The 112713-nt window shown below is 59.5% G+C and carries 110 protein-coding genes, 2 tRNA genes, 2 pseudogenes and 1 riboswitch (1 of these 115 cut by a window edge); of the genes and pseudogenes, 53 read left to right on the top strand and 61 right to left on the bottom strand.

What is annotated here, in order from left to right:
- The first annotated feature begins 44 nt into the window (after positions 1 to 44).
- From ACR0LZ_RS04585 to ACR0LZ_RS04575, 3 genes are all read left to right on the top strand, one after another.
- The gene (locus ACR0LZ_RS04585; RefSeq protein ID WP_480748593.1) at positions 45 to 383 is read left to right on the top strand and encodes a P-II family nitrogen regulator; all 339 of its coding nucleotides are present in this window, start codon (positions 45 to 47) and stop codon (positions 381 to 383) included.
- A gap of 29 nt (positions 384 to 412) precedes the next feature.
- On the top strand, positions 413 to 1723 hold the full coding sequence (gene amt / locus ACR0LZ_RS04580) for an ammonium transporter (protein ID WP_480748592.1): 1311 nt from the start codon (positions 413 to 415) through the stop codon (positions 1721 to 1723).
- A 105-nt stretch (positions 1724 to 1828) separates the two neighbouring features.
- The gene (locus ACR0LZ_RS04575; RefSeq protein ID WP_480748591.1) at positions 1829 to 2197 is read left to right on the top strand and encodes a hypothetical protein; all 369 of its coding nucleotides are present in this window, start codon (positions 1829 to 1831) and stop codon (positions 2195 to 2197) included.
- Between the two features lie 23 nt (positions 2198 to 2220).
- Here the strand turns inward: ACR0LZ_RS04575 and ACR0LZ_RS04570 are convergent, their stop codons facing one another.
- The 4 genes from ACR0LZ_RS04570 to ACR0LZ_RS04555 form a co-directional block, all read right to left on the bottom strand.
- Entirely contained in the window at positions 2221 to 3405 is a 1185-nt protein-coding gene (locus ACR0LZ_RS04570; RefSeq protein WP_480748590.1) for an amino acid aminotransferase, read from the bottom strand.
- Entirely contained in the window at positions 3405 to 4259 is an 855-nt protein-coding gene (sseA, locus tag ACR0LZ_RS04565; protein ID WP_480748589.1) for a 3-mercaptopyruvate sulfurtransferase, read from the bottom strand. Before sseA ends, ACR0LZ_RS04570 begins: the two co-directional genes overlap by 1 nt.
- Positions 4260 to 4381: 122 nt before the next feature.
- Positions 4382 to 4579, bottom strand: a complete 198-nt coding sequence (locus tag ACR0LZ_RS04560) for a hypothetical protein (RefSeq protein ID WP_480748588.1) — start codon at positions 4577 to 4579, stop codon at positions 4382 to 4384.
- 66 nt (positions 4580 to 4645) lie between these two features.
- Positions 4646 to 5575, bottom strand: coding sequence for a LysR family transcriptional regulator (locus tag ACR0LZ_RS04555; protein ID WP_480748587.1), 930 nt, complete (start codon positions 5573 to 5575; stop codon positions 4646 to 4648).
- Here ACR0LZ_RS04555 and ACR0LZ_RS04550 point away from each other — a divergent pair.
- The gene (locus ACR0LZ_RS04550; RefSeq protein ID WP_480748586.1) at positions 5522 to 6295 is read left to right on the top strand and encodes an FMN-dependent NADH-azoreductase; all 774 of its coding nucleotides are present in this window, start codon (positions 5522 to 5524) and stop codon (positions 6293 to 6295) included. The two genes, ACR0LZ_RS04555 and ACR0LZ_RS04550, sit on opposite strands and share 54 nt — an antisense overlap.
- Before the next feature lie 305 nt (positions 6296 to 6600).
- On the opposite strand, the gene ACR0LZ_RS04545 is transcribed toward ACR0LZ_RS04550, so the two are convergent.
- The 4 genes from ACR0LZ_RS04545 to ACR0LZ_RS04530 all read right to left on the bottom strand — a co-directional run bounded on the left by ACR0LZ_RS04545 (position 6601) and on the right by ACR0LZ_RS04530 (position 10561).
- Positions 6601 to 6676: transfer RNA gene (locus ACR0LZ_RS04545), tRNA-Val, on the bottom strand.
- A gap of 72 nt (positions 6677 to 6748) precedes the next feature.
- Positions 6749 to 8002 (bottom strand): aminotransferase class V-fold PLP-dependent enzyme, encoded by a 1254-nt coding sequence (locus ACR0LZ_RS04540; RefSeq protein WP_480748585.1) that lies wholly within the window; start codon positions 8000 to 8002, stop codon positions 6749 to 6751.
- Between the two features lie 109 nt (positions 8003 to 8111).
- A complete protein-coding gene (locus tag ACR0LZ_RS04535) occupies positions 8112 to 9302 on the bottom strand; it encodes a 4Fe-4S double cluster binding domain-containing protein (protein ID WP_480748784.1) in 1191 nt (396 codons plus the stop codon).
- 164 nt (positions 9303 to 9466) lie between these two features.
- On the bottom strand, positions 9467 to 10561 hold the full coding sequence (locus ACR0LZ_RS04530) for a tyrosine-type recombinase/integrase (protein ID WP_170361263.1): 1095 nt from the start codon (positions 10559 to 10561) through the stop codon (positions 9467 to 9469).
- A 253-nt stretch (positions 10562 to 10814) separates the two neighbouring features.
- On the opposite strand from ACR0LZ_RS04530, the gene ACR0LZ_RS04525 reads away from it, so the two are divergent.
- From ACR0LZ_RS04525 to ACR0LZ_RS04515, 3 genes are read left to right on the top strand one after another with little or no spacing between them, the layout of a single operon-like run.
- Positions 10815 to 11351 (top strand): helix-turn-helix domain-containing protein, encoded by a 537-nt coding sequence (locus ACR0LZ_RS04525; RefSeq protein ID WP_480748584.1) that lies wholly within the window; start codon positions 10815 to 10817, stop codon positions 11349 to 11351.
- Between the two features lie 4 nt (positions 11352 to 11355).
- Complete coding sequence (locus ACR0LZ_RS04520; RefSeq protein WP_480748583.1) at positions 11356 to 11652, top strand: hypothetical protein; 297 nt, start codon at positions 11356 to 11358, stop codon at positions 11650 to 11652.
- Positions 11653 to 11656: 4 nt separating this feature from the next.
- The gene (locus ACR0LZ_RS04515; protein WP_480748582.1) at positions 11657 to 12556 is read left to right on the top strand and encodes an HNH endonuclease; all 900 of its coding nucleotides are present in this window, start codon (positions 11657 to 11659) and stop codon (positions 12554 to 12556) included.
- Between the two features lie 324 nt (positions 12557 to 12880).
- Here ACR0LZ_RS04515 and ACR0LZ_RS04510 read toward each other — a convergent pair whose 3' ends face one another.
- Both ACR0LZ_RS04510 and ACR0LZ_RS04505 read right to left on the bottom strand, forming a co-directional pair.
- Entirely contained in the window at positions 12881 to 14242 is a 1362-nt protein-coding gene (locus ACR0LZ_RS04510) for a sensor histidine kinase N-terminal domain-containing protein (RefSeq protein WP_480748581.1), read from the bottom strand.
- A complete protein-coding gene (locus tag ACR0LZ_RS04505) occupies positions 14242 to 14910 on the bottom strand; it encodes a response regulator transcription factor (RefSeq protein WP_480748580.1) in 669 nt (222 codons plus the stop codon). The genes ACR0LZ_RS04510 and ACR0LZ_RS04505 overlap by 1 nt, the downstream gene beginning before the upstream one ends.
- Positions 14911 to 15058: 148 nt before the next feature.
- On the opposite strand from ACR0LZ_RS04505, the gene ACR0LZ_RS04500 reads away from it, so the two are divergent.
- The 5 genes from ACR0LZ_RS04500 (at position 15059) to ACR0LZ_RS04480 (ending at position 21350) form a co-directional block, all read left to right on the top strand.
- Positions 15059 to 16135, top strand: a complete 1077-nt coding sequence (locus ACR0LZ_RS04500) for a tricarboxylate transporter (RefSeq protein ID WP_480748579.1) — start codon at positions 15059 to 15061, stop codon at positions 16133 to 16135.
- A gap of 85 nt (positions 16136 to 16220) precedes the next feature.
- Entirely contained in the window at positions 16221 to 18251 is a 2031-nt protein-coding gene (locus tag ACR0LZ_RS04495; protein WP_480748783.1) for a tripartite tricarboxylate transporter permease, read from the top strand.
- Positions 18252 to 18269: 18 nt separating this feature from the next.
- Entirely contained in the window at positions 18270 to 19358 is a 1089-nt protein-coding gene (locus tag ACR0LZ_RS04490) for a 4-oxalomesaconate tautomerase (protein ID WP_480748578.1), read from the top strand.
- A gap of 1 nt (position 19359) precedes the next feature.
- Positions 19360 to 20175, top strand: coding sequence for a universal stress protein (locus ACR0LZ_RS04485; RefSeq protein WP_480748577.1), 816 nt, complete (start codon positions 19360 to 19362; stop codon positions 20173 to 20175).
- Between the two features lie 200 nt (positions 20176 to 20375).
- Positions 20376 to 21350: a D-2-hydroxyacid dehydrogenase family protein gene (locus tag ACR0LZ_RS04480; RefSeq protein WP_480748576.1), complete on the top strand. Its 975-nt coding sequence runs from the start codon at positions 20376 to 20378 to the stop codon at positions 21348 to 21350.
- On the opposite strand, the gene ACR0LZ_RS04475 is transcribed toward ACR0LZ_RS04480, so the two are convergent.
- The gene (locus ACR0LZ_RS04475) at positions 21325 to 22377 is read right to left on the bottom strand and encodes an AbrB family transcriptional regulator (protein ID WP_480748575.1); all 1053 of its coding nucleotides are present in this window, start codon (positions 22375 to 22377) and stop codon (positions 21325 to 21327) included. The genes ACR0LZ_RS04480 and ACR0LZ_RS04475 overlap by 26 nt on opposite strands.
- A gap of 81 nt (positions 22378 to 22458) precedes the next feature.
- Here ACR0LZ_RS04475 and ACR0LZ_RS04470 point away from each other — a divergent pair, with 81 nt between their 5' ends.
- From ACR0LZ_RS04470 to tcuB, 3 genes are read left to right on the top strand one after another with little or no spacing between them, the layout of a single operon-like run.
- Complete coding sequence (locus ACR0LZ_RS04470) at positions 22459 to 23121, top strand: GntR family transcriptional regulator (RefSeq protein ID WP_480748574.1); 663 nt, start codon at positions 22459 to 22461, stop codon at positions 23119 to 23121.
- Between the two features lie 12 nt (positions 23122 to 23133).
- A complete protein-coding gene (tcuA, locus tag ACR0LZ_RS04465; RefSeq protein WP_480748573.1) occupies positions 23134 to 24522 on the top strand; it encodes an FAD-dependent tricarballylate dehydrogenase TcuA in 1389 nt (462 codons plus the stop codon).
- Positions 24512 to 25573, top strand: coding sequence for a tricarballylate utilization 4Fe-4S protein TcuB (tcuB, locus tag ACR0LZ_RS04460; RefSeq protein WP_480748782.1), 1062 nt, complete (start codon positions 24512 to 24514; stop codon positions 25571 to 25573). Before tcuA ends, tcuB begins: the two co-directional genes overlap by 11 nt.
- A 401-nt stretch (positions 25574 to 25974) precedes the next feature.
- Here tcuB and ACR0LZ_RS04455 read toward each other — a convergent pair.
- Positions 25975 to 26256, bottom strand: a pseudogene (locus ACR0LZ_RS04455) (tyrosine-type recombinase/integrase); the annotation flags it as partial.
- Here ACR0LZ_RS04455 and ACR0LZ_RS04450 point away from each other — a divergent pair.
- A pseudogene (locus ACR0LZ_RS04450) lies at positions 26256 to 26732 on the top strand (tyrosine-type recombinase/integrase); the annotation flags it as partial. The pseudogenes ACR0LZ_RS04455 and ACR0LZ_RS04450 overlap by 1 nt on opposite strands.
- Positions 26733 to 27004: 272 nt before the next feature.
- Here the strand turns inward: ACR0LZ_RS04450 and ACR0LZ_RS04445 are convergent.
- A complete protein-coding gene (locus ACR0LZ_RS04445; RefSeq protein ID WP_480748572.1) occupies positions 27005 to 27625 on the bottom strand; it encodes a sulfotransferase family protein in 621 nt (206 codons plus the stop codon).
- Positions 27626 to 28018: 393 nt separating this feature from the next.
- Here ACR0LZ_RS04445 and ACR0LZ_RS04440 point away from each other — a divergent pair, with 393 nt between their 5' ends.
- The gene (locus tag ACR0LZ_RS04440) at positions 28019 to 29230 is read left to right on the top strand and encodes a flavin-containing monooxygenase (RefSeq protein WP_480748571.1); all 1212 of its coding nucleotides are present in this window, start codon (positions 28019 to 28021) and stop codon (positions 29228 to 29230) included.
- A gap of 476 nt (positions 29231 to 29706) precedes the next feature.
- Here the strand turns inward: ACR0LZ_RS04440 and ACR0LZ_RS04435 are convergent, their stop codons facing one another.
- Positions 29707 to 30210 (bottom strand): Hsp20/alpha crystallin family protein, encoded by a 504-nt coding sequence (locus tag ACR0LZ_RS04435; protein WP_480748570.1) that lies wholly within the window; start codon positions 30208 to 30210, stop codon positions 29707 to 29709.
- Positions 30211 to 30414: 204 nt separating this feature from the next.
- On the opposite strand from ACR0LZ_RS04435, the gene ACR0LZ_RS04430 reads away from it, so the two are divergent.
- Positions 30415 to 30612: a hypothetical protein gene (locus ACR0LZ_RS04430; protein WP_480748569.1), complete on the top strand. Its 198-nt coding sequence runs from the start codon at positions 30415 to 30417 to the stop codon at positions 30610 to 30612.
- Positions 30613 to 30741: 129 nt separating this feature from the next.
- Positions 30742 to 31572: a class I SAM-dependent methyltransferase gene (locus ACR0LZ_RS04425; RefSeq protein ID WP_480748568.1), complete on the top strand. Its 831-nt coding sequence runs from the start codon at positions 30742 to 30744 to the stop codon at positions 31570 to 31572.
- A 142-nt stretch (positions 31573 to 31714) separates the two neighbouring features.
- Here ACR0LZ_RS04425 and ACR0LZ_RS04420 read toward each other — a convergent pair whose 3' ends face one another.
- The 5 genes from ACR0LZ_RS04420 to ACR0LZ_RS04400 form a co-directional block, all read right to left on the bottom strand.
- Positions 31715 to 33478 carry an adenylate/guanylate cyclase domain-containing protein gene (locus tag ACR0LZ_RS04420; protein WP_480748567.1) on the bottom strand — a complete coding sequence of 588 codons (1764 nt, stop codon included), beginning with the start codon at positions 33476 to 33478 and terminating at the stop codon, positions 31715 to 31717.
- Positions 33479 to 33629: 151 nt separating this feature from the next.
- Entirely contained in the window at positions 33630 to 34448 is an 819-nt protein-coding gene (locus ACR0LZ_RS04415) for a class I SAM-dependent methyltransferase (protein ID WP_480748566.1), read from the bottom strand.
- A 222-nt stretch (positions 34449 to 34670) separates the two neighbouring features.
- Complete coding sequence (locus tag ACR0LZ_RS04410; protein ID WP_480748565.1) at positions 34671 to 36071, bottom strand: alpha/beta fold hydrolase; 1401 nt, start codon at positions 36069 to 36071, stop codon at positions 34671 to 34673.
- A gap of 303 nt (positions 36072 to 36374) precedes the next feature.
- Positions 36375 to 37820: a DUF1254 domain-containing protein gene (locus ACR0LZ_RS04405; protein ID WP_480748564.1), complete on the bottom strand. Its 1446-nt coding sequence runs from the start codon at positions 37818 to 37820 to the stop codon at positions 36375 to 36377.
- A 104-nt stretch (positions 37821 to 37924) separates the two neighbouring features.
- Entirely contained in the window at positions 37925 to 39346 is a 1422-nt protein-coding gene (locus tag ACR0LZ_RS04400) for a DUF1214 domain-containing protein (RefSeq protein ID WP_480748563.1), read from the bottom strand.
- A gap of 169 nt (positions 39347 to 39515) precedes the next feature.
- Here ACR0LZ_RS04400 and ACR0LZ_RS04395 point away from each other — a divergent pair, with 169 nt between their 5' ends.
- A complete protein-coding gene (locus tag ACR0LZ_RS04395; RefSeq protein ID WP_480748562.1) occupies positions 39516 to 40541 on the top strand; it encodes an AraC family transcriptional regulator in 1026 nt (341 codons plus the stop codon).
- Positions 40542 to 40997: 456 nt separating this feature from the next.
- Here the strand turns inward: ACR0LZ_RS04395 and ACR0LZ_RS04390 are convergent, their stop codons facing one another.
- Together ACR0LZ_RS04390 and ACR0LZ_RS04385 are read right to left on the bottom strand one after the other, a co-directional pair.
- Positions 40998 to 41357, bottom strand: a complete 360-nt coding sequence (locus tag ACR0LZ_RS04390) for a MaoC/PaaZ C-terminal domain-containing protein (RefSeq protein WP_480748561.1) — start codon at positions 41355 to 41357, stop codon at positions 40998 to 41000.
- A gap of 69 nt (positions 41358 to 41426) precedes the next feature.
- A complete protein-coding gene (locus ACR0LZ_RS04385; RefSeq protein ID WP_480748560.1) occupies positions 41427 to 42059 on the bottom strand; it encodes a glutathione S-transferase family protein in 633 nt (210 codons plus the stop codon).
- A 145-nt stretch (positions 42060 to 42204) separates the two neighbouring features.
- Between ACR0LZ_RS04385 and ACR0LZ_RS04380 the strand changes: the two genes are divergently transcribed.
- On the top strand, positions 42205 to 43146 hold the full coding sequence (locus tag ACR0LZ_RS04380; RefSeq protein ID WP_480748559.1) for a LysR substrate-binding domain-containing protein: 942 nt from the start codon (positions 42205 to 42207) through the stop codon (positions 43144 to 43146).
- A 110-nt stretch (positions 43147 to 43256) separates the two neighbouring features.
- On the opposite strand, the gene ACR0LZ_RS04375 is transcribed toward ACR0LZ_RS04380, so the two are convergent.
- Both ACR0LZ_RS04375 and ACR0LZ_RS04370 read right to left on the bottom strand, forming a co-directional pair.
- On the bottom strand, positions 43257 to 43826 hold the full coding sequence (locus ACR0LZ_RS04375) for an NAD(P)H oxidoreductase (RefSeq protein WP_480748558.1): 570 nt from the start codon (positions 43824 to 43826) through the stop codon (positions 43257 to 43259).
- Between the two features lie 195 nt (positions 43827 to 44021).
- The gene (locus ACR0LZ_RS04370; protein WP_224825428.1) at positions 44022 to 44228 is read right to left on the bottom strand and encodes a cold-shock protein; all 207 of its coding nucleotides are present in this window, start codon (positions 44226 to 44228) and stop codon (positions 44022 to 44024) included.
- Positions 44229 to 44484: 256 nt separating this feature from the next.
- Here ACR0LZ_RS04370 and ACR0LZ_RS04365 point away from each other — a divergent pair, with 256 nt between their 5' ends.
- Positions 44485 to 44619 (top strand): hypothetical protein, encoded by a 135-nt coding sequence (locus ACR0LZ_RS04365; RefSeq protein ID WP_480748557.1) that lies wholly within the window; start codon positions 44485 to 44487, stop codon positions 44617 to 44619.
- Positions 44620 to 44673: 54 nt separating this feature from the next.
- Here ACR0LZ_RS04365 and ACR0LZ_RS04360 read toward each other — a convergent pair whose 3' ends face one another.
- Positions 44674 to 44910, bottom strand: coding sequence for a hypothetical protein (locus ACR0LZ_RS04360; protein ID WP_480748556.1), 237 nt, complete (start codon positions 44908 to 44910; stop codon positions 44674 to 44676).
- A gap of 149 nt (positions 44911 to 45059) precedes the next feature.
- Between ACR0LZ_RS04360 and ACR0LZ_RS04355 the strand changes: the two genes are divergently transcribed.
- On the top strand, positions 45060 to 45791 hold the full coding sequence (locus tag ACR0LZ_RS04355) for a Crp/Fnr family transcriptional regulator (protein WP_480748555.1): 732 nt from the start codon (positions 45060 to 45062) through the stop codon (positions 45789 to 45791).
- Between the two features lie 54 nt (positions 45792 to 45845).
- On the opposite strand, the gene ACR0LZ_RS04350 is transcribed toward ACR0LZ_RS04355, so the two are convergent.
- The 3 genes from ACR0LZ_RS04350 to ACR0LZ_RS04340 all read right to left on the bottom strand — a co-directional run bounded on the left by ACR0LZ_RS04350 (position 45846) and on the right by ACR0LZ_RS04340 (position 47096).
- Entirely contained in the window at positions 45846 to 46046 is a 201-nt protein-coding gene (locus tag ACR0LZ_RS04350; RefSeq protein WP_480748554.1) for a hypothetical protein, read from the bottom strand.
- A gap of 214 nt (positions 46047 to 46260) precedes the next feature.
- The gene (locus ACR0LZ_RS04345) at positions 46261 to 46674 is read right to left on the bottom strand and encodes a hypothetical protein (protein ID WP_480748553.1); all 414 of its coding nucleotides are present in this window, start codon (positions 46672 to 46674) and stop codon (positions 46261 to 46263) included.
- Positions 46671 to 47096 carry a hypothetical protein gene (locus ACR0LZ_RS04340; protein WP_480748552.1) on the bottom strand — a complete coding sequence of 142 codons (426 nt, stop codon included), beginning with the start codon at positions 47094 to 47096 and terminating at the stop codon, positions 46671 to 46673. Before ACR0LZ_RS04340 ends, ACR0LZ_RS04345 begins: the two co-directional genes overlap by 4 nt.
- A 274-nt stretch (positions 47097 to 47370) precedes the next feature.
- On the opposite strand from ACR0LZ_RS04340, the gene ACR0LZ_RS04335 reads away from it, so the two are divergent.
- The 8 genes from ACR0LZ_RS04335 (at position 47371) to ACR0LZ_RS04300 (ending at position 52845) form a co-directional block, all read left to right on the top strand.
- On the top strand, positions 47371 to 47685 hold the full coding sequence (locus ACR0LZ_RS04335) for a hypothetical protein (protein ID WP_480748551.1): 315 nt from the start codon (positions 47371 to 47373) through the stop codon (positions 47683 to 47685).
- A complete protein-coding gene (locus ACR0LZ_RS04330; protein WP_480748550.1) occupies positions 47682 to 48068 on the top strand; it encodes a hypothetical protein in 387 nt (128 codons plus the stop codon). The genes ACR0LZ_RS04335 and ACR0LZ_RS04330 overlap by 4 nt, the downstream gene beginning before the upstream one ends.
- An 8-nt stretch (positions 48069 to 48076) precedes the next feature.
- On the top strand, positions 48077 to 48538 hold the full coding sequence (locus tag ACR0LZ_RS04325; protein ID WP_480748549.1) for a hypothetical protein: 462 nt from the start codon (positions 48077 to 48079) through the stop codon (positions 48536 to 48538).
- Entirely contained in the window at positions 48535 to 49536 is a 1002-nt protein-coding gene (locus ACR0LZ_RS04320; protein WP_480748548.1) for a hypothetical protein, read from the top strand. The genes ACR0LZ_RS04325 and ACR0LZ_RS04320 overlap by 4 nt, the downstream gene beginning before the upstream one ends.
- Before the next feature lie 200 nt (positions 49537 to 49736).
- Positions 49737 to 50825, top strand: a complete 1089-nt coding sequence (locus ACR0LZ_RS04315) for an N-acetyltransferase DgcN family protein (protein WP_480748547.1) — start codon at positions 49737 to 49739, stop codon at positions 50823 to 50825.
- Positions 50822 to 51943, top strand: coding sequence for an alanine/ornithine racemase family PLP-dependent enzyme (locus ACR0LZ_RS04310; protein ID WP_480748546.1), 1122 nt, complete (start codon positions 50822 to 50824; stop codon positions 51941 to 51943). Before ACR0LZ_RS04315 ends, ACR0LZ_RS04310 begins: the two co-directional genes overlap by 4 nt.
- 172 nt (positions 51944 to 52115) lie before the next feature.
- Positions 52116 to 52253 carry a hypothetical protein gene (locus ACR0LZ_RS04305; RefSeq protein WP_480748545.1) on the top strand — a complete coding sequence of 46 codons (138 nt, stop codon included), beginning with the start codon at positions 52116 to 52118 and terminating at the stop codon, positions 52251 to 52253.
- A 70-nt stretch (positions 52254 to 52323) separates the two neighbouring features.
- Positions 52324 to 52845 carry a hypothetical protein gene (locus ACR0LZ_RS04300; protein ID WP_480748544.1) on the top strand — a complete coding sequence of 174 codons (522 nt, stop codon included), beginning with the start codon at positions 52324 to 52326 and terminating at the stop codon, positions 52843 to 52845.
- 983 nt (positions 52846 to 53828) lie between these two features.
- On the opposite strand, the gene ACR0LZ_RS04295 is transcribed toward ACR0LZ_RS04300, so the two are convergent.
- Positions 53829 to 55046 (bottom strand): M20 family metallo-hydrolase, encoded by a 1218-nt coding sequence (locus tag ACR0LZ_RS04295; RefSeq protein ID WP_480748543.1) that lies wholly within the window; start codon positions 55044 to 55046, stop codon positions 53829 to 53831.
- A 91-nt stretch (positions 55047 to 55137) separates the two neighbouring features.
- Here ACR0LZ_RS04295 and ACR0LZ_RS04290 point away from each other — a divergent pair, with 91 nt between their 5' ends.
- Complete coding sequence (locus ACR0LZ_RS04290; RefSeq protein WP_480748542.1) at positions 55138 to 55899, top strand: FadR/GntR family transcriptional regulator; 762 nt, start codon at positions 55138 to 55140, stop codon at positions 55897 to 55899.
- Positions 55900 to 55918: 19 nt separating this feature from the next.
- Positions 55919 to 56812, top strand: a complete 894-nt coding sequence (locus ACR0LZ_RS04285) for a glutaminase (RefSeq protein WP_480748781.1) — start codon at positions 55919 to 55921, stop codon at positions 56810 to 56812.
- A gap of 11 nt (positions 56813 to 56823) precedes the next feature.
- Here the strand turns inward: ACR0LZ_RS04285 and ACR0LZ_RS04280 are convergent, their stop codons facing one another.
- Positions 56824 to 57486, bottom strand: a complete 663-nt coding sequence (locus ACR0LZ_RS04280) for a DUF1028 domain-containing protein (RefSeq protein WP_300068291.1) — start codon at positions 57484 to 57486, stop codon at positions 56824 to 56826.
- A gap of 87 nt (positions 57487 to 57573) precedes the next feature.
- Between ACR0LZ_RS04280 and ACR0LZ_RS04275 the strand changes: the two genes are divergently transcribed.
- The 4 genes from ACR0LZ_RS04275 to ACR0LZ_RS04260 are packed head-to-tail and all read left to right on the top strand — an operon-like array spanning position 57574 to position 62995.
- Positions 57574 to 59148, top strand: a complete 1575-nt coding sequence (locus ACR0LZ_RS04275) for an ABC transporter substrate-binding protein (protein ID WP_480748541.1) — start codon at positions 57574 to 57576, stop codon at positions 59146 to 59148.
- Positions 59149 to 59202: 54 nt separating this feature from the next.
- Complete coding sequence (locus tag ACR0LZ_RS04270; RefSeq protein ID WP_480748540.1) at positions 59203 to 60150, top strand: ABC transporter permease; 948 nt, start codon at positions 59203 to 59205, stop codon at positions 60148 to 60150.
- On the top strand, positions 60150 to 62033 hold the full coding sequence (locus ACR0LZ_RS04265; RefSeq protein ID WP_480748780.1) for a dipeptide/oligopeptide/nickel ABC transporter permease/ATP-binding protein: 1884 nt from the start codon (positions 60150 to 60152) through the stop codon (positions 62031 to 62033). The genes ACR0LZ_RS04270 and ACR0LZ_RS04265 overlap by 1 nt, the downstream gene beginning before the upstream one ends.
- A complete protein-coding gene (locus ACR0LZ_RS04260) occupies positions 62030 to 62995 on the top strand; it encodes an ABC transporter ATP-binding protein (RefSeq protein WP_480748539.1) in 966 nt (321 codons plus the stop codon). Before ACR0LZ_RS04265 ends, ACR0LZ_RS04260 begins: the two co-directional genes overlap by 4 nt.
- A 462-nt stretch (positions 62996 to 63457) precedes the next feature.
- Here ACR0LZ_RS04260 and ACR0LZ_RS04255 read toward each other — a convergent pair whose 3' ends face one another.
- Genes ACR0LZ_RS04255 through ACR0LZ_RS04240 form a run of 4 tightly spaced genes read right to left on the bottom strand, consistent with a single transcriptional unit; the run spans position 63458 to position 68746 of the window.
- Entirely contained in the window at positions 63458 to 64552 is a 1095-nt protein-coding gene (locus ACR0LZ_RS04255) for an alpha/beta hydrolase (RefSeq protein WP_480748538.1), read from the bottom strand.
- 59 nt (positions 64553 to 64611) lie between these two features.
- Positions 64612 to 65586 carry a mechanosensitive ion channel family protein gene (locus ACR0LZ_RS04250; RefSeq protein WP_480748537.1) on the bottom strand — a complete coding sequence of 325 codons (975 nt, stop codon included), beginning with the start codon at positions 65584 to 65586 and terminating at the stop codon, positions 64612 to 64614.
- Between the two features lie 43 nt (positions 65587 to 65629).
- Entirely contained in the window at positions 65630 to 66187 is a 558-nt protein-coding gene (locus ACR0LZ_RS04245) for a hypothetical protein (RefSeq protein ID WP_480748536.1), read from the bottom strand.
- Between the two features lie 60 nt (positions 66188 to 66247).
- On the bottom strand, positions 66248 to 68746 hold the full coding sequence (locus ACR0LZ_RS04240) for an arylsulfatase (protein ID WP_480748535.1): 2499 nt from the start codon (positions 68744 to 68746) through the stop codon (positions 66248 to 66250).
- Positions 68747 to 68948: 202 nt separating this feature from the next.
- On the opposite strand from ACR0LZ_RS04240, the gene ACR0LZ_RS04235 reads away from it, so the two are divergent.
- A complete protein-coding gene (locus tag ACR0LZ_RS04235; RefSeq protein ID WP_480748534.1) occupies positions 68949 to 69962 on the top strand; it encodes a helix-turn-helix domain-containing protein in 1014 nt (337 codons plus the stop codon).
- Positions 69963 to 70361: 399 nt separating this feature from the next.
- Here the strand turns inward: ACR0LZ_RS04235 and ACR0LZ_RS04230 are convergent, their stop codons facing one another.
- The 4 genes from ACR0LZ_RS04230 to ACR0LZ_RS04215 form a co-directional block, all read right to left on the bottom strand.
- Positions 70362 to 71912, bottom strand: coding sequence for a relaxase family protein (locus ACR0LZ_RS04230; RefSeq protein WP_480748533.1), 1551 nt, complete (start codon positions 71910 to 71912; stop codon positions 70362 to 70364).
- Positions 71913 to 71914: 2 nt separating this feature from the next.
- Positions 71915 to 72385 carry a plasmid mobilization protein gene (locus ACR0LZ_RS04225; protein WP_480748532.1) on the bottom strand — a complete coding sequence of 157 codons (471 nt, stop codon included), beginning with the start codon at positions 72383 to 72385 and terminating at the stop codon, positions 71915 to 71917.
- Positions 72382 to 73074 carry a hypothetical protein gene (locus tag ACR0LZ_RS04220; protein ID WP_480748531.1) on the bottom strand — a complete coding sequence of 231 codons (693 nt, stop codon included), beginning with the start codon at positions 73072 to 73074 and terminating at the stop codon, positions 72382 to 72384. The genes ACR0LZ_RS04225 and ACR0LZ_RS04220 overlap by 4 nt, the downstream gene beginning before the upstream one ends.
- A 320-nt stretch (positions 73075 to 73394) precedes the next feature.
- Positions 73395 to 73471, bottom strand: a tRNA-Arg gene (locus tag ACR0LZ_RS04215).
- Between the two features lie 113 nt (positions 73472 to 73584).
- On the opposite strand from ACR0LZ_RS04215, the gene ACR0LZ_RS04210 reads away from it, so the two are divergent.
- Complete coding sequence (locus tag ACR0LZ_RS04210; RefSeq protein WP_480748530.1) at positions 73585 to 74610, top strand: LacI family DNA-binding transcriptional regulator; 1026 nt, start codon at positions 73585 to 73587, stop codon at positions 74608 to 74610.
- Positions 74611 to 74614: 4 nt separating this feature from the next.
- A complete protein-coding gene (locus ACR0LZ_RS04205) occupies positions 74615 to 75829 on the top strand; it encodes a winged helix-turn-helix domain-containing protein (protein WP_480748529.1) in 1215 nt (404 codons plus the stop codon).
- An 11-nt stretch (positions 75830 to 75840) separates the two neighbouring features.
- On the opposite strand, the gene ACR0LZ_RS04200 is transcribed toward ACR0LZ_RS04205, so the two are convergent.
- From ACR0LZ_RS04200 to hpaR, 16 genes are all read right to left on the bottom strand, one after another.
- Positions 75841 to 76758 (bottom strand): helix-turn-helix transcriptional regulator, encoded by a 918-nt coding sequence (locus ACR0LZ_RS04200; protein ID WP_480748528.1) that lies wholly within the window; start codon positions 76756 to 76758, stop codon positions 75841 to 75843.
- 109 nt (positions 76759 to 76867) lie between these two features.
- Positions 76868 to 78049, bottom strand: a complete 1182-nt coding sequence (gene boxA / locus ACR0LZ_RS04195) for a benzoyl-CoA 2,3-epoxidase subunit BoxA (protein WP_480748527.1) — start codon at positions 78047 to 78049, stop codon at positions 76868 to 76870.
- The gene (locus tag ACR0LZ_RS04190; RefSeq protein ID WP_480748526.1) at positions 78046 to 78222 is read right to left on the bottom strand and encodes a hypothetical protein; all 177 of its coding nucleotides are present in this window, start codon (positions 78220 to 78222) and stop codon (positions 78046 to 78048) included. Before ACR0LZ_RS04190 ends, boxA begins: the two co-directional genes overlap by 4 nt.
- Positions 78223 to 78340: 118 nt before the next feature.
- The gene (gene boxB / locus ACR0LZ_RS04185) at positions 78341 to 79792 is read right to left on the bottom strand and encodes a benzoyl-CoA 2,3-epoxidase subunit BoxB (protein WP_480748525.1); all 1452 of its coding nucleotides are present in this window, start codon (positions 79790 to 79792) and stop codon (positions 78341 to 78343) included.
- Between the two features lie 29 nt (positions 79793 to 79821).
- Positions 79822 to 81483: a 2,3-epoxybenzoyl-CoA dihydrolase gene (gene boxC / locus ACR0LZ_RS04180; RefSeq protein ID WP_480748524.1), complete on the bottom strand. Its 1662-nt coding sequence runs from the start codon at positions 81481 to 81483 to the stop codon at positions 79822 to 79824.
- Positions 81484 to 81634: 151 nt separating this feature from the next.
- On the bottom strand, positions 81635 to 82081 hold the full coding sequence (locus tag ACR0LZ_RS04175) for a DUF309 domain-containing protein (protein WP_480748523.1): 447 nt from the start codon (positions 82079 to 82081) through the stop codon (positions 81635 to 81637).
- A gap of 2 nt (positions 82082 to 82083) precedes the next feature.
- The gene (locus tag ACR0LZ_RS04170) at positions 82084 to 82902 is read right to left on the bottom strand and encodes an alpha/beta fold hydrolase (protein WP_480748522.1); all 819 of its coding nucleotides are present in this window, start codon (positions 82900 to 82902) and stop codon (positions 82084 to 82086) included.
- Positions 82902 to 84431, bottom strand: coding sequence for a benzoate-CoA ligase family protein (locus ACR0LZ_RS04165; protein ID WP_480748521.1), 1530 nt, complete (start codon positions 84429 to 84431; stop codon positions 82902 to 82904). Before ACR0LZ_RS04165 ends, ACR0LZ_RS04170 begins: the two co-directional genes overlap by 1 nt.
- Positions 84432 to 84580: 149 nt before the next feature.
- Complete coding sequence (locus ACR0LZ_RS04160) at positions 84581 to 86368, bottom strand: feruloyl-CoA synthase (RefSeq protein WP_480748520.1); 1788 nt, start codon at positions 86366 to 86368, stop codon at positions 84581 to 84583.
- 68 nt (positions 86369 to 86436) lie between these two features.
- The gene (locus ACR0LZ_RS04155) at positions 86437 to 87936 is read right to left on the bottom strand and encodes a TRAP transporter large permease (RefSeq protein ID WP_480748519.1); all 1500 of its coding nucleotides are present in this window, start codon (positions 87934 to 87936) and stop codon (positions 86437 to 86439) included.
- Positions 87933 to 88517 (bottom strand): TRAP transporter small permease, encoded by a 585-nt coding sequence (locus ACR0LZ_RS04150; protein WP_480748518.1) that lies wholly within the window; start codon positions 88515 to 88517, stop codon positions 87933 to 87935. The genes ACR0LZ_RS04155 and ACR0LZ_RS04150 overlap by 4 nt, the downstream gene beginning before the upstream one ends.
- 72 nt (positions 88518 to 88589) lie before the next feature.
- Positions 88590 to 89648, bottom strand: coding sequence for a TRAP transporter substrate-binding protein (locus ACR0LZ_RS04145; RefSeq protein ID WP_480748517.1), 1059 nt, complete (start codon positions 89646 to 89648; stop codon positions 88590 to 88592).
- A gap of 80 nt (positions 89649 to 89728) precedes the next feature.
- Positions 89729 to 90919 (bottom strand): 3-hydroxybenzoate 6-monooxygenase, encoded by a 1191-nt coding sequence (locus ACR0LZ_RS04140; RefSeq protein ID WP_480748516.1) that lies wholly within the window; start codon positions 90917 to 90919, stop codon positions 89729 to 89731.
- A gap of 3 nt (positions 90920 to 90922) precedes the next feature.
- Entirely contained in the window at positions 90923 to 91621 is a 699-nt protein-coding gene (locus tag ACR0LZ_RS04135; RefSeq protein ID WP_480748515.1) for a fumarylacetoacetate hydrolase family protein, read from the bottom strand.
- A complete protein-coding gene (locus tag ACR0LZ_RS04130) occupies positions 91618 to 92652 on the bottom strand; it encodes a cupin domain-containing protein (RefSeq protein WP_480748514.1) in 1035 nt (344 codons plus the stop codon). Before ACR0LZ_RS04130 ends, ACR0LZ_RS04135 begins: the two co-directional genes overlap by 4 nt.
- Before the next feature lie 727 nt (positions 92653 to 93379).
- Positions 93380 to 93814, bottom strand: a complete 435-nt coding sequence (gene hpaR / locus ACR0LZ_RS04125) for a homoprotocatechuate degradation operon regulator HpaR (protein WP_480748513.1) — start codon at positions 93812 to 93814, stop codon at positions 93380 to 93382.
- A 166-nt stretch (positions 93815 to 93980) separates the two neighbouring features.
- On the opposite strand from hpaR, the gene ACR0LZ_RS04120 reads away from it, so the two are divergent.
- Positions 93981 to 95420: a pyridoxal phosphate-dependent decarboxylase family protein gene (locus ACR0LZ_RS04120; protein ID WP_480748512.1), complete on the top strand. Its 1440-nt coding sequence runs from the start codon at positions 93981 to 93983 to the stop codon at positions 95418 to 95420.
- Between the two features lie 34 nt (positions 95421 to 95454).
- A complete protein-coding gene (locus ACR0LZ_RS04115) occupies positions 95455 to 96225 on the top strand; it encodes an HpcH/HpaI aldolase family protein (protein WP_480748511.1) in 771 nt (256 codons plus the stop codon).
- Positions 96226 to 96231: 6 nt separating this feature from the next.
- Here ACR0LZ_RS04115 and ACR0LZ_RS04110 read toward each other — a convergent pair whose 3' ends face one another.
- On the bottom strand, positions 96232 to 97374 hold the full coding sequence (locus ACR0LZ_RS04110) for a DUF3095 domain-containing protein (RefSeq protein WP_480748510.1): 1143 nt from the start codon (positions 97372 to 97374) through the stop codon (positions 96232 to 96234).
- A 135-nt stretch (positions 97375 to 97509) separates the two neighbouring features.
- Between ACR0LZ_RS04110 and ACR0LZ_RS04105 the strand changes: the two genes are divergently transcribed.
- The 4 genes from ACR0LZ_RS04105 (at position 97510) to bluB (ending at position 101946) form a co-directional block, all read left to right on the top strand.
- On the top strand, positions 97510 to 98682 hold the full coding sequence (locus ACR0LZ_RS04105; protein ID WP_480748509.1) for an MFS transporter: 1173 nt from the start codon (positions 97510 to 97512) through the stop codon (positions 98680 to 98682).
- A gap of 28 nt (positions 98683 to 98710) precedes the next feature.
- On the top strand, positions 98711 to 99745 hold the full coding sequence (locus ACR0LZ_RS04100; protein WP_480748508.1) for a glycosyltransferase family 4 protein: 1035 nt from the start codon (positions 98711 to 98713) through the stop codon (positions 99743 to 99745).
- 112 nt (positions 99746 to 99857) lie between these two features.
- Positions 99858 to 100880 (top strand): aspartate-semialdehyde dehydrogenase, encoded by a 1023-nt coding sequence (locus ACR0LZ_RS04095; protein WP_480748507.1) that lies wholly within the window; start codon positions 99858 to 99860, stop codon positions 100878 to 100880.
- A gap of 75 nt (positions 100881 to 100955) precedes the next feature.
- A riboswitch (cobalamin riboswitch) is annotated at positions 100956 to 101134 on the top strand.
- Positions 101135 to 101178: 44 nt separating this feature from the next.
- A complete protein-coding gene (gene bluB / locus ACR0LZ_RS04090; protein ID WP_480748506.1) occupies positions 101179 to 101946 on the top strand; it encodes a 5,6-dimethylbenzimidazole synthase in 768 nt (255 codons plus the stop codon).
- Between the two features lie 44 nt (positions 101947 to 101990).
- Here bluB and ACR0LZ_RS04085 read toward each other — a convergent pair whose 3' ends face one another.
- A complete protein-coding gene (locus tag ACR0LZ_RS04085) occupies positions 101991 to 102641 on the bottom strand; it encodes a carbonic anhydrase (RefSeq protein ID WP_480748505.1) in 651 nt (216 codons plus the stop codon).
- Positions 102642 to 102791: 150 nt separating this feature from the next.
- On the opposite strand from ACR0LZ_RS04085, the gene ACR0LZ_RS04080 reads away from it, so the two are divergent.
- From ACR0LZ_RS04080 to ACR0LZ_RS04070, 3 genes are all read left to right on the top strand, one after another.
- Positions 102792 to 103181: a hypothetical protein gene (locus ACR0LZ_RS04080; RefSeq protein WP_480748779.1), complete on the top strand. Its 390-nt coding sequence runs from the start codon at positions 102792 to 102794 to the stop codon at positions 103179 to 103181.
- Between the two features lie 62 nt (positions 103182 to 103243).
- Complete coding sequence (locus ACR0LZ_RS04075) at positions 103244 to 104626, top strand: leucyl aminopeptidase family protein (protein ID WP_480748504.1); 1383 nt, start codon at positions 103244 to 103246, stop codon at positions 104624 to 104626.
- Positions 104623 to 105360 (top strand): C40 family peptidase, encoded by a 738-nt coding sequence (locus tag ACR0LZ_RS04070; RefSeq protein WP_480748503.1) that lies wholly within the window; start codon positions 104623 to 104625, stop codon positions 105358 to 105360. The genes ACR0LZ_RS04075 and ACR0LZ_RS04070 overlap by 4 nt, the downstream gene beginning before the upstream one ends.
- Here the strand turns inward: ACR0LZ_RS04070 and ACR0LZ_RS04065 are convergent.
- Positions 105357 to 105707, bottom strand: coding sequence for a DUF2794 domain-containing protein (locus tag ACR0LZ_RS04065; RefSeq protein WP_480748502.1), 351 nt, complete (start codon positions 105705 to 105707; stop codon positions 105357 to 105359). The two genes, ACR0LZ_RS04070 and ACR0LZ_RS04065, sit on opposite strands and share 4 nt — an antisense overlap.
- A gap of 128 nt (positions 105708 to 105835) precedes the next feature.
- Between ACR0LZ_RS04065 and ACR0LZ_RS04060 the strand changes: the two genes are divergently transcribed.
- Positions 105836 to 106102, top strand: a complete 267-nt coding sequence (locus tag ACR0LZ_RS04060) for a hypothetical protein (RefSeq protein WP_480748501.1) — start codon at positions 105836 to 105838, stop codon at positions 106100 to 106102.
- Between the two features lie 51 nt (positions 106103 to 106153).
- Here ACR0LZ_RS04060 and ACR0LZ_RS04055 read toward each other — a convergent pair whose 3' ends face one another.
- From ACR0LZ_RS04055 to ACR0LZ_RS04035, 5 genes are all read right to left on the bottom strand, one after another.
- On the bottom strand, positions 106154 to 106864 hold the full coding sequence (locus ACR0LZ_RS04055; protein WP_480748500.1) for an SDR family NAD(P)-dependent oxidoreductase: 711 nt from the start codon (positions 106862 to 106864) through the stop codon (positions 106154 to 106156).
- A 63-nt stretch (positions 106865 to 106927) separates the two neighbouring features.
- Positions 106928 to 107830, bottom strand: a complete 903-nt coding sequence (locus tag ACR0LZ_RS04050; RefSeq protein ID WP_480748499.1) for an OmpA family protein — start codon at positions 107828 to 107830, stop codon at positions 106928 to 106930.
- Positions 107827 to 108399 (bottom strand): peroxidase-related enzyme, encoded by a 573-nt coding sequence (locus ACR0LZ_RS04045; protein WP_480748498.1) that lies wholly within the window; start codon positions 108397 to 108399, stop codon positions 107827 to 107829. The genes ACR0LZ_RS04050 and ACR0LZ_RS04045 overlap by 4 nt, the downstream gene beginning before the upstream one ends.
- Positions 108400 to 108415: 16 nt before the next feature.
- Positions 108416 to 109126: a GNAT family N-acetyltransferase gene (locus tag ACR0LZ_RS04040; protein ID WP_480748497.1), complete on the bottom strand. Its 711-nt coding sequence runs from the start codon at positions 109124 to 109126 to the stop codon at positions 108416 to 108418.
- Positions 109123 to 109845 carry a competence/damage-inducible protein A gene (locus ACR0LZ_RS04035; protein ID WP_480748496.1) on the bottom strand — a complete coding sequence of 241 codons (723 nt, stop codon included), beginning with the start codon at positions 109843 to 109845 and terminating at the stop codon, positions 109123 to 109125. The genes ACR0LZ_RS04040 and ACR0LZ_RS04035 overlap by 4 nt, the downstream gene beginning before the upstream one ends.
- Positions 109846 to 109895: 50 nt before the next feature.
- Between ACR0LZ_RS04035 and sfsA the strand changes: the two genes are divergently transcribed.
- From sfsA to map, 3 genes are all read left to right on the top strand, one after another.
- Entirely contained in the window at positions 109896 to 110609 is a 714-nt protein-coding gene (gene sfsA, locus ACR0LZ_RS04030) for a DNA/RNA nuclease SfsA (RefSeq protein ID WP_480748495.1), read from the top strand.
- Positions 110610 to 110755: 146 nt separating this feature from the next.
- Positions 110756 to 112102 carry a uroporphyrinogen decarboxylase family protein gene (locus ACR0LZ_RS04025; RefSeq protein WP_480748494.1) on the top strand — a complete coding sequence of 449 codons (1347 nt, stop codon included), beginning with the start codon at positions 110756 to 110758 and terminating at the stop codon, positions 112100 to 112102.
- 348 nt (positions 112103 to 112450) lie between these two features.
- Positions 112451 to 112713, top strand: partial view of a type I methionyl aminopeptidase gene (gene map, locus ACR0LZ_RS04020; protein ID WP_480748493.1) — the beginning only. Its footprint extends 562 nt past the window's final position; 263 of the gene's 825 nt are visible here — the first part of the coding sequence; the start codon lies at positions 112451 to 112453; its stop codon lies off the right edge, out of view.

The following is a 112713-nucleotide window of genomic DNA, read 5'->3' as shown; positions in this document are numbered from 1 at the left end:
AGGTGCGAAATGCCGGGTGGGCCGGCGCTATCAAGGGGAAAGACGTGAAACTGATCATTGCGACAATCAAGCCATTCAAGCTGGAAGAGGTGCGCGAAGCCCTCACCGGCGTGGGTGTGCGCGGCATGATGGTGACCGAGATCAAAGGCTTTGGCTCACAATCCGGACACACCGAAATCTATCGGGGCGCGGAATACGCCGTGAACTTCGTGCCCAAGATCAAGCTGGAAATCGTGGTGCCGGCAGAAATGGTTGAACAGATCGTAACCACGATCTCGTCCACCGCCAAGACCGGCAAGATCGGTGACGGAAAGATTTTCGTACTGGACGTCGAACAGGCGATGCGCGTGCGCACCGGCGAAATCGACGCGGACGCGCTGTAAGCGCGGCAACCCCCTTTGAGGACTTCAAAATGAACGTGATCAAGACTTTAATCCCGGCAGTTGCCGTCGCCGCATTGCCACAAACGGGACTGGCGCAAGAGGCCGCCTCGGGCGAGGCCGCCGCGCAAACGCAATTCATCCTGAATTCACTGCTGTTTCTGGTCGGCGGGTTTCTGGTGTTCTGGATGGCCGCGGGTTTCGCCATGCTCGAAGCCGGGCTGGTACGGTCAAAGAACGTGACCATGCAGCTGACCAAGAACATCGCGCTGTTTTCGCTGGCGGCGATCATGTTCTGGCTGGTCGGCTATAACATCATGTATCCGGGCGACAGCAACTGGATCATCGAGGGCGTGTTTGGCACGATCGCCCCCAAGGACATCAAGACCGACATCGACGCGGGCGGGTATTCCAACGCCTCGGATTTCTTCTTTCAGCTGATGTTCTGCGCCACCACCGCCTCGATCGTGTCCGGGACGATGGCCGAGCGGGTCAAGCTGTGGCCATTCCTGCTGTTTGTCGTGGTGCTCACTGGTATCATCTATCCGATCGAGGCCTCGTGGCAGTGGGGCGGCGGCTGGCTGAGCCAAATGGGTTTTTCCGATTTCGCCGGCTCGACGCTGGTTCACGCGGCGGGCGGGTTCGCCGCCTTGGCAGGCGCGCTGGTGCTGGGGCCGCGCATCGGCAAGTACAACAAGGATGGCAAGGTGGTGCCGATGCCCGGCTCGAACCTGGCGCTGGCGACGTTGGGCACCTTCATCCTGTGGCTGGGCTGGTTCGGTTTCAACGGCGGTTCGCAATTGGCGATGGGTACGCTTGAGGACGCCGACGCGGTGGCGCAGATCTTTGCCAACACCAACATGGCCGCTGCTGCCGGTGCGGTTGCAACGCTGATCCTGACGCAGGTTATGTTCGGCAAGGTCGACCTGACGATGACCCTGAACGGCGCGCTGGCCGGGCTGGTGTCGATCACCGCCGAGCCACTGGCGCCCACGCTGTTCCAGTCGCTGATCATCGGCGGCGTCGGCGGTGTGATTGTGGTCTTTGCCGTTCCGATGCTGGACCGGGCCAGGATAGACGACGTGGTGGGCGCAATTCCGGTTCACCTGATTGCAGGCTTCTGGGGCACTTTCATTGTGGCCTGGACCAATGGCGATGCGTCCTTTGCCAAACAGATCATCGGCTTTGGTGCCATCGGCCTGTTTGTCTTTGTCGTCAGCTATGCGTTGTTCACGATCCTGAAGATGACCGTAGGCCTGCGTGTGGGTGAAGAAGAAGAGATCAACGGACTCGACATGGCGGAACTGGGGATGGAGGCCTATCCGGAGTTTTCCAAGGGTTGACCTGATAGGCTTTTGCACAAACGCCCCGGACCCAACCGGGGCGTTTTGCGTTGCGGGCTTTGATCGCCTAGGCTTGGTGTCAACGCGGATGAACCGGAGGGCCTGATGGCGACAGCACCGGACACACTGGTCGGCACCAGTCTCGAATGGACTGGCGTTCATCATTCGGGCACCGGCGATTTTGCCGATCTGTCCACGCATACGGTCAGTTATGAGACAGAGACGACCTGTTATGTGACGGCGGCCGGCAAGCTGGTTGGCGAGGCGCGATATACCTACAGGCGGCTCGATGACCGGATGGGGATCTGCATTTATCGCCCGGCGGAATATCAGGGCCGGACGGATGTCATCCTGAACGCAATGTTCGATTTTGGCGAGATGAAGGACCGCGCGGTCCTGACGGCAGGAGGCGAACCGTTCGCGGTTGCCGATGGCGGCATGCGGTTTGTAAAGACACCACCGCGCCCCGATTGACCGAGGCGCGGCGACTGACCGGGTCAGACCCCGACGTCAACGATGGCTTTTGCCAGAATTGGCACGGTCGTCGCGTTCAGCCCGGCAATGTTCAGACGGCTGTCACCGACCATGTAGATGCCATGCTCGACCCGCATCTTCTCGACCAGTTCGGGCGCGGCGCCGAGGCGCGAGAACATGCCACGGTGCTGGGCGATGAAACCGAAGCGGTCAGAGCCGGTCAGGCGTTGCAATTCATCAGCCAGTTGCCGACGCAGGTCCAGCATCGACAGGCGCACCTCTTCCAGTTCGGCCGCCCAGTCGGCGCGCAATGCGTCGTCCTGCAGGATTGTGGATACCACCCGCGCGCCATGATCCGGCGGGAAGGAATAGTTCTGGCGGTTCAGGAAGGCCAGCGTGCCCTGATTGAGCGCGGTCTGACCGGCATCGGCGCTGATCGCCATCAACAGGCCGGTACGCTCGCGATAGACGCCGAAATTCTTGGAGCACGACGCCGCGATCAGGCATTCCTTGACCGAAGATGCCACAAGACGCGTTGCCTTGCCGTCTTCCTCCAAACCGTCGCCAAATCCCTGATAGGCGATGTCGATCATGGCGATGAGGCCACGCTCGTTGATGAGGTTCACCACCTCTTGCCACTGCACAAGGTTCAGGTTGGCGCCGGTCGGGTTGTGGCAGCAACCGTGCAGCAGAACCACATCACCCGCACTGGCGGTTTTCAGGTCGTCCATCATGCCGTCGAAATCGACGCCCCGGGTATCGTTGTCGAAATAGCGGTACTGGACCGTTTCGATGCCCAGATAGTTCAGGATCGACAGGTGGTTCGGCCAAGTGGGGTTCGACACGAACACGCGTGCCGAAGGGTTGGCCATGCGGACCATCTCGAACGCCTGACGGCAGGCCCCGGTTCCGCCTGGTGTCGCCACCGCCGCCACGTTGGCACGCGGCACCGCGCCGCCCAAAACCAGTCCGATCATTGCATCCGAAAACGCCGGGTCGCCCGCAAGCCCGGTATAGGCCTTGGTTTCCTGCTGTTCCCAGATACGCTGTTCGGCTGCTTTGACCGCACGCATGACGGGGGTGACACCATCGGCATTCTTGTAGACGCCCACGCCCAGATCAATTTTGTCATCGCGCGGGTCGTCACGATACATCTGCATCAGCATGAGGATCTTGTCGGCGGGCTGCGCCTTGAGATTTTCGAACATCAGTTCTCTCCGGTTGCGACGGGCAGGGTCGGGAAGGCACCCCATTCAGCCCAGGAGCCGTCATAAAGCGAGTGATCTTTCTTGCCCATGCGCTCGAGCGCGAGGCTGAGAATGGCGGCGGTAACACCTGAGCCGCAGGTGGTGATCGCCGGTTTCGACAGGTCCACCCCGGCGGCTTCGAACACCGCGCGGCAGTCATCGGGCGATTTCATCGTGGCATCCTTGTTCAGCAAGTTGCCGAACGGCACATTGCGCGAGCCGGGAATGTGGCCCGACCGCAACCCTTCGCGCGGCTCGGCCTCGGATCCGGAAAAGCGGCCTGCCGAGCGGGCGTCGATGATTTCGTGATCGCGCAGCTTGGCGGCGGCCGAGACCTGTGTCACATCGCGCACCAGATGGTTCTGCACCCGGACGGTCATGTGCCGGTCACGGATGACGGGGGGCAGATCCTCGATCTCGTGGCCCTCGGCCTGCCACTTGGGCAAGCCGCCATCAAGCACGGCGATGTTGTCCTGCCCCATCAGCCGGAACAACCACCAGACCCGCGCCGCCGACATCAGGCCGGCACCATCATAAACCACCACCTGATGGCCGTCGCCCACGCCCATCGCCCGCAGGCGCGACATGAATTTCTCGACCGGCGGCACCATGTGCGGCAGATCAGAGCGGTGATCGGCGATATCGTCGATATCGAAGAACCGCGCGCCGGGAATGTGGGCGGCGTCATATTCCGCCTTGGCGTCGCGCCCCTGCTGCGGCAGGTACCAGGACCCGTCGAGTATCCGCAAATCCGGGTCTTTCAAATGTGCGGCCAGCCAGCCGGTGGAGACAAGAGTTTTCGGATCGTCCTGCATCTAAGCCCCTCCTATGCGCGCAGGAATTTTCCTATACGGGCGGGCGCAAGGGTTCAAGGCAGGATAACGATGGTGGCGCAACCGTCGCCCGAATCTGCGCGGTTTTCGGGTCTCGGGACCGCTCACGGCACTGTCGGCGATTCCGGTTTCGCCGCCAGTACCGCGATCTGTTTCCAAGTGGCCGACGACAGCCGTTTGGGCAGGCCGCGAATTATGGCGTTGCCGCTCCGTTCGGTCAGCGCATCTTCGACCAAGGAAACCGAAATGGTGTCATTCGAAACATCAAACCCAACCAAAACCACAGATTTGCCCTGCGTCATTCACCTCCCAAACAGGGAGGCTGTAAAACGCCCTCCATACAGAGGCCAACTTGAGGGGCACGTTGGTCAAACGGTGCCCAGTAATCTATGCGCCTGGTCTCCGTCTGTACCTTCCAGAGTGACGCGGTGACGAGAGAGGAATGCATAGATCTGATCGAGCACCGCGCGAATACGAACTGCGTTTCTTACATCCGGGTGAACCAGTACCCACAAGTCGGTTTCCAACTCCTTGATCCTGGGGCTGACCTGTACCAGATCCTCGACTTTGTCACCCATGAAGCATGCTAAAATTCCGCGTCCTCCCCCTAACCGGATGTAGTGGAGAACCGATTGGATTGAATTGACCCTCAGGTGCACCGTTTTGTCGAAGTTGTGGCGGCGCATCCAGTTTTCCTGCGGCAAGTGGGACAGGCTGTTGTCTATGCCAATCCAGTCCAGACCATCAAAACGCTTCGTTGTGCCTTGCGCCACTGCGAGATCCCGGTGCAGGTACACTGCAAACCCGATTTTTCCCATTTTGCGGCCTACGAGCGTTTCTGGTGGAGCGTTTGTGGGGCGAATGGTAATGTCAGCATCCCGGCTGCCCAGATTATACATCTGGTTTGAAACCGTAATCTCTAGATCAATGAGTGGAAAAGCCCTGCGCAACTGCAGGAACATCGGCGCCAGAAAGCTAAAGTGCAGCGTATCGGTGGTTGTTATGCGGACTGTGCCTTCGAGGTGCGGCTCTTGCCCATATATCTGCCGGTCGATTGCCGCAACCCGACTGGCGATATCGTCTGCGAGACGGATCAAAGCGTTCCCGTGTTCGGTCGGTACATAGCCGCTTGGTGTCTTTTCCAGCAAGTCGACAGCCCATAGCTGTTTCATGCGCTGGATACGACGCAAGACCGTCGGATGGCTCAAACCAAGAGACCGGGCTGCTCCTGACAGGCTGCCTGTTTGAGCGACCGCTCTGAGGAATCTCAAATCGTCCCAATTCATCTGTTCAAACATGTACACCTCCTGGCCAAATTTTTCGAATACTGCCCCATTTCTGAACAATTTACAGTTCTTCCAGAATACACCTGCGAAGCGAAGGACTTATTCATGACAAAGATTCTGTACGTCGAAGCCTCTCCCCGCAAACAGCGGTCTCACTCGATTGCGGTTGCCAAGGCATTCATCGAAAAGTGGCATACCCAGAATCCTGGGGGTGAAATTGACACTTTGGACCTGTGGCACGGAAATCTGCCCGAATTCGGGGCTGATGCGATTTCTGCCAAGCATCACAGTCAGACTGACGGCAAGATGAGCAATTCTGAGGCCGCAGCATGGAAGGCTGTCACAGAACTGGCCGCTCGTGTTCAGACAGCTGATATCATTGTCTTTAGTTCACCGATGTGGAATTTCATGGTTCCTTATCGGCTGAAGCAGTTCATGGACGTGATTACCCAACCTGGTATCGCCTTTGAAGTGACTGAAGATGGCCAGTTTCTTGGACTGCTTACCGGAAAGAAAGCCATCGTCCTGCGTGCTTGTGGGGGCGATTATGCAATCGGCACCCCTGCCGCCGCTTTTGATTTCTTTCGTCCGTATTTTGATGGCTGGCTCGGCTTTGTCGGCATCACGGATGTCGAGTGGCTGGACGTCGCGCCAACAGAGGGCAGCCCGGCAACTGCGGCAGCTGCACGAAATGAAGCCATTCACAGAGCTGGGCAGTTGGTACAGGCGTGAGTTCGGCGCAATCGCTGACAGGACCTGTCCCGCTTGAAGCCGCTTTCTGTCAGGCGAGGAAAGGTGCGCCAGCCAGAGGCGGCGCGCCTGCCTCAAGGATCAGGTAATACCGCCCAAGCAGGGGTACTTCGGCTCCGGATCACGATCCAGGCTGAATTTTGATCCTTCGCGTCCCAAACTCGATTGCCTGAAACCGCCGAAGGGGCCACATCGGTTGAGATCAGGTTGGTATTGGCTCGGATCATTCCGGTTGATAAGTCCAGAGGCTCTAGGCGCTTAGGTCCTTGATACATTGTGGGTTGGGATGGTGGGTGATGAGAGACTCGAACTCCCGACATCTTCGGTGTAAACGAAGCGCTCTACCAACTGAGCTAATCACCCGTGAGGGGGGATGTAGCCAAGAGGGACGGCGCGTGCAAGAGGGGTTGGAGAAATTCTTGCGCGATCCCGGCCCTAGTCCCGGATGTTCTTGAGTACCGCCAGCAACTGCGCCACCTCGTGTTCGGTGTTGTAATGGCACAGCGAGATGCGGATGCAGTCGCTGAGGCCCAGCGGGGTCAGCACGTTGCCGCTGTAATGGTCGGCCTTGCGGATATGGGTGCGAATCCCTTGTTCGTTCAGCTGCGTGACCACGTCGGCCGAGGGCACATCCTCGACCACGATCGAAACCAGCCCCTCGCGCGCCGGGTTGTCCGCCCCTGCCAGGATGTGGATGTGATCCATGTCGCGCAGGCCGGGAAGATTTCCGGTGCCGTTGATCATCGCATTGGTCAGGTGGGTTTCATAGGCGTGGATGGCGCGACCCGCCGCCTCGATCCGGGCGCGGCGATCGGTCTGGTCCGACACCTCTCCGCCCAGCCAGTCGAAATAGGCCACCACGTCGGACATGGTGGCGTATGACCCGGTATCGCGAGTGCCGAATTCCCACCCCGTTGCGGGCGCGTCGATCAGCATGTCATGGGGCAGCGCCGTCAGCCGGTCAGATATCCACGCCACGCCGTAGCCATGGCGCGAGAACATCTTGTAGGGCGAGATCGCGTAGCCGTCGACGCCATAGCTGTCGATATCAAGCTGGCCGTGGGCCGCGTGCTGGATGCCATCGACGACGATCAGGCAATCGGGCGCGACATCGCGGATCGCGGAGGCTATGGCAGCGACGTCCATGCCCATGCCGGTCACGGGCGAGGCATGCACGATGGTGGCGACCGAGACATCGGGTGTCAGGTGTGCGAGGTACTGATCCGCCGTGACCATGCCGGTGTCATCGTCATGCTGCACGTTCACATAGTCCAGCCCGGCAATATCCGCCCAGCGCCGCGCGGCACTGCGGCTGGCGGGGTGTTCGATGGAGCTGCCAATCACCTTGCTGCCTTTGGGCGCATTCACGCAGGCGGTGCGGATCATGCGAAACAGCAGCTCGGTACCGCTTTCGCCGACAAAGAACTGCCCGGACGAGGCATTCATCAGGGTCGCCATGTCCGACTTGGCCCGGTTGATGATGTCGACCAGCGCGTGGCTGGCCACGTTGTCCCGGCCCTGATTGTCGGGGATGGCCGCGAATTTCGCCGTGGTTTCAACCACCGAGTTCAGCGTCAGCGCGCCGCCCGCGTTCTCGAAAAAGATGCGCGGCCCTTGGAACGGGCAGGCATCCACATGCGCAAATCGCGCGCGAACGGCTTCGATCAGACCCGGTTTTTCGTGCAGCATGATGTGTTGATCCTGTTTTCAGATGCGCCGACCATCGGCTGTGCCGTAGTTGCACTCAATGATATTTGCGACACGGGTTTGTATCCCCGCGCCATTTCGGTGCTACCTGTCACCGCCCCCCCCACCAGTCCCTGGGTTTCAGCCGATCTGCCCGGTTGCTGCGTTTGTCCAGCCACAAGGCAAGCTTGCGAAAGCGTGACATGGCCAGCCGCAACCACCAGCGGTTGCGCTTTTGACCGAAATCGCGATTGAACGGGCAGACCCGCATGCAGATGGCGCAATCGGATTGCAATTTGGCCCAATACCCGAAACACGCCCTGGCATCAGAGGTCCACTTGCGCACGCCCTGAATGGCCGATCTGTCATCGGTCGCGCTGACGTTTCTGGGCCCATAGGGCAGCGCCTTGACAGGGCAGGCATCGGCGCATTGGGTGCAGATGTTGCAGAACGCTTCGATCCCCTGCGGCCTTGGCGCGTCATGCGACAGGGGCAGGTTGGTGAAGATCTTTGAAAACCGCAGCCGGGGGCCGAAATCCGGCGTGATGACCATCTGGTTGCGGGCGTATTCGCCCAACCCCGCCTTGACCGCATAGGGAATGACCAGCCCGGTGTCGTTCATCGAGGCGACCGCTTCGTACCCCATGTTGCGGATATAGGCCGCAAGCTGGATCACGATCGCCGCCTCGTGCGAGTATTCCCGGCCTGTCGCCGCCCCGGCAAGCGCCGATGGATAGGTGGCGACCAGGTCCCGGTCCATCTGATGGCCCAGGACGATCACGCTGGTCAACCCTTCGGGCAAGGTGTTCTCGGCCTCGGAGAAATCGCGCACATCGACCCGCGACGAATATAGCCAGCGCTCATCCATATCGGTGATGCCCGCCAGATCGGCGCCGAAAAACCGCGCGATCCGTTTGATTTCGGCGCTCATCTGCGCCGGATCGTCAATTTCGATCTGCGCTTCGGCCACCGGAGTGTCATAGGCGATCGGGGCCTGAAATCCCTCGCGGCGGCCGTCCTCGGCGCTGCGGTTGCTGATGATATCCGAGACCAGCCAGCTTGCGTTGCGCAGCGCGAAATCCTTTTGCCGAAATCCGTCACCCTTGCGATAGGCGGCCTTCATCCGATAGCTGGCAAAGAACTCGTCCGTCTGCTTGCTGCGCACGGTATCGTCCCAGAAAGCGCGGGTGAACATGTCGTTGATCTGCGAAAACGGCTCGAACGCGTCCGTGGTCTCGATCCCCGCCGCTGCGTCGCTTTCGCCATACCGCTCGCGCCATTCCCGGCGTTTTTCGTCGTCAATTCCCGAATTCGATGGCCAAGCCACGCTCTACTCCGCCTTTTGCGTTCATCCGGCCACTCAACCATTTGAAGGGCAGGAATTGCAAGTTCTGCTAGAAGGGAAATGGTGACCCCGGCAGGATTCGAACCTGCAACCTGCCCCTTAGGAGGGATGCGTTCATAGCGCTATTCCTTTTGTGATTTCTTACTGTTGGGTGCTTGTACAGTGTCATCCTGTACGTGGTTTGTACGAAAACGGGCCCTAATGTCGGCCTCATCGGTCTCTGCGTGGGCATAAATCCGCATGGGCAAATTGGGGTCTGACCAACGTCCAGCCTTGGCTGCTGTGACGGGATCGACGCCCTGACGGACAACAAGCTCCGTGAAAAACCCGTGCCGCCCTGCCGGGTGGGCTGAAAGGTACGAGATGCCCGCGCGTTTGCAGATCGTCTTCCAGCGCGTGTTGTAACCGGTGGAGCTCCCATAGCCGAAGATGCGCGCCTTCATGAGCTTGCCGGTCTTGCGGTTCTTGGGACGTTTGGGAGGCAGTGCGAGTAGCTCGTCCATCATCTGAGGCGAAACGGTGATCCAGCTTTCCGGATGCCCCTTCTGAGCTTTCACGCGGACTTTGTTTTCGTGCGGCCTTAGGTCATCGGGCTCCAAGGACACGGCTTGATCAATCCTTGCAGCCGTCTCAAACATAAAACGCACCAGTGCGGCATTGTATGGGTCGGCGGCACGACAAAATGCCTCGATCCATTCCTTATCAGCTGGTGTGCGCTCGACGCGGCTGAGCTTCCCTCGCCGCTTGTCCTGAGCGATCCGCTCGAACTTGTCGTAGGGTTTCACGCGGATCAGCGGCGTGCCTTCCAGCTCATGCGCGTTGTTGATCACCGCACTCGCGGGCGTCACGATCTCGCGCCACCAGGTATCCGTCGACGCTTTGGGTTTCAGCTTCGGCCCAAGGCTTTTCAGTAACGCGCCAGATATCGCACCTAACGACAGGTCGCCGATCACTTCGACAATCGGGATCAACTGCTTCGCCGCCTTCGGGGACGCGTTGTAGAGCATGATTGCATCAGAGAACGTCTTGCTCGGTTCGTCGCCCACGACATAGCGACGGATCTGACGTTCGGTCTCATGGTTTATCCAGTCCCGTGCGCCCTCTTCTGTAGATGCCTTAGTGCTTCGCCGGTATGGGCCGGCGATTGGCCTGCCGTTGTATTCGATCCACCCCTTGGCCCAGTAGACACGGCCCCTCTTGTAAATTTGGAGCGGCATGACTGGCCTCCTTCAAAAATCGTATCAATCTGCGCGGGCGTGATCAGCATGGTTCGCCCAAGGCGATAAAATGCGCCCGTCTCATTGGCGCGTTCACGCAACGTGCGTTCTGAAATATCGATCCCCATCCCGGCCATAACTTCGACCCACTGCGCGGGTGTTTTCCCGAGCCCCAGGATCTGCGAGCTGTCTGAATAGTTGGTCTCTGCCATTTCAGTCGTCCTTGTCCGCATAAGTTGAATCAGCGACACGCATGGAATCGCTTGTTCTGCACCTTCTGACGTGGTCAGATGTGATTAACTGTAAATGTTCGTCATTTTTTGCAAAGTTCGCGAATTTCGACGAAGTAGTCAATTGGAAAATTCAGATGCCGCAGAAACATGCTGATCTTTTTGCTGCAATGGGTGCTCGTCTCACCATTGCTCGCAATGAAATCGGCTTCTCACAAGCGGCCATGGCGGAAGCTATCGGTGTCTCACCGCGCGCGTATCACAGCTACGAAAAGGGCCAGCGCGGAATGCCCGTAGAAGCCTTAGTCGCGATGGGTGAGCGGTTCGAGGTAGACGTACCCTGGCTACTTCTGGGCACCAAATCCATTCGGGCAGGACATGATTTCGAAGCCCTCAAACACATCGAAAGCTCGCTGGATAAGCACCTCACCGATGAGGGCATAAAAATCAAAAGTGAAAAGCGCGGGGCCATTGTCGCCCGTTGGTATCAATCGCATGTCGAAGGCCGCGAAGTGACGGATGATGACGTGCACACATGGATCGAGCTGGTAAGGGAGTAATCTGGTGAACAAGGCAAGCAAACGCTGGAACATGTTGCGGCATTCGGTCTTGGAGCGCACTCGCCGCGAGGTGATTGAACCCTTTGGGCCGCTTTACCTGATCTTCCTGGGAACCAGCGTGTTCTACTTGATTGGCTTGGGTCGACTATCATTGGCACAACAGTCTGCCGAATACTCGGTTTTGGCCGCCATCTTGATTCTTGCCATCGCCGCAGCTGGCTTGGCACTTCCATTTTTGACAGGTGCGGTGCTGACACTTCGCGCGGCCGATCGAAAACTGGAACGCCTGCAACGCGGGTGATCCGATGGCCTTCGGTATTTTCATCCATCGCAGCGACTCGATCTACGACGATATTCCCTCGGAGCGGTATCAGTTTCCCAAACAATACCTCTCGCGTGCCCAACAGTGCGAAGGGGATTGGATCGTCTACCTCGAGCCAAGCAAGGTCAAAGAGACCAAAGGCTATTTTGCTGTCGCTAAGGTCCAGGAGATCATTCCGGATCCTAGGAAACCGGAAATGTTCTTGGCGGTGATTGAGCCGGGGACCTATCTTGATTTCGGCGACCCTGTTTCATTCCGAGACGAGAATTCAGTCATCGAAAGCGGATTGCTGAACGATCAAGGCAAGATATCTGGACGCGCGCAAGCTGCGGTAAGAACCCTTTCAGCTGAAGACTTTGCCCGAATTGTCGAACGTGGTCTTGGACGGGACGAGGACATCCTGCCTCGCGTTGGTGACTCGATGCAGCTGCCAGGTTTTCAAGACGCGCAAACACCTTTCCGACACATGCCCGCACGGGAACGCGTCAACCAACTGACCAACCGGGCGGTTCGCGATCGTAATTTCAGAAAGAACGTCCTGCGCGCCTACGGCGAGCGCTGCGCCATCACTGGATTACGTCTGATAAATGGCGGTGGCCGAGCTGAAGTGGAAGCCGCTCATATCAGACCTGTAGAGCATGACGGACCCGACATCGTCAGCAACGGGCTCGCCCTGTCCGGAACTGCACATTGGATGTTTGATCGCGGTCTCGTTGGTTTAGCTGACGACCTGACTATTCTGGTTTCCCGTCAGAGCAACGACATCGAAGCCGTGACATCGATGATCAACGCGTCCGGCAAGATCTTGGTGCCGGACCGCCTCGCCAACCGGCCAAGGACCGAGTTTGTAACCTGGCACAGAGAGAACTGTTTCAAGCATTAACATACTCAGTGCGGACCTTGGTGCAAAACGCAGCTAACGGCCGGAAAGAGCCCTTTTTTACGGATGCTGCATCCGAAACAACGAACCGCGAAGCACCGAAAGCTGACGTTGTTTCTGGCAAGATTGACCCATAGGCGCCGTTCACCTACCAGGCAATGAATAGCCGATTGCAACACTGATTGTCGCCAACAGGGCGCCGGGCGGCAGAGCAATTGGGAGCGGTCAAGGTGACTTTGTGGATCGAACGGCGAAACGTCGAGGCCTTCCAAGCGCGGCGGTACAGACTCGCCGCTGAGCAAACAAGGTGGGAACGGAAATTGTGTCTCAGGCCTGCTCGTAGCGCGGAAACTTAAGGCAGAACTTCGTTCCCTTTTCGGTCGGCACAAGATCGACCCGTCCAGCGAGCCTGGCCATCACCTGTTCCACAATGGCGAGCCCCAATCCGGTTCCCTCGCCGTGCTGCAACTGCGAGAAACGGCGAAAGGCCGTCCCCTCCTTGCTTGGCGGGATCCCGACGCCATCATCCCGAATCGAGATCATCACGCTGTCGTCTTCGGCAAAGGCCCGCACCTTGATTGCCTTCATCGCTGCGCCACCATGCTTAAGGGCGTTGTCGAGAATATTGATCAAGGCCTCGCCAATGAGAACGGGATTGCCCATGACGGGAAGCGGGGCCGTGCCCAGTACGAGGTCAAACTCCAGGTTACGAGACAGCGCCTTGGCAGCAAAGGTTCGGCAGACGTCCTCGACCACCGAGTTCAGGTCGAACGGTTCCATGGCCGTGCTGTCATCGTAGCGGAGCCGTTCCAGAGACAGCAACTGTTCGGACAGACGCGCGGATTTGCGCGCGGCATCTGCCAGTTGCCTTTCGCATTTCGCGCGCTCTGCGGGGTCCTGCACCTGCGGAAGCGTTTCGGCGAGGGCAAGAATTGCCGCTGCGGGATTGCGCAACTGGTGCGCTGCGTCCGAGATGAAGGCCTGATGCGCTTCAATACTGTCCTGCACTTGTACCAGCAGCCGGTTCAGGGTCGCCACGATGCCAGAAACCTCATTCGGCACGGGGCGGCGGATCGGACCGAGATCGTCCGGGGAACGCTGCCGGATCGCCGCCTGCAAATCGTTCAGAGGCCGCAAGCCAATCTGCACACCAAACCAGATGATCAGGGCCAGCGCCGCCATCAGGCCCGCCATAAGCGCCGCCGCACGAAAGGCCAGCGCACGGGCAAAGGCACGTCGGTCGTTGACCCGTTGCCAGACCGTCACGACCGTGTCGCCGGTCAATGTCCCAATAGTGCGGTTTTCGATCATGCGCAGGACGCGCATTTCCTCGCCGCGATAGTTGGCCAAATAGTAGGAGGGCAGGTCCCGCGCGACAGGCGTTTCGGGGCGCGGCGGATAAGCATACCCCGTCACATAGATCCCGCCGGGACCGGTGACGTGATAGAACAGCTCGCCGCCCCCCGCATCCGAGATAACCTGTCTGGTGGCAGGTGAAAGCGCATCGCCTTCGGAGATCGCGACATCGCGCGAAATCGCCAAGGCCGCGGACAGCAGGGTTCGGTCGAACAACTCTTCCGAGGTGCGCTGCGCCACTTCGAATCGCCACCAACCCAACAGGATCGCAACCAGAAACAGCGGCAGCAGGATCACAAGAAACAGACGAAGGCGCAGCGACATCGCCCTCATTAAGTGTCGACCTCCAGCATGTAGCCCAGACCCCGCGCGGTTTTGATCCTGAGGCCAAAGGGTTCAAGCCGCTTGCGCAGGCGCGAGACATGCGGCTCAATAGCACTTTCTTCGGCGTCAGAGCCGGTGCCGTAGACATGGGTGATCAGCTGCGCCTTGGACACGATCCGCCCGCGCCTTTCCATCAAGCATTCCAGCGTCGAGATTTCCTTGCGCGGGATATCGAGCGGATGATCGTCTTTCAGCACCTGCCGTGCGGTCCGTTCAAACACCAGCGGCCCCAGCTTATCCTTTGCTGTGAATTCGAGGTTCTTGCGTCGGGCCATGGCACGCAACCGCGCTTCCAATTCGTCCATTTCGAAGGGCTTCGTCAGGTAGTCGTCCGCCCCTGCATCCAGCCCCACGACGCGTTCCGCCGTCTCGGACCGTGCCGTCAGCAGGATCACCGGCGTACCATCGCCCCGCCGCCGCAGGGCGCGCAGTACGTCGATCCCGTCCATGCCGGGCAGGTTCAGGTCCAGCACCACCAAATCCGCGCCCTCCTGTGAGAGGAACGTGTCCGCCTCGCGGCCATCGTGCAGCAGGTCAACCGCGTGCCCTCTGTCCCTAAGACGGAAAGCGATTCCTTGGGCCAATGCTTCGTTGTCTTCGATCACTGCTATGCGCATGCCTATATCTTTGTCACGATGCGCAAGTTTCGCGCAAGGTTGAGATGGCATGTTGGCGCTGTTGGAGGAGGGAATCATTCCCTGGAAATGAACATACATGGACCGCCGGGCCTTTGTTCCGTTGCGGCAGGTCTACGGGAGGACACCAATGACCATCAAGACACTCGCAGCCTCGGTTGCCGCAGCAACCATTCTTGCATCCCCGGCGCTGGCTGAAATCGACCTTTCCGGCAAGACGATCGAATGGGTCATCCCGTTCTCGGAAACCGGTGGCTCGGCCAAATGGGCCAACTTCTTTGCGCCGCTGCTGTCCGAAGAGCTGCCGGGCAACCCCACCGTGGTGGTGAAATTCATGCCGGGTGCCGGATCGACCAAGGGCGCGAACTGGTTCCAGGAACAGCGATACGATGACGGGACGCTGATTTTCGGCACCTCCGGGTCCACCCAGTTCCCCTATCTGCTGGATGACCCGCGTGTGCGCTACGAATATTCCGACTGGGTGCCGGTCATGGCATCGGGCACGGGCGGTGTCGCCTATCTCAACCCGGAGGACGGCGCGAAATTCGACGGCTCGGCGAACAACCTCAAGGACATCGACTTCATCTATGGCTCGCAAGGGGCGACACGCCTTGACCTCGTTCCGCTGCTGGCCTGGAAGATGCTGGGCATGAACGTCGAGCCGGTCTTTGGCATCAAGGGGCGCGGTGACGGCCGCCTGATGTTCGAACGCGGCGAGGCCACCATCGACTACCAGACCTCGTCCAGCTACCTCGGTGCCTCTGCCGATCTGGTCGCGCAGGGCAAGGCCGTGCCGATGATGACATGGGGCGCGCTGAACGAAGCGGGCGACATCGTGCGCGACCCGACCTTCCCGGACATGCCGACATTCAAGGAAGTCTGCGAAGCCACCGAGGGCTGCGATACCTCTGGCGAAGCATGGGATGCGTGGAAAGCCTTCTTCGTCGCCGGTTTCCCGGTGCAAAAGATCGCCTTCCTGCCCGCAGGCACCCCGGATGACGTGGCAAAGACGTTCTCTGACGCGTTCGATGCCGTGCGCAAGCGCCCGGACTTCCCGAAAATCGCCGCCAAGCGCGTTGGCAAATACGATGTTTTTGTCGGCGAAGGCGCACTCAAGGCGACCAAGGCGGGCACAATCGTTTCTGCGGAAGCCAAGGCCTTCGTGACCAACTGGCTGCAAGAAGCCTACGGCGTTTCGCTGAAATAGGCGGGCGCCCCGCGGCCCCTGCCAGACCGGTGGGGGCCGCTTCTGCCACCTTTCCCACAGTTCAAAATCGAAAGCCGGTGTGATGATGGATGTTTTCGCGACCTCCCTGCCAGCGCTTGGCCAGGCATGGGCCCTGATACTGCAACCCGAAGTCCTTGGATACCTCGTGCTCGGCGTGGTTATGGGCCTTGCTGTCGGCGTCTTTCCGGGGCTGGGCGGCATTGCCGGGCTTTCGCTTCTTTTGCCTTTCATGTTCGGCATGGACCCGGTTCTGGGCCTTGCGCTGATGGTGGGCATGGTGGCCGTTGTGCCGACCTCGGACACCTTTGCCTCGGTGTTGATGGGCATTCCCGGCAGTTCCGCGTCACAGGCCACGGTGCTGGATGGCTTTCCGCTGGCCAAGAAGGGGCAGGCGGCGCGGGCGCTCTCGGCGGCCTTCACCTCGTCCTTGTTCGGCGGGCTGGTCGGCGCGGCCTTCCTGACGATCTTCATCATCGTGGCGCGGCCGCTGGTGCTGGCCTTTGGGCTGCCGGAAATGCTGATGATTTCGATCCTCGGCCTGTCCATGGTCGCCGTCCTTGCCGGACGCGTCGCGCTAAAAGGTGTTGCGGCTGCCGGTCTTGGCATGTTGATCGGCACCATCGGCGAGGCCGACGCGGGCGGCTCGCTGCGCATGGCCACCTATGACATCCCGTATCTGACGGACGGGTTGAAGCTGGTGATCGTCGGCCTCGGCATCTTTGCCGTGCCGGAAATCGTCAGCCTTCTGCGGCAAGACCGTTCCATCGCCAAGGACGCCAAGCTTGGCGCCGGCTGGGGCGAAGGCGTGCGGGACTGGGTTAACAACAAGTGGCTTTCGGTCCGCTGTTCGCTGATCGGCGTCGTCGTCGGCGTGATCCCGGGCCTTGGCGGTTCGGTCGTCGACTGGATCGCCTATGGTCATGCCGTCCAGACCACCAAGGACAAGTCGCAGTTCGGCAAGGGTGAAATCCGCGGCGTGATCGGGCCGGAAAGCTCGAACAACGCCAAGGAAGGCGGCGGTCTTGTCCCGACGCTGCTGTTCGGCATCCCCGGCTCCGGCTCCATGGCGATTTTCATCGGGGCCATAGCACTGCTGGGCTCCGGCGATATCGAGGTTGGGCCGAACATGCTTCGCGACAATCTCGACATCACATATTCCATTGTCTGGCTGCTGGCGCTGGCCAATGTGGTGGGCACCATCCTGTGCATCGCGGCTTCGGGCGGCATCGCCAAGCTGACCACCATCCGCTTTACCTATCTCGCGCCGTTCCTTTTCATGCTGATCTCTTTCGCGGCTTTCCAGTCGGGCCAGAACTTCGAGGACATTCTCGCGTTGTTCGTCATCGGTCTGATCGGCATCTTCCTGCGCCGCTTCGACTGGTCGCGCCCGGCCTTCCTGATCGGCTTCGTGCTGTCCAACCCGGTCGAGAAATTCTCGAACCAGGCGTTCCAGATCGCGTCCTTCCGCTTCCGCAAATCCTTTGAGGAAGGCATGGACTACATCTTCTCGCCCATCGTGATCGTGCTCTTGATCGTCACCGTGGTCTCGGTCGTGCTGGGTCTGCGCCAGGCGAAATCCATCATGGCCGAGGGTGACGTGCAGTCCGGCTCCAAGCGCGCGCCATTGGTCTTCTTGCTGATTGTCATGGCCTATGTGGTGGCCGCGCTGATCAACGCGAACATGATCCCCGACTACAACATGACGGACAAGATCGTGCCGCTGGTCATCGGGGGCATCACCTTGACGGCTCTGTTGATCCTGCTGGTGCAGATGCTCCTGCGCCCCGAGACGGACGCGATCTTTGCCGACAAGGAACTGGCTGGAGAGGACGCGGATGCGCCCTATGGCCTGTGGGGCACGTTGGCGTGGTTCGTGGGTCTGATCGTGGCGACGTATTTCGTCGGCTTCATCCTTGCGCTGCTGGGCTTCCTCGTAGCCTTCCTGCGGGTCCGTGCGCAGGCCGCTTGGCCCAAGACGCTGATCCTCACCGCCGCTGGCATCGCGCTGATGTGTGTCATGGCAGGTGCGCTGAACCGCGACTTCCCACCGGGGCTGTTGCAGCACGCCGTCGATCTGCCTTGGCCGCTGAAATAATCGGGCGGAGTGAATGACATGACACAGACAGGCATTCCTTTCGTCTTCATGCGGGGCGGCACTTCGCGCGGGCCATATTTCAACCTCAAGGACTTGCCCGAAGATCGCGAGACACTGGCCGAGGTGCTGCTTGCCGCCATAGGCTCGGGTCACCCGATCAACATCGACGGCATCGGTGGCGGCGTGGCGGTGACCACCAAGGTCGCCATGCTCTCAGCCTCGGGTGATGACTGGGCGGATGTGGACTATTTCTTTGCGCAGGTTTCGGTCGAGGATCGGCTGGTCGATTTCAAACCGACCTGCGGCAACATCCTGTCCGGCGTCGGCCCGGCGGCGGTCGAGATGGGTCTGGTCCAGCCCCAAGGCGACGAGACAGAGATCAAGATCCGTGCCGTCAACACCGGAGCAAGGGTGCTGGCTCGCGTCCAGACGCCGGGCGGCACCATGCGCTACGATGGCGACACGGCCATTGCCGGAGTGCCCGGAACCGCAGCGCCCATCGCGCTGAATTTCATGGGCGTGGTCGGGTCTTCCACCGGGGCCTTCCTGCCCACCGGTAACCTGCGCGACACCTTGGACGGGATCGAGGTCACCTGTATGGACGTGGCCATGCCCATGGTCATCGCCCGCGCCGCGGATTTCGGGCTGACCGGCTATGAAACCGTGCAGGAACTTGACGAGAACCGCGATTTCTTTGCCCGGATGGAGGCGCTACGTCTTCAAGCCGGAGCGGCCATGGGCTTGGGTGATGTGTCGCAATCCGTGACGCCGAAATTCGGCCTGCTCGCCCCGGCCCAAGGCGGCGGCACCATCGCGACGCGCTATTTCATGCCGTGGACGACACACCCCTCGATGGCGGTCACCGGCTCGCAATGCCTTGCTTCCTGTGCGCTGACGCCGGGCACCGTGGCGGACGGGCTGCTGGACCGGCCCACGCAAAGCCCGGCGAACGTGGTGTTGGAACACGCCTCGGGCACCATCGAAGTGTTGGTGGATTTCCAGATGAACAACCACTTCACCCTGAAATCCGCAGGGCTGCTCCGCACCGCACGCAAGCTGGCCGACGGGCAGGTCTACGTGCCCGCCTCCGTCTGGAAAGGACACTGACATGCCGGTGATGAATCTTCTGGTGGCCTTCAATGGCTCTGACGGCTCGGTCGCGGCCCTGCGATATGCCGCGTCGCTGGCAAAGCGTTTCGGGGCGCATGTCACCGCCATGCTGGCCCATAGCGGTCACGAGGTGATCGACAAACGCTCTCGCTGGATCCCGAAAGAGGCGCGCGCCCTGTTGGACGCCGCCAACACCGACATCCTGCGCGAGATCGAGACCCGGTTCGAGGATGAACGCACCAGCTTGGGGCTGGACAATGCCTTGCAACTCAAAGAGGTCACAGGCCGTGTCGATACCGTTCTGTCCGAGGCCGCGCGCCACTACGACATGCTGATCGTCGGCACCCGGTCGGATGCCGATGACGAACACGTAACGCTGCACCCCGACCGCATCGCGCTCCTGTCGGGCCGCCCGGTGATCGTCGTGCCTGCGGGCTATGACGCTGGTGCCACGCACAGCCATGCCGCGCTTGCGTGGGACGGGGGCCGCGCCGCGGCACGGGCACTGTCTGACAGTCTGCGCCTGCTCGAAGACGAGGGCCACGTGAGCGTGCTGACCGTGGGCTCGCGCAACCCGTGGCCAATCGACGATCTGATGCTGCACCTGTCCCGCCACGGGGTCGAGGCGACCCACCACGACTGGCCCACGACCCATCCGGTAGCCGATACTTTGCTGACATGGTGCAAGAAACACGACCCCTCCTTGTTGGTGCTCGGCGCCTACGAGCATTCGAAATTCCGAGAGGATTTCCTCGGCGGTATGACCACCGACATTCTGTCGCGCACCACTATTCCCGTTCTGCTGTCTCATTGAGGAGCCGAAAATGAACGATTACGAAAAACTCGCCCGCGCTCGGCGCGATCTGGAAGAGACGCGTAACGAGAAGAGACGCGTAACGATCTGTCGCGGCGCATCGTCGAAGAGCCGTCGGACAAGGCAGACCTGATCCTCCTGCATGACCGGGTTTGCCGCGCGATCAAGGCATTGTCCGGCAGTTCCTGAAAGGCCACACCATGAAGGTCCACATCCTCGACGACTGGTTCGACACGTTGCGCGGCTTACCCTGTTTCGAACTGCTTGCAGGTCACGACGTCACGGTCTGGACCGATCATGAGCCCCATCCGGCGAAACTCGCGTCACGGCTGGCCGAGGCAGACTGCGTCGTGCTGTTCCGCGAGCGGACCCGCGTCACACGTGACCTTCTTGAGCGCCTGCCGAACCTGCGGCTGATCTCTCAGCGCGGGGTCTGGCCGCATGTAGACGTGGACGCCTGCACCGAGGCTGGCGTTCTGCTGTGTTCCAACAAGGGTGGGGATGGGGCAAACTATGCCGCCGCAGAGCTGACCTTTGCGCTGATCCTTGCCGGCATGCGCCAACTTCCGCAGCAGATGGTCAGCGCCAAGGCAGGTCAGTGGCAGATGGGCGTGGGCCGGACGCTGCGCGGCCGACGGCTTGGTCTTTATGGCTATGGCCGCATCGGCCACGTCGTAGCCGACTATGCCCGCACCTTCGGGATGGATGTGGTCTGGTGGGCGTCCGACGACAGCCGTGCAAAGGCGCAGGCCGATGGTGAAACTGTCGCGAGCAGTCGAGCGGCCTTCTTTTCTGACAGCGACGTGGTGTCTTTGCATCTGCGGCTGACACCGGAAACGCGCGGGATCGTCACCGCAGAGGATCTTGCACAAATGGGTTCGAAATCCGTTTTGGTGAACACCTCGCGCGCGGGCCTGATTGCCCCCGGGGCACTGCTGGACGGGCTGAATGCGGGCCGCCCCGGCATGGCCGCGATCGACGTCTTTGACACTGAGCCGATGACAAATCCTAATGACCCGCTCCTGGCGCATCCGAGCCTGATCGCCACGCCTCATATCGGCTTTGTCACCGAGGACGAGTTTGACAAGCAGTTCGCCGACATCTTTTCCCAAGTGAACGCCTACGCGGCGGGCGCGCCGATCCACATGGTCAACCCCTCCGTCTTCGGGCAATAAGGCTGGCCACCACCGGCGCACCGACGATCACGATCACGATGCGCGTTAGATGGTGGGTGATGACATAGCCGAGGTCCGCACTGGTCACGATGGCCAGAACCGTCATTTCCGCTTGCCCGCCGGGCGCGAAGGCCAAAAACGCGGGTACCGGATCGCCCAGCCCGAAGGCCGTCACCAGTCCGGAAAACCCGGCCGCCAGCACCGCCAGCACCAGCACATAGGCCACGCCCGCCGCAACAACGCGGGTCAGCTCGCGCCATGTGACGCCCAGAAAATGCACCCCGATGCCGCAGCCGATGAAAAACTGCGCGACAAGGATCGCCTCGGCAGGGGGGCGGAAATGCACGACGCCTGCCAGCGACAGCGCAGCCGTCACGATCATCGGCCCAAGGATCGAGGCACCGAAGAGGCCCAACCGTTCCCCGCCTTTCCAGCCGATCCACGCGGCGGCGACCATGATCGCCAGCTCGTACCACGGCAGATCAGCGACGGGCGCACCGATGGGATTGCTCAGCGCGGCACCATAGAAATGAGACAGGATAAAGGGCGCGAGGGTCACGATGATCAGCACTCGTGTTGCGTGGATGAGCGACAGCGCGCGCGGATCGCCCCCCGCCTCGGTGCCGAAAATCACCATGTCCTGCAGCCCGCCGGGCATGGCCGCGTAATAGGCCGTCGGCGCGTCAAAGCCCCAGAGCCTGCGAAAGAACGGTACACCCACGGCGGCGATCACCGCGATGAAGGCCGGGATCAATGCGACTGACAGCGCCATGCGCGGCAGTTCTGCGATGACGGCGGGCGTGATTGACGCGCCCACCGCGACGCCGAGGATGGTGCGCGCCGCGACCGAAACCTGCCCAAACCCTTTGAGCGGCAGATGCGCCAAGGCTCCTGCAAGGCAAAACGCCATCGGACCGAACAGGAACGGCAGTGGCAGCGCCAGCAACCAGAACAAGATCGTGCCCACTGTGGCGAGCGCAAAAGTCAGCGCGCGCCGCGCCAGCGGGTGAGAGAGATCTTTGCGCAAACCGGCCTCCTGGGTGTCTTGACGCTCTTTGCATACGATTGTATCCAATTGGATGCAAGATTGAAGCGGAGACCCGTGATCATGGATGACGACAGCGCCCCACAGGGCAACAGCGCGTACCTGCGCTTGCTGACCGAACTGCGTGAAGGTCGACTTAATCCCGGCGACCGCCTGCGCGAAACCGAGCTGGCCGAGAGGCTTGGCGTGTCGCGCACCCCGGTGCGCGAGGCCATCCGCCAGTTGGAGGCCGACAGCATCGTCACGCATGTTCCGCGTCAGGGGGCCACGATCCGCAGGCTCGACTATGCCGAGGTCATGGAGCTTTACGAGATGCGTGCGGTGCTGGAAGGCACCGCCGCGCGACTGGCCGCCCGGGCCGCTTCCGACATCGAAATCGAGGAACTGATCGACATGAACCAGCAGATGGCCGAGTTGGGCAATGCGCCCGAGGCGTTCATCCTGAACCGGCAATTTCACGCGGCGCTTCTGGACGCGGCCAAGAACCGCTTTCTCGCGCGGTCGATCCACAGCTTGCAAAAGGCGCTGATGATCCTTGGCCCGACGACGCTGACCGAACCGGACCGCGCCAAGAAGGCTGAGGAAGAGCATTTCGGCATACTCGACGCGATCAAGGCGCGGGATGGGGCGCTGGCCGAAGCCGCCATGCGCGCCCATATCGAAGCCGCCCAGCGGGTGCGGGTGCGCGACCTGCGCGCCAGCAGTCACACCCCCCCCCGGCTATGACGGAGACCTGCTGTGACCTCGCCCGATATCGCCATCATCGGCGGCGGCAATGCGGCGCTGTGTGCGGCCATCACGGCGGCAGAAGCGGGTGCACACGTGTTGATCCTTGAGACCGCGCCGAAGCCCTATCGCGGAGGCAATTCCCGCCACACGCGCAATTTTCGCTGCATGCACCATGGCCCGCTCGGCCCGCTTGTCGACAGCTACACCGAAGATGAATACCTCGCCGACCTGATGAAGGTCACCGGCGGCAAGACGGACGAACGCCTGGCGCGGCTAGCCATCCGCACATCGGAAGACTGTCTGCCGTGGATGGAAGAGCACGGCGTTCGGTTCCAGCCGTCTCTATCGGGTACGCTGTCACTGGCGCGTACGAATGCTTTCTTCCTTGGCGGTGGCAAGAGCCTTGTGAACGCCTATTACCGCACGGCTGAAAAGCTGGGGGTACAGGTGGAATACGAGGCCGCCGTCACGCATCTGGAACTGGAAGACGACCGCGTAACCCGCATCGACTATACGCAAGGCGGCCAGAGCCATTCGACCACACCAAAATCCGTCATCGTCGCCTCTGGCGGGTTTCAGGCCGATACCGACTGGCTGGCCCGTGCCTGGGGACCTGCGGCGAAGAACTTCCTGATCCGTGGCACGCCCTACAATCGCGGCGTCGTGCTGGCCGACCTGCTGGACCAAGGCGTCGAACAGGTGGGCGACCCCACGCAGTGCCACGCCGTCGCCATCGACGGGCGCGCGCCGAAATTCGACGGCGGCATCGTCACGCGGCTGGACTGTGTGCCGTTTTCCATCGTGGTCAACAAACACGCGCAGCGCTTCTATGACGAGGGCGAGGACGTCTGGCCCAAGCGCTATGCCATCTGGGGGCGCCTTGTCGCCGCGCAGCCCGATCAGGTTGGCTATGTCATCATCGACGCGAAATCGCTGAACCTGTTCATGCCCTCGGTCTTCCCGCCGATCAAGGCGGACACGTTGGAGGAATTAGCCGATAAAATGGGCTTGCCCGCCGACGCGCTGGTTCAGACGGTGGACGACTTCAACGCAGCCTGCGGCGACACCTCAGGCTTTCACCCGACCGAGCTGGACGGTGTTGCGACCACCGGCCTGACCCCGCCGAAAACCAACTGGGCCCGCCCGATCACCGAAGCGCCGTTCTACGGCTATTCGCTGCGCACCGGCGTTACCTTTACCTATCTGGGCCTGAAGGTTGACGAGCGCGCGCAGTGCTCTGTCGGCAACCGCCCTGTCACGAACCTCTGGGCGGCGGGTGAAACCATGGCCGGGTCGATCCTCGGCCAAGGCTATCTTGCCGGGTTCGGCATGACCATCGGAACCGTCTTTGGACGCATCGCAGGCAAGGAGGCCGCCGCCCATGCAAATGCAATCTGATCTGCTGCAAGAGGCACGTCGTCAGGCCGAGATCTGCAACGCCTGCCGCTATTGTGAGGGCTATTGTTCCGTCTTTCCCGCCCTGCACGCCGAACGCGCGTTCGGCGACGGAACCCTGACACAACTGGCGAACCTCTGTCACAATTGCCGGGGCTGCTACTATGCCTGCCAATACACGGCCCCGCATGAATTCGACCTGAACCTGCCGCAGGCGCTGGCAAATGTCCGGCAGGACAGTTGGGAGGAAATGGCTTTCCCCCGCGCCGCCGGGAAGGCCTTTCAGAAGAATGGTGTGCTGATTGCCGTTGCCACCGTCATCGGCTTTGCCCTGCTGTTCTGGGCGGTCCGCGCCTTGCCATCCGCCGCAGGCGAGGGGTTTTATGCGGTCCTGTCGCACAACGCGATGGTGGCCATCTTCCTGCCCGCCTTCCTGTTCCCCCTGTTCAGCATCGCGATCAGCCTGCGCCGGTATTGGCGGCACATCGGTGCCGGTCCGTTCCGCCCCGAACATCTGGTCACCGCAATCCGTCAAGCCGCCAACATGAAGAACCTCAAGGGCGGGCATGGCGACGGCTGCAACTTCGAGGACGAGGATCGGTTCACCCACGCGCGGCGCGCGGTACATCAGGCGGTCATGTACGGCTTCCTTCTGTGCTTTGCCTCCACCAGCGTCGCGACCGTGATGCACTACGTCTTCGACATGCACGCGCCCTATGGGCTGCTTTCCCTGCCAAAACTGCTGGGGATTTCAGGCGGGCTGTTGTTGGTTATTGGTTGCGTCGAGATTATCCGGCTGAAGCTGCGGTCCGACCGGAGCTTGGGCGCCTCTGCCGCCTTTGGCGGCGAAGTCGCCTTTGTCGGGCTGCTGGGCTTCACGGGCTTCAGCGGGCTGGCGCTGTATGCCCTTGGTCAATCGACTGTCATGCCGACCCTCCTGGCGATCCACCTCGGCGCCGTTCTTGCCTTTTTCTTACTCACGCCCTTCACCAAGATGGCGCATGGGTTCTACAGGCTAACGGCCTTGGTTGCCGAGGCTGGTCGGCAAAAATAATCCGGTTCCTAACCAGAAGTTTTCCTTAGCAATGCTGCCAGCGTTGTGCCCATTGCGACCGTGAGTTCCAACTGCTGCGGATGACCGGTTCCTGCCTCACGTGATTTTCGTTACTGACGCAATGTACAGAAAGCTGCCGTTAGCGCAGGAGCAGCGTAAGTCCACTTCGTCCGCGACCTGTGAATTGCCGCCTTCAAAAATTCTGCGCGGTTCACGAACGACCGAAATTGCCGCCGCACCGCGTCATGGAATCTCGTGTTTGTGCAGAATATTTGCCGCTGCGTGCGCACGCAGCACAAAACTCGAATTCACAGGTTGGGCTCTCAACCGTCGTTGACGGGGCCTTGGCTGTCCGTCCGGTCTCGGAAAGCGAACGGCACCTTATGCCGTTCGCCGTTCATTTACATGTCGATCTTCTCGGCGATTGCCAACGCATCTTCGAGCTCGACCCCAAGGTATCGCACTGTACTGTCGACCTTGGTGTGTCCGAGCAGGAGCTGGACCGCACGAAGGTTGCCGGTCTTTCGATAGATTTGAGCGGCCTTAGTGCGCCTCAGCGAATGCGTGCCGTATCCGCTCTGGTCCAGGCCGATCGCCGATACCCATTCCCGGACAAGGCGCGCGTACTGCCGGGTCGATACATGCAGTCGATCATGGATCCTGCTAGGAAACAGAAACGCACAACCTCGCCATCGACAGCAAGCTTCGTGGATGTGACCTCGTCAGACTGCGGGTCTCCGATCTTGTCGTCGGTGATCGCGTTCGCGAGCGCGTCACGATCGTGCAAAGCAAGACCAATCGGCCCGTTCAATTCGAAGTGTCTGAGAACACGCGCGAAACGATTGCCGTCTGGCTCGATCGCCCCGAAATGCGTGGCTCCCGATACCTGTTCCCCAGCCGCTTCCACGCATCTCCGCACATCTCGACCCGGCAATATGCCAGGCTCGTACGGGCGTGGGTGTCATCCATCGGCCTTGAACCCAGCGGGTACGGCACGCATTCGCTTCGCAGGACTAAGGCTTCGGAGATCTACCGCAAGACCGGCAATCTCCGCGCTGTCCAACTGCTGCTTGGTCACACAAAGGTCGACAGCACAGTGCGATACCTCGGCGTGGAACTTGAAGACGCGCTGAGCATCGCCGAGCGAGTCGATATCTGAACGCAAGCGGCGAACGGCACACGCCGTTCGCCGCCCAAGACCGGCTGTTCGCCGATACGTCGATCAAGGGTTAGATTGAGCCCGAAGGAGACCCATCGGGATTTTGTTGCGCGCGCTTGCAGCGCGACGCCCCGCTGCACTGCCGAATTTCTCACGCTGCACGGCAGAAGGAATTGCCGACATTCAGGCAGCGCGCAGCGAGTGTTCGATGGTCAATGCCCAGGTCGCGGACCAAGCTGCCGCAGACGCGACCGGACAGACTGCTTTGCGGACTATCTCTGCAGTTCAATATTGTGCTTCTGAAAGTCTGTCGTGGAGTTTGTATGCGGATAGCTTTGATCCGGCACAGATACTCCGAGGAACTCACAGAGCGGCTCCCATCCTGAGCCCAGTTCATATACGAGAAGACGGTCCGCCGGGATCACTGACTTCACCTCGGCAACATGCGCCTCGAAGTCTTTTATTGCCCGTTCCTCGGTGTCGAAGCGGTCGGCGAGAAAGACATCCACGAACTCCTGGATTTGGCGCATATGTGGCGCCTCCGGCGGCATTTCGGTTTCGCGAAAAACTTTGATCGTTTTCGAGTAGGACGCATACCAGCCCTCCGGATCACGCACCGACAGGATTACCTTCGCGTTCGGGTAGTATTCAGCCGACTCGCGCCAAAGATGGGCGCCAGGCCAGTCGACCTGCGACCGATAGCCGTCGAACAACAGGTCGAGATCCAACGGCGACCCACCACAAAAATAATCATGCCATGGACCCGCTTTCTCCGGATTGTCCCGGATCTCATGCATGTGGTGGCAAGGTCCGAAGCCGAGAACCGCCAATGCTTCACGGAGGGAGTCCGTGCCAGTACGCCCGAAGCCGGCGCCAATAATTTCGAGGGCCATCAGATGAAATCCTTGCTGCGATGTGGAAGCTTTACCCGAACTACAGTGCGGCCCGAAGCAGTCTCTGGCAATACCCTACATGATGTAAGTCGCCCGGTGCCCACCGGTACTGGATATTCACGGCGTCAAGGAAAGGACCGCTCTGGGCTCCGCGCAGTCATCCGACTTTTTTGCTCAGATGCCTATTATTCGGGGTAAAGCTGGAGTTGGCGGTAGCGAAACGGCGATTTCAGGTCCGAATGTCAGCTTCATTCCTGGAGCAGCCATTCGCAAAAATTCGAGCAGCGTCTATTGTGCGGGACTAAGCAGACACTTGAGAAACCTTTTCCGGCAAGCGTGACAGAAAACGCCAAGCAATGTTAACTTATTGAGTAAATGGGGAGGGCATGCACGATGAGTTTCGTAGACACGATTGTTGTGGGGGCCGGTCAGGCGGGACTGGCGGCTAGCTTTGAACTCGGCAGAGTCGGCGTCGATCATATCGTGTTGGAAAAGGACCGGATCGGCGCCGGTTGGGCAAATCGCTGGGAGAACTTCTGTCTGGTTACGCCCAATTGGTCTGTTCAGCTTCCCGGCTTCCCCTACGATGGTGACGACCCAGACGGGTTCATGCCGCGCGACGAAATCGTTTCTTATCTGGAGCGTTATGCAGCTTCGTTCAACTGTCCTGCAAGGACCGGTGCCAATGTTACCGCTGTGCGGTCGGACGAAAATGGAGGTTTTGAACTCGACATTGACGGGAAGAGCGAATTTCGCGCCAGGAACCTTGTCGTTTCAACTGGTGCGTATCAACGTCCGTTCTATCCGCCGGGCAGCGAAACGCTCCCTGACCATCTGAATGTAATAGACAGCACGGGCTTCACCAGGGTTTCCGCATTGCCGGACGGGGACGTTTTGATCATCGGAAGCGGGCAGACTGGCTGTCAATTGGCGGAAGAGATTTTCGATGCCGGGCGAAATGTGGTCCTGGCCTGCGGGCGTGCGCCGTGGGGAGTTCGTCGAATCGGCGGTAAGGACATCATGTGGTGGCTCATTGAATCGGGATTTCTGGATGTCGACGCGACCACACTTCCGCCAGAAGCGAGGTTGTTTGCCAATATTCAAGCGTCAGGGCACGGTGGTGGCCACGATCTGCATTTCCGGACTCTTGCGGATAAGGGCATAAGGCTGGCCGGCCGTTTCCGGGGCGCTGAGAATGGCTTTGCGCGTTTCTCTCCAGATCTAGCCGAAAGCGTGAATTGGGGCGATGCGCGATACATGCAGTTGCGCGACCATTTCCAAAAATTTGCGGATGAAAACGATCTGGAATTTCCTGATCTGCCTGATCCTGAACCTTTCGAAGAGATGGGCGAGGCGTCTATCGATCTAAAACCTTTCGGAAGCGTCATTTTCACAGGTGGCTTCCGCCCGGACTACAGTTCCTGGCTGCCTTGGTCCGATGCGTTTGACGAGGCAGGTTTTCCTGTCCAGAGGGAAGGGGCGAGCACCGCCGTACCCGGCCTATTTTTTGTCGGGCTGCATTTCATGCGCACACGAAGATCTGCTTTGCTGTGCGGCGTTGGCGACGATGCCGAAATTGTTGCCGCACAGATTGCCAGTCGCTGAGTCCAGTACCTGATATTAGAACAGCAACGAATGTCTTGAATGGGCTCGGTGCAGACCTTCTCTGAATTTTGGCGAGTGTCTGCTGTGTCGCGTTTAGCAGCCGTTCGAAGCCGTCGATTTGAAATTTCCAGCCCGAACGGCGGCTTTCACCAGCAGCGGCCATTCGTGAAAAATCGTCGAAGGTCCGAGTCGCGGGACGAAGCGGACCTTGGTCCCAAATCAAAAAATTGGCCCGCCCCTAGAAAGAGACGGGCCAGAAGCGTCATAAATACTAGGCCCACTCACAAGGCCACCCTGACTATGTAAAACATATATGACGGATTTATGACGATTGACTTCTGGTCTGCGAACAACTTTGCCCGATTTTTGGCGACATCACGCTAACCAAAAAGTACTGTCAACTTCTTTGGCGAGAAATAGCCCTGCCTGTCCTCCTCGACAGGCAGCGCGCTCTTCATAAAATTCTCAAGATGCCGCTACTTGGAAGAGACTTTGATCTTCCGGCTTGGTTCCTTTGGTTCCGTTTTTGGCATGTTGACGTGCAAGACACCCTTATCAAACTCAGCCGTGATGTTCTCAACATCAACGTCTTCGGGAAGCATCATCGTGCGTGAAAAGCTGCCATAGCTTCGCTCGCTCACATGCACGTCGCCTGTGTCATCGCGGGTAATGTTCTTCTGGCCCCGCAGCACTAAACGACGGTCTTTGATCTCTAACTCGACATCATCTTCGCCAAGGCCAGGCAACTCAGCAGTCAGTTCGATGGCATTTTCAGTTTCTTGGATGTCTATTGCTGGCGAAATTGCACCAGTCATATCAAGTGACGGGAAACCCGTCCTCTGAGCCGCAGTTTCGAATGGCATGAATTGAGACGCCCCGCCAAAGAAACGTGACATCATGTTTTCCATTTCACGTTGAAAATTGTCCGCGAATGGATTTGCTCCAGGGAACAGTTGCAGGGACTTTTTGTCTTTGGCCATAAAAGCTCCTCCTCTAATTCGGTCACGACGAAGGTATTTTGATGAACAGAACGCTTGGCGGCATTGATCTCGCTCAAAGAGCGATTGGACATTAACCGACAGGTTTTCTTTGGGCCTTCGGCTCAATTGAGGTGTCTGAGGCTTCTAAGCGCGCGCTTGACTGCGACGGTGGTAGACTTGGCGCAGGGGATGAAAGGAAAGCCGATGAAGATACTCTATGATGACGAAATGCACATGACAGAGCACGGCAACGCAGTGAAGCGCAACACTCTTGATGCCCTGACGTTGGCGCGTGAATGCCTTGACGCAAACATAACTGACACTGGTGAGGATTGGACGGTTGCCGATCAAATAGCGCTAGCCAATCTCATTCATACGATCGGCAACGACTTGTCAGAGTAATCACTAGAATACTTACTCTCGCTCACTTTGCTCAGAGCAATGGCGGCTTCGACAGTCCGATTTGCGGACCTAGCTGACATTTCGGATCACCATGTGTACCCTGCCGACATCTGTTAGGGAGGCTTCAAAATGACCAATCCCAAAAACGTCGCGCACCACTACCATTCTGGGCACTTGCTGAAGAAGATTTCTGATGGTTGTGCGGCACTGGACTTAACTCCGCCAATTTCTCACGACGCTTTGGCTCCCGTAGACGAGTTTCACATTGGCGGGCGCCTAGCGACCGAACCTTTTGTGAAGGCGCTAAACCTATCATCCGCGAGCCGAGTTGTAGACTTTGGATGCGGTCTTGGCGGCCCGGCTCGCTACGTCGCAGCTGCCACCGGAGCCCACGTAACAGGTATCGATCTGACTGCTGAGTTCGTGGAAACTGGGCGCGCCCTGACAGAGTGGACGGGTTTGTCAGATCGGGTTCAGCTCTTCGAAGGCAGCGTGCTCGATTTACCGCTGGATGCCGGGTCTATGGATGCCGCTTACATGATCCACGTTGGTATGAACATCGCGGACAAAGTCGGTATAGCGCGAGAGGCGAAGCGAGTACTCAAACCAGGTGGCGTCTTTGCCATTTATGATGTCATGCAAGTCGGAGAGGGTCACATGGACTATCCGGCGCCATGGGCTTCTTCCTCGGATCAGAGCGCGCTCGCACCACCTGAGACATATGAGGCAGCTTTGAAATCTGTTGGTTTCGAGGTGACCGACCGGATCGACCGCACAGCATTTGCCAAACAGTTCTTTGCAGACCTCGCCGCAGCACAAAGCCGTGCGGACGGCCCTCCACCTCTGGGTCTGCATCTTATCATGGGCGATGACACGGCGCTGAAGGTGCAACACATGGTTCGAAATATCGAAGGCGGGCTAATAGCCCCGATTGAAATCCACGCGCGTCTGCCAGCTTAGTTTTCTGCTTGTCAAAACAAAAACTGCGCTCAGCCAAAGACGTTCGCCTACAAGGCTAGAATTTATCAGTTTTGTGGACGAGGTCGTCATCAATCAGGAGCAAAACGGGACATCAGAACATGAACTCAAATCCAAAACAGTCCTAGCTGGCCAGCTTCACCGAAACTGATTGAAGAGCTTCCTGCAGTCGGGCTTTAAGTAGGTTAGCGAAGTCGCGATCCTTGTAATACTCCGTCTCGATAAAAAGTTCCGGATCGAACTGGGGGTCAAGCATAAGTAGATCCTGTGATGCGCCATCCAATTTTCCAGAATCATCCAATTGCGTAGCAGCAGCGGCGCGGTAAGCCGCTGCTCTTCTAGTCAACCGGGAAAACTCGCTTACGATCCGATAGCACGTTTCAAAATCGTCGAGGACATAGTGTGAAACCACTTCTAGTTCACGGCAATACTCTGGAAGAAACGGATCCAACATTTTGGCGCGCTTTTGATACTCCAAAGCCGTCGCGCCGTCGCCGAGGAAATTGTAGAGCTCGCCTGTTCGCGCAACGAGGTATGCGTGGCTTGGATTCAGTTCGAGTGCGCGATCAAAATGAAACTTCGCGCTTACGAAGTCAGATTGATAAAAGGCCATAGAGCCAACTATTCGATGGCATTCTGCGTCCGTATCGTCCAATTCGAGACCACGTTTTCCCAAATCCAACACTTCGTCGAATACGTCCTCACCTGTCCATTCCGCAACGGTCGCAAGCGCGCAACTTTTCCACGCATAGGCTCGCCCAAATTTAGGATCTCTCTCTATCGCCCGGTCAAACCAAAGCATGGCCTTTTCGGCATTTTCCAATGTAACGCCACCTACGCGATGATAGGATAGACCACGTATAAGGCATTCATACGCTTCCAAATCGCTTGGTCGCTTTCTTCGGGCACTTGCTTCAAGCCGCCGCTCAATTTGTCCAGCGACACAGGAAGCAATTTTTGCAATCAAATCGTCCTGCACGTCGAAAAGGTCTTCCAAATCAAAATCGGCGCGCTCCGCCCATACCTTTTCGTTCGATCCTGTATCGGTAAGGTGCGCATTGATCCTGACGCGATTTCCGAGTTTGCGAACCCCGCCTTCAAGACAGAACTGAGCCGCCAAGCTCTCACCGAGTTCAGTTGCGCTTGCATTGGATCCTCTGAGCCCAAAGCTCGCATTTCTTGAGATCGTCGTAATGTCCCTAAAACGAGAAAGCTCGGTGATTATGTCTTCGGTGAACCCCTCAGCAAAATACTCCTGATCCTGATCATTGCTGAGGTTTCTGAATGGAACGACAACGATCGAGTTTTTTAGGCGCTCTGCACTGGCAGGAGTCGGTAAAGTGTCGTTTTCAATTATGGCAGTTCCGCAACTTTGATTCCCAAGCTCACCCACAACGGAATATACCATCACCGGTCGCTCAATATTCTTTAGGTGCCGCTCTCCAAGGTTCTCAAACTTGAGTTGTGCGGAACGCTTTGCATACTCAAAGACACTGCCGCTTATCAGAATATTGCCAGGTTCGGCTTCCGCTTCAATCCTGCTCGCGATGTTGACGCCATCTCCAAGTAAATCATCTCCGTCAACCATGACGTCAGCAACGTGTAAACCTATTCTGAGTTCCAGTCCGATTTCGATTTTGGAAATGGGCTTCGCCAGTTGCAACTGCACCTCGAACGCACATCTAACAGCAGCAACGGGGCTGGAGAACTCAAGGAAAAAACCATCACCGGCCCGGTTGAATATGCGCCCTTTATGGCGCTCCGCCGAAGTCTCAAGCACCCTCATCAGCCTGCCTACCCGGAGGATCGTGTCGGCCTCATTCCGCTGCATGTGCGACGAGTAACCCACAACGTCGGCGGCCATAATTGTCGAAAGGCGTCGTTCCATTGTTTCCAACCTCCTAACGTGCTCAACAACACGTCTAACCAACACTCTTCATCAAAATCGGGAAAAAAACAATTATCAGCGCTCATTCTGGGGCATTGAGCCAAAAAACAGACATGATGCGTGGGACAAGCCCACTGCTGCCTGATTTGGTTTACCGAGCACGCGCTACGATCAAGGATGCCGGAATTTGAGCCCGCCATTTGTCACCGTGGATGAAGCGTTCACTGACTTTTTCGGCCACCGCAGCTTTGATTGCTGCATTGTTCACCTCTGGCTGCTGAGACAGCAAGTATCCACCGCGAGGCGCTCCGTTCTGGAAAATCTCCGCCAAGCTTTCTGGAGCATCCAACATCCAGAAACAATCGACTTGGTGCTGGTTCTCCACGTCGAAACCCGCGTTTGACAAGATCGACTTTGCCATTTCCTCGTTTGCAAACTGGTGAAAATTCGGACTGTCGGGCATTTTCACGGAAACATGTCCGTGTTCCTGCACGCTGCTATAAAAAACTTGGAAGACAGGGGAGATATCTGGGCCACACCAAGACGTCATAATGAACTGACCCTTTGGTTTCAGAACCCTGCGAATTTCCGAGAGCGCTTTTGGTTGATCGGGCACGTGCATTAAACCGAAACTGCAGACGACACAGTCAAAGCGCCCGTCCTCGAAAGGTAGATCTTGTGCATCGGCTTCAACAAAGTCTCCTGCAGGAAACCTCTTGCGTGCATGTGAGAGCATCTGTTCGGAAAAATCTGCCCCCGTTACCGAATACCCAGATTGGGCAAGAGCCTCTGTAACATTACCTTGCCCGCAGCAGAGGTCGAGAACCCTATCGGTACTTTTGATACTGGACACAATGGAAGGAATTGCCATGTCACTCGCTTCAGAGAACATGTTTACGTAGCCGGATGAAATCGTATCGTCAGACCAGCCTTTCGTTTCTAGTTCCGCAAAGCCCTCGTACGTCGTCATTTTGACCGCTCCGATATCATTTGAACTCTGAGATTTTAGCACAACAGGTCGAGTTCAGCCAAAGGACACCCTGAACATGGGGGCTAGATCGGAATCAATTTTGCCGCCTGCCGCATTTCGTCAGCCTCTGAGGGTCTAAACGGTTTATGGTCCGGTCTGGCGGCAGTATCCGCCATTTCCGTTTCAAACCCGGCACCTGAACTCGAGCAAGTTTGTCTGCTGTCAACTAGCCCGGCACTGTTTCAGAAACCGCTCAATCTCGGCATTCATCAAAGGCCAGCATGGGTCATTCGCAGAAGGTATGTGGCTAGAGCTTTCGTATGTCACAAACCGAGCCTCAGGTAGGAGAGATGCCATCAGCCGTCCTTGCTCAACTGGGTGCATTCGGTCGCCATCGCAGTGCAGGACAAGGCAAGGAGCTTGAATATCCGGGAGAATATCGGTCACGTCTATTTCATCGATAACCTTACGGTAGCTGCTAACCACTTCAGGTGTTACCATGTCGCGCATTGCCTCTGCGAATTGACGACGATCTTCGACACTGGCCTGTGGCACAATCATGTCAGCCATCATGTCGCGAAGTGAAGGATAGTCGTCATCCCATCCAACCTTCATCATCGTCTGCATGGCACTTGCTTTCTCCTGATCCCTTTTTACAGGACGTTTGGATCGGCCAAGCGGGAACCCTCCGACCATCACAATACCCGAGATCCTCTCCGGAAAACGCGCTGCAAAAGCAGCTGCCACCGCACATCCTTGGGACATACCAAGAATGGGGGCTCTCTCGACCTCGGCAGCATCAAAGACAGCCCGCAAATCCTCAATCATTGTATCGAAAGAAATGTCGGGTATCTCTCGATCAGAAAGGCCATTCCCGCGTGCATCAAAACGAATGAACTTGTGTGTGTTCGAAATTGAGGTGATGAAATGTGCTAGGTGTGGAAGACGAAAATCCATATCTAACCGACTAATCCAAGCAGGTGCCCGCACCACTGGAGAGCCCTCTCCGACGGCTGTCCAAGCCAGCATTACGCCGTCACTACTTTTAGCGAAGCGAATGTCATGCCCCCTTTCGACGTTCAATGCTTCCGGTGCTGAACCAACCTGATTTAACACGATCGACAAGATCTGCAGCGGGTGTTCGATATTCTTGAACCGATGGGTCCCCTCATTTTGAAACTGAACTGGAAGACCACTCCCGGCTAGGTCTGTCACAAGCTTCGAAACAAAAACCCCGCCTTCGGGTGCTGCTGCCTCAAGCCTTGCCGCTACATTGACGGCTTCGCCAAAGATATCTCCTTCTGAAACAGTGACGTCTCCAGCATGAATACCCATCCGAAGCCACAGCCGCTCCGTATCGTCATAGAGAGCGGGTACCGAGCTCATTTGTTTCTGGATTTCTGTTGCACAGAGAACCGCTTCCCTTGCAGACCCAAACTCCACGATGGCACCATCCCCCATGAGTTTTACAACGCGCCCACTTTGCGCCTTCACTGTAGGTCTAATAGTTGTGCGAAATAACACATCGAGCGCGTGCAGCAGCTCATCTCTTCCTTTTTGCATCAAGCGGCTGTAGCCGACCACGTCCATTGCCAAAATGCTAGAAAGTCTGCGTTGCGCCATCGCTCGCCTCCTGTCACGATCCAAATGATCGTATTCTTTTCCAATAGCAGTGCAAACGGCTATTCTGGGCTCCGAGCCGCCGAATGCTCGTGCAGCAGGTTTCCCCGAGATGGTGCAACAGAACCGGTCATTGGCAATTTGGAGCAAGCCATTGATCTTCGGTTGTCTCCTTCAAAGCGCGGTCGTTCGAGTCTCAGGAGCCGATGTTCGATCCAAAGGCAGCGAATACGGGCAAGGAGCCCAGAGCCGACAGATTGAAATCGCGACCTTCGCTCATGCAGCATCCTGAACGCTTCGGTTACTTCAGTCGATTAATTCAATGTCGGCAATCGGCCACTTGCGCTCAAAGTAAGCATCTGTGGGAGCATAGAGCCTGAGATAGGCAAACCAGGCGCGATTGGGCGCCGTCGGGATCCAGTTTCCTTCCTTGCCCTCGGGCGCTTCGGGGCCGAACCAGATTTCGGTAGATCCGTCTTCACTAACGACGAGGTCTTGGTTGCGGGACGAACGATCCGCCCGCTGCTGATCATTTCTTACGAGGGTCCGGGTGTCCGCGTCATAGGCCGTGATGGACCAAAATTGCTCCGCTGGAACCTCGGGCGGCACGATCAGGCGGTAAGTCTTGCCCCCATCAAGCGTTCGTCCCTCACTATCGCGATACGCGCCAAGATAGGCCTGGCCGATGCCCGAAACCTGTGTGACCATTCCGTCTGAGGTCAACATTGCTTCGTAGGTATAGGCTGCCCGCTCATCCAACTGGCTCCACCCATCGATGTCTTGGCTGGGCGTAACTTGGATGACAACGTCCCACTTGGCGTCTTCACGATAAAGCGCTCCGTTGAAACGTTTGGAGAAGGCTGTTGCACGTGCTGCGGCTTCACCAAAAAGAGCAGCGTCCCGCAGGATTTTGGCCTGACGCTCATTCGGCTCGAAGGGTAGTCCCAATTCGATGCCGAGCGGGCGCAGCATCGCCATAAAAAATCGATCTCGCTCGGCGACGGGTTCGCGCTGCAGGATCGCGTGCAGACGCTTCCAATAATCGAGGCTACGCGGCTGGATGTGAAGGGCGAGGTCCACGTCCTCCTTTGGAGCCAGAAAGTTCGTTTCCGGCGGGTGGAATCTACTTGCATATGGGTAGACCCTGACACCCGATTTGATCTTAGTAGCAAGTTCCGGGTCCGTCTCTAGGATCCGGTACATGAAGATGATGTTGTTTGTCTTGGAGCGCAGCGTGAAATCGGCCTGAGGCTCGGAAACCATTTGTTCCGGACCAGTCACGAGATAGCGCGCACCCATAGCTTTATCCGGACCGCTTTGGCCAAGATCGGCCACCGGACGTTGCCATGCATCGTTGATCATGCCTGCGCCGGCGCCTTCCGGAAGCTCGATGACTATCGGTCCTGTCGTCGTCAGATCGGCAAAGCCGATAAGGTAGGGTGTCGATACATTCGCTGTGAGCCAGACGCCAACGCTGCGGTATCCTTCATAAGTTACCAGATCACCGTCCAAGGCCCCTGTGTTCCGCATCTGGTTCACTCGCGCTTCCTCGAATGCGACGATTGGCAAAGCCCAGAGGTAGGCTTGGACGGCCCGCTGGAAATCGAGAATCTCATAGATTGTTTCGACGGTGTCCGTGGTCGGTTGGCCCAACTCGAAGGTTAGCACGCCGCGGCGTGTCTCCAGCGTTCCAGAACCGGTCAGGGGTTCTGGATCTACATACTGCGCGAAGGTCGCGGAAGGGGCCGCCATGGCTATGACTCCCGCGAGTAAAATTGAAAGAAAAGAGTCGGGTTTGATATTGACCTCCTCGGTGTCCTTTGTTTCTTCGTCTTTTTGGGGCGCCGTTGCGAAGGTTATTCGAGGCGTTCGATGTCGTTCATCTGGAAGCTCTTGTTGAAGAGCGCAGGCTCTGGTCCATAGAATCGGCTTAGCAGGAAGTACCGCCGGTCAGGGTTGGTTTGCAGCCAGTTCGCTTCATTTCCTTCGGATGGTGTCGGACCGAGATAGATGTCGATGCTGCCGTCATTGTTGTAGGCGACGCTGTCCATTGTGCTGTCGATTGTGTTGCGCGGTATGTCCCGAACGAATGCTGCCGTTTCGAGATCATATGTCGTGATGGACCAAAAATCCCGAACAGGAACATTGGATGGAACGGTGAGCTTGTATTGGCGGTCCCCAAACAGCCAATCACCGCTCGGGTCCTCAGCGAGATCGAGGTAGAAGGTCGCAGAGCCATAGTTTTTGGCGCTGGAAATTACCCCGTAGTAGGTCGTTCCATTGCGAATATAGTCCGCGTGAGTCGGGTACTCCCATGAAAACTCGGTCTCAACAGCCCCCTCGGGCACGATCGTCGACCAATTTTTATCATTATAGAAAGGCCGATTAAATGTGCGGTGGTAAGAGAATATTAGATATTCAAGCGCCTCGGGTCCGGCCTTATCGAACACGGCCTGCATCTCTGCAGTCGGTGTAAATGGCTGCCCTTTTTCGATGCCAAGATGGGTTAGCATGCCCATCATCGTCATGTTACGTTCTTCTACCGGTTCCTCCTGCAACAGTTCGTGGATCTCTGCATAGATAGTCCCATCCAGAATCGGCGTCATCTCGAGCAACTTGCCTGCCAGATCAACATATTGCGTTTCTGCGGCCTTACCGGCAGTTGCAAGCGGGTAGATCTTGATCTGTTTTGTGTATTCGGTCGCTTTAGCAAGGTTTTCAGGGCTGGCACTCTCGATGATCGGGCGCAGAATGCCAAAGCCGTTGTTCGTGCGCTGGGTATAGACGTAGGCATTAGGAAGCAATGGCCCTTCATACCCCTGGGGAAGGATCAGGTATTTTCCGCCGCGGCCCTTATCGCGCCCAGATGCACCTACATCATCCATTGGGCGCTGCCACGCATCCATGATCGTGCCAAATACACCTACCCCCGGCACGGCCGGCGGGATCTCGACGACAATCGGACCCTCTTCAAGGTTCCAGTAGAAATTGATGTATGGCGTTGTGTTGTTTGGCGTCGCAGTCTGGAATTTCCAGTCCTGCACCTCTGAGAAGTAGCCGATGTCATTCGGGCCGACCCCGGCATCTGCCAAGGCGTCCCGGAATTTTTTAAAGTTCATTATCGGCATTGCCCAGACAACCGCCTCAATTGCGCGGTGGTGCAGCATGCGATCTGCAAGGGACAGCTCTTCAGCCAAACTCTTTATCGGCACGATCACTGTAGTAAAAGCCATGGCTAGGCAAATGAATGCCCCGTGGAATTGTGTCAGAAACCTCATTGAACTCCCCCGTCTAGCTGCAGCGCACGCCATTAACACGTGTCTGTCTCGGACGCCCGATTTCCAAACATCGTAATGCCTAGTTCTCTATGAAAAAACTTCGTTCGCTTGTCATTTTCGGACAGCCAAGTATGCTTTTCTCAAGTTTTTCTGCCCAGCGAGGAGTGGAATGGCATCTGAAGTTCCGATGATTTCTGCCCTGACCCTTAGCGGTATGCCGCAGTTCATCGAGGCAGAAATTGGATCGCGCGCGCTCAAATCGGCCCATAGCATCACCGGCCTTCCCACAGGCGTGATGGATGTTGAAGACGCATATATTCCGGAAGCGGCGCTGTCAGGCTTCATCTCTGAAGCGGCCCGTGCAGCCGGAGACGGCATGCTGGGCTTGCGAATGATACCGTACCTGTCTGTTGCATCCTACGGCACGTGGGGACAGTACTTGTTGGAGGCTCAGACACTTGGTGAGTGTCTCGAACGCCTTGAACAAGTAATTGGATTGCATGCCTCGTACAGAACTTGGACGGTGAGTGCTGAGGGGGCATTAATCTGGATACGATACAAGTTTCTTGTTGATCGAAACGCACATTACGAAAATCTCGCCTATTGCGGTGTCGGTGTATTGTGCAACATAGTTCGGCACTTCATCGGGTCCGATTGGAAACCTTGTGCATTGGAATTGGACGTGCCGAAACCCACCCAGATTTCTGATTTTGAAGATGCCTTTGCCTGCCCTATTGCCTTCGGCTGCAATTCGATTGGAATTGCGTTTAAGCAAGACGAACTGTTGTCGCGAAATCCGGTTGCGGCTTCCTCTGCAGCGGTTTCGCTTGCCGAAGTTTTCCGTTCGCGATCTTCAGCGATACCGAAAAAAGTTCCCGATGCAGTATCAGAAATCATCCGGCTTCAAATCCGAAAAGGAAAAGTAGACATGGATGCCGCGTCAAGATCTATGAACCTTAGTGTGCGCCGATTGCGTCGAGCTCTAGACAGAGAAGGCACTTCTTTTCGTAAAATCGCGCGGAAAATTCGGACTGATTTGGCGAAGGAGCTCATTTTAGGTACCTCACTGCCACTATCTGTAATCGCCGAGGAAGTAGGCTATGCAAATCCATCGCTGTTCACCCGTGCGTTTGCACGTGATGTAGGACATAGCCCTTCGAGCTACAGAAGTTCGCTTAAACATTCACTAAAATAACGAGATAACAAGGCGCCGTCTGTCCGCATGCAAGACATCAGGCGGGCGCGCAGTAGCAAATTTTGCTGCATCAGCATCAGGCGGCTTGGTCCGCATCTTCTCAGTTCGGTGCCGGCGCAGCGAATGACGGCAACGGATTCGACGGTTGATGGTTCCGGTCAATGACTGGTCTGGGGAAGCTCGCTGCGCTGATGGTCTCGCGTCGCTGCAGTCGCGAAGACCAGTCGCGGATTTCAATGATCGCGCCCGCTGCGGCTGCACGGGTCTCCTTGGTCCGCGGAGCTGTCGTAGGTGAAACAAGCTTTGAGTGACCGGATAAGGTGAACTCACCTATTTCCGTCGCGCCATCACATGGTCCATGGTCAAGCTTAGCACCTCGTCATCGTCCTGGTTGTACGTACGGTAGCGGAATCTGACCGTTCCCCGGTCGGGCTTCGAACGCGACGGTGTGAGCACCTAGACCGTTACGCGTGCGTGCAATGTGTCGCCGGGAAACACCGCAGCGAGCCATCGCACTTCGTCCATGCCATGCCCGCCTAAGTTGGTACCATTCAGCACACCAGTGTCACGAAACAACCGAAAAGTGAGCGCGATGGTTTGAAAGCCACTGGCGATGAGGCCGCCAAATATCGACTCTGTTGCCGCAACCTTGTTCACGTGGAAGGGTTGCGGATCGTGCGTAAGCGCGAAGTCAATAATCGCGCCTTCTGTGAGTGTGATCCCGCCGCTTTCGAAGGTATCTCCAACCGACAGATCGTCGAAGTATTTGCCGCTAATCATTCCAAGAGGGTAGGCTAATGGAGAGGCGTCCGTCAATGAGACCTCTTTTGTATTGTCCGCAATGCAGCTATGGGAACAAACCAGAGCGATTTACCGCTTGTATATTCAAGTCGGCGGCGGTGCATGTGTCTCCATTGCGGCCTTGTAGGAACTGCTTTCACTCACAGATTGACACAGCGCGTCGAGCTTGGGCCGTGAACCAAACAGAGACTGTTTGTTGGCGTGCCACTCGGTCAGCATTGTGACGTAAAAATCCAGTGCTGTCAGACCGCTCGCCATGAAGTAGGGATCACCCGCAATCGCACCCTCCGTTACATCGAAAAAGGCGTTGTAGTCGACTGCCGCTTTTGCGCCGACCTCCTCGATCGCACTGCTGCTGTTCGCATAGCGCTCAGGGTGCCCGAGGCGTGCGGCAGTCATGTAGCCTGAGGTCGTCATGACATTCAGCCAAAAAAGAAACTCGCCACGATTATCATCGCCGGGCGCTGGAGTGACCCCGGTCTCAGGGTACATCTCGCCCAGTAGCGTAACAATCGCTGCAGTCTCTCCAATCGTCTTGCCATCCGCGCATCTAAGAGCCGGTATGCGCCCGGTTGGGTTTAGGCGCAGAAAATCTGCGGCGCGATGTGCGTCAGCGCCCATGTCCACGTAGTGTAGTCGATAATCCGCACCAATTTCTTCAAGGGCTGCCTGTACCACAATCGAGCCTGCCAGATACTCCCAATAAAGCGTGAACATGCCTCGTCTTCCCCATGGTCCCGTTTTCGTGGTGACAGCCTGCGCCACAGTACTCAGTATGGATGGGTATGATTGCTTTGCACGCGTGATTTCATTTTGCTGCGCTAAAGGAAACCTTTAGGCTGTTGGCATGCATCTTTCTCATTTGAATGCGTTGCGCGCTCTGGACGCTACATTGCGGCATGGGAGCTTTTCCCTGGCCGCCAACGAACTTGGAATTACGCCGGCTGCGGTTGGGCAAAGGGTCCGGTCTCTAGAACTTTACCTCGGCAAAAGTCTGTTCGTTCGCTCCAGCTCGGGCATCGAGCCAACTGAGGATGCGTTGCGGGTTCGGGAATTATTAGAAGACGGCTTTGCAAGGCTTGCGCAGGCGTATGAACAACTGAAACCGAACGATGCGGCTGGCCGTCTACGCATTACCCTGCCAGAGTCGTTTTCGGAAAACTGGCTGTCACCAATGCTTGCGGAATTCCAACAGCAGTACCCGGATACGGACTTACACTTGGACCCATCCAATCGCGATATCGACTTGGTGAGAGAAGACTATGATCTTGCGATCAGATACGGTCCCACCCGCGACACTGAATTGGAAGAACGCGCGCTGTTCGGTGATTTTGTTGCCCCAGTATGCTCGCCCACCTTTGCAGACCAGCAAGGGCTAGGTCCGGATGTGCGATCACTAAAGGGTGTACCTCTCATCCACGTCACCAATCGCACCAAGGACCCGGGATGGCTTGACTTCCAAGCCTGGGGCGAGGCCTTCGGGTTTGACCCCAGTTATCTAAACCATGGTGTACGCATCTCGAAAACAGGCTCAGGGCTTCAAGCGACGGCAGCGGGTCAGGGGTTGGCGCTTTGCGGGATTGTGGAGGCATTTCATGCGTTGAAAGCTGGATCGCTCATTCTGCCATTCGGACCGTCAATGATATGCCAGACCAAATACGCCTATCGTCTCCTATGGGCGCGATCCCGGGCGAACTCAGAACTGCGGGCGCTCTTCGTCGAATGGATTGCAAACAGATCAGATGGTTTCGTCAGTGAGTTGGAGGCATACCTCGCTTTCCAAGGCTCGGGGGCGTCCCGCTAGAGTGCTCGTCTATTGCCGCATGTTATCTGCACTACGGTGCTCAAAAACGAGGTTGGAGCCAGCACTATCCGGCCAAAGAATTAACGGAAGTCATGATGTCCAAAATCAACTCAGTCTGCGAAAGTACGCCCTAGAGTTCTCGCCTTCACCAGAAGCGCCTGCCTTTCGTCGTCGCCTTCCAAGGTATCGTGAAGGAGTTCCAGTCTGGCGTTCGTGATGCCGCAGAAGTTCATCACTCCGACGACCAACTGCGTCTCCATAGCAGTTGTATAGCCGCGCTTCTTGAACGACGCGGACCCAGTTGCTGCGAGACCAACCAACAGTGCTCGGTCAAGCGTTAGCTTTTTGTTTCCGTAAGCCCAATCGGCATTCCAGACCCTGTCGATCCAACCCTTGGTCATCGCAGGCACTGACCACCACCAAACTGGGAAGATGAAGGCAACCGCATCGTTTCTCTCCACACGGGCCTGTTCGCGTTGCACGGCTTCGGTATAGGATTGCGCTCCGCCACTAAGGTTTGGCTCATCTTCAACGGGCATGCGGGGATCAAATCGCTCAGCATGCAAGTCCGCGATCTCAGGAATGTTCCCGCTTTCCTCTAAGCCTAACACGAACTGATCAAGCACAGCGCCTGACAGCGATTTCCGTCGCGGATGATCGAAGACGACTAAGACATTCATGACGGCCCTTCCGCGTTACCAATTCCGCATCATAACACAAGAAGGTCGTTCGAGCTGACGAGTGCGAGCTGAAGCATCGTGATCGGGCGGCCCAGGCAGCAACGGCTGGCACAGATACATGCTTCCAAACACAGTTGCTGAAAGTGTGTTCAGGCGGGCGATGGGGCGCCCCAAAGGAGTGCCCATTTGTAAAGATCAGGCAAGCGCGATGTTGGTTGCGCTTTCGCGGCCGTCGCGGCCGGCCTCGACGTCGAAGGTCACCTTCTGATCGTCGTTCAGGGTGGTCATGCCCGACTTCTCGAGTGCGGAGATGTGCAGAAATACATCTTTCCCACCTGTCTCAGGGGCAATAAAGCCAAATCCTTTGGTGGTGTTGAACCATTTCACTGTGCCATTGGCCATGTGAATTTTCCTTACTTTATCGCTGCCCACAACATGCGGCAGCCCGGCTTCTCACGACAGTGTCGAGCGCTGCGAGCCAGTGAAGGAAAACAGAGGGTCGAATGGAGGTCAGTAGCCCATAAAACGTGGTGGCTGCCGGGGAGGATTACAAGGTGCACTCAGTGCTTTGGCCAATGTTCCCTTTGCCAAGAGAGCATTGATCCACTATGGATCACAAGCTGCCGGATACCCTGGCAGCCAGAAAAGGAAAGCCAGAATGTCGTTTAACGACTTGGCGAAGAAAGAGGCCGCCGACAAAAAGGCCTCGCAAGAAAAAGATACGAAGTCGCAGATTGCAACCAAACGACCTCCTGAAGCAAAGACCGAGCCGACCGACCCAAAAACGGGTTGACCAACGCAACTGAGAGTATGGGCTTCACTCATTTCCAGCGTAAGAGGGTTGGCGTTACGAGCGTCTCGAAAGGTTGCCGCCAACGATGATTTCATTGATCAGTTTGGCGGTCGCGGTATGCAATTTTCGCTCGGCCTCTGGGCCTTGGGCATTCTCGTGGAGCGCTGCCGCATCGCGGAGAATGCCGACAAATTCGCGTTCCGGCAGCAGATTGCGTTCATGCAGGGCAAGTAGGAGGGCTTCGCAAATCGACAAGGCTGCCATGCCTGCGGGGTCTCGTTGGTCTGACATCGGGCATTCCACTTTCGTTCGTTGTATAACGACCGGGTTGGGTCTTGATCGTCACAACCTCGCAAAGAGTTTGGTATCCCGTACTGATCGAAAGCAGTCTCGGCGCCGAATTCTTCCATGAGTACGCGCCGGTTCGGGAGGGACCGATAATGAACATCAAAGCCAGTCCACTCACCCAAAAGCTCTCCGCGTTTGTTGCACTGTCGGAGACTGAGCTGGCCGTTCTTGAGCGTTTGCATCAGCGGAGGAAATCTTTCGCTGCAGGTCGCGACTTGGTTCATCAGGGTCAATCCGAACAAGCTGCTTACATCTTGGCGGAGGGCTGGGTCGTTTCTTACAAGATCCAGGCTGACGGGTCGCGGCAGATTGTTGATTTCCAGATACCGGGGGATTTTCTGGGGCTGAGAAGCGTTCTTTTGCACACATCCGATCATGGCATTGAGCCAATCGTTGATATCGAAGCCGCAGAAGTTCTGGTGAGCGATCTTCTGCAAGCCTTCGCAGAAACGCCCCGGCTGGCTACGGCTATTCTCTGGGCCGTATCGCGGGATGAGGCGATGGTCGTCGAACATCTTGTTAGTCTAGGGAGGCGCGATGCTGATGCGCGCATGGCGCATTTCCTGCTGGAACTTGGCGTGAGACTATCGCTAGTCGGTAAGGGAAGCAGGGAAGGTTATGCCTGCCCGCTCACGCAATACCATCTGGCGGATGCGTTGGGGTTAAGCGCCATCCACGTCAACCGCGTCCTTCGCAAACTCCGCGAAGGCGGGCTCGTCACGTTTCAAGGCGGGCGTGTCACGTTCGATGACTACGAGGGGCTGGTTGCGTTGGCGGATTTCGATCCGGCCTATCTCGATCAGTCGAGGCCTCTCTTGCCGTAAAAAAGCCGCCCTAAGTTTGGGCGGCCCTGTCGTCTTTTCACAGGCATACCGACATTACATCAGTGCGCGGCTCGCTTGCTTGAGCTCGTTGTGGGCCTCTTCGTCGTTTTCGGCTTCATGGGCCTTTTCAGCGGCCTGATAGTGCTTCAGCGCTGCGACCTTTTTGGGGCCTTCGGGCGCCTTGTCCCAGACAGCCTTGACCGAGGCCATGTGTTTCACGGTCTGGTTTTCCGCAGTTTGGTTTTTTTCACTCATGGAATTGTCCTTTCATGGACGTTCCGAGAAATAAGAAGCGCGCCGACATGCCGACCTATTGGGGTTCGGCAAGCCCACACGCTTCTCAGGTACTCGGAAAAAATGCCCTACCAAATACTCGGCGGGTACATCTCTTCTAGCCGATATCAACGCCCCACCGCACTGACGCAGGTTAGTCCCGGCGCGTGCGGCAGGTTGAATGACACTGCGGCATTCAGGCCACCATGGTTTGCTGGTGGGAGATCCTCAGCCAAGTGCCGTCATCGTTGAGGTAGGTTGAGGCGCAGAGTGCCTTGTAGATCGACACGTCGGCTTTCTCCGCCGAGACACGGTAGGTGAGAATGGCGATGTCATGACACCGAATCACGCGCCGTTCGGCCATGACGACAGAGCGCCAGCCGGTGCTCTGCTTTAGATAGGTCCAGATCTGGTCGCCCTGAAGGATGCCAGGCGGATAAGGGAATATCATAACGGCGTTGGTTGCTGTCGTCGCCCGCGCGTTGTCGGCACCACTGGTCCAGAAATGTTCCTCCATGTCCCAAAGAACGCCCTGTTCGCGTGGCGAAAGCGTCCCGGTCTTGTGCGCAGAATGACCCATCGGCGTCGATGTCTGAGTGGAAACGGTCATTCGCCAGACCCCGACCCGCCAACCATGAACATCTGAAACAGCACAAAAATAATTGTGGCTATTGCCCAGAATACCCCCATAGTGCCCAAGCGACTGTCGGCGACCGCTGAAGTTCCTTGCCCCAGGGTCTTTGACTTCGGGCTTTCGGGAAGTAGTTGGCTTAGTTCTCGTGCGACCCTGCCGTGTTCGCTTGCAAGCATCGGAACGTCCCGAAATTGAGAAAGCAATGCCTCCAACCTCGCGCGCGCCGCGTCGCGCCCCAGCGTGACCATGTCAGTGGTTTCTGTCCAGGGGTCCAGCCCGAGCCGCGCAAGCGTGGAGAGGAGCGTCACAACGGATCCGTTCCGGTCCTCGCCGACCGAAGCATGGAGAAATTGCTCATACTCAGGCGGGTGCGGGTTGAGAATATTGGATTCGGTCATTGCCATTCCATTCCTTGGTTACAGGACCGCAGATTGCCCTGTTTGCCCCGAAGGCTACGCGAAAGTTGACCCCAGTGCCCTTACACAGATCAGTGCTGACGGCTGTCCACAAAAGAGTTCGCAACCGATTCAGCGTCCGGGACTAACCTGCGTCAGCACCGGTCGAACGATCCTGACGTACAAAAAGAGAAATCGCTCGACTGATCAGGCCCCGGTTTCGAGGTGCCGCCAACAGTGGTGAGCGACGGATCTGCCAACATTGCGGAGACCAGAGATGACCATGCGGTCGACCAGATCGACGGTGACGTTTTCGAACCCGTTCACCTTTTCAGGATACCCGGGCGATTTACCCCCGGGCGACTACGAAGTTCTCGTCGAAGAAGAGCTTCTCCATGGTCTGAGCTTCGAGGCCTACCGACGGACGGCGACCTACCTGACAGTGCGCGGCAGGGGCACTCATGCAGGACGTTCCGAGTTGAGGGCCATTTCTGAAAAAGACCTGAAAGAAGCGCTGAGCCGGGATGCGGCCACAACCGAAACGAACAATCACAGCGATGCGGCGCTTTCTCCGCAGGAGGACTTGAAATGAAAACTCCCGAATGGCTCAAACCCGGTATCTATGGTGCCGTGATCGGCGCTGTCTTTGTCGGTGTCGTCGGATTCACGTGGGGCGGCTGGGTGACCGGCGGCACTTCGAATGACCGGGCGGTGGCGATGTCCCGAAACGATGTCGTCGCCTCTATGGTGCCCGTCTGCCTCGACATGGCGCGCTCCGACCCGGCGCGGGCGGACAAACTGGCAACGATCCGAGCCGCCTCGACCTACCAGAGGCGCGACGCACTAATGGCGGCAGGCTGGGCGACCATGCCGGGAACCGATGCCCCTGACCGAGACATCGCGCAAGCCTGCCTGGCAACCCTTGATGTCGATCGATCCCCGGAGCGCGCGGAAAGCGCGGTCGATGAAGGATGAACCGCGCCATGCCGATAGCGTCACCCGAGACAACCGATCTCGAACGGCGTGTGCTCGCTCATGAAAAGGTGCTTCAGGCCCTGATCGCCTACATGGCCCGCACCGAGCCACGTTTCATCGACCACCTGCGAGAACGGTTCGTCGAACCGATGCGCATGGCCCGGCACGAACACGACCACCGCGAAACCGACGACTACGCGGAAGAATTCATTCGCGCTGTGATGCTCCTCGGAGAAGCGCGCGCGCCCAAAGTGAAGGAGCCGGACGTGACCGACAAGAATCCCGAGCCGCCGAGAAGCAGAGGAGAGCAGGGTTCTTCCACGGGCCGGCCGGTGCAGCGAAGTGGGGTTCAGGTCCGCGAAAGAAATGGCATCTGGGAGGTGCGGGTCAATGGCAAGTTCCGCGGCGACTACCACCAGAAGGAACATGCTCTTGCCGCTGCGGCTTTGCACAAGTTGTCCCAGCGATGACCGGTAGCACTCATCCGATAGTCCCGCAGGACTTCTCGATCCAGGTGGCCGAAAACGAAGGCATGCCGCCGGGACCAGGTTTCAAGGGCTCCTCGCCACCAATCGCGCCCATCCGACGGGTCACCGGAACGCTGACGCTTGGGCTGTCGAAGACACGCGCGGCGACCGACGGACTCCGGTTTGCAAAGGAAGTGCCAATGAGACGCCACGGAGAACCAACGACACGCCCGTTTTCAAGGCTGATCGTGAGGATGGTAGCCGTGGCCGGTGTGTTCGCGTCCTTCGCTTTCCCTGCGTTTGCGCAGGATGCGCCTATGCCTGCCAACGCCACCGCCAGAAGCTATGGCGAGGAATGGGAATGTGATCGTGGATACCGGCGTGACGTCGATACCTGCCTTGCCATCATCGTTCCGGAGAACGCCTATGCCACCAACCGAACCTATGGCGCAGGCTGGGAGTGCTTACATGGGTTTCAGGAGGTCGATGACGCGACTTGTCTTGAGGTCGTCGTGCCCGACGGCGGATATCTCGACCCGTCGGGACAGAGATGGAACTGCATTCGTGGCTATACGAAGGTCGACGACATTTGCCTCGAAGTCGTTGTGCCGGACAATGCGTATCTGTCGGCTGACTCCTATGGCGCCGCTTGGCTTTGCAACCGTGGTTACCAGGTCGAAGGCGACACATGCGTCGCAATCGTGGTCCCGGAGAACGCCTTTCTGAATGGGTCCGGATACGGGCAGCCTTGGACATGTGAGCGGGGCTATTTCGAACGCGATGACACCTGTGAAGCTGTTGTCGTCCCGGAGAACGCATATTTCTACGATGCAAGAAGCTATGGCTCAGGCTGGAAGTGTAATCGCGGCTTTGCAGAGTCCGATGACAGCTGCACAGAGATTGAACTCCCTGACAATGCGCATCTCGACAGATCGGGAAACCGGTGGGAGTGCCATCGGAATTTCCAGCGCTCGCAAGGGCGTTGCGTCCTGAACGACTAACGCGCGCAATCCAAATTTGAAACGCGGCTACCGGCACGAACGCTTCAAACGACCGGCCCCGGATAAGCCCGCCCGGTAAAGGAATGACCATGGAATCTGATATTGCAAAAAACCCGATGGCAAGGCTGTCCACGATGGGCCCTCAAGCCCCACCTGACGTATCCGCATCCCGTCGATCTCGCGGCAAAAAAGCTATAACAATGGGGGTGCCCACAGCGGTGGTCTATTGTGAAGGGAACTTCGGGCAGATTGACGGGAAAACCGCAAACGGTCTTGTTCGTCACAGCCAAGCCTATCGCGTTCTTTCGGTCATCGACAGCAAACTTGAAGGACACGACAGCGGTCAGGTGCTGGAAAATGTTAGCAACGGCATACCCATCGTTGAAGATCTTGAGGCTGCGGTGACGCGTGAAGTGCATATCCCCGACACTTTGATCTATGGCATGGCCCCCTCTACGGGCAAGATGTCACCTGCAGATCGAGAGGTCGTGCTGGACGCAATCGCGCTCGGCATGAACATCGTCAGCGGTCTGCACGAATACCTCGGTGATGATCCCGAGATTTCGAGCGCTGCTTACGCGGCCAACGTGTCGATCCGCGACATCCGCAAACCCCGTCTAAGCAAGGACATGCGCCTATTTGACGGAAGTGTGTCCGAGGTGAAGGCAATTCGCATTGCCGTATTGGGAACAGATTGTGCAATCGGCAAGCGGACGACTGCGACTATTCTGGCCAGGGAACTGAACGCACGCGGTATCAAGACTATCCTCGTCGGCACTGGCCAGACAGGGCTTATGCAGGGCGCAAAATACGGGATCGCCATGGACGCGGTGCCACCCCAGTTTTGCTGCGGGGAGCTTGAACGCCTAATCGTCGCGGCGTCTCACGGCGATGATCCGGATGTCATCCTGATCGAAGGACAAGGCGCGCTCAGCCATCCGGCCTTTTGCACCTCGGCATTCATTCTGCGCGGCAGCCAGCCGCACGGTGTTGTTCTTCAACATGCGCCCAAGCGGGCCCACCGCTGCGACTTTCCCGCCATGCCAATGCCCGGGCTGAAAAGCGAAATCGCCCTCATCGAAGCTTTTGCTGACACACGGGTGATTGGTATCACACTGAATCACGAAGCGATGACGGGCACCGAAGTCATTCGTGCAATTGACAGTCTTTCACGCGACTTCGGCATTCCGGTAACGGACGCGCTGGCCCGGCCTGAAGTGCACCTGAGCGACATGGTCTTGGCCGCGTTTCCGCAGTTACGGCCCGTGCCTCTTGTGGCCGCGGAATGACCTCGCCGCGGGTGGAAATTGATCTGGGCAAGATCCAGGCAAACGCGCGATATCTCGTCCGTCGCCTGTGCGCGCGCGGCATATCGGTCACCGGAGTGACCAAGGCCGTCTGCGGGCATCCTGACGTGGCCGTGGCGATACTGGACGGTGGGGTTGCCAGTCTGGCCGACGCCCGTATCGCAAACCTCTTTCGGATGCGGACGGCGGGGATCACGTGCCCAATTTCGATGATCCGCGCGCCGATGCTGAGCGAGATGGAAGGCGTCATCCAGAATTGTGACGCGAGTTACAACACAGAGATGGAAACAATCCTGAAGCTTGGCGCAGCAGCGAAGCAACAAGGCACGTCGCACGGTGTCATCCTGATGGTCGAAATGGGAGATATGCGCGAAGGCGTCATGCCCGAGAACCTCAATGACTTCGCCGCTCGGGTCATCGCAACACCCGGTGTTGCTCTCAGAGGCATCGCTGCAAACTTTGCCTGCATGGGCAACGCGGCACCGTCGGCCTGTGACATGGCCATGCTCTCGCGACTGGCAACTCAGGTCGAAGGTGCCTTCGGACATCATGTCGAGCTTGTTTCAGGAGGTGGCTCGGCCAATTTGCCATGGGCGCTTGGCGAAGGTTCAACCGGGCGCGTCAACAACCTCCGCCTCGGCGAGGCGATCCTGTTGGGCACCGACCCCGTAACAGGGCATCCGATCTCTGGACTTCATACGGACGCGTTTACCCTTTTTGCCGAGGTGATCGAAAGTAGGGACAAACCAAGCGCAAGACCACCTGCGTCAATTGCTCCGGAGCTTGGGATGCTCAAATTGGTTCCGAGTGATGACCTCCGAGCCCGAACGATCCTTGCTGTCGGGCAACAGGACACCGACACAAGCGGTCTTACGTTTCCCTCAGGAATCACGTTTATCGGCGCGACAAGCGACCACATCGTTGTCGACACAGCCAATTCCGCCGTGTCCGTTGGCTCCGAGATGAAAATGGGCATGAACCACAGCGCCCTCATGCGAGCGATGAGGGCCCCAGATGTCGCCAAGGTTGTTCACGGCAAGCAAAGGATTAACGGAAGTGCCAAGGACCGCGAGACCCACCCCTTCCTGACCCTGGTATAACGTCCAGATGATCCCAGCGGGGCCTACGACGGTCTTGTGCCGCCGACTTAACCGACACCGCGCCATAGTAAAGTGGCCGGTCAATACACATATACAAATAAGCCGCGTTCGAGAATTCGAGCCTGATCAAGGCCCGGAAATTCCGGCGGAACACCCAAAAAGGATGAAGAACATGTATTTCAAACTCCTGACGACCAAGGTCGGTGCCATACTGAAATCCAAACCTGCAGAACCGTCGAAAAAAGAACCGCCATTCAAGGCGCCGGGCACTGCTGCAAATGCGGGTTCTCCCGGGCAGAAGAAAACCTGAAGAATGCACCGGAAGCGGCTGGTTTTGCTCCATGTCGCGGAAAACTGCTCAATTGAAAGGATCAAACGCAATGGACGATCAAACAGCCAAGACCGTCGTGGTTTTTGACCGGCCTTTCAAACTTCCCGGCTTTGACGAAACGCTTCCAGCCGGTGAGTATGATATCGAGACGGAACTCGCTTCGCCTCCTGGTCACAAGGACCCGGAAGCCTGGAGGGCTTCGGTTGTGGTCCAACTGCACCCACGCCTGTCCCATCCGGGATTGACGCGGAGCCTGTCAGTGTCGCTGGCCGATCTCGACCATGCCCGCGCGAAAGACAAACTGTCCGGAAAGGACCTCTCACAGGTCTTTCTCGAAGAAATGCTGGCCGATCCGATGGTGCAACTCGTCATGCAGGCAGACGGGGTGTCGGAGGCGCAATTGCGCCATCTCTACTCGGGATCGCGGACGGCACAGACAGACAAGGATGTCCTCGATACCAAGACCGAAACCGGAACCGAACAGGAGCGTTTGCGGGACCGTTCGAAAATTCATGACGCCGAAAACGAAGGGATGCCATGCCGACCGCGCATGTCATCCGTTTCCGATTGACGTTGAAAGCGTAATTTCAGGGGTCAAATGAACGCGAGGATCTGATGCGATCAAAGTTAGAAGACGCCCTGATGGATCATCCCATCCGCGCGATCGGCGATGTGCCGAAGCCGCGGTTCTGCCTGCGGTGTAATACTTCGTTTTGGAGCGAAGGATTCGGCCAGCGTATCTGTGCAAGGTGCAAAGGCACGACTGCATGGCGCGCGGCTGTGCCGGAAGGCGTCAGCCAGGGTCGGCGTCGTTCTGGCGGTCGGTCTGCTTAGGTCTGCCGCATGCCGACGATCACGATCGCACGCACGACAGCTATCGCTATCGCACCGCCATGGTCCTTGGACCGCACAGGCTGAAGGTGCGTCCTTGTGAAACGCGGGACCTTACATTGACGAATTTCGATCTTGAAAGCGCTCCGACCACCCGCATCGACTGGTCCCGCACAACCGTCGTCCTCACGGCGCTAGATTGGTCTGTCTTTCCAATCGGGGCTTCAGCGACGTCCCGCCCGTTCTTTTTCGTGTCCATGCATGGTACCGCAAAGGTACGGTCTTGATGCGACCCTCAAAAGAGGCAGGCAATGACGGCTTCGGTGACGTGCGCTGTTGCGCAGCAATATCTCTTAGGCGAGTGCGAACTGATTCTGCGTCAGCAGTAGCCGCGTGAGCAAAAGGCGGCTAAGTCCCGCGTTGCAGACCTTGATGTGGCGTGCGGCGAAGGTTCGCTGAGCGGACAGACCGGACTTTTGCTGATGCAGCTATCGCTTTTGCGCCAATCGCTCGCACCTGCAGCGGTGTCTATTGGAAAAGCCGGAAATCTACACCAGACCAGTCGTTCAATCACATCATGCGCAGCTATTCGATACTTCGCAATTCTCGCACCAGAACTCTGGGCTTTGAGCAAGACGTCGTGTGGATCAAGGTCGTGTATTTTGTGCTTGCGGGAAAGAGTGCTGTGATACGCGCTTGTTCTTAGAGATATCGCAGTCTGCTTCAAACTTCCAAAGCCACAAGAAAGGTTGCAATAGATTGAATTGCAGCATCCATGTCGTCGCTCGCGGCGAATTCTTCTGGTTTGTGGCTAACCCCGTCTTCGCAGCGGACAAACAGCATCGCGATTGGACAGAGGTCTGCCATGGCCGATGCGTCATGTGTGGCCCCGGACGGCAGGCGCGGCGCGGTTGGGCAGATTGCGCCGGTAGCAGTCGACAGGGCGTCAATCAGATCGCGATTACATGGTACGGCGGGTTGTTCATAGGTACGTTCCATCGAAAACCCTACGCGACGCCCGCCCGAGATGTTATCGCCCAGGGATCGTGCCAATCTTGCGAAATCGTCGCGGACGGTGTCGTTCAGCGCCCGAATCTCCAAGGTCAATTCAACCGCGCGTGGGATCGCGTTCACTACGTTAGGATGCAAGGACAATGCGCCAATGGTCGCCCGCAGATCGGTGGCCTGTTTCGCCGCGTCATGGATGGCTGAAATGAAATCCGAGGCGGCCACCAGAGCATCACGGCGGCCGTCCATGGGAACTGTACCGGCATGACCCGTATCGCCAGTGAATGTGACAGTGTTCCGCTCGATGCCACAGATGCCCGTGACAACCCCAAGCGCGCTATCCTTTGCCTCCAGCACCGGTCCTTGTTCGATATGGACCTCCAGATAGCCCAATGTCTTGGCGTGGTCCCGTGCCAGTGACGCGACGCAGTCCGGATCACCCCCAAAGCGGGCAAGCGCGGCCCGAAGGGATACCCCGTCTTTGTCCGCCATATCCAGGATCGCCGGATCAAAGGTGCCTGCCAAAGCGCGCGGCCCCATCAGGGCCGTGGGAAACCGAACGCCTTCTTCGTCGGCAAAGGCGAGGACTTCGACTGAAAAGGGCAGTTCGATCCCGTCTGCCACAAGTTTCTCAAGCGCGAGGCACCCCAAGACAACGCCCATGATCCCGTCGTATCGTCCGCCATTCCTCACAGAATCCTGGTGAGATCCGATCAAGAATGTCGGCGCGCCCTTTGGCCCTTCCGTGCGACCGATGAGTGTGCCGGCCGCGTCCATATGCACTCTTAGGCCAGCCTGTGACATCCATGAGCGAATGACATCCAGCGCAGCCTCGTGCTGGGGCGTAAAGGGAAACCGCGTAACGCCTTTTCTATCAACGCTGCATCTGGCGATATCCGACAACCGGTCTTGTGCGCACTGTCCCCAGCTCATGGTAACCTCTAATTTATCATGATAAATATTTCCCTACACATAGACGCTTGAGGTGTCTATGATTTTATCATGATAAAATTTGAGGTGCAGTATGGACGGTAACGGCACACCGTCGCCCAAGCCAAAACGATCGCGACCGGTTCGGGTTGCGGATGAAATCAAACAATGGGTGGTCGAACGTGATCTGAAGGCAGGTGACAAGCTGCCCAATGAAAGCGCGATGATTGAGCAGTTTGGTGTATCTAAGGGTACTGTCCGTGAAGCGCTGCGCATTCTCGAGGCGCAAGGCCTGATCGTGACCAAGACCGGCCCCGGCGGTGGAAGCATTGTAGGAGAGGTTTCCACTGAGCGCGCCCGGTCCCTCTTAGCCAATTACTTTTACTTTCAGAACCTGTCCATCGCCGACATCTATCAAATGCGGAAAGTTCTGGAGCCCGAACTCGCCGCCAGCCTTGCCGGGCGGCTTGACTTAGGACAGCTGGAGGAATTGCACAGCCTTGCGCTGAGACACCCTGAACCTGCGACTTCTGCCGATGAAGAGAAAGAGCAGCACATCAGCTCTCTGGTTTTCCATGCCCGGCTATCGGATTTCGCTGGCAATCGGTTGCTTGGCTTTGTCATCGGGTTCATGGCCCAGACGCTGACCGACCTTACAGTCTATCGCCAGTTATATGATCCACCCAACGTCGACCTTTGGCATAAGGGGCGGGAACACCAGCTGCAACTGGTAGAGGCCCTGCGGCAGGGCGAACCGGAACAGGCCCGCAAGATCATGTATTCGCATATGCAGATCGCGGAAGAACTGATGTGCGTTCAGGAAGCCCATTTGCAGCGGCGGTTTCTGGGAGAGTAATGTGGTCCTGACAGAGCGCATGTTGCGCGACATCCATGACGAGATTTTTCGTCAGGACAATTGGGGTACGCCAGCCCAGTATATTCCGGAATTGGCGAACGTTCCTTCGAACAGGTTCGCGATGAGCGTTTGTCTGGCAAACGGCGAATGCCTAAACGTCGGGGCTGCGGATGACCCCTTCTCGATACAAAGCGTGTCCAAGGTCTTTTCCCTTGCGGCGACGCTGGGGCGCATCGGCGACCAATTGTGGAGCCGAGTCGGGCGCGAACCATCCGGCACGTCGTTTGACTCCGTCGTCCTGCTGGAACGCGAGAAGGGCCGCCCCCGCAATCCCTTTGTGAACGCTGGGGCAATTGTCACGACCGATGTGCTTTTGTCCGGACGGCAACCCAAACAGGCCCTCGCTGAAATTCTTGGTCTGGTCCGAACTCTGGCGGAAACCGACGACATTCATATCAACGAACGTGTCGCAGCGTCGGAAAAATCGACGGGCGCCCGTAACAAGGCTTTGGCACATTACCTTCAATCGCATGGCAACCTCGAAAATGCGCCGGACCTGACCCTTGGGACCTATTTCCATCAATGCGCAATCGAGATGACAACACGGCAGCTCGCCCTTGCCGGTAGATCGCTTGCCCGGCTTGCGACCGGCCCGAACGTGATCTCGCCCCGGCATGCGCGGCGTATCAATGCGTTGATGATGACATGCGGCCACTATGACGGGTCAGGAGAGTTCGCCTATCAGGTCGGCCTGCCCGGCAAGAGCGGGGTCGGGGGCGGAATTATGGTGATCGCGCCGAAGGTCGCGTCAATCGCGATCTGGTCGCCGGGGCTGAACCACTATGGGAACTCACATGCAGGCACCCGCGCGGCGGCGATGCTGGCGCGGGCGACGGGCTGGTCGGTGTTTTAGGGTGGCAGCGATTACTCGGGGGCGCGAGATTTATCCAAGAGAACGGGAACCTCTGACAACCAATCGCAATACGGGGGTTGCCGGGTCCGGTGGCATAAGCTCTCCAATTCCGAGATGGGATCATCGCTGTGATCGATGCGCAAATCCAACGGGGCACGATCCGGGGCAAGTACCAGCAGCGCAGCGGATAACACCCCTCGACTATCGCCGCCGGCCTGTTTTGCGGCGCTCAGAACGCGAAGCATTCGGTCAGCAACTGAAATATCGTCTGTCCGCGCGGCAGACATCATGGACTCCAGCACCTCTGGCCCTTTCAGCATGTTTCCGGCGATGGCTATTCCTGGTTCCGTGATGTGGTTCGCATAGGCAACGCTATCGGCCCCGGTGAATCCGTGGGCGCGGGCTTGACGGTCAAGTGCGATCAGCTGGCGATGTCCGCGCCCCGGATCGCTCTTGGTCACCGCCTCAACAGCCTCTTTTGCCGATTGCCCCTGATGCATAGCCCGCAACACGTTATCCCGCCAGAACGTACTGGGCGCTGTTCCCTGCGAAGCCACCAGGCCTGATTCGATATCGCCGCGCAGAACCCACCCCCCCACACAGAGACTTCCTGTGGCTGCGGCGGCGGCAAAAGTGCCTGTTTTCTTGTCGAAAGTCAGAATCGAGAAGGTCATTCAACTGCCCTAACACATTTTCCTTGTATTTATCATGATAATTTGCGTGAATGCAATTCATCATGATAAATAACAGGGAGACACCTCATGAAACTGCTGAAACTGTCCCGCAGGGCAATGCTGGCTGCTGGTGCAGCCACGGCACTTGCTCTCTCTCCGCTCGCGGCCCAGGCTCAGACGCCTGATGATGTTCTGATCGTTGGGCAGATCGCCGAACCCAAGGCGCTTGACCCGGGCGCCGTGACCGCCGTCAACGATTTCCGCATCCTGATGAACGTCTATGACGGGCTGGTGCGCTACAAGGACGGCACGCTTGAAGTCGAACCTTCGCTGGCCACATCCTGGGACATCAGCGACGACGGCACGGTTTACACCTTCACACTGCGCGACGGCGTGACCTTCCATGACGGCAGCGCCTTCAATGCCGATGCGGTCAAGTTCAACTTCGACCGGATGCTGGACGAAAACCACCCCTACCACAACACCGGTCCGTTCCCGCTGTCGTTCTTCTTCTCTGCCGTCGAGAATGTCGAGGTTGTGGACGATCTGACCGTTCGTTTCACCCTGAACGCGCCCTATGCGCCGTTCCTGTCGAACCTGGCCTATCCCACGGGCCTGATCGTGTCGCCGACCGCGGTTGAACAGCACGGCGCCGAATTCGGTCGCAACCCGTCCGGTACCGGCGCCTTCAAATTCGCAGAATGGCGGTCGAACGAAGCGGTGGTCATCGAGGCCAACGCGGACTATTGGGACGGCGCGCCCGAATTGCAGGCCGTCGTCTTCCGCCCGATAACCGACGCCAACACCCGCACCGCCGAGATGCTTGCAGGCGGCATCGACCTGATGGTCGAAGTGCCCCCGGTCGCGCTGAACGAGTTTCAGGGCGAAACCTACACCGTGCACGAACAGGCCGGGCCCCACGTCTGGTTCCTGATCCTGAACGCCAAGGAAGGCCCCTTTGCCGATGTCCGCGTTCGTCAGGCCGCGAACTATGCGATCAACAAGGAAGCGATCGTGAACGACGTGCTGGAAGGCACCGCCGCCGTTGCCGCTGGCCCGACTCCGCCGGCGTTTGCCTGGGCCTACAACGAAAGCCTGGAACCCTATCCCTATGATCCCGACAAGGCGCGCGAACTGCTTGCCGAGGCGGGTGCCGAGGGCGCCGAATTGACATTCTACGTCACCGAGGGCGGGTCGGGGATGCTGGATCCCGTGGCCATGGGCACCGCGATCCAGGCCGACCTTCAGGCAGTTGGCCTGACCGTCAACATCGAGACTTATGAATGGAACACCTTCCTTGGCGAGGTGAATCCGGGCCTCGAAGGCAAGGCGGACATGGCCGAAATGGCGTGGATGACCAACGACCCGGACACGCTTCCGTTCCTTGCCCTGCGCACAGCCGCATGGCCGGATCAGGGCGGGTTCAACTCGGGCTACTATTCCAACCCGAAAGTTGACGAACTGCTGGAAGCCGCCCGCGTGGCGACCGATCAGGCAGAGCGCGCGCGTCTCTATCAGGAGATGCAGGTGATCGTGCAGGAAGACGCGCCCTGGGTCTTCGTAGCCAACTGGAAGCAGAATGCGGTCACATCCGACCGTGTCGAGAATTTCTCGCTCCAGCCGTCGTTCTTCCTGCTGCTGGATGACGTGACCAAGAACTAATGCGACTGGTGCAGCCGCGCGCCTTGCGCGGCTGCACATTTCCGGGAGAGGGCAATGGCAGGCTATATCCTGAAAAGACTGATTTCCGCGATTCCGGTATTGTTCGGAATTTCGATCATTGTTTTCGTCATCATGGTCATGATCCCCGGCGACCCCGCCACGGCCATTCTCGGGTCCTACGCGACCCCGGAAAACGTGGAAAAACTCAACCGCGACCTTGGCTTGGACAAGCCGATGGTGCAGCGATATTTCATCTGGCTCGGCAACATGCTTCAGGGCGATTTCGGGCGCAGCTTCTCACTGAACCGGGCGGTTCTGGACGAGGTGCTTGACCGTTTCGGGGCGACGTTGATCCTGGCGGGCACGGCCTTTGTCCTGTGTTCAATACTCGGCATCGCCGCGGGCGTCGTATCGGCGGCACGGCAATACGGCCTGGCCGACAAGACCATCACTTTTGCGGTTCTTCTGGGTATCTCCATTCCATCGTTTTTTCTTGGTATGATGATGATCCTCATCTTCGCGGTGAAACTGCGATGGTTCCCGGTCTCAGGCATGTGGCCCATCTATGGCGCACGCGACCTGTCCGCGCTGATCAGCCACCTGACCCTGCCCGCGCTGGCGCTGGCGGTGGTGGCAACCGGGGTCATCGCCCGATTGTCGCGTTCGGCGATGCTCGAGGTGCTGCGTCAGGATTTCATCCGTACCGCGCGGGCCAAGGGCGTGCATGAACGCTCGGTCATCTGGCGCCATGCCCTGCGCGCCGCGATGGTCAGCATCATTCCGGTGCTGGGGGTGCAGGCCGGTTTCGTTCTGTCCGGGGCCGTCTATATCGAAATGGTGTTCCAATGGCCCGGTGTCGGGCGCATGCTGGTCGATGCCATCCTGAAACGCGACATCCTGCTGGTGCAGGGAGGCGTGGTCTTCGTCGCCGCCTGCTATGTGATGTTCAACATCGCGGTCGATGTCGCACAAAGCCTGCTCGACCCAAGGATCAAGACATGATGGCCTTCCTGAAGCTTCTGGCGCGCAACCGGCTTGCGCTTGGCGGGTTGATCGTGATGGGGCTGGTCGTCGTGCTTGCGCTGATCACGCCGCTTCTGCCGCTGGCCGATCCCGATGTGACCAACACGGCGAACCGGTTCAAGCGACCGTTTTCCGACGGCGCCCTTCTGGGCACCGATCACCTCGGGCGCGATCTTCTCAGCCGCCTGCTCTGGGGCACGCGCCTGTCGCTGGCCGTGGGTTTCGCCGCCGCGATCGTCGCCGCGACGCTTGGCGCGGCCATCGGCATCATCGCGGGCTATAACGGCGGGCGCACGGACAACATCATCATGCGCGGCGTCGACATGCTGATGGCCTTCCCCTACATCCTACTGGCGCTGGCCATTGTCGCAGCCCTTGGGCCGGGGCTGATGAACGCGCTGATCGCGGTCGCGGCGGTCAACATCCCGTTCTTTGCCCGAAACATTCGTGGAATCACCGTGGGCATCGCCCATAAGGAATTCGTCGACGCAGCACGGCTGTCGGGCATGACAGATGCGCGCATCATCCTGACCGAGGTGCTGCCCAACGTGATCCCGGTGATCGTGATCGCCATGTCCACAACGATCGGCTGGATGATCCTTGAAACCGCCGGTCTCAGCTTTCTGGGCCTCGGGTCGCAGCCGCCGCAGGCCGACCTTGGCTCCATGCTGGGCGAGGCGCGCTCGGCGCTGATCACCAATCCGCATACCTCGGTCGTGCCGGGCGCGATGATCCTGATCATCGTCATGGCCATCAACCTTCTGGGTGACGGCGTGCGCGACGCGCTGGACCCGCGCCTGAAATCCGGCGCCCTGTCGCGCCCGATGCCGACAACCATGGTCAAACGGACCGGACCGGTCCCGGAAGCCAAACCCGACACCTTATTGGCACTGCTTGGATTGAAAACGCAATTTCACGTCAAGGACCGCGTCTACAACGCCGTCGGCGGTGTCGATTTGCAGGTGAACCCCGGCGAATGCCTAGGGGTGATCGGCGAAAGCGGCTCCGGCAAATCCGTCACCGCGCTCAGCATCATGGGGCTTGTGGCCTCGCCCCCCGGCGTGATCACCGGCGGCGCGGTCCACTACAAGGGCGAGGATCTGATCGGCGCGCCCTATGAAAAACTGCGGTCGCTCAGGGGCGACAGGATCGCCTACATCTTTCAGGATCCGCTGGCCACGCTGCACCCGCTCTATACTGTTGGCGACCAGTTGATCGAGGCGGTTCGGGCACATCACCCGTTTGATCGGCACAAGGCGCGCGCACACGCCATCAACCTGTTGAAATCAGTGCGTATCCCGAATGCGGAACAGCGTGTCGACAGCTACCCGCACGAAATGTCGGGCGGCATGCGGCAGCGCGTGGGGATTGCCATGGCGCTGGCCAACGAGCCCGAGGTCATCATCGCAGATGAACCGACCACGGCACTGGATGTGACCGTGCAGGCGCAAATCCTGTCGTTGCTGGATGACCTGCGGCGGGAACGCGGGTTGGCCATTATCTTCATCACCCATGACTTCGGCGTGGTCGCCCAGCTGTGCGACCGGGTCGCGGTGATGTACGCGGGCCGGATCGTCGAGGAAGGCCCGACACAGACTATCCTGAACGCACCCGCCCACCCCTATACGGCGCGGCTGATGGCCTGTGTGCCCGAACTGGGCCAGGGACGCCGCGAACTGGCTGCCATTCCCGGCCTGCCCCCCGTGGTGGACAAACTGCCCGAGGGATGCGCCTTTGCAGAGCGTTGCCACAAGGCAAGCGACGCTTGTCGGCGGGGCAACATCGCGCTTGCGCCGCACACCTCCGACAGCCTTGTGCGTTGCATCACCCCGGAACTCCCCGCGCAGGAGGTACTCCAATGACCGCTGCTCTCAAGCTGACAAGCCTTGGCAAGGTCTTTCCTGTCGGCAAGCGCCTTTTCGGCCCACCAAAGGCGCTGGTGCGTGCCGTGCAACCCTTGTCCCTGACGGTAGAAGAAGGCGAAACCCTTGGCATTGTCGGAGAGTCGGGCTGCGGAAAATCCACGCTCGCGCGGATGCTCGTCGGTCTCCTGCCGCCCAGCTCCGGCACGATCGAGATCAATGGCGAACCACTGGACAACGCCGATCCGGCCTTGTTCGGGCGGAAGATCCAATATGTGTTCCAGGACCCGATCAGCAGCCTCAACCCGCGCAAGACGATCCGTCAGATCATGGAAGCGCCGTTGAAGCACCTTCACAACATGCCCGCGGCGGCCCGTGCGGACCGCATACGGGAGATCTTTGCCGCAGTGAACCTGCGCGAGGAATTTCTGGATCGCTATCCGCATGAGTTCTCGGGCGGGCAGGCGCAGCGGATCGGCATTGCCCGCGCACTGGCCGCGGATGCGCGTATCCTCATCCTCGACGAACCCGTTTCGGCGCTGGACGTGTCGGTGCAGGCGCAGGTTCTGAACCTGCTGGCCGATTTGAAGCAGCAATTCGGTCTGACCTATCTGTTCATCAGCCACGACCTTGCCGTGGTCGAGGCGGTCAGCGACCGGGTCGCGGTGCTCTATTTCGGCGCGGTGGTCGAGGTCGGCCCGGCGGACCAGGTCTTTGCGCATCCCAAGCATCCCTATACCAAGCTTCTGGCTGACAGTGCGCCTGTGGTCGGACGCCCGTTGACCGCGCCGGAGGGGCGGGAAACCGAATTGCCAGACCCGCTGAACCCGCCAAAAGGCTGCGCCTTCCGGGCGCGGTGTGCCTTTGCCAGCGACCTATGCGAGCGCGAAGCGCCGCGTCTTGAAAAGCAGTCAGATGGTGTGTGGACAGCCTGCTACCACCCCCTCGCAGACTCAAAGTAGGTAACGAGGTTTTCGGGGTCGCGTGGCGATCCAAAGCGGTTGAGGGCGTCCAGATTGTCGTTTCCTTATGGAAACCCGGGTCTCTTGGGTTGAATGTCCACATTCCTTTCTTCTGAACAACGAGCGTTGATTTGCTCGTGCAGCAAAGACACAGCTGCGTGCGCACGCAGCACGAAATAGCAATAGCAATCATGGGCTCGGAGACCGAATTCGCGGCGTCCGACACGAACGTCGCCTTCCGAAGCGCGAATATCCGGTGATCGACAGGGACGGCTTAAGATCGAGAGTTTGGCGTTTGTGCCAACGGCTGGTCTTGTTCGGCCCAAAAGCAGGGGTGTGCCGCGTTAGCATTGGGCAGCTCTGAGCCCAAAGTGGTCACTTTCAAGAGTTGCGTTTCGCGCTTGCAGCGAAGAAATCAAGCACGTGCAGAAATAACGCGGTGAACGCGCACCGGCATATTGATTACTGCGTTAAAACGATGCCCGTCTCAGCTTCAAGTTTTTCTGCGTCGACGGTAATGATGCGTCCCGTTGCGTCGTTGCTGATGACGCCGCCTCCAGACTGATGCAGTGACTTGAGGAATTTCAATATTTCCGGAGATGAGCCGATCTTGAAATGCTTCAGCGGGTCACCGGACTTAATGTTGGTCAAGTCAAATACGGCAACCTTCAGACCGCCAAGCTCAGACACGGATTTGATATCACCGACCCTATCTCCCTGACGCCGAAGTTTTGAAGAGAAGCTAAGTGCCAGATCATCGTTTGTTGTCAGCAAGATGATGGGTATACCTTGCGCCAGGACAGGTTGTGCCTGCGTGCGGAAAACATCTATGTCGAGGTCCGCAGATATCAGGATCAGAACCCGGATTTTCCGCAAAACCGATATTTGATTTTGCTGAGCCAATTCACGCATGGTGTCCATGGCCACGAAATTTCCCATGGAGTGGGCAACCACCAGATAGTTCGTCAGACGCGACTCTGACATGGCGGCGAGGGTCTCTTTGAATGATCCACGGGCAAACAATGCGCTTTCACGGTCATCAAGGTATTTCAACACGCGGCCGGCAGAAGGCCATGAATACACGATTTCGACCCCTTCGCGTCCGGTATCTTCTGCGAGGGCGGTTGCACGTATGACAGCTTCGGCTGAATTGGTATTGAACCCATGGACGAAAACAAATCCTTGACGGTCATCGACGGCGCGTTTGCCGGCCTCTTCATTTATGGCCCGCACAAATGCCTGTTTGCCTTTCAGCCGAACGGCAGAGGAGACCAGGAACTGCGTGTTAGGATCAACATCTTGTCCTTTAGGGTACCTCACTTCCCCGATTTCCCGCGCTGGCGGTATCGAGATGACAAGTTTGGAATAATTGGTCTGGTCGGAACGGGTTTCAGTAAAGAAATCTGGCGCGGGTGCAGGTGCCCGGGAGGCCGCGACCAGGATCGTCCTTTCGCGTGCCGGCGTTGCAGCATTTGGCAACAGGGCCAATGTTCCGCGTTCACCGCAGCCGCTGATCACTGCGGCGGCAACGACAACCAATACAGTCAAACAGCGCATGGCCATGTCCTTTTTTAAGCGCGAAAAACAATTGATTAGACGCGCCAGTACGTCAGCCGTCAGCCAGAGGCCGATACACGCGGTGCCTCGGTGTCGTCCGCGGTGGCAATAACATCGTCTGAACGATCCACTTTTACAGTACGTTCAGCAAACTCGATACCGTTGTTTGCAAAGCCTTGCTGAACCAGCCTGTAGACTTCGCGGCGGATGAGAAACTGTTCGCCAGGCAGGGTTGTGAATTTGACACGCACGGTCAGCCCGTAGAGATCGACGCCGTAGATACCTTGAAACTTAACAGGAGAGAGCATTTGCGGACCAAAATACTCATCCTCTTCGATTTGCCTGGACAGCGCTTTGATGACTTTTTTGACTTTGAGGATGTCCGTGTCGTGGGGGACCTGAAACTCAAGCTTTGAGATGACCCAGTCCCGGCTGAGATTCTTGACCGATTGAATGGTGCCGTAGGGGAGCGTTTGCAGCGCCCCCCGGTGGTGCCTGATTTGCATCGATCTCAGAGAAATCTTTTCGACGGTGCCGCGTGTCTCGCCGATCTCTACATATTCTCCCAGCCGAAAGGCATCGTCTATCACAAAGAAAATGCCCGCTAGAATATCCTTCAAGAGGCTCTGCGCCCCCATACCCAATACGATCCCGACGATGCCTGCCCCTGCCAACATCGGTGCAATTTTGACCCCAAGCTCTGCAAGGGCGACAAGGATCGCAATGATGACGGTAAAGGTGATAAGGATTGCCCGCACCAAGGGGATGACACTCAGACCGCGCGACGATGGCGCATGCTCAGGGTCGGTGGTTTCCTGCCGGGCATTGGTGGACAACAGGTAGTGGCGCAGCGCAGCGAGCATGGCGAGCGACAACAAGCTGCCGCTCAGCAGGAACAATAGAACGCGGGTTGTCGAGGTGATCTGCCTTGTTTCGCTGTGAAGCAGGATGCCGCCAAACACGACCTCTGCCACGACGAGGATGATCGAGCCAAGCCCAACCAGCCACCAGTACAAGGTGCTTGGTTTTGCCAATTCAGTATCCCCCTATCTTAACAACGCACCACGCGCGCTGTTGCTAGTACATAACCGCACGCCGGTAGGTGCGCCGCCGAACCCCTGCTGCGGATACCGGCGTACGCGGCATTCCGATAACGTCTATAAAAAGCGATATGTTTTCCCCAAGCACTGGCATTGTGCCTGTCAGAATGCGGTCGACCGTGTAGTGTAGATCGTCCCCGTCGAGCACGGGGTTCTTCAACTCCACGACGACTTGAAGGAGTTCATCGCCTTCCAGGATCGAAAGATCGGCGTTGGGTGGCACGGCCAGAAAACTGTCCTCGCCTTCGCTCCAGAAAGGAATAAACCGCTCTGTTTTCATGTTGCCCGCGATCCGGTCGGGGCGATCCGAGAAGAACAGGGTCACCGGGCTTACACCTCGAAGCGTCAGGCGATTTTCGTCAGCGGCGTAAGCCATGTCCTTGGCCGTCTGCACGAAGAGAAAGTCGGCCTCGGACTGGTTGGCGTCTTGGGCCGCTGCATCACGACTTGCCGCCGTTGCCAGCAATGTCGCTGCACCGGCACAGATCTGGCGTCGGGTCGGACCGACACTTTGTTGCTTTTTCTTGGTATGCATAGTCGTCCCCGTCGAATGAATGGAACGGCCCCCGCTCGACATAACGGGGGCCGTGCATGATCAGTCGCTCGCGCGATGCATTGCGTCTTCAAGCCGCTTCTTATCGGCGTCCGAAAGTTTCGGCCGGTCGATTTTCAACGTCAGCTTGTCCAGCTTGGCAGTCAGGTTGAAGGGCGGTTTGTAGTCGTCGTCGTAGACACCTGTTAGCGTGTCCTGCCCGATGTCGAACGACTCATCCCATTGCAGAATGACCGGTATGGTGTTCTTCATCTTCTTGGTCGCAACAACCTTGCCATCCACGCTCAGGGTGCCGGTGCCACTCTGTCCGATGCCGCTGGCATCGCCATAGGCCAGCGTTCCGTCACCCAATCCGTCATATTTGAAATCGAACTCGACGGTATGTTTTCCTGGTGTCAAAGCGTCGTCACCCTGCCACTGGATGCGCTCAAGATTGAGCATGTTCCAAGTGAAAGTCGGCTTGCCGTCCTTGAGGTAGAACCCGTAGCCCGCGAACCTGCCGCCAGACGTCACGATCATACCCTCCGCGCTGCCGTCAGGCACCTCGATCTCGGCCGTGAACGTATAGGACGAATTCAAGATACTGGGAGAGTCGCCCTGAGGCACACCGATCATGGGTTGCGTATAGACAAACTCGGTGCGGCCTGCGGTGATGCTGGGTCGCGGCTTCGCGAGGCGGGATGTGACAGAGGCATCCAGCGGGAACACCTGATACTTTTTGGCTTCCTCGATGAAGATCGCCTTCAGTTCCTCGACTTTTTCAGGGTGATCCGCAGCGACGTTCTTTTGCTGGTTCATGTCTGTTCTCAGGTCATAAAGCTCGAACACTTGATTATTGAGCGGATCCGGGTTGGGTGTTTTGGGTGTTTCCCAGGGCATCCGGTTGACCTTGGTGCTCAGGAACCAGCCTTCGTGATACAGCGCCCATTGGCCCATCATCTCAAAGTACTGCGTACGGTGACGACTTGGCGCATCTGCGTTCGCCTTGTCGAAGGTATAGGCAAAGCTTGTGCCTTCAATTGGTGACTGAACGATGCCGTCCACCTCGAGCGGTTCAGCGATACCGGTCACTTCGAGAAGGGTCGGGACGACGTCGATCACGTGCAGGAACTGATCGCGCATCCCGCCTTTGTCGGTAATCCCTTTGGGCCATGCCACGACCATGTTCTGACGCACGCCACCCAGCCGGTTGGCATTTTGCTTGAAGTAATCGAACGGCGTGTCAAAAGCCCATGACCAGCCTGCGGACATGTGGTTGTACGTCTCTTCGGTGCCCCAAACATCATACCATTGAAGTTGGGTCTTGGCAGGCATGGCCGAGATACCGTTGAACCAGGCAACCTCGTTCGGCGTTCCCATGGGACCGCCCTCGGCGGATGTCCCGTTGTCACCGTTGATGTAAATGACCAGCGTGTTCTCCAACCGTCCCAGATCGTCGATAGCATCGACAACGCGGCCAATCTCATGGTCGGTGTAGGCCGCATAGGCGGCAAAGACCTCGACCTGCTTGACGAACAGTTTTTTCTCGTCATCGCTCAGTTGATCCCATGGCTTGATCTTGTCAGCGGGCCATGGCGTCAAGGTCGCATCCTGAGGGACAAGCCCCAGCTTCTTCTGGTTTTCGAATATCGTCTGGCGCAGCGCTTCATAGCCGTCGTCAAAGAGGTTCATCGCCTCGATCTTTTCCACCCATTCCTTGGTCGGGTGGTGCGGCGCATGTGTCGCACCTGGCGCGTATTTCACGAAGAACGGCTTATTGGGTTCGATCTGGGTCAGACGTGAAATGTGCTGGATCGCATCATCCGCCATACCCGTGATCATGTTCCATTCCGGATTTCCGTCGTAGGGGTAAATCTGGGTCGTGTTGCGGAAGAGGTTTGGTTGCCATTGGTTCGCATCACCGCCAACAAAGCCATAGAAATACTCAAACCCGAGACCTGTGGGCCATTTGTCGAATGGTCCCGCCTGGCTGGCGGCGAAAGACGGCGTGTTGTGATCTTTCCCGAACCACGAAGTTGCGTAGCCGTTGTCTGATAGTATCCGGCCGATGGTCGCCTTGTCCTCTGGAATGATCGAGTTGTAGCCGGGAAAGCCCGTCGACTGCTCCGAGATCACGCCAAAGCCCACCGAATGGTGGTTGCGCCCGGTGATCAGCGCGGCGCGCGTGGGCGAGCACAGCGCGGTGGAGTGGATGTTGGTGAAGCTGAGACCCTCGGCCGCCAGTTCGTCCATCGTGTCCGTTGGGATTACCCCACCGAAGGTGCTTGGAACGCCAAACCCAGCGTCATCAAGGATGATAAGCAGAACGTTGGGTGCCCCTTCCGGCGGTACCACGCGCGGTGGCCAATACTCGGTTGACTTGAGCGCTTGTGGCTCAATTTTGCCACCAAACTCGGCTGGAGGCGGCGGCAGTTGTTTGCCATTGATCGTCGTCGTCGCACCGGGTGCGCCGGGCGGTGACTCCGTCTGAGCATGTGCGCTCAGGCTCAGGCACACCACGGACACCATCGCGGTGACTGTGACCAGATTTCGATGTTTCATATCTCTCTTCCCACCAAATGATTTCTTACTATTCGCGCTGAGGAAGGCCCGGCCGAATGTTTCATCCAGCGGCGTGCTTTAACGCGCTCCGGTATTCAAAAAGCATCGCAAAATCTGCGAGGCGGTTGTTGATCTGTATCAAGAATGCTCTGTAGATTTGACTTTGGTGGCCAAAAGCAGAGGGCACGGCAGGAACAACAAGATGACAACATCCATACCACTCATCCGCGCTGCGGCTATTCATCCGATGCGGCGGTGGGCAAATCAAACCCAGCTTGACGTAGAGCATTTACTGGCCAAGGCAGCGCTGGAGTGGGTTCCCGAGGATCAACCATACCTTCCCATACCCCTGCGCGGCGCGGTTCAGTTTTTGGTCGAGATATCGAGAGAAGCAGGCGCTGACGCGCCGCACCGCATCGTGAACGGGCGCGGTGGTTTTGAAATCGGTGTGATCGGTGCGGCTGCTTTTGTGGGCCCGACTGTGCGTGAGGGGCTTCGCAGGATATCGCGAAAGATGCCAGCACACTCGACACATGAGATTTTCACGGTCATCGATGAACCAAAATCACTGCGCATAACGGACGGCTGGGCTTTGGACATAGGTGATTTGGAAACCCTGCATTACGTCCAGCAATACGTCGCGTCGTTGATCGACATGATGTGCAGCGTCGCTACCGGAGCCTCGCCATCTGTTGCACGCGTCGCGTTGGTTTCTCATCCGGAAACCGGCGTGTCCCATCTAAAACCGTGGCTTGGTGATCGCGTGCAGCCCGCCGAAAACCGCGCTCTGGACGTTCTTATCGATGAGAGGGTTGCCGGTAAGGCCTTTCCAGAACATGTCATAACCAAAGCAACCAAATCCGATGCTTTGAAGCAGGCGACTTTGCTCTCGGGGCATACGCTCTCAGATCAAGCCGCCGTGTTGGTCGGCAGTATGCTTGGAAAGGCTCAGCCCACGCTGGGCAGATTGGCTGCAGCGGCAAGTACCAGCGCGCGAAGTTTCAGACGGCAACTCTCGGAGGAAGACACCAACCTTGCGCAGATTGTCGAGAAGGTTCGCGCTGACAGAACCCTCGAACGGCTGCGAGAAGATCCGAGTATTTCGCTCAAGGAATTGTCGCATGAGCTTGGCTACGCAAATCAGGAAACGCTTTCCCGCGCCGTGAAGCGGTGGACAGGTGAAACACCGAGCCGTTTTCGAAGGCAGCACAGCTAACCGTGACGCTGTTCGTATTGTCCATAAGCATCTATCAGTCGCGCCGAAGAGCACGATGGTGTGCAGATTTTCTTGCACTTGCCAAAGTCGGTTCCGTCCGCAACCTGCCCCTTCGCCTTCGAACCCTCGCTGCGAATTGCCTGAATGGCCGGATTTTACGCCGCGTGGTAGCGTTTGGATTTACGCAACTGCTGCGATTCTCGTGCCGCGTGCGCACGCAGCGAGAAATTCGAATTCACGGTGAGGGCTCTTTCGAGCTCTTCGCTGCATTCTACATGAAGTTCCGGTTTATCCGCTACGCACCCAGCAAAGAAATCGCAGACGTGTGGTGAATTGCTGCAGAACGAATCTAAGATTCCCACTGCAGACCCTCGAACCACGCCAACATTTGCAGTTAGATCAAAGCGAATGTCCGGCGCTGCGGTGGCTATCTCTCGCGTCTAACTCTCTTTCAGTCGCTTCTCGGCGTCTTTCGCTAGTTTCCAGCTGGTCTCTAACCCCGCCTGCAGCGTCGCGTAATTCTGCTCCTCGCGCAGCAAGTCGGCCAATGTGGTGACGGACGTGAGATGTGATTTCATCAATAGCGCCACGCAATGCGCCAAGCCATTCACCTTGCTTTCGATCCTGCTGGTCGAGCGCTTCTCCAAGGCGTGCAATTCCTTGGCTGAACTCTCGCAGGCCGTCACCAACCGCTCGACGGATGCGAGCAATTCGCGTTCCAATGCTGTCAGGGTCTGTGTCATCTAGGGTTCCTTGATCTCGATACAGATGACCGGCGTCCCGGCCATGGTGCAGGTCTTCAATTCGGTCCGGTCGGGGTCCAGCGTCACCCATGTCTGCCCAGCCTGTTCGATCCGTGTCAGGCCAAGCCTCGTCATCTCCGAGCGCGTGATCAAGCCCGCCCAAAACCAACTCGCGATCAGCACTGTCGCGATCCAGGATGAGACCATCACCACGATCACCCAGGGTGAGATCGTCAACCAGCGCCTGATCGTCTCGCTCCGCCCCTCCAACTCGCTCCTGCTGTCGCTCAGAAAGAACCTGATATCGGTCTCGATTGTATGCAGCGCGCTGGTCGCAATGCTGCTGAAATCGCTCCTGAAGCTCTCCAGTTGAGATGCCATCAAGGCGGCGTGGTCGCTGCGTACTGTCTCCAGGTCCGCGTTCAATTTCTCGGCGAGGCGGTTCGGCTTGCCAGTCGTCATGGAAAATCTCTCCTTTCAAACGCCAGCGCTCGCCGGTGTCGGGGTCTTTGGCGGTGATGTAATTCTTGCTGGCACGGGGGATATCAAAGCCTGCATCGGCCAAAGCATCGATCATGCTGGCGCGGTCGGTGATGGTGCCGACGCTGATCTGATCGAGGATCCAATCGTGCAGCGCTTCGCGACCTTGCGCGCGCGTCGGCGCTTCAATCGTCGCCCTCACTTCGCGAGCGCGATCTGGCTCCAAAGGGTCTGCCCAACCGTGCGTCTTGTTCATCAAATCACGCAGGCTGGAAAAGGCGTTTTCATGGCCTGGCGGTGCGATGTTCAACGCCTTGCCCGTGCTCAGCTCAAGGCGTGGCGTGCAGAAGTGCAGCTCGACATTGCCTTCATGCGAGTGGCGCACCCAGAGACAATCGTATTGATCCCTGTCCAGCCCAGCAAAGGCCAGAGCCTCAAATAGCTCAATGGCCTCTTGCTGGGCGGCGGGACTGGGATCGTCGCTGTCGGCAAAGCTGATCACACCTGCCGTGTAGCTCCATTTGTTGGGGCTCGCATCGATAAGGTCGCGGGTCTGATCAGGATTGCCGTGCAGCACCTCGGGCAGCGGGTCGCGGATCTTGGTTTGCGGCTGGCCGTTATCATCACGGATCAGATTGCGGTTCTCGTCATAGGCCAGAACTTCGCGCGCGGTCAGGTAGTCGATGGGGGCTGCACCGCCTCCCGTACCGGTGGAGAAGAACGACATGATCATTCGCCACCGCCCGTGTGTGCCGCCACGATCTGCGCCAATTGCCGCTCGATGGCCACAAGCTGCGTCGTGACCTTGAGCGCATCGATCTGGCTCGCGCAGCCGGATTTGACCGCGCCGTTGATCCAGCGGGAGAGCTGATTGAGGTTGCCGCCGACGCGGGCAATCGCAAAGGTCAGCTTCGGGTCAACTCGGGGGACGGGCTTGCGCCGACGTGCCTCGGTCAGCCCCAATGCCTCGCGCATCAGCGTGGCATTGGGCAGGCCAGCGGCGCGCGCCTTGGCCACAAGCGCGGCCTTTTCCGACGGGGTGCATCGAAAGATCACGCTCTCGGAAAGGCCCTCTTTGACGCCGCTTGCGTGCGTTTGGTTGGGGTTTGAAGGGGAGGCTGGCCGCCCCTCACAAGTCCCGCCGATGTAATCGGTGGGTAACCTTGCTCTCTGCTCTTTGTGGAGATCGATCGCACTCATGCGCTAAGCCCCGCCGCTTCGATTTCAGCTGAGCTGACTAGGTTCGCGGCTAGCAAAGCGGTCACTTGGCCGGGTGTTATGTGGCGGCAAAGGGGATGCTTGTCCGTGACCCAATCGGCCAAACCTTTCAGCAATTCAGCCTCTTTGGCTTTGCCCGCTTCTCGCGCCTCCTCAACCTCCTGAAGGTATTTCAACCAACGGCCAGAGGAGAACCAATTGTCGGAGAAGCACACCTTGGAGCGGGTGAAGCCTTCGCTCTCGGTCGCATAGGTCCGCACGGCGTCCTCGAGGTCTTTGGCGTCCACTCCGTCGGCCAGCGCTTGGCGGATTTGCGAGTTACAAACCGCTTTGCCGCGAACGCGATCCTCGGGGTAGGCGGACAAAATCTTTTCTGAAATCTCATCCTCCACCGCTACCTTCGCGTGCGAAGGATTTGGTTTTTGATATGGTTTATATCTGTTCTTATAGGATTTGCCCTCAGGGGCAGATGGCTTGCCCTCAGGGGCAAATGCATCATTTTCCCTTTCGGTCAGATCGATTTGCCCATTTGGGCAAATGGAGTTGCCCAAGGCATACCAACAGGTCCGATCATAACGATCATCGCTGAAATTGCCCTTGATGATCAGCTCTGCGCTGACCAGCTTTTCGAGCGCTGTTCGGATCTGCTTTTCGCTCAGATAGGGGAACAACTCACTAAAGGCCGAGATCGAATTGTAAGTCCAATACCGCCCGTCTCGAAGGTTGCGGCGATTGGCTTGGTTCTTCTCGATCCAGAAGGTGATGTTCTGGAAAATCACCGCCGCGTTCAGGCCAACACGTCCCGCGATTTCGGGATCAAAGCTATGGCGGCTCATGATTGGCCCCCGAAATACGCACAAACGTGCGAATTTTGTACAGGTCTTGTACGAGAAATCGGCCGTTTCAGTCGATTACGGCCCGAAAGCTGACGGGACTTTTTGCAGTCTTCCGCACAACGTCCTGTAAATAAGCCATATTTTTCAGGTGGTTTTGGCGACCCCGGCAGGATTCGAACCTGCAACCTGCCCCTTAGGAGGGGGCTGCTCTATCCAGTTGAGCCACGGGGCCACGCCGCCCCTCTGTAACCGCCTTTGTTCAGCTTGTCATGGCCTTTGAGGACAGTTGTACAAATCTATTCGTTCGCGCTACCATCGGGCAAAACAAACAGCGCAGGTATCCAGGTGACTACAGAAACAAAACGCCCGCTCACCCTTCGTGATGTCTCGGAAGCCTCCGGCGTGTCCGAAATGACCGTCAGCCGGGTGTTGCGGAATCGGGGGGATGTATCGGATGCCACGCGCACGCGTGTCCTGGCCGCAGCGAAAGAACTTGGGTATGTCCCGAACAAGATTGCCGGCGCGCTGGCCTCGAACCGGGTGAATCTGGTGGCGGTGATCATCCCGTCGCTGTCCAACATGGTCTTTCCCGAGGTTCTGACCGGCATCAACCAGGTACTGGAAGATACCGAATTGCAACCGGTGGTGGGCGTCACCGATTATCTGCCCGAAAAGGAAGAGAAGGTGCTGTACGAGATGCTCTCGTGGCGGCCCTCGGGTGTGATCATCGCCGGGCTGGAGCATACGGAAGCCGCCCGCGCCATGCTTGATTCCGCCGGGATTCCGGTGGTCGAAATCATGGATGTTGACGGTAAGCCGGTGGATGCGATGGTCGGCATTTCGCACCGCCGCGCCGGGCGCGAGATGGCGCAGGCGATCCTGAAAGCGGGCTATGAACATATCGGCTTCATGGGCACCAAGATGCCGCTGGATCACCGGGCCAGAAAGCGTTTCGAAGGGTTTACCGAGGTCTTGGGCAAGAACGGGGTCGAGATAGAGGATCGCGAGTTCTATTCCGGCGGTTCGGCACTGGCCAAGGGGCGTGAGATGACGCAAACCATGCTGGAGCGATCACCAGAGCTTGATTTTCTTTATTATTCCAACGACATGATCGGCGCGGGTGGGTTGCTGTACCTGCTGGATCAGGGCATCGACGTGCCCGGTCAGATCGGGCTGGCGGGCTTCAACAATGTCGAGCTGTTGCAGGGCCTGCCGCGCAGGCTGGCGACTATGGATGCCTGTCGGCTGGAAATCGGGCGCAAGGCGGCCGAGATCATCGCGGCGCGGTTGGAAAACCCGGACACCGACATTGAAACGCGCGTCACGCTGACCCCCAAGATCAGCTATGGGGACACGTTGAAGCGGCGCTGAGTTCGTGGCGCTGCAACGGCTGGATAATCGCGCTGCCCGGGCACTGTTTCTGGACCGGCATGCATTGCTGGAACAGCCAAGCGGCCCGACCAAGGGAGCGTCGTTGCTGGAATTGATCCAGCGCTTGGGCTTTGTCCAACTGGACAGCATCAACACGGTGGCGCGGGCACATGACATGATCCTGTTCGCGCGCCGGCCGGCGTACCGAACGGACAACCTCAAGCGGCTCTATGAGCGTGACCGGGCTTTGTTCGAGCACTGGACGCATGATGCCGCTGTCATCCCGATGACCTTCTATCCACACTGGCACTTGCGGTTCGAGCGCGATGCCGAGCTGCTTCGGGCGCGTTGGAAGAACTGGCGCCGCGACGGGTTTGAACAGAGGTTCCAGTCGGTTCTGAATCACATCCGCGAGCATGGCCCGGTCGGATCTTCCGACGTGGGCACGGATGAAAAGAAGGGCTCGGGCGGATGGTGGGACTGGCACCCGTCAAAGACTGCACTGGAATACCTGTGGCGCTCTGGCGCTTTGACGGTTGTGGGGCGTGAAGGGTTTCAAAAGCGTTATGACCTGACGGAACGGGTGATCGAGACGCATCTTTGCCCCGGTCGTACCCCGTGCGATGCCGAGGGCACGGTGAACTGGCTGTGCAATGCGGCGCTTGACCGGTTGGGGTTCGCCACATCGGGCGAAATCTCGGCGTTTTGGGACACGGTCACCTCAAGCGAGGCCAAGGCGTGGTGTGAGGCAGCGCTTGCACGCGGCGAGATTGAATCTGTTGAGATCGAAGGCGCGGACGGGCGTCCGCGCAAGGTTTTTGCCCGACCCGATGTCGTGGAGCGGGCGGCCCGGCTGGCGGTCGCTCCGGGGCGGATGCGGGTGCTCAGCCCGTTCGACCCGGCCCTGCGCGACCGCAAACGGGCAGAGCGGTTGTTCGGCTTTCACTATCGGATCGAAGTGTTCGTGCCGGAACCCAAGCGGGTTTATGGCTATTATGTCTTTCCGCTGCTCGAAGGTGATCGCCTGGTCGGGCGGATCGACATGAAAGCGCATCGGGACTGTGGCGAATTGCGCGTTCGCGCCCTGTGGCCCGAGCGACGCGCCCGGTGGTCAGCGGCCCGCACCCGGAGGTTGGAGGCGGAACTGGACCGCGTTCGCAAACTGGCCGGTGTCGAGCGAGTGGTTTTTGCGGACGGGTGGCTACGGGAGCCACTGTAAACACCGACGGCTCAGGTCAGAAATCCGCGCTCTTTCACCAGCTCCCTTAGCTGTGTCAGCGACACATCGAGCGATTGTCCCGACGTGTCCAGACGTGCGAGCGCCTTGCCATAAAGGGCCTCGCGGCTGGTGAGGATCGACTTGAGTTGCTCCATCGCTTCGGGATTGCCCGCCATCGGCCGTTCGTCGCCCTGGGCGCGGACGCGTTCCATGTGTTCGACGGGTGAGGCGCGGAGCCAGATGGTGTGGAAATGGTTGAGCAGGGTGTTGTACGTTTCCGGTTCGGCAACGATGCCACCGGCGACGGCCAGAATCATGGCGTCGTGGGTGGCGATGACGCGGTCCACGGCCTGCGCTTCGAGCTTGCGGTAACCCTCTTGCCCGTAAAGCGCCATGACTTCGCCAACTGGCATGCCCGCCTGCTCTTCGATCCGTTCATTCAACTCGACAAATGGCAGGTTCAGCGCCTCGCCGAGCATGGCGCCGAGGGTCGATTTTCCGGCGCCGCGGAGGCCGACGAGGCATATTCTGTTGGCTCTGAGCAGTTCGGCGGGAACCGGGGTCAGGGTATTGAGGACCTGCTGCTGCACGTCAGCGTTGGCAGCGCGAAACAGGTCGGCCACGCGCAGGGCGTCCGAATTCCACGGGTCGTCCTCGCCCACCAGCCATTCGATCCGGTGATCGAGTGCACTAGCGACGCGTTGCAGAAGGCCGATCGATATATTGCCTTCGCCGGCTTCCAATTGCGCAAGATATCGTGGTGACACACCCGAAATTTCGGACAGGACACGGCGCGGTATTCCACGGGTTTCGCGTGCCTTGCGGACCCGTTCGCCGACGCGCGCAATCAGCGCATCAACCGACGTTTCGACCAGATCAACGCCGCTTTGCGATGTGGTTTCGCCCCTGAAGTTGGTGATCTCGGTCATGCCGCCTGCGTGGTCTTTTGTGTGAAATAATGCACAAATTACGATGCCACGGCGTCATGGGCAATCAAAAAGGCCGAAATGTACCGGTTTCCAGACCCCTGTTGTACGATTAGTACGTCTCGACGTGGTATCGTCCTTCGTCACGCATCCGGTCACGCAGATCGGCCCATTCCAGTCCCAGACCGCGCGCGATATCCTTGAGCGCCTCTTCGACCCCCTGCTCCATCGCCTTGAGGCCGCAGATGTAGATGTGACCGTTCGGGTTCTTCAGCAATTCGCCAACTTTATCGGCCTCGTCCCGCAGCTTGTCCTGCACATAATGTTTCGGCTCTCCCTCTTGCCGGGAAAAGGCAAAGTGTTTGGACATGAAGCTTTCCGGCACCTTCTTGAGTGGACCGAAATAGGGCAGCTCCTGCGGGCGGCGGGCGCCGAAGACCAGCATCAGAGAGTCCTCGAGCGACGGATATTCGCGCTGGCGGCGCATGGTGAAGGCGCGGAACGGGGCCGAGCCGGTGCCGGTGCAGATCATCAACAGATGCGCGTTCGGGTCAGACGGCAGCAGAAAGGTCGAGCCGAACGGGCCGGTCACGTTGACCGTATCGCCGGGCTTGAGATCGCAGACATAGTTCGAGCACAGGCCCTGTTCCTCGCGCTTGACGGTGAGCGACAGGTTGTTGAAGTTCGGCCGCTCGCCATCGCGGGGGCTGGACACGGAATAGAGGCGCGGCAGATGAGCGTTACCGTTGTCATCCGTGCCCGGCGGGATGATCCCGATGCTTTGCCCTTCGAGCACCGGAAAGGGCAGCGAGCCGAAATCGAGGATGATGTGGCGGACGTCGTTGTCGCTGTCTTCGGCCGTCAGGCGGAAGTTGCCGGTGACCCTGGCCTGCGCGGGCTTGCCAAGGCCGTACATGTTGATCGTGGGTTTTGAGGCCGACTGCGGCGCCTTGGCCTTGCCCCCTGCGCCTTTGTGCGCCTCGGCCAGCAGGGCGGCGATCGAGTCGTCCAGCGCTTCAAGCCCTTCGTCGCCCGTCATCTCTTCCTGCTCGGGCAGGTCCATCCAGCCGTATTGGTCCTGCAGCGAATAGGGCTGGGCCACCACGCGCCAGTTGTCGATGGAGCCGGTGGGGCAAACGGGAATGCAATCCATGCAGAATTTGCATTTGTCGGCATCCACCACCACGTTCATGTCGTCATGTTCGATGGCCTGTTCGGGGCAGGTCATCTCGCATGTGTAGCAACGGATACAGATTTCGGGGTCGATCAGGTGCTGCTTGAGCGGCTGGTTCATGAACTCTCGCGTCTCTTGGTCAGGATGACGTCGGGCAGAACCAGCGTGTCGATCAGGGCTGCGCACAGCCCGACACAATCGGAACAGCCGACACAGGGGCCTTGCAGCGCGGATACCTGACCAGCGAGAGCCTTGAGATTGGGTGTCTCAGCCTTGGTGCGGTCGATCTGCATTGCGGGTCTCCCCTTCTGAACAAGCCAGGTCCCAAAAAACGGAAAAATGGTGAGTCCGTCAATCCGGTTTTCGTCACATTTTGTTACCGTTAGCGGCACCTGGCCCGGGTTTCTTGTGTTACGCCATGTGCAGTTTCACATATTCGAAGTCGCCGGGGCGATTGTCGATGCCCACCTTGGGCGGCGCAATCCAGCGGGCGTATTGGCCCGGCTCGTAACAGGGTTTCATCAGCGACTGGATGAAATCGCCGTCGGCATGAGTAGGCAGCCAGTCGGGCAGGCCCTTGTCATATTCTGCGCCGCTGACGACCTTGCCGGAGGGATCGAACAGCTTGTCGGCAAAGACGCCGATCTTGCGGTTGAACGCCTCGTGCGGGAGCTTGAGTTCGAAGTCGATGCCGGACTTTTCGATGATCTTGTTCCAGCGCCCGACGCCGCCCGCGGCATCCTTGGTATAATCGTCGCGCAGGCGCATGTTGATCGCGGTCAGCGCGGGCACTTGTTTCTGGACCGCCTTGCCGTCCTCAAGATCCCAGACGGTATAGGTGTCGGCCTGAAGCTGGTGGTCGTCGGTCAGGCGGTTTTCCATGTAACGCCCCTTGATGCCCGCGTTGAAGGCATTGGCGGCATTGGTCGACACCTCTTGCCCGAACAGGTCGAGCGACAGGGTGTAATGCAGGTTCAGCTTTTTCTGAATTGTCGGCAGGTCGATCACACCCAGCGCGCGGATCTTGCCCACGTCATAGGGATCGTCGATGCCGTTTTCCTTCATCACCTCGCAGGTTTTCTGGATGATCCGGCCAACGCCGGTTTCACCCACGAACATGTGGTGCGCCTCTTCGGTCAGCATGAAGCGGCAGGTGCGGCTGAGCGGGTCGAAACCGGATTGCGCCAGCGATTCAAGCTGCATCTTGCCGTCCCGGTCGGTGAAATAGGTGAACATGAAGAAGCTGAGCCAATCGGGCGTTTCCTCGTTGAACGCGCCCAGCATGCGGGGGGCTTCTTCGGAACCCGACTGGCGGCGCAGCAGGTCGTCGGCCTCTTCCCGGCCATCGCGGCCGAAATACTTGTGCAGCAGATAGACCATCGCCCAGAGGTGGCGGCCCTCTTCGACGTTGACCTGAAACAGGTTGCGCATGTCGTAAAGCGAGGGCGCGGTCAGCGCCAGCAGGCGCTGTTGTTCGACCGAGGCCGGTTCGGTGTCGCCCTGGATCACGATCAGGCGCTTGAGCAGGTTGCGGTATTCGCCCGGCACCTCTTGCCAGGCGGGTTGGCCCGCGTGCTCGCCGCAGGGGATCATCCGTTCCTCGACCTGCGGCGCCAGGAGCACGCCCCAGCGGTATTCGGGCATCTTGACGTAGTCGAACTTGGCCCAGCCCTTGGGATCGACGCTGACGGCGGTGCGCAGGTAGACCAGCGATTCCTGAAAGTCCCGCGGGATCAGCTTGTTCCACCAGTCGATATAGCCGGGGTGCCACTTTTCCAGCGCCTTGAGCACCTTCTTGTCCTGGCTCAGGCCCACGTTGTTGGGGATCTGGGTGTCGTAACTTACGTTGATCAGGTCAAGCATGTCTTTCCTCCGCCAAGGGCCCGGGCCCCTTATACACGTTCCATGTTGTATTCGCCGCGCAGGCCGGTGCCGTAACGCTGCAATGCGCCTTCGGGACCGACCGCGTTGGGGCGCTGGAAGATCCAGTTCTGCCATGCGGTAAGGCGGCCGAAGATGCGGGTTTCCATCGTTTCGGGACCGGCAAAGCGCAGGTTCGCCTCCATCCCGGTCATCGCGTCGGGCGAGAAGCTGGCGCGTTCTTCCATGAAGATGCGAACCTCGTCCTCCCAGTCGATATCGTCGTAGGCATAGGTGACAAGGCCCTGTTCCTCGGCCTCCTGCGCCTCGAACGGTTCGCCGATGTGGTCCTTCAGCTTGTCCACGGCGTCGGGATCGCCCCAGAAGCGGGTGGCGAGGCGCGACAGGTTGTTGCCCATCGGATAGGTGCCGAAGTTGCTGGCGCCGAGCGTGACCGCGGCCAGGGGGCGGTTGTCGCCTTCGAACTCGTCCAGCATCATGTAGGAACGGTCGACGGCCCAGAGCAATTCGGCCAGCACCCCGGCGAAACAGGAACCGTGTTCGACGATGGCAACAAGGCTGCGCGAGGTCATGTCGACGCGTTTCAGCACGCGTTTCCAGTATTTCAGGATCTCGTTGGCCAGCCAGTGACCGGCGTTGTCCAGAAGCAGCTGTTCATGGGCCAGTACGCGGGCCGGGTCGCCCTGGGTCTGGAACACGACGAGACCGAGTTCGCGCTCGTTCAGGCGCAGGTGCAGGATGGCGTCGTCCAGCTCGCGGGCGAGGCGCAGCATCCAGGTGTCCGCGCCCTGGGCCTGGACCGCGCCCATGTCGGCAGGCGCGTCCTCTTGCGGGCCGTTGATGGTGATGGTTGCGCGGCCCGCGGCGCGATCGATTGTGACCTCGACGGTGGAATAGGTGACCGAACCGTCGTCGCCGAAAGTGCGGTTGAGCGGCGTGAGTGCGATGCCCTTGTCCGCCGGCGCTTTGGTCGAGACGGCGGCAAACTCGCGGGCGCGGTCCTGCACCACCTCGTCGAATTTCGAGTTGGGGGCGATCTCGTCGACCAGTTTCCAGTCGACGGCGCGCTGGCCGCGCACGCCCTCTTCGACCGAGCAGAAGACATCGGCCAGATCCCGGCGCACCTTGCGCTTGTCGGTCACGCGGGTCAGGCCGCCTGTGCCGGGCAGAACCGCCAGCAGCGGCACCTCGGGCAATGCCACGGACGAGGTGCTGTCATTGGTCAGCATGATGTAGTTGCAGGCCAGCGCCAGCTCATATCCGCCCCCGGCGCAGGAGCCCTTGACGGCGGCGATGTATTTCTGGCCCGAGTCCTCTTCCGCCGCCTCGAAAGTGTTGCGGGTTTCGTTGGTGAATTTACAGAAGTTGACCTTGTGCGCGTGGCTGGCACCGCCCAGCATCCGGATATTGGCCCCGGCGCAGAACACGCGGTCCTTGCCGGACTGCATCACCACGACCTTGACTTCGGGATGCTCGAACCGCATCCGCTGCACCACATCGGCCAGTTCGATATCGACGCCAAGGTCATAGGAATTCAGCTTGAGCTCGTAACCCGGAAACAGCCCGCCCTGCTCATCCACATCCATGAAGAGGTTGGCGATCTCGCCATCATACTCGACCCGCCAGTGGCGGTATTTCGAGGGGTCGGTCTGAAAGTCGATGCGTTGGGTCATTTCAGGCTCCTCAAAGGGACATTTCGGTGCAGTTTATTGCGCAGCTCGGGGTTCAGCAAGTAGCAATAGGCAAAATAATGCATATTTTCACGCCATATTTTTCAAAGTATTAGAATCATTAGGCAAAAATGCGTCTTTTTCAGTCATAAATTTATGCATTATTTTGCACATCCCGAAAATCCGGCCGAATCCGGTCCAATCTCTGGTCCAGTTCACTGGAATCAATGCCGAGAATAACGCCACGGTCCCTGCAACTTTTCAGGTGCTCGCGCGCCAGCTTGACAAGGCGGGCGGCAGCTTGCGGGCGCTGCATCCGGTGTTTCAGGCAGGCGTTTGCAAACTGGATGCAGGCCTGAACGAAATGCCGTTCGACCGAGTTGGGCGGCAGGCTCAGCCAAACCGGCTCCCACACTTCATGGGCTTCCCAGAAACATCCCTGCTCCAACAGCTCCCACCCGGCGCGCCATGCTTCCGACGCAGCGATGTCATTGACGGTCATATCCGGGGTGACGGTGTCGCGGATTGCCGCGAAGGCGTCCGAGGCAGGCCGCGCGGTCAGACCCGGGATGTAAGGCGCCATGTCGCGGGTGACGGTCATGATCAGGCCGTGATGATTTCTGCGGCTTCGATACGCAGAAGGCGGGTGCAGTATTCTGCCACCGCCTCCATCGTCTGTTCGGACGCTTCGCTGTGCGGCGCATGACGGCAATCGAGGATCACCGTGTCGACGGGGCAATATGTTCGGGCCTCGATCTCGTCGATCTGCGCCAGAGTGCCGTATTGGTCGTCCCGGCCCTGAATGGCCAGGATGGGCACGCGGATATAGTCGATGACCTCTGCCACGTTCCAGCCTGTAAAATCGGGATCGAGCCAGACATCGCACCAGCCGCGAAACGCCCCTTCGGGATCGCGATGGTATCTGGCCATCCGGTCGCCCAGGTCGGTTGTTTGAAACGCCTCGCGCGCGCGGGCAATCTCGGCCAGACCCATCGGTTCGGTAAAGAAATGCGGCGCTTCGAGGATCAGGCCGCGCACGCGGAAATCCTCGACGCTGCCGGCATAGATCGCGGCGATGGTGCCGCCGTCGGAATGACCAAACAGGATACAGTGCTGAATGCCCGCCTGATCGAGGATGTGCGGCAGGACATTCACCGCCTCGTCCGTCATGAAATGGATCGGGCGCGGCAGGCTGATCGGATCGGACTGACCGTATCCCTGCCGGGAATAGACCAGCACACCAAGGCCGGTACGATCTGCCAGAGCCTGCGGGAAATCCCGCCACAGCGCGACGCATCCCAACCCTTCGTGCAGCAGGAGGATGGTTGGTGTCTGATCCGGTGGCGGGCCGTAACAGGCATATTCAAGCGCAACACCATTGACGGTCAGCGGCTGCGAAGGCGTTTGCGCCCAGTCGAACATCACCCGTCCTCCCGCAGTTTGAAGCGCTGAATTTTGCCGGTGGCGGTCTTGGGCAGGTCATCAACGAAATCGATCCAGCGGGGGTATTTCCACTTGCCGACCTTGTCCTTGACGAAGGTGCGCAACTCGTCGGCCAGCCCGTTCGAACCATCCTGTTTCAGCACGATATAAGCCTTGGGTTTTTCCAGCCCGTCAGAATCGCGGGCCGCAACAACCGCGGCTTCCAGCACGGCGGGGTGCGAGATCAGGGCCTGTTCGACCTCGAAGGGCGAAACCCAGATGCCCGAAACCTTGAACATGTCATCGGTGCGCCCGCAATACACATATCGCCCTTCGGAGGTCAGTTCGTATTTGTCGCCGGTGCGGGTCCATTCGCCTTCGAACGTGGCGCGGCTTTTGTCGCGCTTGTTCCAGTAGCCATCGGCGGCGGACGCGCCGCGCACCAGCAGTTCGCCCAGACCGCCGACGCCGACATCGGCGCCGTCCTCGTCGACCAGCCGCACTTCGTAACCCGGAACGGGGCGGCCCGAGGTGCCGTATTCGACATCGCCGGGCGCGTTCGACAGGAAGATGTGCAGCATTTCGGTGGAACCGACGCCATCAAGGATATCGACGCCCCAGAGCCGTTTCCAGCCGCGCCCGATCTCTTCTGGAAGCGCCTCGCCCGCCGAGATGCAGCGGCGCAGTTGCACATCCGGGGCGCCCTGTTTTTCCAAAAGCGCCACGGTCGCGGCGTAAAGGGTCGGGACACCGCAAAAGATGGTGGGCTTTTCGGTGGCGATGATCCCGACCACCCCTTCGGGGGTCGGGCGACCGTTGAACAGGATGGTTTCGGCGCCCACCGACATCGGAAAGGTCATTCCGTTGCCAAGGCCATAGGCAAAGAACAGTTTGGCGGCGGAAAAAATAACGTCATCCGGTTCGATCTGCAGCACCTGCGCACCATAGGTGTCGGCGGTGGCCCTGAGGCTGCCGTGCACATGGCGCACCCCCTTGGGCTGGCCGGTGGAGCCGGAGGAGTAGAGCCAGAATGCGGTGTCGTCGTCCGAGGCCTCGACAGTTTCGGCGGGCGACGCGCCCTGCATGAAGGTATCGAAGCTTTGCGTGCCGTCCGGGGCGGTGCCGATCACCACGATATGGGTCAGGTGGGGCGAAGCCTGGGCGGCGGGCTGCACCACGGGCCACAGCTCCTGCGACACGAACAGGCAGGTGGCGCGGCTGTCGTTGAGGATCACGTCATAAACCGGGGCAGCCAGCAGGGTATTGAGCGGAACAGGAACAACGCCGGCTTTGAGGCAGCCCCAGAAGATCGGCGGAAATTCGATCTGATCCAGCACCAGCATGGCGGCGCGGGCCTCGCGCGGGATGCCGGCGCGGGACAGGGCGCCAGCCACGCGGGCCGAGGCATCGGCCAACTCTCCATAGGTCATGGTGCGCTTTTGCCCGGCGGCCTCGCGAAAGGCAGGGCGGGATCCGTTGCCCTCGCTGACATGCCGGTCCACAAAGTACTGCGCGGCGTTTCCGCTCATGGTCGCTCCTCCCAGTGATGTCCCCGGGGAATGCACGCGGGCAGCCCTGACGACCGGCCCACGCGCACCCTCTCCCCTCGGGTGGCAATAATGCACTTTAAACTCATTTATGCAAGATAGTGCCTATCTGAATTTTCCCTTCATGCATTTTATTGCACATAAATTGTCGCCGGATCGGCGGTGTCGTACAGCCGCTTGACCAACGCGGCGCGGCGGGCGAGCAGTTTGGCGAAGTTCAGGTTGCCCTTGGCCGTGACCTCGCCATCCGCCATCGAGGGCGGTTCGGACAGGATCAGGGCGCGGGTGATGCGGGCGGAGGAGCCTTTGTCGCCGTTGGCCTTGCCGAGCCGTGCCGAGATGTCCGCGGCCTTGTCTCCGGGCAGGAAGGTGCCCTCGTGCGCCTTCAGACCCTTGGACAGCACTGGTGTCGGAAGGATCATCAGGCCGACCTCTTCGCGATCCGGTCCGGTCACGATGACATCGGCGGCCAGCGGCGCAAGCGCGGCAAGCAGTTCGAGGCGCAGCGCGGCGGCGCGCACCCAGATGCCCGAGGCGAGTTTGAAATCCTCGGAGATACGGGCAGCGAAGCGCAGGCCACGATTCATGTAGGCCGCATCCACCAGCGTCATGGCGTCGCCACTGCAAAAGAAGCCGTCTGTGTCGAACGCCTCGGCGGTCTTGACGGGGTCGTTGTGATAGCCGGGGAAGATGTTGGGGCCTTTGACGCGCACCTCGTACCGCCCGTCCTGTTCGGGGACGAGCTTGACCGTGACGCCCGGCAGCGGCACCCCGACGATGCCCGGCAGGTTGGCCGGAACATGCTGGAAGATGCAGGCGGGCGCCGTTTCGGTCATGCCCCAGCAGGTGGTGATCAGGGGCGGTTCCTTTCGCACCTCGAGCGCCATGTCGGTCAGATCCTGCCAGACATCCGGTGCCAGCGACGCGCCCGCATAGAACAGCATGTCGAGATCGGCGAAGAAGTTGCGTTTCAGCGCCTCATCCTGCCGCATCTCGTTGCGGAGCTGGGCAAAGCCCACTGGCACGTTATAGGCGATGGTACCGTTCATCAGGCGGTTGTTCTCGAAAGTCTTGCCGATCAGCGCCGGAGCGGGCTTGCCGCCGTCGATATAAAGCGCACCGCCGAAAGCCAGCATCTGGTTGAAGTTGTTCGAGCCGCCAAAGACATGGTTCCAGGGCAGCCAGTCCACCAGGCGCGGTGGGCGTTCTGAGAGGAACGGCAGGGCCTGCGTGTATTGCGCCTGATTGGCGCACATCATGCCCTGGGTCGTCAGAACGCCCTTGGGGTTCGACGTGGACCCGGATGTCATCAGGATCTTGGCCACCGTATCCGGGCCGACCCGCGCGGCGGCGGCGTCGATATCGGCGCTGGCGGCTGCAAGGTCGGAGAGCAGGGACATCCCCTGCCCTGCGTTGCGTGAAACTGCAATCTGGCGTCCGCCCATGCCCTCCATGCCAAGGGCTGCGGCGAAGGTTTCGCCATCCTCGGCATAGATCATCGACGGGCGGATCAGGTCGAGGATGTGGTGCAGTTGTTTGAGCGCGCCGGGAATCAGGGAATATTGCTCGGCCACCGGCACCGTGGGAATCCCGACATATTGCGCGGCAAGGCTGAGCAGACCGTGGTCGACGCTGTTGCCCGAGAGGATGAGGATGGGCGTATCCGACCCCATACCGCGCGACAGCAGACCGGCGGCAAGGGCGCGCACCCGGTCCAGCGCCTCGGCATAGCGCAGTTCGCGCCAGCCCGGTCCGCTGCGTTCGGCCAGAAACACCGCCTCGGGACAGGCGGCGGCCCAGCGGTGCAGCCAGTCGGTCGTCTTGTGGGCGGGTTCGGGCAGCTTGTGGGCCGAGCGCAGGAGGATCGCGCCATCGCCCCTGTCCTCGCGGATAACGTCATGTGCAACATACTGTGCCATCGCCCTCTCCCACACCGCCGCGTTCCGGCTGGGCCGGTGCGCGACAGGTCAGACCGGGTTGAACGTTCTCAGCCCGGCAATAGAAACAGCGTGATCACCGGGAAGGCGACAAGGATGATTACCCGGATGATGTCGGAGGCCACGAAGAACAGAACCGCCTTGTAGGTGTCGATCATGCGCGTTGTCTGATCCATGGCGTTGATGATGAACAGGTTCATGCCCACCGGCGGTGTGATCAGGCCGACCTCGACCACGATCAGCACGAGGATGCCGAACCAGATAGCGACCTGTTCCGCCTCAAGCCGGTTGGCCATGCCACGGGTGACGCGAATGCCCAGCTCTTTCATCTGTTCGCGTGTCAGTTCGGTGCCGGTGGCGATGGCATCCTGAATCGAGGCAAGCATCTCGATACCCATGCCGTCGGGCACGCCGACATTCAGCACTTCCATCGCGGCCTGGGCCTGCATCGCCGCCAGCGAGACGAAATTGAAATCCATCGCCGAGATCACCGGGAAAAAGATCGGGATCGTCAGCAGGATCATCGACAGGCTGTCCATGAGGCAACCGAAGACGAGGTAGAAACACAGGATCAGCGCCAGGACGACCCAGGGCGAAAAACCCTGACTGACCACGTAATTCGACAGTTCCTGCGGTACCTGCGTGAGGGCGAGGAAACCGTTGTAGAAGCCCGCACCCAACACGATGAAAAAGATCATCGCGGTCGAGCGGGCCGTCACCAGAAAACTGTCCGCCAGAGTCGCAAGCGTCAGGCCGCCGTTGAAAAAGGCGATGACGCCGGTGCCGAATGCGCCGACTGCCGCGCCCTCGGTCGGGGTGAACCAGCCCAGATAGATGCCACCCACCACAAGCCCAAAGACCAGCAGGACCGGCCAGACCTGGATCAGCGCCGCGAAGCGTTCGGCATAGGGAACCGGCGGGCGGGTGCCCGCGCTTTCGGGATAGAGGCGGACGTAGACCGAGATGGCGATGACATAGCCCACAGCCGCAAGAATACCTGGGATGAAAGCCGCAAGGAACAGCTTGGCGATGTTCTGTTCGGTCAGGATCGCATAGATCACCAGCACCACGGAGGGTGGGATCAGAATGCCCAGCGTACCGCCGGCGGCCAAAGTCGCGGTGGAAAACCCGCCGGCGTAACCGTATTGCTTGAGTTCCGGCAGAGCGACGCGGCCCATGGTGGCGGCCGTTGCCAGCGACGAGCCGCAGATCGCGCCGAACCCGGCGCAGGCCCCGATCGCGGCCATGGCAACGCCGCCCTTTTTGTGACCCAGCCAGCCTTCGGCCGCCTTGAACAACGCGTTGGACATGCCGCCCAGCGTTGCAAAATGCCCCATCAGCAGGAACATGGGCACGATGGTCAGCGAATAGCTGGAAAAGGTCGTGTAGGTCTCGTTCTTGAGCCGGGCAAAGGCCACCTGTGTGCCGTCGGTCACGAGAACCAGGCCGACAAACCCCACAAGAAACATCGCCAGCCCGATGGGCACGCGCAGAAAGATCAGCACCATCAGGGCGGGGAAGGAGGCAATTCCGATTTCCAGAGCAGTCAATGCAGTGCCTCCACCCCATCCTGGATCAGGATGCGGCCGGTAAAGAATTCATAGGTACGAACGCCAGCCATGTAGACGCCAACCGCCGCCGCCGCCAGCGCCGCAGCGAAACTGAGCGCATAGGCCCACCAGATCGGGAACTGCAGCAGGAAGGTTGTTTCGTGATACTCTTTTTTGCTGATCATGCCGTCGAACAGTTTCCACGCGATCAGGATCAGAACAGCGGCAAAAATGATCTCGGTCACCATGCGCAGGAAGCGGTTGAAGCCGTTGGAGAAGACGTTGGTGAGAATATCGACCGAAGCATGTCCCGAGGTGATCTGGCACAGGGGCAGAAAGCAGAAAATGGCAAAGGCGACGCCTGCCTCGACCAGTTCGAAATCGCCGTTGACCGGGCCGACGCCCATGCCGATGGCCCAGTCGGACAATCCGGGCGCGAGGCTTTGCATCATGTCGCCGTGGAAAAACCCGTTCAGCAAGCGGCCCAGAATGGACACGCAGGTCAGCAGGATCAGGAGGCTCAGGACGATCCCGCCGATGATGGCCAGCGTTCTGGCCAACCCCTTCATCAGTCTATGCATTGGACCTCGATCTTTTGCGGGGGCCATTGGATCGCGGCGCCGGGGCGCCGCGACCGGTTGCGATGGGCCGGATCAGTTGGAATAGTCCGGCGTGTATTTGTCGATCAGCATCTGCGCTTCGTCGAGCAGGGCCTGACCGTCCTTGCCTTTGGAGGCCATGTCGGCGATCCATTCGTCATAGATCGGCTGCGCCAGGGCGCGCCATTCCTCGACACCGGCCTGGTCGATGGTGATGATGTTGTTGCCCAGGTCCTCAGCGACAAGTCGAGCGGGGCCATCGGCATCAGCCTGCGTGCCACCGGCGAAGACCGAGAATTCGAGACCCGAATTGTCGTCGATCACCTTTTTCAGATCATCCGGCAGGCTGTCATATTTGGCCTTGTTCATCGCCAGAACGAAGGTCAGCGTATACAATGCGCGGCCCTCGAATTCGGTGTGGTTCTCGACCAGTTCCGGCACCTTCAGGGCAGTGGTGACTTCCCATGGGATGGTGGTGCCGTCGATCACGCCTTTGCTGAGCCCCTCGGGCACGGCGGGCACCGGCATGCCGACCGGGGTCGCGCCGAGCTTGGTCAAAAGCGAGTTGACCGAGCGCGAGCCGCCGCGGATCTTCATGCCTTGCAGGTCTTCGGGGCTTTCCACCGGTTCGGAGGTGTGGATCATGCCCGGACCATGCACCCAGGTGGCGAGGATGTGGACATCCTTGAATTCGTCATCCTTCATGTGTTTTTCGAACATTTCCCAATAGGCGCGCGACACGGCGCGTGCATTGGTCATCATGAAGGGCAGTTCGAATACTTCGGTCGAGGGGAAACGGCCCGGCGTATAGCCGACCACGGTCCACACCACATCCGCCACACCGTCGATCGCCTGATCCATCAGTTCCGGCGGCTTGCCGCCCAGCTGCATCGAGGGATAGCGTTCCACCTTGATGCGGCCACCCGAATCCTCTTCGACACTGTCGGCCCAGACATCCAGAACCAGTTTCGGCACGTTGGCCTGCGCCGGCAAGAACTGGTGCAGTTTCAGCGTCACTTCCTGGGCCAGCGCGGTAGAGGCGCTGAAGCCCGTGGCCAGCGCCGCAACGGCCGCGCCGCCGATGACGCCCAAAAGCGTTCTCCGATAGGTCATGTTATCCTCCCTTTGACCCCTCTTTTTAGCAATATAATGCCCATATCTTTGCATAATGCAATATATTGCTCACTCTCTGTTCAGGCGAACACCGCGCCCTCGAGGCCGGTACTGCCGTACAGCCATTCGACCGCATCGTACCACTGGTCGGGGGATCTGGCGCTCATGATCGTGTTTCGCAGCGCCGCGTGTGCCCCGGCGGGGTGATAAATGTGTTCTCCGATTTCCCGAGACTGCAACTGAACGCGGGCTGTACGCAAGCGTCGTCTGTCCTGATAGGTGTTTAATATCCCCTCCACTTCGCCCCCCGCCACGAAAAGCGCGGACAGGCAAACGGCATCCTCCATCGCCATACAGGCGCCCTGGGCGAAGTATTGCAGCATCGGATGCGCGGCGTCGCCGAGCAGGGCAACGCGCCCGTCGGTCCATTCCATGACCGGGTCGCGGTCGCACAGCACCCACAGTTTCCAGTCCCGTCCCTTGTCGATCACCTGTTGCGCCCTGGGGCTGACATGTTCGAATCCCCGGCGCACCTCGTCATGGGCGACCGGTTTGCCCGCGACCGGTTCCGGCGCGTCGTTGTGATAGGTCACAACGAGGTTGAAGCTTTTCCAGCCCGACAGCGGATAGTGCACGATATGGCACTTGGGACCGGCCCACAGCGTCGCGGCGTTCCACCGCAGATCCTCGGGCATGTCCTCGACCGGGATCACCGACCGATAGGTGGTGTGCCCGGACACGCGCGGCGGCCCGTCGTCGCGCATCTGCGCGCGCACTTTTGACCACAGACCATCGGCGCCGATCAGCGCCTTGCCTGCGGCGCGGGTTCCGTCATGAAGGATCGCGGTAACCGAAGTATCGTCCTGTTCGTATCCCTGAACCGCGCTGTTGGTGCGCAATTCGACCAGCGGGTGATCCTGACAGGCCCTGAGGAACACGCCGTGCAATTCACCACGATGCACGACCGCATAAGGGTTGCCCATGCGCGTGCGAAAGGCGTCATCCAGCGGGATGCGGGTGATCTCGTCGCCGGTCAGGGCATCCATCAGCCGCAGGTTGTCGATATAGACCGCCATCGCCCGCGCCGCGTCACCGACGCCCAGATAGTCAAAGGCGTGGAAGGCGTTCGGACCCAGCTGGATTCCCGCCCCGATTTCGCCGAACTGACCGGCTTTTTCCAGCACCAGAACCCGCTGCCCCCGCTGGGCGAGGCCAATGGCGGCCGCCAGCCCCCCGATCCCGCCGCCCGCGATGACGATCCGGTCTGACATGGGTCATTCGGCCTCGGTCAGGTTCAATTCGATCGGGTCGAGCCCGTCAATGCTGCCGGTGATCAGGTCGCCGGCGATCACCGGCCCCACGCCCGCCGGCGTGCCGGTCATGATCAGGTCGCCGGGGCGCAGATGATAAAAGCCGGACAGATGGCTGACGATTTCGTCGATCTTCCAGATCAGCTCGGACAGCGTGGCATCCTGACGGGATTCGCCATTCACCTGAAGATGGATGCGTTTGCCGTCATCCGGCGACCAGTCGCCCGCCTTGGTCAGCGGCGCAAAAACGGCGGCGTTTTCCACATCCTTGCCCAGATCCCAGGGGCGCTGTTTGTTGCGTTCGCGGATTTGCAGGTCGCGCCGGGTCATGTCGAGCGCGCAGCCATAGGCATAGACGGCCGCCCAGGCCTCGTCCCGGCTGGCGCGGAACACCGGCCTGCCAATGGCAAATGCAAGTTCCATTTCATAGTGATAGTTCTCGGTCCCCGGCGGATAGGGCACCGACGCGCCTGTCAGGATGGCGTTGGGGGCGGATTTGGTGAAGTAGAACGGCGCTTCGCGATCCACTTCGTTGCCCATCTCGGCCGCGTGCGCGGCATAGTTGCGGCCCACGCAGAAAATCCGCCCGATAGGGTAGGTCGCGGATTCGCCCCTGACCGGGATGCCCGGAACAGGGGGAAGGGTGAACAGGCTGTCGCTCATCTCGGGCGCTCCTCGTAATAGCCAAGCTTGTCCTGCAGGGGACGGTCGTGAATGCGGATCAGGAAGGCCTCGGTCCCGGCCTTGTGGGCAATGTCGGCAAAGACCGGGGCGGTAAACGTGTCTTTCGGCCCCCAGAGGATGGTCTTGCCGTTGATGGTGGTTTCGCCCTCGCCGCCGATGACATGAAAGGCGCAGGAGGCGGAGCGGAAAGGCGGCGCGTGGCGTTCGCCCTTTTTCAGCATCATCGCGGTGAAACCCAGAGTTGGCAGCACGTCGTTGCCGGTTTCAGGGTTGATGTAGTCGAGTTCGGTGACGCCTTCGCCATAGATTGCCATCTGGCGCAAGGCCGCTTCGGTTTCGGACCAGGGATAGCGCATCATCGGGTAACGGCGGGCGGTCTGGCGCGGGCGCCGGGATGGTGCAAGACCCGCAGCGCGGTATTCGACCTGACTGGCATCGGGGCGGTTGCGCTGTGCCTGCAACTCTCCCTCGATGGCGTATGAGCCCTCGAGATAGACGAAAAGCGGCAAGTCCAAAGCGTCGAGCCAGACGACGGGGCCGTCGCCGTCGTGACCGTGGTCGTGCCATTCCCCGCCCGGGGTCAGCACGAGATCACCCGCGTCCATCGGCAGCCGTTCGCCATCGACCACGGTATAACCACCAGTGCCTTCGACCACGATCCTGACGGCAGAGGGGGTGTGGCGGTGCGCTGGCGCCTGTTCTCCGGGCAACAGCAGCTGCAGGCCCAGATAGATGGTCGAGGTCGCCTGCATCGCGCCGACGCCGCGGCCGGGATCGGACAGGACCAGCACCCGGCGCTCGGCCTTTTCGACCGGCGTCAGCTCTCCGGCGCGCAGCAGAAGGGGGCGAACCGTGTCGTAGTTCCAATAGCCCGGGCGGGTGACCGGCTGCGGTTCGCCATGCGGCAGGACGTTGCGCATCATCGGCCACAAGGGGGCGACGCCCGCGCGTTCCATGTCGTCTCGGTAATCCTGCGGCAGGTCTTCCAGCGTTCCCAGTTTCTGTGACAAGACACCCTCCCCCCATGCGCAGTGCACCGGGTTGTATCTTATGGGGCATTTGGTTTGACGCAAGGTTGAGCCGTCAGGAAGGGCCGAGTCGCCGGTTGAATGGAATCACCGGGCTGCACGCGCCAGTTTCTGCCGACAACCGATGGTTGCAGTGGCGCGAATTCGCGCAGATTCGGTTTCGTCCGATTTCCTGTCCGCCGATTGGACGGATTCGGAGTATTGGTGGGACACGTCCCGCTTTGGAGGAAACACCCGGAACAAACGCAAACGTGATCAATGATTTTTCGCGCTGCAGCCTTGGCGGCAAGGATGCGCGCGCTAATTTCAACCTAAAGGTGGAGCCTTGCGGCTTTGTTTCCTGCCATGATGCGCGGTAGGGCAGGAACTGCGCCAGGTCCACCAAGAATTGGGGTAGCAAAACCCAGTCAGACCTTTTTCGGGACATGAAGGAACACGGCCACTCACGCAAGTGACGGCGCAGGAATGCTACAGGGCACACCCACCAGAGAACCCGCACCCAAGCTTCTCTGTGAAATGGGCGGTCTCATTTCAGGCCACGCATGCCTTGTTGCTAAAGGCCGGATGTCCGGTTTCGACCAGGACCTCCCGGCCTGTGGTCAGGTCAAGTAACCTGTATCATCCTGGCCACCCCGCCGGGGATAGCCCCCCTTATTCCCGGCGGGACAATTCGGGGCTGCTGGAGATCGTTCGCGGACGTGTTCCCCGGTCACTCGTCTATGTCATGCAGTTCGTTGAGCAGATCCAGCAGGGTTTCGTAACGCTCGGGTCCCATCTGCGCACGAATGCGCTCGGCGGCGCGGATGCTGGTGCTGAGGTTCCGGCTGATGATCTGGCGACCGCCGTCGCGAATGCTGATGACCTGTTTTCGGCGGTCATGGGCGTCGGGGCGGCGTTCGATCAGTTCCTTTTCCTCGAGCTTTTGCAGAATGCGTGTGAGGCTGGGCAGCAGCAGGCAGGCCCGGTCGGCGATGCGTGTGGGGTCTTGCGGGCCCTCTTCCTGAAGCACCCGCAGCACGCGCCATTGCTGTTCCGTGATACCGACATCGGCCAGCATCGCCCGGATCGGCCCCATCACCCGTTCACGCGCGCGCAGCAGCGCGATGGGAAGGGATCTTGAGGTCAGTGGCAGGTCTTGGCTCATGAAAGAATCTTTGCTCAATTCCTGTTGGTTAGCAACCAGTGAGTGATTGCCGGGGCTGGTCAAATCACCACACTTGATTGACTTGTTAAGTATTTTTTGTGACTGTGGCAACCAGATTGGCACTAAGGTGCGGACGAATACCGGACCCGGCAGAGCGGAGTGGGCGATGAAGTGGCACGAATTCGGCGCATGGGGCCGCAAGGTGGCGGACTGGGCGCAGACCTATCATCTGAGTGTCGCGGATCGCCCGGTGCGCGCCCGGACGGAGCCGGGCGCGGTGTTGGACGCCCTGCCCGCGTCACCGCCGGAAAGCCCAGAACGGATCGAAACGATCTTTGAAGACTTCGAAGAGATCGTGATGCCGGGCATCACCCATTGGCAGCACCCCCGGTTCTTTGCCTATTTCAACGCAAATGCCTCGGCCCCGTCGGTTCTGGCCGAGTTCCTGACCAGCGCCATCGCGCCGCAGTGCATGTTGTGGCAGACCTCACCCGCCGCAACCGAGATGGAAACGCGGATGATGGACTGGCTGCGGCAGGCGCTGGATCTGCCCGAGGGATTTGCCGGTGTCATTCAGGATTCCGCCTCCTCCGCGACGCTGGCGGCGGTGCTGACCATGCGTGAAAAGGCGCTTGCCTGGCAGGGCAACCGGCACGGGCTGTTCGGGCAGACGCCGCTGCGCGTCTATTGTTCGTCCGAGGTTCATACTTCGATCGACCGGGCGATCTGGGTTGCGGGGATCGGACAGGACAACCTGGTCCGCATTCCGATCAAGGGCGACTGGCGCGGGATGGATCCCGAGGCATTGGAGGCGTCGATACGGGCTGATCTTGCAGCCGGGCTGCACCCGGCAGGCGTGATCCTGTGCGTGGGCGGCACCGGCACCGGGGCGACGGACCCGGTGGACCGATGCCTGGAGATCGCAACGAAATACGGGCTTTATTCGCATGTCGATGCCGCCTGGGCGGGTTCGGCAATGATTTGTCCCGACTATCGCCACTATTGGACCGGCGTCGAAAAGGCCGACAGCATTGTGTTCAACCCGCACAAATGGCTGGGAGTGCAATTCGATTGTTGCGCGCATTTCCTGAAAAACCCCGACGATCTGGTGCAGACGCTGGCGATCAGCCCGGAATACCTCAAGACGCATGGACGGGACGGGATCATCAACTATTCCGAATGGTCGGTGCCATTGGGTCGCCGGTTCCGGGCACTGAAGCTGTGGTTCGTGATCCGCGCCTATGGGCTGGAGGGGCTGCGCCAGCGGCTGCGAAACCATATCGAATGGTCGCGCAAGCTGCATGACCAGCTGGCGGCGGAACCGGATTTCGAAATCGTGACACCGCCGATGTGGTCATTGTGGACCTTCCGCTTTGCGCCGGATGGTGCGGACGATCTGGACGATCTGAACCTGCGGCTGGTAAATGCGATCAACGATGATGGCCGCATCTATCTGACACAGACCCGAGTCGATGGCGATCTGGTGATCCGGTTTCAGGCGGGACAGTTCGAAACCACCGAGGACGACGTGAGGATGGCCTTTGAGGTGATCACCGAAATCGCGCGATCGCTGTCCCCTGATGGACTTGCGCCCGGAAAGGCGTAGCTTGTCCGCAAACCCCAGATACTGAGAGGCCCGCATGCCCGCACCAAAAAACAGTTTCAAACAGGCCCTATTGCGCGGCGACCGCCTGATCGGTTGCTGGATGAGCTTTGCCGAGGCCTCCACCGCCGAGATCATGGGCACAACCGGGTTCGACTGGCTGGTGATCGACGGCGAACACAGCCCCAACGATATCCGGTCGATCCGAGATCAGCTGGTGGCGCTGGCGACCAGCCCGTCGCATACGGTGGTGCGGGTGCCCATCGGCGAGACCTGGATCATCAAGCAGGTGCTGGACGCGGGTGCGCAAACCGTTCTGGTGCCCATGGTGGAAAGCGCCGAGCAGGCCCGGGAACTGGTGCGCGCCTGTCACTATCCGCCAACAGGTACGCGCGGTGTGGGCGCCACGGCGACGCGGGCCACCATGTTCGGAACGATTGGCGAGTATATCCAGACCGCCGATGACGAGGTCTGTCTTTTGGTGCAGGTCGAGAACCGCGCGGGTATCGCCGCGCTGGATGACATCCTTGCGGTCGAGGGTATCGACGGCGTGTTCATCGGCCCGGCTGATCTGTCGACGGACATGGGCTTTCAGGGCAACAGCGCCGCGCCCGAAGTGCGCGCGGTCATCGAGGCCGCGATCACCCGGATCAAGGATGCGGGCAAGGCACCGGGCATCCTTGGTACCAGCGAAGAGGCGGCACAGGCCTATCTGGACATGGGCGCACAATTTCTGGCGGTGGGCATCGACGTGCTGGTACTGGCCCAGAGCGCGCGCGCCTTGTCGGCCAAGTGGAAGGCGAAATAGGCCGGATCAGCCGCGCATCGCGGCGGCGGCCCTGGCATAGCCGCCCGAAGCCCCGTCGATGAAATGCATGTGGTCATCGCGCGTGGCCGACGGCACGATGCAGGTCATCATCGCCTCGTCCTGGGCGTGCAGGCCATAGCGGATCTTTCCCTGCGCCCGGGCCTCTTCCAGAAGCATCCCGATCGTGTCGAGCGATGCCTGATCGCAGTCGAGCGTCATTTTAAGCCCGTCGTCGAATTTGCGGAAATCGGTGTTCTGCGTGACCATGCGCCGATAATGGCCCGGATCGAACGAACCGAGATGCCGGCCAGACTTGAACAGAAGCCAGATCAACAGGTTTTGTCCCAGCACCAGTAATTTTCTGAACGCCAGATTGCTGCCGGCACGAGAAACATGGGCATCAATGCTCAGCCCCGGCGGGGGCCAGCGGAGCGGCGGACCGGAGGCGGCAACCGGGTGGCCGTTACGCTCCAGCCCGGCCACGGCCTGAACCACCCGCCGCGCCAGGTCGGCAAAGTCACGATCCGACGCGCGGGCGGTTGGCTGAATGACGATGGACACGATCTGTCCATGTTTTGCCCGGCTGTTGGCCCAACGGCAGGACAAACCGGTCAGGTCCGGTTGTGCGCCCGGAGCAGCGGGCGGGATTTCATAGGCGCCGGATTTCATCCGCGACTCGGCCCAGCTGACCCCTCCGCCTGAAAACATGGCGTAATCGACGCCGTCCGATGCTGCGTGTCGCGCAACGCGAACATCGCTGCCCATGGCGCGGATGTCGCTCAGCGGCACCAGGGCGGCGCGAAGCGAGATCGAGAATTCCTCCTTGGCCCAACACCGAAGGTTTGCCAGCACCTGATGCGCGCGGGCAGCCAGTGAGCCCGGAACCGCAAAGGCCGCGCCGTCACCCCCGAAGACAAAGGGAAACGGCTGTTCGGACACTTCGTTCATCATGGCCGAGATCACGGCGGCACCAACCATGTTGACGGTCTTGTATCGCCCGCGTTCAATCTCGCCGGTGGAATCGACGATATCGGCCACACCAACCACCCAATCCGGCGGCAGCGGGGTGAACCGCGCGGGCTCGGCCAGCTCGGCGAAATCGCGCACGGGCGCAAGCGTGGCATAAAACCCGCCCTGCTCGCCGATCATTGCCCTTGTCCCCTGCATAGACGTCAAAGTAGCACGAATGCGGTGATGACCAGCAATCACGCAACCAGACACACGCTTGTGCAATGTGGCGGGACGTGTCAACCATCCTTAACAAGACAGGTATCGGAGCGGATCATGCGGGCTGGATTGGTTGTATTGTGTCTGGCCTATGTGCTGAGCCAGTTCTTTCGCGCCTTTCTGGCGGTGCTGACCGCCGATCTTGGCCGCGACATTGGCGCGGCACCAGACGATCTGGCCGCCGCTTCGGGGTTTTGGTTCCTGACTTTCGCCGCGATGCAAATTCCGGTCGGCTGGTCGCTGGACCGGATCGGGCCGCGACGGACGGCAGCGGTGTTGCTGCTGCTGGGCGGTGGCGGCGGCGCGGCCCTGTTTGCGGCGGCAACCGCGCCGGTTCACGTGAGCCTTGCCATGGTGCTGATCGGCGTCGGGTGCTCGCCGGTTCTGATGGCGTCCTATTACATTTTCGCGCGCGAGTTTGCCCCGGCCAGATTCGCCACGCTGGCGGCGGTGATGCTTGGCGTGGGTTCGGTTGGCAATCTTGTCGCCTCGTACCCGACCGCGCTGGCGGTGGAGCTGATGGGCTGGCGTGCGACGCTGGCCGGGCTGGCCGCAATCTCGTCGGCTGTGGCGGTTGGAATCTGGATGACGGTGCATGATCCCGAACGGATTGATTCCGAGCAAAAGGGATCGGTTCTGGATCTTCTGAGAGAACCGCGGCTGTGGGCCATTCTGCCGCTGATGCTGGTGGCCTATGCGCCCTCGGCGGCGCTGCGGGGGCTTTGGGCAGGGCCGTATTTGCGGGACGTTTTCGATCTGACCACCTCGCAGATCGGGCAGGCGACGCTGATCATGGGGGCGGCGATGATTGCCGGAACCTTCAGCTATGGCCCGCTGGACCGGATCCTGGGCACCCGGAAATGGGTGATCTTCGGAGGCAACGTATTGGGCGCCGTCGCGTTGGGCCTCCTGTGCCTGTGGATCGATCACGCGGTCTGGTCCTCGGTCGTGCTGATGGCGGTGATCGGGTTCATGGGGGCATCCTTCCCGGTGATCATGGCGCATGGACGCGCCTTCATTCCGGCACATCTGGTCGGGCGAGGTGTGACGCTGTTGAACCTGTTCGGCATCGGTGGCGTCGGGATCATGCAGTTTCTGACCGGACGGATACACGCGGCAACCGTGGAGGCGGGCGCGACTGCGCCTTACGTGCTGATTTTTGGCTTTTTTGCGGTCGCGCTTGGCCTTGGTTGCGCGGTATACCTGTTCAGCCGCGACAGCGTCGACTGACCTGAAACCACCGGAACAGGAGCATCAATTGCAAGACGTGCGTGTCATCGCCCCAAATCTGAAACGCAGGCTTTCCGGCGTGACGGCGACCATTGCGCGGTTGGTTCCTCTGCAGGCCCAAAAGATCGGTATTGTCGCCACCGGCCCCGGATTGCCCGATGACATCCCGCATATACCGCTGGCAAAGGTACCGTTCCTGCCGCGCCGACCTCTCAGGGTCTGGCATGCACGGCGGAACACGGAAATGCTGTTGGGTCTGATCCTGCGGGGGATGTTCCGGATGCGCCTGAAGCTGCTATTCACCAGCGCCTCGCAGCGGCGGCACACGGGTTACACCAAGTGGCTGATCTCGAAGATGGACGCGGTGGTGGCGACCTCGCGCAAGACCGCCGGGTATCTGGACCGGGACGCGCGCGTGATCATGCACGGGATCAACCTGCAGGATTTCACCCCGCCCAAGGATCGCGCCGCCGTGCGGGCGCAACTGGGGCTGCCCGACGGGATATTGCTGGGCTGTTATGGCCGCATCCGGCACCAGAAAGGCACGGATGCCTTTGTCGATGCGATGATCGATCTGTGTGGGCGGTTCGACGATGTATCGGGCATTGTCATGGGCCGGGCGACCGAGCAGCACACCGGCTTTCTGAACGATCTGAAACAGAAGGTCGCAGACGCCGGGCTGGCCCACCGCATCCTGTTCAAGCCCGAGGTCACCGTGGACCGGATCGCGGAATGGTATCAGGTGCTGGACCTGTTCATCGCCCCCCAGCGATGGGAAGGGTTCGGCCTGACCCCGCTGGAGGCGATGGCCTGCGGTGTGCCGGTGGTGGCCACCGATGTGGGCGCGTTTTCCGAAATCGTGACCGACCCGTCGCTGGGCCGCGTCGTGGCCCCGAACAACATTCAGGCGCTGGCCGGCGCGGCGGCGGAGATGCTGGCGGACCGCGATTCTCTGGCCCGGTCCGGAGTGGCGGCCCGCACCCATGTAGAGACGCATTTTGATATCGAGGGCGAAGCAAATGCGCTGGTCGAGGTCTATGAGGGCCTTCTGGCCGGGGGCTGAGACACAGCGCCACGCCTCAAATTGACGTCAGGGACGCAAATACGCCGCCTGCCCCCTTTCTTCTGCGACAAAGGGTGCTATGAACGCGCGTCCTTAACTCAGGAGACAAGACATGGGCTATCGCGTCGTCGTCGTCGGCGCCACGGGCAACGTGGGCCGCGAAATGCTGAACATCCTGGCCGAGCGCCAGTTCCCCGTGGACGAAATTGCCGCTTTGGCAAGCCGTCGTTCGCTGGGCACCGAAGTCAGCTTTGGCGACAAGACGATCAAGACCCAGGACTTGGCCACCTTTGACTTTACCGGCTGGGACATGGCGCTGTTTGCCGTGGGTTCGGCCGCGACCAAGGATTATGCGCCCAAGGCGGCGGCGGCGGGCTGTGTCGTGATCGACAACTCGTCGCTCTATCGCTATGACCCGGACATTCCGCTGATCGTGCCGGAAGTGAACCCGCAGGCGATCCACGACTATTCCAAGAAGAACATCATCGCGAACCCCAACTGCTCGACCGCGCAGATGGTGGTTGCGCTGAAGCCGCTGCATGACCGTGCCAGGATCAAACGCGTCGTGGTATCGACCTATCAGTCGGTGTCGGGCGCGGGCAAGGAAGGCATGGACGAGCTGTGGGATCAGACCAAGGCCGTCTACAACCCGATCACCGAGGTCGAGCCGAAGAAGTTCCAGAAGCAGATCGCCTTCAACGTCATTCCGCATATCGACGTCTTCATGGAGGATGGCTCGACCAAGGAAGAGTGGAAGATGGTCGCCGAAACCAAGAAAATCGTCGACCCCAAGATCAAGGTCACCGCGACCTGCGTCCGCGTTCCGGTCTTCGTGGGCCATTCCGAGGCGGTGAACATCGAGTTCGAGGAGTTCCTGGACGAAGACGAGGCGCGCGACATCCTGCGCGAGGCACCCGGCATCATGGTGATCGACAAGCGCGAGGCCGGTGGCTATGTCACCCCGGTGGAATGCGTCGGCGATTTCGCCACCTTCATCAGCCGCATTCGCCAGGATTCGACCATCGAGAACGGCATTAACCTGTGGTGCGTCAGCGACAACCTGCGCAAGGGCGCGGCGCTGAACGCGGTGCAGATCGCCGAGCTGCTGGGACGGGAAGTTCTGAAGAAGGGGTGAAGCTCCTTCGGATTGGGAATGTCAGGGGCGCGGAAACCGTGCCCCTTTTTCGTTGACCTGCCTGCGTGACCGACTAATGTCCGGCCACCTTTCGGTGCCCGCCCGTGCGGGAGAATCGGGAACGCGGTGCAAACCCGCGACGTGCCCAACGCTGTAAGGGGGACTGTGCGGACATGAACCACTGGCCTTGGCCGGGAAGGGGTTCGCGCGGGAAGATCCCGAGTCAGAAGACCGGCCGGAAGGGATGGCGCAGCCTGCGTGGACGGCGGGCGGCGCGGGACCATCCAAGGGGACTCCGATGGCCATTACCACCGAACCGGCGCTGATGGCGCCCGACGCTTTTGACAAGGCGAGCCGCGAAGCGGTTTATCGAACCATCCTCAACCGTCGCGACACCCGCGGGGATTTCCTGCCGGACCCGATACCCGAAGACCGGTTGAGCCGTGTCCTTTTGGCGGCGCATCACGCGCCATCGGTGGGATTCATGCAGCCGTGGGATTTCCTGATCCTGCAGGACCGTGATATGCGCCGGCAGGTGCATGAGCTGTTTGCCAAGGCCCATGCTGAGGCCGCGCTGATGTTCCCGGTCGAGCAGCGCGACACTTATCGCAAGCTCAAGCTGGAAGGTATCCTCGAGGCGCCGATCAACATCTGCATCACTTGCGACCGCAGCCGCTCCGGGCCGGTGGTGATCGGTCGCACTCATATACCGGTGATGGACATGTTCTCGTCGGTCTGTGCGGTACAGAATTTCTGGCTGGCGGCACGAGCCGAGGGGCTGGGGGTGGGCTGGGTGTCGATCCTTGACAATGGCGCGCTGAAAGAGGTGCTGAACCTGCCTGCCGAGGTTGTACCCGTCGCATATCTTTGTGTCGGGCTGGTCCGTGGTTTTCACGACAGGCCGGAACTTGAAAAGGCCGGTTGGCTGCCGCGCCGCGCGATCACCGACCACGTGCACTTTGGTCAATGGGGGCAAACCGGCGGTGATGCAGAGCTGACCGGGCGCTTGCGCGCGGACCAGGCATCAATCGCAGACGGAACGTTCCTGTCGCGGCGGCTGGGCTGATTTCCAGAAGCGGTTCGGGCGCCGAAGGTCGGCGCCCGGGTCACTCAGACCGGTTCGAACTTTCCTTTCGCAGGATCATAGCTCTGCAATCCGCCTGCGCCGATGTCGGTCCACAGGCCGTGAATGCTGAGGCTTTTGGCCTCGACGGCGGAGGCGACGAACGGGAAGGTCATCAGGTTTTCCAGCGAGGCCACCACGGCCTGTTTCTCGAACTGGCGGGCCTGTTCGATGTTGTCCTTGAGATCGGCAACCAGATCGTATTTCGGTTTCAGGATATCCATCCAGCGCCCGACGAAGCTTTCCTTGGCCTCAAGCTGTGGCGCCTGCCCCTTGCACATGTCGATACAGCCCTGAACGCCACCGCATTGCGAATGGCCCAGCACGATCAGATGCGCGACCTTCAGCGCGGTGACCGCATATTCGATGGCCGCGCTGGTGCCGTGGTGATCGCCATCGGGCGCATAGGGCGGTACCAGATTGGCAATGTTGCGGTGGATAAAGAATTCGCCCTGATCGGCGCCGAAGATAGATGTGACGTGCACCCGGCTGTCGCAGCAGGAGATCACCATGGCGCGCGGATGCTGCCCTTCGTTGGCCAATGTGCGGTACCAGGCCTCGTTCTCGGCATAGGTCGTGGCTTTCCAGCCATGGTAGCGCTTGACCAGATAATTCGGCAGAGGTTTAGCGAAGTCCATTCCAGTAAATCCCCAAGGTTTTCTGTGCTGCAGCGTGATCTAATCCGAATTGAAACAAAATTCGAGACATTATCCACTTTTGCCGAAACCTTTTGCCAACCACTGTGGCGCGAGGATGCGACCGTGCCGTGGGGGTGCGACTTTATTGGGGTGAACGTGGTGGAGAAAGTGATCACACTCGTTCAGAGGGAAACCGTGCGACTGGATCCGGACCCTCTGGGAAATCTTTACGATCAGCTGGGCGATTCGGGCGCCGAGGATGTGGTATGCCGCGCCATCGAAGAGCTGGCCCTGCGGCTGTCGCGATGCGAACTCATGTGGCGACAACGGGATTGGCTGGGTCTGCGCAAGGCCGCACGCTCGCTGGTGGCGATTGCCGAACAGGTCGGCATGACGGCGCTGACCCGCGTGGCGGGAGATGTGTCAGAAGCCGTGGATGCCGGAGACCACGTCGCCGCCAGCGCCACGCTGTTCCGCCTGATCCGGGTCGGCGAGCAGTCGTTGGTTGCGGTTTGGGACCAACGGCATCTTTCGATCTGAAATGGCTTGCAGGCGCCCCGGCGCAAGGTAGTCTGGCCGCACCTCAACCAAGCGAGCCGTTCATGCCCCTGTCTTTTGCCCCTCCCTCCGACGACGCCCTGCACCTGCATGTAATTGAACAGGCCGCGCTTGATGCCTGGCTGGATGCGCAGGGCAGCGAGGTTCGGGGTTGGGTAGCGTCCAACGGGTTCACCGGCGCACTGGGACAGGCGCTGTTGGTGCCGGGCCGCGAAGGCGCGGTGCGATTTGCGCTGGCCGGGTACGGCGACGCGACCAAGCGCGCGCGCAAGCGGTTTCCGCTGGCCGCCGCCGCCGAAAAGCTGCCCAAAGGCAGTTATCGGATCGTCTCGGGGCTGGCCGATCAGGATACCGCCAACGAGGCGCTTGGATGGCTGCTGACCGGATACGCCTTTGACCGTTATGCCGCGCAATCGCCGGCCAAGGCCACGCTTGTCGCCCCCGAAGGCGTTGACGCCACCCGGATCGAGGCCATTGCCAATGCCGAAACCCTGATCCGCGATCTGATCAACACCCCGGCATCCGACATGGGGCCGGACCACCTGCAATCAGCGGCCGAGGGGCTGGCGGCCGAGTTCGGGGCGCGGTGCGAGACCATCATCGGCGACGACCTGTTGGCCCGGAATTTTCCCATGATCCATACCGTAGGGCGCGCCGCCGGGCAGGCCCCGAGGCTGATCGAGATGACCTGGGGCGACAGCGGACCCAGCCTGACGCTGGTCGGCAAAGGGGTCTGTTTCGACACCGGCGGGCTGGACCTGAAACCTGCTTCGGCCATGGGGTTGATGAAAAAGGACATGGGCGGGGCGGCCAATGTGCTGGGGCTGGCGCGAATGATCATGGCGCTGGCCCTGCCGATCCGGCTGCGGGTGCTGATCCCGGCGGTGGAAAATTCGGTGGCCGGAAACGCATTTCGCCCCGGCGATATCCTGACCTCGCGCAAGGGGTTGACGGTCGAGATCAACAACACCGACGCCGAAGGGCGGCTGGTGCTGGCCGACGCGCTTGCGCTGGCGGACGAGGGCCAGCCGGATCTGGTGATCTCGATGGCGACGCTGACGGGTGCGGCGCGCGTGGCAGTCGGGGCAGACCTGGCCCCGTTTTATACCGACGACGACGAGGCGGCGCAGGTGCTGGCGCAGGCCGCGTCAAAGGTGGCCGACCCGGTGTGGCGGATGCCGTTTCATGACCCTTATGAAGAACTGATCGAACCGGGCATCGCTGATCTGGACAACGCACCGTCGGGCGGGTTTGCCGGATCGATCACGGCAGCGCTGTTCCTGCGGCGGTTCGTGACCGCCAGCCGGTACATGCATTTCGACATTTTCGCCTGGCAGAAATCCAAGGCTCCGGGGCGCAGCAAGGGAGGGTTCGGGCAAGGCCCCCGCGCCCTGCTGGAGGCGCTGCCAGACCTGCTGAAATCATGAGCGTGCAAGGCATCCATGTTCCGGTCACCGATTTGCTTCGCCGCCCCGACGGCCCGCGCGACCGCCAGTTGCTGTATGGCGATGTGGTGACGGTCAAAGAGGTCACCGGCGACTGGAACCGGATACTATCGGAAAAGGACGGCTATCCCGGCTGGGTCCGGTCGGAGGTGCTGGGTGATGCGCAACAACCCACGCACTGGGTCGCGGCACCGGCCACGCATGCCTATTCGCGGCCCGATATGAAAAGCGCTGAACGTGTTTGCCTGAGTTTCGGAAGCAGGCTGGCGGCCCGCTCGGAAACCAATGGTTTTATCGAAACCGACGCGGGGTTTGTGCCTGCGGTTCATCTGGTCGGGATCGGCACGAAATTCGACGATCCGGTTTCGGTCGCAGCGCTGTTTCTGGGTACGCCCTACCTTTGGGGCGGCAACAGCCGGGCGGGCATCGACTGTTCGGGGCTGGTGCAGGCGGCCTTGCTGGCGTGCGGCATCCCCTGCCCCGGCGACAGCGGCGATCAGGAACGCGCCCTGGGTACGGCCCTGCCCGCCGGAACCGCACACCGGCGCGGCGATCTGTTGTTCTGGAAAGGCCATGTCGCCTGGATGGCCGATCCTGAGACCTTGCTGCACGCGAATGCGCATCACATGGCGGTGCAGTACGAACCACTGGATACGGCAATTGCCCGAATCGAAGCGCAGGGCGACGGCCCGGTCACGGCCCACAAAAGGCTTTAGTCGGTATCGATCGCCCGGATCAGCTTGCGTTCCAGCACCCGCAGAACCGTGCGCAAATCATGGCCGCGTTTCAGGATGCGCCCGTCCATTCCCACCACCGAATACAATCCCTGCCGCTGGCGCATACGGGGATGTTTCTCTACGCGATAGATCGGATGTTCGGCAGTGCGCCGAAAGATCGAGAAGACGGCCATGTCACGCAGGTTCGAGATGCCGTAGTCACGCCACTCTCCCGCAGCCACCATCCGGCCATAGACAGAGAGGATCAAAGACATTTCGCGCCGGTCGAACGCGACCTGCATCTGGGCCGGACCCGCAGCAAACGGGCTTGGAGGCTGCATGTTCATAAACTCAGCCTTGCCAAATTTTTTCGCCAAATCAAGTCTGCAAAGCGGCAATCCCGGTCTGTTGAGGCGGCGAGAGCACGTTGCCGACATGGGCGATCAACTGCTTTTGGGCTAGAATGCAGGTTGGAATGCCGTCCGCCCCGAGCGATCTTGCGCGCCGGTTGCAAAGGCTGTTTTCTGAAGTCCACGCCAGCACACGAGGTCTCGGCCAAATGGCAAATAATGAGGAAAACGAATCCCGGCTGCTGGTGATCGTCACGCCGAGTTTCAACATGGCTGCAACGATGAGTTTCGTGGACCCGTTTCGCGCGGCTAACTACTTGGAAGAAAAAACCTATTTCAGACAACTGTGTTGCACGGATCGTTTCATCAGCGTGGCCAGTTTCTTGGTTTAACGACGGGATGGCGCCGAGCGACATGCGCAAGGTGGCGCTGCGGCCTGCAGACTAGAAGTTCTCGACCCAGGGCCGGATATCCAGCTCGTTCGACCATGCGGAGCGGTCCTGATCAATCAGGTGCATGTATTCGCGGGCAATGGCGTCGGGGTTCAGCATGCTGTCTGGGGCGTCCGCCGGTTCGGCCCGCGCGGCGCTGCGGATCGCACCGTCGATGTTGACCCAGACCACATGGATGCCCTTTGGATGCAACTCGCGCGCCATGGATTGCGCAAGGCCCCGCTGGGCAAACTTGCCCATCGCAAACGGGGCCGATTGGGGAAACCCCTTGACCCCGGCCGAGGCGCCGGTGAACAGGATCGTGCCCCGCCGGCCATCCGACAAGCCTTGCATCAGCATGCGTTTCGCCGCGAAGTGACCCAGAAGGAAGGCACCAAAGGCCGTCACCTCGATCGCCTTGCGCACGGCCTTGGGTTCGAGGTCGGCAATCGGCCCGCGCTGGCGGGCAGAGGGGTTGTAACAGGCGACGCGCAATTCCCCCGGAATGGACTCGACCAGTTCGGCGACACCGTCGGCATTCGTGCCGTCCAGTTCGTGTGTTCTGGCATGGATTTCGGATGCCAAGTCCTTGAGATCGGACGTATCCCGCGCGGCCAGATGCACCGCGTAACCGGCATGGGCCAGTTCCCGGGCAAAAGACGCGGACAGGCCGGTACCGGCGCCGATGATGAGTGCAGAGGATTTGGACGAAGGTTTTGCCATGGCGGATTCTCCTGCTCTCACCATGACAGGTCGCCCGTGCCTGCGCAAAGCAAATGCAGCGGGTCAGCCGCCCAGCATGACCGCTTCGACCCGGCGGTTGCGGTCGCGGCCTTCGGGCGTCTGGTTCGAGGTCAGCGGCGCGAGATAGCCGGCGCCTTCGGCCTCGAGCCGTTCGGCATCTACGCCATGATCCGCCACCAGCCGGTCGCGCACCGCCTGGGCGCGGCGCTTGCTGAGGGCGGTGTTGCCCTCAAGGGTGCCGACATCGTCGGTATGACCGACCAGTGCGATGCGCAGCTTGGGGTTTTCTGCCAGCAGAGCTGCCAGTGTTTTCAGTGACGCATAAGGCCCCGGCCCCAGCGCATCGGCGCCGGTCTGGAAATCCAGATCTTCCAGGATCGCGTGACCATTCAGGCGCAGATCGGCCAGCAACCCTTCGGAGCTGTCCTCGGTTTCGTAAACGACAAACGGAGCTTCGGCCTGAATATCGGCCGGCCCCACGCTGATCACCTGCAGATAGGCGTCAGGGGGATTGCGGCTGATCAGCAGGCTGAGCGCCTCGTCCCCGCGCACCGCCGAGACAAAGCGATAGTCGCGCAAGGCCACGTACATGTCCGGGTTCGGAACCACCTCGGTGCCAAAGCGGAAATCGAAGCCGCCGCATTGGGACGATTGGCAATCGAGCACGATCTCATAATCCTGCGCCCTGATTTGATCCCGCATCGGCGTGAGGATCTGCAGCGTGGTCCGTGACCCCGAGCGAACACGCCAGGTACGGCGATCAACCCTGCCCTCGAACGTGCGGGATGGCACGGTGTTGCCGTCAAACACCCCGACAGGCAGATCATAGCTGTCCAGAGCACTGATCCGTTCGGTCAGTTGCTGCGCGCCGCTGGGCAACGTCAGTTCCTGAGCGGAGACCGGAGCAGCCATCAGGGCAAGACAAAGGGCGAAAGGGCGGATCATCTGAATTGCGAATGATACTCGTCATTGGGCACCATCGCAGTTGCGCTGGCGACGCGGTTGGACATGTTGAAGAAACCCGCCACGTTGGCGATGTCCCAGATATCGCGGTCGGAGAAACCGACATCGCGCAGGCGCTGGCGGTCGGGTTCCTCGATCTCGGCGCTGGCGGTGGTCATCTTGGCGGCGAAATCCAGCATGGCGCGCTGGCGCGCATCCAGAGGCGCGACGCGATAGTTCATCACCAGCATCTCGCCCAGCTTCGGATCGCCGGACAACTGGCGCACCGCCGCGCCATGGGCCACGAGGCAGTAGAAGCACTTGTTGATCGAGGACACGACGACCGCGATCATCTCACGTTCAAGCTTGGAAAGCCCGCTGTCGGCCAGCATCAGGTCGTTATACATCGCCGTGAACGCGTTGAGCTTGGCGATGTCGAACGCGTTGGCCCTGAGTACGTTGGGCACCATGCCCAGCTTTTCCACGCAGATGTCGAAGTATTTCTGCGTCTCGGGCGGCAGCGGGTCCACCATCGGCAGGTCAAGCGCGGTGGGTTGGTTCGGATCGGTCACGATTGTCTTTCTCCCCTCAGACAAGCTGGCGATAGTGATACTCTGCGACAAGGTTCATGCCGAGAGAGCGGTAGAGGGCGTTGGCCCCTTCGTTCGCCTTGGTGCAGATCACGCTAAGGGTCTGTGCGCCGTTGTCCATCGCCCAAAAGGCCGCGCCACGCATGGCCCATTGGCCCAGGCCCTGCCGGCGCTGGTGCGGCAGGATTTCCAGGGCATGCACCATTGCGGTTCCATCATGAATGGCGACAAAGCCGGTGCCGCCGGGCTTGTCGCGGTGGCGCATCAGCAGGCCGGTCTTTGGCCCTTTGGCGCGGTCCATCACGGCCAGCCGCGCGGGTCCGATGCCACCCTGCGCCCAGATCTCACGCATGATCGCCAGCGGTTCCCACAGGGTGAAGACGGTGACGCGGGGGATGGGGATATCGGTGAGGTGTTCGACCGGACAGGCATAGATATTGACCGGATCGAACTTTTCATAGCCGCGCGACGCCAGTTGCGCATCCAGCGCCTCGTCACCGGGACGCAGACAGAACAGGCGTTTTTGACCCAAAGTCTGCATCGCCGCCTCGGCTGCGTCGATATCGGCCTCGGTGACTTCGCCGATCCTGCTGGCCGCGGACACGCGCGAACCGGCCCCCTGCGCCTCGCGAAGCATGAATGGCCCCGACCGCGTGAATCGGACAGCGGGCCAGGTGCCGTCGACGACCTCCGCCCAGTTGATGCTCAAAGCTCAAGCTCCTGCGCCAGACGGGTCATCGCCGCGTCGACGCGTGCACCGTCGGTGCCCCGGATCACGATATTGGCGCCAAAGGCCCCGTTCACCTGGAACGGATAGCAGCCGATGGTCAGGTCGCCAAAGGCGTTGGCCAGTTGCGACAGCGTTTCGGCAATGTCGCCTTCGCCCCGGTCCACCCGCAGGGTCTGCGACAAGAGCGGCGCGCCACCGGTCAGCGTGGGCAGGACGCTGGCCACCATGGCCTGAAACACCAGCGGCACGCCCGCCATCACATGCACGTTGCCCAGCGTGAACCCCGGCGCGGTCGAAACCGGGTTGGCGATCAGCTCTGCCGTGTCCGGGATGCGCGCCATGCGCATGCGTGCGGCGTTGAGTTCCAGCCCGGTCTTTTCGTAATGCGCCTCAAGCAGGGCGCGGGCGTCGTCGCGCACATCGATGCCGACACCAAAGGCGCGGGCGATGCAATCGGCGGTGATATCGTCGTGGGTCGGGCCGATGCCACCGCTGGTGAAGACGTGGTCGAAGCTTTGCGACAACTGTTTGACGGCGGTTTCAATAGCTGCAGGGTCATCGCTGACCACACGCACCTCCTTCAGGTCGATGCCATGTTTTGTGAGTTCACCCGCCAGATAATGCATGTTGGCGTCGCGGGTGCGGCCCGACAAGATCTCGTCTCCGATCACGAGCATTGCAGCGGTTGGGTTGGGCATGGCACCCTCTCCTCTTGAATGACCTTCAGCGCAGGTATAGGCCCGGACCCATGCGCTTTGAAACCCCTCTTGTGCCCGCCCGCCTGATCCGCCGCTACAAACGCTTTCTGGCAGATTGCACGCTAGAGGACGGGCGCGAGGTGACCGCGCATTGCGCCAATCCAGGTTCGATGATGGGGCTGGCCGAGCCGGGCGTTAAGATCTGGCTGGAACCGAATGACGATCCGAAAAAGAAGCTGAAGTTCGGCTGGCGGCTGGTCGATCACGAGAACGGGCATTTCACCGGGGTCGATACTTCGGTGCCGAACCGGGCGCTGAGGGCCGCGCTGGAAAGCGGTAGGGTGGCGGAACTGGCAGACTACCGCACAGTGCGGGCCGAGGTGAAATATGGGCAAAACAGCCGCATCGACTTTCTGCTGAGCCAGCCGGGTCTGCCAGACGCCTATGTCGAGGTCAAAAGCGTGACCCTGTCGCGCCATCCGCGACTGGCGGAGTTTCCCGACAGCGTGACCCAGCGCGGCACCAAACATCTGGGAGAGCTCGCGGCGATGGCGGCGCAGGGTCATCGCGCCGTGATGCTGTATTTGGTGCAACGCACCGATTGCGACAGCTTTGCTTTGGCGGCGGATATCGATCCGGCTTATGCGGCGACATTCGAGGCGGCGCGGGCGACCGGGGTCGAGCGGCTGGTATACGGCACCGAGATTTCTCCAAAAGGCGTCAGGGTGACCGATGCCTTGACCGGTTTGAGCGGACTTGCCTGAACCGAAAGGCGGTGCCGACGATGAGAAATTGGGTATAACAAATTTTGAAAAGCGGGTATATGTAAGCTATCCAATTGCAGCTAGCATGGCGCCGATCCGACAACTCGTGCCCTCCGAAACCGGAGTGTCCAGCCAAGAGCGACGCCATGACCAAGATCGAAGATTATGCATTCCCCAAGGGGCTTGACCTGCTGCGCCGCTGGCAGGCGGAAGACCCGGACGCCAAGGCCGAAATGAAAAGGGTTTTTGATGCCGCGATTGCCGGGGACTTCGACGAGAACTTTGCCATCAAGGCCGATCCCGGCCGTGTCAACTGTGTCGCTTCGGTTCATATGCTGGCGCTGGCGGTTCTGAACGACCTCTATGGCATCGAAACCCGCGAATACTATCACGAAGACCCCTATCGTTACGTGCGCGCCAATCTTGCCGTGACCCGGCTGATGGGGGTGAACAAGTTCTACATCACCTGGGCGCTTTACGCCTGGACCTGCGAGCCGCTGGGCCAGACCATGATGTATCCCGACAAGTTCCCGCCGGGGGCCGATCCGGATGACATTCTGATCAACAAGGAAAACTGGCGTGATCTGAAAACGCCGGATTTCACCACGGGCGCGCCGCTGGCGATCACCAACATCCTGCGGGTGTTCCAGGAACTGACCGGGCTGCCACCGCTGCTGCAGATCTCGGCACCATACAGCCTTGCCGCGGACATCTACGGGCAGGAGCCACTGCTGGCCGATGTGGTGCACGACCCCGATGAGGTGAACGCGCTGCTGGATCATCTGGGCGATGTGGTGCTGGGGCCGTGGATGGACCACCACGTCGCAACGTTTCCGAACGGATGGATCGAGCTGTCCGATGCGTCGGGTTCACCGTTTTTCATCGGGCCGGAGAATTGCAAGAACATGTCAATCCGGTCGATCCGGCACATGCTGCGCGACAAACCTTATGCGAACCGCGTGTTCGACAACAATTATCGCGGCGACCATGTGGCGATGGCGAAAAAGAAAGACCGCAGTTCGCGCCGCCGGGGTGGACGGGGTGGCGGCGACTCAGCAGCTCCCGAACTGGCCCCATCGGAGAATCCGGCGTTGCTGGACCTGACCGAAGCCAAGGTCAGCGTGAACCCGGTTTTCATCATGCGGCTAGCGGCGGATTTGGTCGACATCTCGTTCTATGAACAACAGGCGATCCAGCGGAACATGCCGCTGACCTCGGGTGTCGGCTCGCCACAGATCGACGCCAACAGCATCGAGGATCTGGACGCGGCCAAGCGGAACGCTCGCGAAATGGCGCGTTCGCATGTGGCGGCGATCCGGAATGTCTGCGCCAACGTGGATCTGCCAGAGGACAACCACGTCGGGCAGGCCTGGCCCAGCCATATCTATTTCGAAGACGTGAACCTGCATTCCCAGTTCGATCTGGTCGAGATCATTCTTGAGGAGGTTTATGACTCGGAACCGATCAGGCGGCGCGAAGTCGCACCTGTCTGAGCGGTTCCCGACAGAGTTTTCCAAGGTTGAGCGGCGGGGCCGGTGAGGTTCCTCCCCTGAATGTTCCGCGAATTGTGTCAGGTCAAACGGACGCTAGGCTCAGTGGATGAGATAGCTTTGACCTGACGCTGGTTCGGGCGCTCTGGTGCGGGGGCGAACCGGGTCCCTCGTATCCGGACGGAGAGTGTGCATTCCGCCTGGTTGTCTCCTGATTGTCGCGAGACGCGGATTACACCGGGCGCAGATGGACCCATTTTGCGGAAAACATTGCGACCCCGCGCCCTCTGGCACTTTCTGCGTAAGCAGCGTAAAGAGGGTTTCGCGTGCAACAATTGGAGCCCCGCACCGATGAAGGAACACCGTGGCCGCCTGACCAAGGATGGCATCCGTATCTATGAGACGTCCGACTTTGCCGGCATGCATGCGGCAGGGGCGGTTGCGGCCGGGATACTGGATGACATTGCCGCGCATGTCTTTCCCGGTCAGACCACGGGTGAAATCGACCGGGTCATTACCGAGATGGTCGAGAACGTCGGCGCGAAATCGGCCACCATCGGCTATAAGGGCTATCAGCACGCAAGCTGCATTTCGGTCAATCACGTGGTCTGCCA

The sequence above is a fragment of the Ruegeria sp. CI1 genome, assembly GCF_056536925.1.
Note: the sequence above shows the minus strand (reverse complement) of the source record. Positions and strands in the feature narration are given on the sequence as shown.

Coding starts and splice junctions, on each gene's coding strand:
- ACR0LZ_RS04110 (WP_480748510.1), bottom strand. CDS start 97,374: ATGATCGGCGAGCAGGGCGGGTTTTATGCCACGCTTGCGCCCGTGCGC.
- ACR0LZ_RS04340 (WP_480748552.1), bottom strand. CDS start 47,096: ATGACCGAATCCAATATTCTCAACCCGCACCCGCCTGAGTATGAGCAA.
- ACR0LZ_RS04355 (WP_480748555.1), top strand. CDS start 45,060: ATGAACATCAAAGCCAGTCCACTCACCCAAAAGCTCTCCGCGTTTGTT.
- ACR0LZ_RS04445 (WP_480748572.1), bottom strand. CDS start 27,625: ATGGCCCTCGAAATTATTGGCGCCGGCTTCGGGCGTACTGGCACGGAC.
- ACR0LZ_RS04320 (WP_480748548.1), top strand. CDS start 48,535: ATGACCGGTAGCACTCATCCGATAGTCCCGCAGGACTTCTCGATCCAG.
- ACR0LZ_RS04200 (WP_480748528.1), bottom strand. CDS start 76,758: ATGACCGAGATCACCAACTTCAGGGGCGAAACCACATCGCAAAGCGGC.
- boxA (WP_480748527.1), bottom strand. CDS start 78,049: ATGAACCAGCCGCTCAAGCAGCACCTGATCGACCCCGAAATCTGTATC.
- ACR0LZ_RS04165 (WP_480748521.1), bottom strand. CDS start 84,431: ATGAGCGGAAACGCCGCGCAGTACTTTGTGGACCGGCATGTCAGCGAG.
- ACR0LZ_RS04310 (WP_480748546.1), top strand. CDS start 50,822: ATGACCTCGCCGCGGGTGGAAATTGATCTGGGCAAGATCCAGGCAAAC.
- ACR0LZ_RS04525 (WP_480748584.1), top strand. CDS start 10,815: ATGGAATCGCTTGTTCTGCACCTTCTGACGTGGTCAGATGTGATTAAC.
- ACR0LZ_RS04375 (WP_480748558.1), bottom strand. CDS start 43,826: ATGAATGTCTTAGTCGTCTTCGATCATCCGCGACGGAAATCGCTGTCA.
- amt (WP_480748592.1), top strand. CDS start 413: ATGAACGTGATCAAGACTTTAATCCCGGCAGTTGCCGTCGCCGCATTG.
- ACR0LZ_RS04055 (WP_480748500.1), bottom strand. CDS start 106,864: ATGGCAAAACCTTCGTCCAAATCCTCTGCACTCATCATCGGCGCCGGT.
- ACR0LZ_RS04245 (WP_480748536.1), bottom strand. CDS start 66,187: ATGCATACCAAGAAAAAGCAACAAAGTGTCGGTCCGACCCGACGCCAG.
- ACR0LZ_RS04095 (WP_480748507.1), top strand. CDS start 99,858: ATGGGCTATCGCGTCGTCGTCGTCGGCGCCACGGGCAACGTGGGCCGC.
- ACR0LZ_RS04345 (WP_480748553.1), bottom strand. CDS start 46,674: ATGACCGTTTCCACTCAGACATCGACGCCGATGGGTCATTCTGCGCAC.
- sfsA (WP_480748495.1), top strand. CDS start 109,896: ATGCGCTTTGAAACCCCTCTTGTGCCCGCCCGCCTGATCCGCCGCTAC.
- tcuB (WP_480748782.1), top strand. CDS start 24,512: ATGCAATCTGATCTGCTGCAAGAGGCACGTCGTCAGGCCGAGATCTGC.
- ACR0LZ_RS04515 (WP_480748582.1), top strand. CDS start 11,657: ATGGCCTTCGGTATTTTCATCCATCGCAGCGACTCGATCTACGACGAT.
- ACR0LZ_RS04505 (WP_480748580.1), bottom strand. CDS start 14,910: ATGCGCATAGCAGTGATCGAAGACAACGAAGCATTGGCCCAAGGAATC.
- ACR0LZ_RS04065 (WP_480748502.1), bottom strand. CDS start 105,707: ATGAACATGCAGCCTCCAAGCCCGTTTGCTGCGGGTCCGGCCCAGATG.
- ACR0LZ_RS04085 (WP_480748505.1), bottom strand. CDS start 102,641: ATGGACTTCGCTAAACCTCTGCCGAATTATCTGGTCAAGCGCTACCAT.
- ACR0LZ_RS04330 (WP_480748550.1), top strand. CDS start 47,682: ATGAAAACTCCCGAATGGCTCAAACCCGGTATCTATGGTGCCGTGATC.
- ACR0LZ_RS04315 (WP_480748547.1), top strand. CDS start 49,737: ATGGGGGTGCCCACAGCGGTGGTCTATTGTGAAGGGAACTTCGGGCAG.
- ACR0LZ_RS04230 (WP_480748533.1), bottom strand. CDS start 71,912: ATGTCGTTCTTCTCCACCGGTACGGGAGGCGGTGCAGCCCCCATCGAC.
- ACR0LZ_RS04430 (WP_480748569.1), top strand. CDS start 30,415: ATGAAGATACTCTATGATGACGAAATGCACATGACAGAGCACGGCAAC.
- ACR0LZ_RS04035 (WP_480748496.1), bottom strand. CDS start 109,845: ATGCCCAACCCAACCGCTGCAATGCTCGTGATCGGAGACGAGATCTTG.
- ACR0LZ_RS04270 (WP_480748540.1), top strand. CDS start 59,203: ATGGCAGGCTATATCCTGAAAAGACTGATTTCCGCGATTCCGGTATTG.
- boxB (WP_480748525.1), bottom strand. CDS start 79,792: ATGCTTGACCTGATCAACGTAAGTTACGACACCCAGATCCCCAACAAC.
- ACR0LZ_RS04120 (WP_480748512.1), top strand. CDS start 93,981: ATGAAGTGGCACGAATTCGGCGCATGGGGCCGCAAGGTGGCGGACTGG.
- ACR0LZ_RS04395 (WP_480748562.1), top strand. CDS start 39,516: ATGGCATCTGAAGTTCCGATGATTTCTGCCCTGACCCTTAGCGGTATG.
- ACR0LZ_RS04325 (WP_480748549.1), top strand. CDS start 48,077: ATGCCGATAGCGTCACCCGAGACAACCGATCTCGAACGGCGTGTGCTC.
- ACR0LZ_RS04435 (WP_480748570.1), bottom strand. CDS start 30,210: ATGGCCAAAGACAAAAAGTCCCTGCAACTGTTCCCTGGAGCAAATCCA.
- ACR0LZ_RS04470 (WP_480748574.1), top strand. CDS start 22,459: ATGGATGACGACAGCGCCCCACAGGGCAACAGCGCGTACCTGCGCTTG.
- ACR0LZ_RS04170 (WP_480748522.1), bottom strand. CDS start 82,902: ATGTTCGACTGGGCGCAAACGCCTTCGCAGCCGCTGACCGTCAATGGT.
- ACR0LZ_RS04280 (WP_300068291.1), bottom strand. CDS start 57,486: ATGACCTTCTCGATTCTGACTTTCGACAAGAAAACAGGCACTTTTGCC.
- ACR0LZ_RS04560 (WP_480748588.1), bottom strand. CDS start 4,579: ATGACGCAGGGCAAATCTGTGGTTTTGGTTGGGTTTGATGTTTCGAAT.
- bluB (WP_480748506.1), top strand. CDS start 101,179: ATGGCCATTACCACCGAACCGGCGCTGATGGCGCCCGACGCTTTTGAC.
- sseA (WP_480748589.1), bottom strand. CDS start 4,259: ATGCAGGACGATCCGAAAACTCTTGTCTCCACCGGCTGGCTGGCCGCA.
- ACR0LZ_RS04265 (WP_480748780.1), top strand. CDS start 60,150: ATGGCCTTCCTGAAGCTTCTGGCGCGCAACCGGCTTGCGCTTGGCGGG.
- ACR0LZ_RS04305 (WP_480748545.1), top strand. CDS start 52,116: ATGTATTTCAAACTCCTGACGACCAAGGTCGGTGCCATACTGAAATCC.
- ACR0LZ_RS04285 (WP_480748781.1), top strand. CDS start 55,919: ATGTTGCGCGACATCCATGACGAGATTTTTCGTCAGGACAATTGGGGT.
- ACR0LZ_RS04530 (WP_170361263.1), bottom strand. CDS start 10,561: ATGCCGCTCCAAATTTACAAGAGGGGCCGTGTCTACTGGGCCAAGGGG.
- ACR0LZ_RS04400 (WP_480748563.1), bottom strand. CDS start 39,346: ATGAGGTTTCTGACACAATTCCACGGGGCATTCATTTGCCTAGCCATG.
- ACR0LZ_RS04135 (WP_480748515.1), bottom strand. CDS start 91,621: ATGAGCGACAGCCTGTTCACCCTTCCCCCTGTTCCGGGCATCCCGGTC.
- ACR0LZ_RS04510 (WP_480748581.1), bottom strand. CDS start 14,242: ATGAGGGCGATGTCGCTGCGCCTTCGTCTGTTTCTTGTGATCCTGCTG.
- ACR0LZ_RS04385 (WP_480748560.1), bottom strand. CDS start 42,059: ATGTTCACGCTTTATTGGGAGTATCTGGCAGGCTCGATTGTGGTACAG.
- ACR0LZ_RS04225 (WP_480748532.1), bottom strand. CDS start 72,385: ATGAGTGCGATCGATCTCCACAAAGAGCAGAGAGCAAGGTTACCCACC.
- ACR0LZ_RS04360 (WP_480748556.1), bottom strand. CDS start 44,910: ATGTCAGACCAACGAGACCCCGCAGGCATGGCAGCCTTGTCGATTTGC.
- hpaR (WP_480748513.1), bottom strand. CDS start 93,814: ATGAGCCAAGACCTGCCACTGACCTCAAGATCCCTTCCCATCGCGCTG.
- ACR0LZ_RS04415 (WP_480748566.1), bottom strand. CDS start 34,448: ATGACGACGTACGAGGGCTTTGCGGAACTAGAAACGAAAGGCTGGTCT.
- ACR0LZ_RS04240 (WP_480748535.1), bottom strand. CDS start 68,746: ATGAAACATCGAAATCTGGTCACAGTCACCGCGATGGTGTCCGTGGTG.
- ACR0LZ_RS04290 (WP_480748542.1), top strand. CDS start 55,138: ATGGACGGTAACGGCACACCGTCGCCCAAGCCAAAACGATCGCGACCG.
- ACR0LZ_RS04050 (WP_480748499.1), bottom strand. CDS start 107,830: ATGATCCGCCCTTTCGCCCTTTGTCTTGCCCTGATGGCTGCTCCGGTC.
- ACR0LZ_RS04410 (WP_480748565.1), bottom strand. CDS start 36,071: ATGGCGCAACGCAGACTTTCTAGCATTTTGGCAATGGACGTGGTCGGC.
- ACR0LZ_RS04555 (WP_480748587.1), bottom strand. CDS start 5,575: ATGTTTGAACAGATGAATTGGGACGATTTGAGATTCCTCAGAGCGGTC.
- ACR0LZ_RS04490 (WP_480748578.1), top strand. CDS start 18,270: ATGACACAGACAGGCATTCCTTTCGTCTTCATGCGGGGCGGCACTTCG.
- ACR0LZ_RS04150 (WP_480748518.1), bottom strand. CDS start 88,517: ATGCATAGACTGATGAAGGGGTTGGCCAGAACGCTGGCCATCATCGGC.
- ACR0LZ_RS04275 (WP_480748541.1), top strand. CDS start 57,574: ATGAAACTGCTGAAACTGTCCCGCAGGGCAATGCTGGCTGCTGGTGCA.
- ACR0LZ_RS04105 (WP_480748509.1), top strand. CDS start 97,510: ATGCGGGCTGGATTGGTTGTATTGTGTCTGGCCTATGTGCTGAGCCAG.
- ACR0LZ_RS04115 (WP_480748511.1), top strand. CDS start 95,455: ATGCCCGCACCAAAAAACAGTTTCAAACAGGCCCTATTGCGCGGCGAC.
- ACR0LZ_RS04420 (WP_480748567.1), bottom strand. CDS start 33,478: ATGGAACGACGCCTTTCGACAATTATGGCCGCCGACGTTGTGGGTTAC.
- ACR0LZ_RS04070 (WP_480748503.1), top strand. CDS start 104,623: ATGAGCGTGCAAGGCATCCATGTTCCGGTCACCGATTTGCTTCGCCGC.
- ACR0LZ_RS04190 (WP_480748526.1), bottom strand. CDS start 78,222: ATGCAGATCGACCGCACCAAGGCTGAGACACCCAATCTCAAGGCTCTC.
- ACR0LZ_RS04235 (WP_480748534.1), top strand. CDS start 68,949: ATGACAACATCCATACCACTCATCCGCGCTGCGGCTATTCATCCGATG.
- ACR0LZ_RS04370 (WP_224825428.1), bottom strand. CDS start 44,228: ATGGCCAATGGCACAGTGAAATGGTTCAACACCACCAAAGGATTTGGC.
- ACR0LZ_RS04025 (WP_480748494.1), top strand. CDS start 110,756: ATGACCAAGATCGAAGATTATGCATTCCCCAAGGGGCTTGACCTGCTG.
- ACR0LZ_RS04405 (WP_480748564.1), bottom strand. CDS start 37,820: ATGGCGGCCCCTTCCGCGACCTTCGCGCAGTATGTAGATCCAGAACCC.
- ACR0LZ_RS04335 (WP_480748551.1), top strand. CDS start 47,371: ATGACCATGCGGTCGACCAGATCGACGGTGACGTTTTCGAACCCGTTC.
- ACR0LZ_RS04495 (WP_480748783.1), top strand. CDS start 16,221: ATGGATGTTTTCGCGACCTCCCTGCCAGCGCTTGGCCAGGCATGGGCC.
- boxC (WP_480748524.1), bottom strand. CDS start 81,483: ATGACCCAACGCATCGACTTTCAGACCGACCCCTCGAAATACCGCCAC.
- ACR0LZ_RS04480 (WP_480748576.1), top strand. CDS start 20,376: ATGAAGGTCCACATCCTCGACGACTGGTTCGACACGTTGCGCGGCTTA.
- ACR0LZ_RS04540 (WP_480748585.1), bottom strand. CDS start 8,002: ATGCTGCACGAAAAACCGGGTCTGATCGAAGCCGTTCGCGCGCGATTT.
- ACR0LZ_RS04575 (WP_480748591.1), top strand. CDS start 1,829: ATGGCGACAGCACCGGACACACTGGTCGGCACCAGTCTCGAATGGACT.
- ACR0LZ_RS04365 (WP_480748557.1), top strand. CDS start 44,485: ATGTCGTTTAACGACTTGGCGAAGAAAGAGGCCGCCGACAAAAAGGCC.
- ACR0LZ_RS04485 (WP_480748577.1), top strand. CDS start 19,360: ATGCCGGTGATGAATCTTCTGGTGGCCTTCAATGGCTCTGACGGCTCG.
- ACR0LZ_RS04060 (WP_480748501.1), top strand. CDS start 105,836: ATGCCGTCCGCCCCGAGCGATCTTGCGCGCCGGTTGCAAAGGCTGTTT.
- ACR0LZ_RS04075 (WP_480748504.1), top strand. CDS start 103,244: ATGCCCCTGTCTTTTGCCCCTCCCTCCGACGACGCCCTGCACCTGCAT.
- ACR0LZ_RS04140 (WP_480748516.1), bottom strand. CDS start 90,919: ATGTCAGACCGGATCGTCATCGCGGGCGGCGGGATCGGGGGGCTGGCG.
- ACR0LZ_RS04300 (WP_480748544.1), top strand. CDS start 52,324: ATGGACGATCAAACAGCCAAGACCGTCGTGGTTTTTGACCGGCCTTTC.
- ACR0LZ_RS04175 (WP_480748523.1), bottom strand. CDS start 82,081: ATGACCGTCACCCGCGACATGGCGCCTTACATCCCGGGTCTGACCGCG.
- ACR0LZ_RS04295 (WP_480748543.1), bottom strand. CDS start 55,046: ATGAGCTGGGGACAGTGCGCACAAGACCGGTTGTCGGATATCGCCAGA.
- ACR0LZ_RS04160 (WP_480748520.1), bottom strand. CDS start 86,368: ATGGCACAGTATGTTGCACATGACGTTATCCGCGAGGACAGGGGCGAT.
- ACR0LZ_RS04255 (WP_480748538.1), bottom strand. CDS start 64,552: ATGCGCTGTTTGACTGTATTGGTTGTCGTTGCCGCCGCAGTGATCAGC.
- ACR0LZ_RS04500 (WP_480748579.1), top strand. CDS start 15,059: ATGACCATCAAGACACTCGCAGCCTCGGTTGCCGCAGCAACCATTCTT.
- ACR0LZ_RS04570 (WP_480748590.1), bottom strand. CDS start 3,405: ATGTTCGAAAATCTCAAGGCGCAGCCCGCCGACAAGATCCTCATGCTG.
- ACR0LZ_RS04260 (WP_480748539.1), top strand. CDS start 62,030: ATGACCGCTGCTCTCAAGCTGACAAGCCTTGGCAAGGTCTTTCCTGTC.
- ACR0LZ_RS04145 (WP_480748517.1), bottom strand. CDS start 89,648: ATGACCTATCGGAGAACGCTTTTGGGCGTCATCGGCGGCGCGGCCGTT.
- ACR0LZ_RS04350 (WP_480748554.1), bottom strand. CDS start 46,046: ATGAGTGAAAAAAACCAAACTGCGGAAAACCAGACCGTGAAACACATG.
- ACR0LZ_RS04425 (WP_480748568.1), top strand. CDS start 30,742: ATGACCAATCCCAAAAACGTCGCGCACCACTACCATTCTGGGCACTTG.
- ACR0LZ_RS04440 (WP_480748571.1), top strand. CDS start 28,019: ATGAGTTTCGTAGACACGATTGTTGTGGGGGCCGGTCAGGCGGGACTG.